Annotated in this window: 105 protein-coding genes and 2 pseudogenes (2 of these 107 only partly in view); 66 read left to right on the top strand and 41 right to left on the bottom strand. The window is 51.6% G+C overall.

Annotation, left to right across the window (positions count from 1 at the left end; genetic code table 11):
- From mutS to PREDE_RS07020, 9 genes are all read right to left on the bottom strand, one after another.
- Window positions 1-1,501 carry the 5' portion of a DNA mismatch repair protein MutS gene (gene mutS, locus PREDE_RS07060; protein ID WP_005845412.1) on the bottom strand. The gene continues 1,166 nt to the left of window position 1, outside the view, so only the first 1,501 of its 2,667 coding nucleotides appear in the window; it begins with the start codon at window positions 1,499-1,501; its stop codon lies beyond the left edge, outside the window.
- A gap of 21 nt (window positions 1,502-1,522) precedes the next feature.
- Window positions 1,523-2,146 (bottom strand): YhcH/YjgK/YiaL family protein, encoded by a 624-nt coding sequence (locus PREDE_RS07055; protein ID WP_005845410.1) that lies wholly within the window; start codon window positions 2,144-2,146, stop codon window positions 1,523-1,525.
- Between the two features lie 10 nt (window positions 2,147-2,156).
- Window positions 2,157-3,389, bottom strand: a complete 1,233-nt coding sequence (locus tag PREDE_RS07050) for a VapE domain-containing protein (protein ID WP_005845408.1) — start codon at window positions 3,387-3,389, stop codon at window positions 2,157-2,159.
- Between the two features lie 384 nt (window positions 3,390-3,773).
- Window positions 3,774-4,832: a M28 family peptidase gene (locus PREDE_RS07045; protein WP_005845404.1), complete on the bottom strand. Its 1,059-nt coding sequence runs from the start codon at window positions 4,830-4,832 to the stop codon at window positions 3,774-3,776.
- A gap of 25 nt (window positions 4,833-4,857) precedes the next feature.
- Window positions 4,858-6,822, bottom strand: a complete 1,965-nt coding sequence (locus tag PREDE_RS07040) for a fused gamma-glutamyl-gamma-aminobutyrate hydrolase/peptidase (RefSeq protein WP_005845402.1) — start codon at window positions 6,820-6,822, stop codon at window positions 4,858-4,860.
- Window positions 6,819-7,286 carry an Lrp/AsnC family transcriptional regulator gene (locus tag PREDE_RS07035; protein ID WP_005845401.1) on the bottom strand — a complete coding sequence of 156 codons (468 nt, stop codon included), beginning with the start codon at window positions 7,284-7,286 and terminating at the stop codon, window positions 6,819-6,821. The genes PREDE_RS07040 and PREDE_RS07035 overlap by 4 nt, the downstream gene beginning before the upstream one ends.
- 148 nt (window positions 7,287-7,434) lie before the next feature.
- Window positions 7,435-8,421: an FKBP-type peptidyl-prolyl cis-trans isomerase gene (locus tag PREDE_RS07030; RefSeq protein ID WP_005845397.1), complete on the bottom strand. Its 987-nt coding sequence runs from the start codon at window positions 8,419-8,421 to the stop codon at window positions 7,435-7,437.
- Window positions 8,422-8,431: 10 nt separating this feature from the next.
- Window positions 8,432-9,307, bottom strand: a complete 876-nt coding sequence (locus PREDE_RS07025; protein ID WP_005845395.1) for an FKBP-type peptidyl-prolyl cis-trans isomerase N-terminal domain-containing protein — start codon at window positions 9,305-9,307, stop codon at window positions 8,432-8,434.
- A gap of 44 nt (window positions 9,308-9,351) precedes the next feature.
- On the bottom strand, window positions 9,352-9,933 hold the full coding sequence (locus PREDE_RS07020; protein ID WP_005845393.1) for an FKBP-type peptidyl-prolyl cis-trans isomerase: 582 nt from the start codon (window positions 9,931-9,933) through the stop codon (window positions 9,352-9,354).
- Window positions 9,934-10,053: 120 nt separating this feature from the next.
- Here PREDE_RS07020 and PREDE_RS07015 point away from each other — a divergent pair, with 120 nt between their 5' ends.
- The 11 genes from PREDE_RS07015 to PREDE_RS06960 all read left to right on the top strand — a co-directional run bounded on the left by PREDE_RS07015 (window position 10,054) and on the right by PREDE_RS06960 (window position 23,307).
- On the top strand, window positions 10,054-10,755 hold the full coding sequence (locus PREDE_RS07015) for an SIR2 family NAD-dependent protein deacylase (RefSeq protein WP_005845391.1): 702 nt from the start codon (window positions 10,054-10,056) through the stop codon (window positions 10,753-10,755).
- Window positions 10,756-11,242: 487 nt separating this feature from the next.
- A complete protein-coding gene (locus PREDE_RS07005) occupies window positions 11,243-13,432 on the top strand; it encodes an alpha/beta hydrolase family protein (protein WP_005845387.1) in 2,190 nt (729 codons plus the stop codon).
- A gap of 538 nt (window positions 13,433-13,970) precedes the next feature.
- Window positions 13,971-14,633, top strand: a complete 663-nt coding sequence (locus PREDE_RS07000; protein WP_005845385.1) for a hypothetical protein — start codon at window positions 13,971-13,973, stop codon at window positions 14,631-14,633.
- A gap of 29 nt (window positions 14,634-14,662) precedes the next feature.
- On the top strand, window positions 14,663-16,180 hold the full coding sequence (gene rpoN / locus PREDE_RS06995; protein WP_005845383.1) for an RNA polymerase factor sigma-54: 1,518 nt from the start codon (window positions 14,663-14,665) through the stop codon (window positions 16,178-16,180).
- 1 nt (window position 16,181) lies between these two features.
- The gene (locus tag PREDE_RS06990) at window positions 16,182-16,793 is read left to right on the top strand and encodes a phosphatase PAP2 family protein (protein ID WP_005845381.1); all 612 of its coding nucleotides are present in this window, start codon (window positions 16,182-16,184) and stop codon (window positions 16,791-16,793) included.
- 27 nt (window positions 16,794-16,820) lie between these two features.
- Window positions 16,821-17,330, top strand: coding sequence for a 5-(carboxyamino)imidazole ribonucleotide mutase (gene purE / locus PREDE_RS06985; RefSeq protein WP_005845379.1), 510 nt, complete (start codon window positions 16,821-16,823; stop codon window positions 17,328-17,330).
- A 25-nt stretch (window positions 17,331-17,355) separates the two neighbouring features.
- On the top strand, window positions 17,356-19,347 hold the full coding sequence (locus tag PREDE_RS06980; RefSeq protein WP_005845377.1) for a 4-hydroxy-3-methylbut-2-en-1-yl diphosphate synthase: 1,992 nt from the start codon (window positions 17,356-17,358) through the stop codon (window positions 19,345-19,347).
- Between the two features lie 88 nt (window positions 19,348-19,435).
- Window positions 19,436-20,434, top strand: coding sequence for an aldo/keto reductase (locus PREDE_RS06975; RefSeq protein ID WP_005845375.1), 999 nt, complete (start codon window positions 19,436-19,438; stop codon window positions 20,432-20,434).
- Window positions 20,435-20,462: 28 nt separating this feature from the next.
- Window positions 20,463-21,209 carry a lipopolysaccharide kinase InaA family protein gene (locus PREDE_RS06970; RefSeq protein ID WP_005845373.1) on the top strand — a complete coding sequence of 249 codons (747 nt, stop codon included), beginning with the start codon at window positions 20,463-20,465 and terminating at the stop codon, window positions 21,207-21,209.
- A gap of 10 nt (window positions 21,210-21,219) precedes the next feature.
- Window positions 21,220-22,245 (top strand): glycosyl transferase family 90, encoded by a 1,026-nt coding sequence (locus PREDE_RS06965; RefSeq protein ID WP_005845371.1) that lies wholly within the window; start codon window positions 21,220-21,222, stop codon window positions 22,243-22,245.
- A 15-nt stretch (window positions 22,246-22,260) separates the two neighbouring features.
- Complete coding sequence (locus PREDE_RS06960) at window positions 22,261-23,307, top strand: glycosyltransferase family 9 protein (protein ID WP_005845370.1); 1,047 nt, start codon at window positions 22,261-22,263, stop codon at window positions 23,305-23,307.
- On the opposite strand, the gene PREDE_RS06955 is transcribed toward PREDE_RS06960, so the two are convergent.
- From PREDE_RS06955 to PREDE_RS06945, 3 genes are all read right to left on the bottom strand, one after another.
- Window positions 23,273-24,337: a glycosyltransferase family 4 protein gene (locus tag PREDE_RS06955; protein WP_005845368.1), complete on the bottom strand. Its 1,065-nt coding sequence runs from the start codon at window positions 24,335-24,337 to the stop codon at window positions 23,273-23,275. The two genes, PREDE_RS06960 and PREDE_RS06955, sit on opposite strands and share 35 nt — an antisense overlap.
- Before the next feature lie 303 nt (window positions 24,338-24,640).
- Window positions 24,641-25,687 (bottom strand): glycosyltransferase family 9 protein, encoded by a 1,047-nt coding sequence (locus PREDE_RS06950; protein WP_005845362.1) that lies wholly within the window; start codon window positions 25,685-25,687, stop codon window positions 24,641-24,643.
- 56 nt (window positions 25,688-25,743) lie between these two features.
- Window positions 25,744-26,349 carry a DUF4254 domain-containing protein gene (locus PREDE_RS06945; RefSeq protein ID WP_005845361.1) on the bottom strand — a complete coding sequence of 202 codons (606 nt, stop codon included), beginning with the start codon at window positions 26,347-26,349 and terminating at the stop codon, window positions 25,744-25,746.
- A gap of 224 nt (window positions 26,350-26,573) precedes the next feature.
- Between PREDE_RS06945 and PREDE_RS06940 the strand changes: the two genes are divergently transcribed.
- From PREDE_RS06940 to PREDE_RS13290, 4 genes are all read left to right on the top strand, one after another.
- Window positions 26,574-26,810 carry an acyl carrier protein gene (locus PREDE_RS06940; RefSeq protein WP_005845353.1) on the top strand — a complete coding sequence of 79 codons (237 nt, stop codon included), beginning with the start codon at window positions 26,574-26,576 and terminating at the stop codon, window positions 26,808-26,810.
- Between the two features lie 64 nt (window positions 26,811-26,874).
- Window positions 26,875-28,137, top strand: coding sequence for a beta-ketoacyl-ACP synthase II (gene fabF / locus PREDE_RS06935; protein ID WP_005845351.1), 1,263 nt, complete (start codon window positions 26,875-26,877; stop codon window positions 28,135-28,137).
- A complete protein-coding gene (gene rnc / locus PREDE_RS06930) occupies window positions 28,127-29,197 on the top strand; it encodes a ribonuclease III (protein WP_005845349.1) in 1,071 nt (356 codons plus the stop codon). Before fabF ends, rnc begins: the two co-directional genes overlap by 11 nt.
- A 121-nt stretch (window positions 29,198-29,318) precedes the next feature.
- Window positions 29,319-32,099: an NPCBM/NEW2 domain-containing protein gene (locus PREDE_RS13290; RefSeq protein ID WP_005845348.1), complete on the top strand. Its 2,781-nt coding sequence runs from the start codon at window positions 29,319-29,321 to the stop codon at window positions 32,097-32,099.
- Window positions 32,100-32,238: 139 nt separating this feature from the next.
- Here PREDE_RS13290 and PREDE_RS06920 read toward each other — a convergent pair whose 3' ends face one another.
- From PREDE_RS06920 to PREDE_RS06905, 4 genes are all read right to left on the bottom strand, one after another.
- Window positions 32,239-33,141, bottom strand: coding sequence for an Rpn family recombination-promoting nuclease/putative transposase (locus PREDE_RS06920; RefSeq protein ID WP_005845347.1), 903 nt, complete (start codon window positions 33,139-33,141; stop codon window positions 32,239-32,241).
- 283 nt (window positions 33,142-33,424) lie between these two features.
- On the bottom strand, window positions 33,425-34,429 hold the full coding sequence (locus tag PREDE_RS06915) for a DUF6261 family protein (protein WP_005845345.1): 1,005 nt from the start codon (window positions 34,427-34,429) through the stop codon (window positions 33,425-33,427).
- Window positions 34,430-34,945: 516 nt separating this feature from the next.
- Entirely contained in the window at window positions 34,946-36,526 is a 1,581-nt protein-coding gene (locus PREDE_RS06910) for a hypothetical protein (protein ID WP_005845343.1), read from the bottom strand.
- A 37-nt stretch (window positions 36,527-36,563) separates the two neighbouring features.
- The gene (locus tag PREDE_RS06905; protein ID WP_005845342.1) at window positions 36,564-36,779 is read right to left on the bottom strand and encodes a hypothetical protein; all 216 of its coding nucleotides are present in this window, start codon (window positions 36,777-36,779) and stop codon (window positions 36,564-36,566) included.
- A gap of 561 nt (window positions 36,780-37,340) precedes the next feature.
- Here PREDE_RS06905 and PREDE_RS06900 point away from each other — a divergent pair.
- The 3 genes from PREDE_RS06900 to PREDE_RS06890 all read left to right on the top strand — a co-directional run bounded on the left by PREDE_RS06900 (window position 37,341) and on the right by PREDE_RS06890 (window position 41,748).
- Window positions 37,341-38,852, top strand: a complete 1,512-nt coding sequence (locus tag PREDE_RS06900; RefSeq protein ID WP_005845341.1) for a GH3 auxin-responsive promoter family protein — start codon at window positions 37,341-37,343, stop codon at window positions 38,850-38,852.
- An 84-nt stretch (window positions 38,853-38,936) separates the two neighbouring features.
- Window positions 38,937-40,907: an Ig-like domain-containing protein gene (locus PREDE_RS06895; RefSeq protein WP_005845340.1), complete on the top strand. Its 1,971-nt coding sequence runs from the start codon at window positions 38,937-38,939 to the stop codon at window positions 40,905-40,907.
- 22 nt (window positions 40,908-40,929) lie between these two features.
- Entirely contained in the window at window positions 40,930-41,748 is an 819-nt protein-coding gene (locus tag PREDE_RS06890; RefSeq protein ID WP_005845338.1) for a DUF3108 domain-containing protein, read from the top strand.
- Here PREDE_RS06890 and PREDE_RS06885 read toward each other — a convergent pair whose 3' ends face one another.
- The 8 genes from PREDE_RS06885 to PREDE_RS06850 form a co-directional block, all read right to left on the bottom strand.
- Window positions 41,749-42,672 (bottom strand): lysophospholipid acyltransferase family protein, encoded by a 924-nt coding sequence (locus PREDE_RS06885; RefSeq protein WP_005845336.1) that lies wholly within the window; start codon window positions 42,670-42,672, stop codon window positions 41,749-41,751.
- A 20-nt stretch (window positions 42,673-42,692) separates the two neighbouring features.
- Entirely contained in the window at window positions 42,693-44,519 is a 1,827-nt protein-coding gene (locus tag PREDE_RS06880; protein ID WP_005845334.1) for an ABC transporter ATP-binding protein, read from the bottom strand.
- A 9-nt stretch (window positions 44,520-44,528) separates the two neighbouring features.
- On the bottom strand, window positions 44,529-45,932 hold the full coding sequence (gene miaB, locus PREDE_RS06875) for a tRNA (N6-isopentenyl adenosine(37)-C2)-methylthiotransferase MiaB (protein WP_005845332.1): 1,404 nt from the start codon (window positions 45,930-45,932) through the stop codon (window positions 44,529-44,531).
- 497 nt (window positions 45,933-46,429) lie between these two features.
- The gene (locus PREDE_RS06870) at window positions 46,430-47,509 is read right to left on the bottom strand and encodes a relaxase/mobilization nuclease domain-containing protein (RefSeq protein ID WP_005845331.1); all 1,080 of its coding nucleotides are present in this window, start codon (window positions 47,507-47,509) and stop codon (window positions 46,430-46,432) included.
- Complete coding sequence (locus PREDE_RS06865) at window positions 47,493-47,924, bottom strand: plasmid mobilization protein (RefSeq protein ID WP_005845330.1); 432 nt, start codon at window positions 47,922-47,924, stop codon at window positions 47,493-47,495. The genes PREDE_RS06870 and PREDE_RS06865 overlap by 17 nt, the downstream gene beginning before the upstream one ends.
- A gap of 351 nt (window positions 47,925-48,275) precedes the next feature.
- Window positions 48,276-48,737: a DUF3408 domain-containing protein gene (locus PREDE_RS06860; protein ID WP_005845328.1), complete on the bottom strand. Its 462-nt coding sequence runs from the start codon at window positions 48,735-48,737 to the stop codon at window positions 48,276-48,278.
- A 4-nt stretch (window positions 48,738-48,741) separates the two neighbouring features.
- A complete protein-coding gene (locus tag PREDE_RS06855) occupies window positions 48,742-49,704 on the bottom strand; it encodes a toprim domain-containing protein (protein ID WP_005845327.1) in 963 nt (320 codons plus the stop codon).
- Window positions 49,705-49,885: 181 nt separating this feature from the next.
- Window positions 49,886-51,322 carry a VapE domain-containing protein gene (locus PREDE_RS06850; RefSeq protein WP_005845326.1) on the bottom strand — a complete coding sequence of 479 codons (1,437 nt, stop codon included), beginning with the start codon at window positions 51,320-51,322 and terminating at the stop codon, window positions 49,886-49,888.
- A 478-nt stretch (window positions 51,323-51,800) separates the two neighbouring features.
- Between PREDE_RS06850 and PREDE_RS06845 the strand changes: the two genes are divergently transcribed.
- Together PREDE_RS06845 and PREDE_RS06840 are read left to right on the top strand one after the other, a co-directional pair.
- Window positions 51,801-52,091 carry a helix-turn-helix domain-containing protein gene (locus tag PREDE_RS06845; RefSeq protein WP_005845325.1) on the top strand — a complete coding sequence of 97 codons (291 nt, stop codon included), beginning with the start codon at window positions 51,801-51,803 and terminating at the stop codon, window positions 52,089-52,091.
- The gene (locus PREDE_RS06840; protein WP_005845322.1) at window positions 52,088-52,393 is read left to right on the top strand and encodes a helix-turn-helix domain-containing protein; all 306 of its coding nucleotides are present in this window, start codon (window positions 52,088-52,090) and stop codon (window positions 52,391-52,393) included. The genes PREDE_RS06845 and PREDE_RS06840 overlap by 4 nt, the downstream gene beginning before the upstream one ends.
- A gap of 104 nt (window positions 52,394-52,497) precedes the next feature.
- Here PREDE_RS06840 and PREDE_RS06835 read toward each other — a convergent pair whose 3' ends face one another.
- Window positions 52,498-53,403 carry a helix-turn-helix domain-containing protein gene (locus PREDE_RS06835; RefSeq protein ID WP_005845320.1) on the bottom strand — a complete coding sequence of 302 codons (906 nt, stop codon included), beginning with the start codon at window positions 53,401-53,403 and terminating at the stop codon, window positions 52,498-52,500.
- A 119-nt stretch (window positions 53,404-53,522) separates the two neighbouring features.
- Between PREDE_RS06835 and PREDE_RS06830 the strand changes: the two genes are divergently transcribed.
- The 3 genes and pseudogenes from PREDE_RS06830 (at window position 53,523) to PREDE_RS06820 (ending at window position 55,671) form a co-directional block, all read left to right on the top strand.
- Entirely contained in the window at window positions 53,523-53,975 is a 453-nt protein-coding gene (locus PREDE_RS06830; RefSeq protein WP_004384417.1) for a cupin domain-containing protein, read from the top strand.
- A 12-nt stretch (window positions 53,976-53,987) separates the two neighbouring features.
- The gene (locus PREDE_RS06825) at window positions 53,988-54,752 is read left to right on the top strand and encodes an MBL fold metallo-hydrolase (protein ID WP_004384415.1); all 765 of its coding nucleotides are present in this window, start codon (window positions 53,988-53,990) and stop codon (window positions 54,750-54,752) included.
- A gap of 17 nt (window positions 54,753-54,769) precedes the next feature.
- Window positions 54,770-55,671 (top strand): annotated as a pseudogene (locus PREDE_RS06820) (radical SAM mobile pair protein B).
- A gap of 219 nt (window positions 55,672-55,890) precedes the next feature.
- Here PREDE_RS06820 and PREDE_RS06815 read toward each other — a convergent pair.
- From PREDE_RS06815 to PREDE_RS06795, 5 genes are all read right to left on the bottom strand, one after another.
- The gene (locus PREDE_RS06815) at window positions 55,891-56,295 is read right to left on the bottom strand and encodes a hypothetical protein (RefSeq protein WP_015298589.1); all 405 of its coding nucleotides are present in this window, start codon (window positions 56,293-56,295) and stop codon (window positions 55,891-55,893) included.
- Complete coding sequence (locus PREDE_RS06810) at window positions 56,292-57,536, bottom strand: site-specific integrase (protein WP_015298588.1); 1,245 nt, start codon at window positions 57,534-57,536, stop codon at window positions 56,292-56,294. Before PREDE_RS06810 ends, PREDE_RS06815 begins: the two co-directional genes overlap by 4 nt.
- Before the next feature lie 12 nt (window positions 57,537-57,548).
- Window positions 57,549-58,778, bottom strand: coding sequence for a site-specific integrase (locus PREDE_RS06805; protein WP_044127347.1), 1,230 nt, complete (start codon window positions 58,776-58,778; stop codon window positions 57,549-57,551).
- Between the two features lie 389 nt (window positions 58,779-59,167).
- On the bottom strand, window positions 59,168-60,127 hold the full coding sequence (locus PREDE_RS06800; protein WP_005845312.1) for a phosphatase PAP2 family protein: 960 nt from the start codon (window positions 60,125-60,127) through the stop codon (window positions 59,168-59,170).
- Window positions 60,124-61,119, bottom strand: a complete 996-nt coding sequence (locus PREDE_RS06795) for an NAD-dependent epimerase/dehydratase family protein (protein ID WP_005845310.1) — start codon at window positions 61,117-61,119, stop codon at window positions 60,124-60,126. The genes PREDE_RS06800 and PREDE_RS06795 overlap by 4 nt, the downstream gene beginning before the upstream one ends.
- 143 nt (window positions 61,120-61,262) lie before the next feature.
- Here PREDE_RS06795 and rnr point away from each other — a divergent pair, with 143 nt between their 5' ends.
- The 3 genes from rnr to PREDE_RS14255 all read left to right on the top strand — a co-directional run bounded on the left by rnr (window position 61,263) and on the right by PREDE_RS14255 (window position 64,146).
- Window positions 61,263-63,461 carry a ribonuclease R gene (gene rnr, locus PREDE_RS06790; protein WP_005845308.1) on the top strand — a complete coding sequence of 733 codons (2,199 nt, stop codon included), beginning with the start codon at window positions 61,263-61,265 and terminating at the stop codon, window positions 63,459-63,461.
- 45 nt (window positions 63,462-63,506) lie between these two features.
- Complete coding sequence (locus PREDE_RS06785; protein ID WP_005845307.1) at window positions 63,507-63,815, top strand: nucleotidyltransferase family protein; 309 nt, start codon at window positions 63,507-63,509, stop codon at window positions 63,813-63,815.
- A 94-nt stretch (window positions 63,816-63,909) separates the two neighbouring features.
- The gene (locus PREDE_RS14255; RefSeq protein WP_316917651.1) at window positions 63,910-64,146 is read left to right on the top strand and encodes a HepT-like ribonuclease domain-containing protein; all 237 of its coding nucleotides are present in this window, start codon (window positions 63,910-63,912) and stop codon (window positions 64,144-64,146) included.
- A gap of 368 nt (window positions 64,147-64,514) precedes the next feature.
- On the opposite strand, the gene PREDE_RS06775 is transcribed toward PREDE_RS14255, so the two are convergent.
- A complete protein-coding gene (locus PREDE_RS06775) occupies window positions 64,515-65,156 on the bottom strand; it encodes a DUF4294 domain-containing protein (RefSeq protein WP_027953049.1) in 642 nt (213 codons plus the stop codon).
- 132 nt (window positions 65,157-65,288) lie between these two features.
- On the opposite strand from PREDE_RS06775, the gene PREDE_RS06770 reads away from it, so the two are divergent.
- On the top strand, window positions 65,289-67,289 hold the full coding sequence (locus PREDE_RS06770) for a helix-hairpin-helix domain-containing protein (RefSeq protein WP_005845302.1): 2,001 nt from the start codon (window positions 65,289-65,291) through the stop codon (window positions 67,287-67,289).
- A 13-nt stretch (window positions 67,290-67,302) separates the two neighbouring features.
- Here the strand turns inward: PREDE_RS06770 and PREDE_RS06765 are convergent, their stop codons facing one another.
- The 5 genes from PREDE_RS06765 to leuS form a co-directional block, all read right to left on the bottom strand.
- Window positions 67,303-68,133 carry a glycosyltransferase family 2 protein gene (locus tag PREDE_RS06765; protein WP_005845301.1) on the bottom strand — a complete coding sequence of 277 codons (831 nt, stop codon included), beginning with the start codon at window positions 68,131-68,133 and terminating at the stop codon, window positions 67,303-67,305.
- Window positions 68,134-68,631: 498 nt separating this feature from the next.
- Complete coding sequence (gene porZ / locus PREDE_RS06760) at window positions 68,632-70,698, bottom strand: type IX secretion system anionic LPS delivery protein PorZ (protein ID WP_015298583.1); 2,067 nt, start codon at window positions 70,696-70,698, stop codon at window positions 68,632-68,634.
- Between the two features lie 95 nt (window positions 70,699-70,793).
- Window positions 70,794-71,393: a non-canonical purine NTP diphosphatase gene (locus PREDE_RS06755; RefSeq protein ID WP_005845296.1), complete on the bottom strand. Its 600-nt coding sequence runs from the start codon at window positions 71,391-71,393 to the stop codon at window positions 70,794-70,796.
- A gap of 28 nt (window positions 71,394-71,421) precedes the next feature.
- Window positions 71,422-72,375, bottom strand: coding sequence for a YitT family protein (locus PREDE_RS06750; RefSeq protein WP_005845295.1), 954 nt, complete (start codon window positions 72,373-72,375; stop codon window positions 71,422-71,424).
- A gap of 50 nt (window positions 72,376-72,425) precedes the next feature.
- A complete protein-coding gene (gene leuS / locus PREDE_RS06745) occupies window positions 72,426-75,287 on the bottom strand; it encodes a leucine--tRNA ligase (protein ID WP_005845294.1) in 2,862 nt (953 codons plus the stop codon).
- 57 nt (window positions 75,288-75,344) lie between these two features.
- On the opposite strand from leuS, the gene PREDE_RS13865 reads away from it, so the two are divergent.
- Both PREDE_RS13865 and PREDE_RS06740 read left to right on the top strand, forming a co-directional pair.
- On the top strand, window positions 75,345-75,527 hold the full coding sequence (locus PREDE_RS13865; RefSeq protein ID WP_154648451.1) for a hypothetical protein: 183 nt from the start codon (window positions 75,345-75,347) through the stop codon (window positions 75,525-75,527).
- Between the two features lie 294 nt (window positions 75,528-75,821).
- On the top strand, window positions 75,822-77,393 hold the full coding sequence (locus PREDE_RS06740; protein ID WP_005845293.1) for a tyrosine-type recombinase/integrase: 1,572 nt from the start codon (window positions 75,822-75,824) through the stop codon (window positions 77,391-77,393).
- 43 nt (window positions 77,394-77,436) lie between these two features.
- Here PREDE_RS06740 and PREDE_RS06735 read toward each other — a convergent pair whose 3' ends face one another.
- Both PREDE_RS06735 and PREDE_RS14360 read right to left on the bottom strand, forming a co-directional pair.
- Window positions 77,437-77,916 (bottom strand): Rossmann-fold NAD(P)-binding domain-containing protein, encoded by a 480-nt coding sequence (locus tag PREDE_RS06735; protein WP_015298581.1) that lies wholly within the window; start codon window positions 77,914-77,916, stop codon window positions 77,437-77,439.
- Window positions 77,917-78,102: 186 nt separating this feature from the next.
- A complete protein-coding gene (locus PREDE_RS14360; RefSeq protein ID WP_262498668.1) occupies window positions 78,103-78,228 on the bottom strand; it encodes a hypothetical protein in 126 nt (41 codons plus the stop codon).
- A 154-nt stretch (window positions 78,229-78,382) separates the two neighbouring features.
- Between PREDE_RS14360 and PREDE_RS13860 the strand changes: the two genes are divergently transcribed.
- From PREDE_RS13860 to PREDE_RS14040, 26 genes and pseudogenes are all read left to right on the top strand, one after another.
- Window positions 78,383-78,526, top strand: coding sequence for a hypothetical protein (locus tag PREDE_RS13860; protein WP_155801336.1), 144 nt, complete (start codon window positions 78,383-78,385; stop codon window positions 78,524-78,526).
- 372 nt (window positions 78,527-78,898) lie between these two features.
- Window positions 78,899-80,425, top strand: coding sequence for a hypothetical protein (locus PREDE_RS06730; protein WP_005845292.1), 1,527 nt, complete (start codon window positions 78,899-78,901; stop codon window positions 80,423-80,425).
- A gap of 789 nt (window positions 80,426-81,214) precedes the next feature.
- Complete coding sequence (locus PREDE_RS06720; protein WP_005845290.1) at window positions 81,215-81,592, top strand: phage terminase small subunit P27 family; 378 nt, start codon at window positions 81,215-81,217, stop codon at window positions 81,590-81,592.
- A gap of 110 nt (window positions 81,593-81,702) precedes the next feature.
- Window positions 81,703-83,214, top strand: a pseudogene (locus PREDE_RS06715) (terminase large subunit).
- Window positions 83,215-83,231: 17 nt separating this feature from the next.
- On the top strand, window positions 83,232-84,455 hold the full coding sequence (locus PREDE_RS06710; RefSeq protein WP_005845287.1) for a phage portal protein: 1,224 nt from the start codon (window positions 83,232-83,234) through the stop codon (window positions 84,453-84,455).
- Window position 84,456: 1 nt separating this feature from the next.
- Window positions 84,457-85,035, top strand: coding sequence for an HK97 family phage prohead protease (locus PREDE_RS06705; RefSeq protein WP_005845285.1), 579 nt, complete (start codon window positions 84,457-84,459; stop codon window positions 85,033-85,035).
- Window positions 85,028-86,215 carry a phage major capsid protein gene (locus PREDE_RS06700; RefSeq protein ID WP_005845282.1) on the top strand — a complete coding sequence of 396 codons (1,188 nt, stop codon included), beginning with the start codon at window positions 85,028-85,030 and terminating at the stop codon, window positions 86,213-86,215. The genes PREDE_RS06705 and PREDE_RS06700 overlap by 8 nt, the downstream gene beginning before the upstream one ends.
- Before the next feature lie 31 nt (window positions 86,216-86,246).
- Window positions 86,247-86,549 carry a head-tail connector protein gene (locus PREDE_RS06695; protein WP_005845280.1) on the top strand — a complete coding sequence of 101 codons (303 nt, stop codon included), beginning with the start codon at window positions 86,247-86,249 and terminating at the stop codon, window positions 86,547-86,549.
- Window positions 86,550-86,572: 23 nt separating this feature from the next.
- Window positions 86,573-86,863: a phage head completion protein gene (locus PREDE_RS06690; RefSeq protein WP_235777493.1), complete on the top strand. Its 291-nt coding sequence runs from the start codon at window positions 86,573-86,575 to the stop codon at window positions 86,861-86,863.
- A gap of 68 nt (window positions 86,864-86,931) precedes the next feature.
- Window positions 86,932-87,387, top strand: a complete 456-nt coding sequence (locus PREDE_RS06685; protein WP_235777492.1) for a hypothetical protein — start codon at window positions 86,932-86,934, stop codon at window positions 87,385-87,387.
- Complete coding sequence (gene gp17, locus PREDE_RS06680) at window positions 87,384-87,773, top strand: tail completion protein gp17 (protein ID WP_005845274.1); 390 nt, start codon at window positions 87,384-87,386, stop codon at window positions 87,771-87,773. Before PREDE_RS06685 ends, gp17 begins: the two co-directional genes overlap by 4 nt.
- 22 nt (window positions 87,774-87,795) lie before the next feature.
- Window positions 87,796-88,266, top strand: a complete 471-nt coding sequence (locus PREDE_RS06675) for a phage tail tube protein (protein ID WP_005845272.1) — start codon at window positions 87,796-87,798, stop codon at window positions 88,264-88,266.
- Between the two features lie 94 nt (window positions 88,267-88,360).
- Window positions 88,361-88,678 carry a hypothetical protein gene (locus PREDE_RS06670; protein ID WP_005845270.1) on the top strand — a complete coding sequence of 106 codons (318 nt, stop codon included), beginning with the start codon at window positions 88,361-88,363 and terminating at the stop codon, window positions 88,676-88,678.
- 35 nt (window positions 88,679-88,713) lie between these two features.
- A complete protein-coding gene (locus tag PREDE_RS06665; protein WP_154648450.1) occupies window positions 88,714-89,004 on the top strand; it encodes a hypothetical protein in 291 nt (96 codons plus the stop codon).
- 158 nt (window positions 89,005-89,162) lie between these two features.
- Window positions 89,163-89,387 (top strand): hypothetical protein, encoded by a 225-nt coding sequence (locus PREDE_RS13855; protein WP_154648449.1) that lies wholly within the window; start codon window positions 89,163-89,165, stop codon window positions 89,385-89,387.
- 36 nt (window positions 89,388-89,423) lie between these two features.
- Window positions 89,424-89,804 carry a hypothetical protein gene (locus PREDE_RS06655; RefSeq protein ID WP_005845267.1) on the top strand — a complete coding sequence of 127 codons (381 nt, stop codon included), beginning with the start codon at window positions 89,424-89,426 and terminating at the stop codon, window positions 89,802-89,804.
- Window positions 89,805-89,825: 21 nt separating this feature from the next.
- The gene (locus PREDE_RS06650) at window positions 89,826-91,961 is read left to right on the top strand and encodes a coiled-coil domain-containing protein (protein WP_154648448.1); all 2,136 of its coding nucleotides are present in this window, start codon (window positions 89,826-89,828) and stop codon (window positions 91,959-91,961) included.
- Between the two features lie 122 nt (window positions 91,962-92,083).
- Window positions 92,084-93,949: a hypothetical protein gene (locus PREDE_RS06645; protein WP_005845263.1), complete on the top strand. Its 1,866-nt coding sequence runs from the start codon at window positions 92,084-92,086 to the stop codon at window positions 93,947-93,949.
- Between the two features lie 3 nt (window positions 93,950-93,952).
- Window positions 93,953-94,357, top strand: a complete 405-nt coding sequence (locus tag PREDE_RS06640) for a hypothetical protein (RefSeq protein ID WP_005845261.1) — start codon at window positions 93,953-93,955, stop codon at window positions 94,355-94,357.
- A 2-nt stretch (window positions 94,358-94,359) separates the two neighbouring features.
- Window positions 94,360-95,880, top strand: coding sequence for a polymer-forming cytoskeletal protein (locus PREDE_RS06635; RefSeq protein WP_005845259.1), 1,521 nt, complete (start codon window positions 94,360-94,362; stop codon window positions 95,878-95,880).
- Window positions 95,881-95,900: 20 nt separating this feature from the next.
- Window positions 95,901-96,932 (top strand): hypothetical protein, encoded by a 1,032-nt coding sequence (locus PREDE_RS13485; RefSeq protein ID WP_005845257.1) that lies wholly within the window; start codon window positions 95,901-95,903, stop codon window positions 96,930-96,932.
- A gap of 48 nt (window positions 96,933-96,980) precedes the next feature.
- Window positions 96,981-97,481, top strand: a complete 501-nt coding sequence (locus PREDE_RS13480) for a hypothetical protein (protein ID WP_005845255.1) — start codon at window positions 96,981-96,983, stop codon at window positions 97,479-97,481.
- A gap of 435 nt (window positions 97,482-97,916) precedes the next feature.
- Window positions 97,917-98,363, top strand: coding sequence for a hypothetical protein (locus PREDE_RS13850; RefSeq protein WP_154648447.1), 447 nt, complete (start codon window positions 97,917-97,919; stop codon window positions 98,361-98,363).
- A 36-nt stretch (window positions 98,364-98,399) separates the two neighbouring features.
- Entirely contained in the window at window positions 98,400-99,734 is a 1,335-nt protein-coding gene (locus tag PREDE_RS06625) for a hypothetical protein (RefSeq protein WP_005845250.1), read from the top strand.
- A gap of 279 nt (window positions 99,735-100,013) precedes the next feature.
- Window positions 100,014-100,436 carry a DUF5675 family protein gene (locus PREDE_RS06620; protein WP_005845248.1) on the top strand — a complete coding sequence of 141 codons (423 nt, stop codon included), beginning with the start codon at window positions 100,014-100,016 and terminating at the stop codon, window positions 100,434-100,436.
- Window positions 100,437-100,917: 481 nt separating this feature from the next.
- Window positions 100,918-101,073, top strand: coding sequence for a hypothetical protein (locus PREDE_RS14040; RefSeq protein ID WP_005845246.1), 156 nt, complete (start codon window positions 100,918-100,920; stop codon window positions 101,071-101,073).
- Between the two features lie 39 nt (window positions 101,074-101,112).
- Here the strand turns inward: PREDE_RS14040 and PREDE_RS06615 are convergent, their stop codons facing one another.
- On the bottom strand, window positions 101,113-101,850 hold the full coding sequence (locus PREDE_RS06615; RefSeq protein ID WP_005845244.1) for an O-methyltransferase: 738 nt from the start codon (window positions 101,848-101,850) through the stop codon (window positions 101,113-101,115).
- A 197-nt stretch (window positions 101,851-102,047) separates the two neighbouring features.
- Complete coding sequence (gene aroQ / locus PREDE_RS06605) at window positions 102,048-102,470, bottom strand: type II 3-dehydroquinate dehydratase (RefSeq protein ID WP_005845241.1); 423 nt, start codon at window positions 102,468-102,470, stop codon at window positions 102,048-102,050.
- Between the two features lie 161 nt (window positions 102,471-102,631).
- Between aroQ and PREDE_RS06600 the strand changes: the two genes are divergently transcribed.
- The 11 genes from PREDE_RS06600 to PREDE_RS06560 all read left to right on the top strand — a co-directional run bounded on the left by PREDE_RS06600 (window position 102,632) and on the right by PREDE_RS06560 (window position 113,942).
- Window positions 102,632-103,558, top strand: coding sequence for a site-specific tyrosine recombinase (locus PREDE_RS06600; RefSeq protein WP_005845239.1), 927 nt, complete (start codon window positions 102,632-102,634; stop codon window positions 103,556-103,558).
- A 66-nt stretch (window positions 103,559-103,624) separates the two neighbouring features.
- Window positions 103,625-104,392 carry a porin family protein gene (locus PREDE_RS06595; protein ID WP_005845238.1) on the top strand — a complete coding sequence of 256 codons (768 nt, stop codon included), beginning with the start codon at window positions 103,625-103,627 and terminating at the stop codon, window positions 104,390-104,392.
- Between the two features lie 74 nt (window positions 104,393-104,466).
- Window positions 104,467-107,286 carry a M16 family metallopeptidase gene (locus PREDE_RS06590; protein WP_005845237.1) on the top strand — a complete coding sequence of 940 codons (2,820 nt, stop codon included), beginning with the start codon at window positions 104,467-104,469 and terminating at the stop codon, window positions 107,284-107,286.
- Window positions 107,287-107,460: 174 nt separating this feature from the next.
- Complete coding sequence (locus PREDE_RS13845) at window positions 107,461-107,829, top strand: hypothetical protein (RefSeq protein WP_155801334.1); 369 nt, start codon at window positions 107,461-107,463, stop codon at window positions 107,827-107,829.
- A gap of 108 nt (window positions 107,830-107,937) precedes the next feature.
- Window positions 107,938-109,227 (top strand): methionine adenosyltransferase, encoded by a 1,290-nt coding sequence (gene metK, locus PREDE_RS06585; RefSeq protein WP_027953061.1) that lies wholly within the window; start codon window positions 107,938-107,940, stop codon window positions 109,225-109,227.
- 6 nt (window positions 109,228-109,233) lie between these two features.
- Entirely contained in the window at window positions 109,234-110,265 is a 1,032-nt protein-coding gene (locus PREDE_RS06580; protein WP_005845234.1) for a DUF4271 domain-containing protein, read from the top strand.
- A 6-nt stretch (window positions 110,266-110,271) separates the two neighbouring features.
- Window positions 110,272-111,027: a uroporphyrinogen-III synthase gene (locus PREDE_RS06575; protein WP_005845233.1), complete on the top strand. Its 756-nt coding sequence runs from the start codon at window positions 110,272-110,274 to the stop codon at window positions 111,025-111,027.
- Between the two features lie 7 nt (window positions 111,028-111,034).
- The gene (gene rnpA, locus PREDE_RS06570) at window positions 111,035-111,436 is read left to right on the top strand and encodes a ribonuclease P protein component (RefSeq protein WP_005845232.1); all 402 of its coding nucleotides are present in this window, start codon (window positions 111,035-111,037) and stop codon (window positions 111,434-111,436) included.
- Window positions 111,436-111,675 carry a membrane protein insertion efficiency factor YidD gene (gene yidD / locus PREDE_RS13475; RefSeq protein WP_005845231.1) on the top strand — a complete coding sequence of 80 codons (240 nt, stop codon included), beginning with the start codon at window positions 111,436-111,438 and terminating at the stop codon, window positions 111,673-111,675. Before rnpA ends, yidD begins: the two co-directional genes overlap by 1 nt.
- A gap of 70 nt (window positions 111,676-111,745) precedes the next feature.
- Window positions 111,746-113,044, top strand: coding sequence for a tyrosine--tRNA ligase (tyrS, locus tag PREDE_RS06565; protein WP_005845230.1), 1,299 nt, complete (start codon window positions 111,746-111,748; stop codon window positions 113,042-113,044).
- 160 nt (window positions 113,045-113,204) lie between these two features.
- Window positions 113,205-113,942, top strand: a complete 738-nt coding sequence (locus PREDE_RS06560; protein ID WP_044126820.1) for an SIMPL domain-containing protein — start codon at window positions 113,205-113,207, stop codon at window positions 113,940-113,942.
- 222 nt (window positions 113,943-114,164) lie between these two features.
- Here the strand turns inward: PREDE_RS06560 and PREDE_RS06550 are convergent, their stop codons facing one another.
- A protein-coding gene (locus PREDE_RS06550; protein ID WP_244879145.1) for a glycoside hydrolase crosses the window boundary here: on the bottom strand, window positions 114,165-115,343 show its 3' portion. 930 nt of this gene lie beyond the right edge of the window; the window shows 1,179 of its 2,109 coding nt (coding positions 931-2,109); its start codon lies beyond the right edge, outside the window — the gene reads right to left on this strand; the stop codon is at window positions 114,165-114,167.

The raw sequence follows: 115,343 nt of genomic DNA, 5'->3' as shown, positions 1-115,343 counted from the left end.
GCACGCGGTTGCGGAACGTGTTGCGCACCTCAAGGTAGTAGCCGAACACGTTGTTGAAGCCCACCTTGAGCGACGAAATGCCCGTCTGCTCGGTCTCGCGCTGCTGGATTTGCAGCAGATAGTCCTTGCCGCCGCGCGAGATGGCGCGCAGCTCGTCGAGCTCGGGGCTGTAGCCCTCGGCGATGACGCCACCCTTGCTGGCCAGCTGCGGCGGGTCGGGCTGCAGCTCGCGGCCGATGCGCTCGCGCAGACTCTCGCACAGGCTGAGCTGTTCGCCCAGCCGTTTCAGGCTGTCGTTGCCGGCGCTCTGGCAGTCCGACTTGACGGGCTGCACGGCCATGAGCGCATTGCGCAACTGCATCACCTCGCGCGGCGACACGCGGCCCACGGCCACTTTGGAGATGATTCGCTCCAGGTCGCCCACGCGATGGAGCTGCTCATCGACCGCCATGCGGAAGTCGGGCTGGCGGAAAAAGTAGTCGACCACGTCCTGACGGTCGGCGATGGAACGCGTCTCCTTGAGCGGAAACACCAGCCAGCGGCGCAACAGACGGCCGCCCATGGGCGTGACCGTGCGGTCTATCACGTCGAGCAGCGAGAGGCCGTCGTCCTGCATGGGCTGGAGCAACTCCAGCGAGCGGACGGTGAACCGGTCGAGGCGCACGTACTTGTCTTCCTCGATGCGCTGCAGGGCGGTGATGTGTTTGATGCTGGTATGCTGCGTGAGCTCCAGGTACTGCATGATGGCCCCGGCCGCCACGACACCCGCGCGCAGGTGTTCCACGCCGAAGCCCTTGAGCGATTTCGTGCCGAAATGCTTGAGCAACTTCTGCCGTGCAGCCTGTTCGGTGAACACCCAGTCGTCGAGCTCGAACACACAGTGCTTGGTGCCGAAGAAGCGTTCAAAGTCTTGCTTGCGCGCGCGCTCATAGAGCACCTCCTTGGGCGAGAAGCTGCCCAGCAGCTTTTCCACGTAGTCATACGTGCCCTGGCCGGTGAGGAACTCGCCCGTCGAGATGTCGAGCAGGGCGATGCCACAGGCTGCCTTGTCGAAGTGGACGGCGGCGAGGAAGTTGTTTTCCTTGTAGTTCAGCACGTTGTCGCTCAGGGCCACGCCGGGCGTCACCAGTTCGGTGATGCCCCGCTTCACCATCTTGTCCATCTCAGAGAGGCCCCGCTTGCCCTTGATGGCCTCGCGTTTCTTCTTGGGATCTTCCAGCTGGTCGCAGATGGCCACGCGCTTGCCGGCGCGGATGAGCTTGGGCAGATAGGTGTCGAGGGCGTGGTGCGGGAATCCGGCCATGGCCGTCTCGCCGGTGTTTCCGCCGTTGTTGCGCTTGGTGAGGGTGATGCCCAGCACGCGTGCGGCCTCTACGGCGTCGCTGCCGTAGGTCTCGTAGAAGTCGCCGCAACGGAAGAGCAGCATGGCGTCGGGGTGCTTGGCCTTCATCGAGAAGAACTGCTTCATCATCGGTGTGAGGGCCTTTTCGTTGTTTGCCATAAGGAATTGGGCTTGGGTTGCTTATTTGTAGTCGACCTTGATGACCACCACCCGGATGTGCTGGTCGGGCAGGTCGGTCTTCACTTTGGCGATGTGCCAGTCGCCGGGAAAGAAGATAAAGAACTCGTCGGGGCGGCTGTCGTAAAAGCGGGCCCTCGCCACGTCGTAGTCGTAATGGATAACATCGGGGCGGTAGACCGTGTTGGGCGTGCTGGTGTAGTGGTCGATGAGCCCGAAGCGCTCGGTGCCCCGCACCACGTACTGGAAGTCGATGTGGTGGTAGTGGCTCTCGGAACGCTGCCGGGCGAGGTCCCGGTTCTCGTCGTCCTCCACGCTGGCCACGAGCGTGGTGCCGGGGATGGGCGTGCGGCCCTTGGGCAGGGCCAGCAGGTCGGTCTGCTGCACCCACTCGAACAGGGCGCGCCACTGCGCGGGATTCTTCCGATATTGCAGGTAGAAGTCCACGGCATTCACCGTGGCGTGGGGCGAGGCCTTGGTGAATCCATTGCGCCATGCGCCGCTCTTCACCCACTCGGCGGCCTCGCTGCGCAGCGTCTTGTCGGCATAATACTGCGTGTAATAGCCCTGCGCATGCAGGGCGAGGGAGCACAATGCGCCCACGATGAGCGTCATGATCTTTTTCATTCCTGTTGTTTTATTTCTTTACAAGATTGCCCAACCCCGCCAGCAACGCACGCGCCAAGGGGTTGTTGTCGAAGTTTTCGGCCTCGTCTTCCGGCGCCGTTTCCTCGGCCGGCTCCATCTTGCGCGGGTCGCGCTCCACCACCTTGTAGGCCGAACGGCCGTGGATGCGGGTGCGCACGAAGCCCGCATCCTGCAAGGCGAAGCCCACATCCTGGTTGACATGCTCGCCCGGCGTCCAGTAAGGGTACTCCTTCATCAGCCTGTCGATGATGGCATCAACGTAGGTTGCTTTCACCTTCTTGCCGCGCGGGGCGGCCGAATAGAGCATGGAGACCATCTTCACCAGGTTGTCGGCCTCCTGGAAAGGCGAGTTCTGCACGGCCATTCCCTCGCGGTCTTCGTCGGTGAGGGCAAAGTCGGCGCCGCTGTCTATCTCGGCCTTGAGCTGCGCATAGAGCTGTGCGTAGGGCACGGGCGTCTGCAGGTCGATGCGCCGCTCCACCTCGACACACACCAGATGGGCCGCGCCGGCGGCGTCGGTCATGGGGTGCAGGTTGCCCGTGGTGGCGATGAAGGCCGCATAGCTGGCGCGCCGTTCGCGCGTGGCGCCGTAGGGCAGGCGCAGCACCGGCGTGCTGCGCGCAAAGAGATAACGGGCCACGGGCTGCTGGTCGGTGTTGTCCTGATAGAACTCGTCCAGGCAAAGCAGCAGGTGAGTGGTGACCAGATGGTGCACCTCGGCCGTGGCGCGCACGTGTATCTGGTCGGTGTAGTAGGGCCGCAGCTCGGGGGGCAGGATGAGGTTGCAGAACGAGGTCTTGCCGTAACCGTACTGTCCCACGATGACGGGCACGATGACATCGCGCTGCGGCACCTCGTAGCCCATCCAGCGTGCCACCATCTGCAGCATCCACTTGTGGAAGCGGCGGCACCAGTCGGGGTTGGAGGTGATGATGCGTTGGGCAAAGGGCGTCACATGGTCGGTGCCGTCCCACTCGTCCAGTTCCCCCAGCCAGGCCTCGGCAGGATTCCATTGCTCGATGAGCGTGGACTCCAGATAGCGGGTGAGCAGCGCGTCGGTGAGCCCCACGCCGTCGCGTCCGGCCTCGAGCACGAGCGTGTTGGCCGCCTCCTTGGACAGCGGCCTGAAGTCGTCGCTGCCCTTGGGAGCGTAGAGCGTTTCGCCGGTGAGCACGTTGCGGCGCAGCTGGCAATGGGATTCGAGATAGGTCAATGCGTCCATGAGCAGATGCTTGTTTTTGCCTACAAAGATAGCAAAAAGATGGCAAAAACGGGTCGGCCGCACCCCGTAAAAATGCCCGTATCGGTGCCTCGGCCGCACCGAACAGCCGCCGCCGGCCCGCCGTGGCCCTGCGATTGCGCCGCAAAGGCCGTGCGATTACGGGAAAATGGCCGCGCGATTACGGCGCAAACGCAGTGCGATTACGCCGTTTTCGCAAAGCGAATACAGCGTAGAAACCGCGCGATTACACAGGCTCTTGACGCAGACAACATGGTCTTTCGCCAAAAGCCACCGCGCAAAATTTTGAATTTTGAATTCTGAATTTTGAATTAATACGGCGCGGCATTTTGAATTTTGAATTCTGAATTTTGAATTACAACCGTCTTATTGCTCCGTGAACAACACCTGCACCATCGTCTGTCCCACGGCCTTGAGGGTGTTTTTGTCGATGTGTTGCAGGTCGTCGGCCAGTGTATGCCACGTGGGTCCGAACGAACTCTGCCGACAGTCAGGGTAATACGGAATGACGTCGATGCAGGGAATGCGGGCCGTCTGGTTCAGGGGCACGTGGTCGTCGGTAATCATACCGCCGTCGGCCTTGGGGAAATAAGAGCCGTAGCCGGCCTGGCGGGCGGCGCGCCAAACCTTTTTGACAATCTCGGGAGCATACTGCATGGACATGCCCTCCCGGTAGAACCGTGCGCCCTGACCGCCCACCATGTCGAGCAGGATGCCGTAGCGGGGGGCGTAGCCTTGGGGCAAGTGGGCTGCGAAATACTGGGCGCCGAGGGCCCAGGAGCCTGCGTCGTCGGGCAGAGAGCTCCATTGCGGCGTGCCCCAGTCCTCGGCATCAAGGCACACGAAGTCCACGCCGAGCTCCAGTTTCTGCCCGCCCTTGCCCGTGGCGGCTGCCGATTGCAGCAGCCGCGCCAGCTCCAGCATGACGGCTACGCCGCTGGCCGCGTCGTTGGCGGCGAGGATGGGCTTGCGCCAGTTCAGCGAGTCGGGGTCGTTGTCGGCCCAGGGACGCGAGTCCCAGTGGGCGCAGAGCATGACGCGTGTGGTGGCCGCGGGGTTGTGGCTGGCCATGATGTTGGTGCTGTTCAGCAGGGTGCCGTCGTAGCCCTTGAGCTGGGCCCGCTGGGTGGTGACGGTGCAGCCATACTGCCGGAACCGGGCCACGAGCCAGTCGAGACACTGCTCATGGCCGCGCGAATTCATGTCGCGCGGACCAAAATCGCACTGCGCCCGGACAAAGGCATAGGCCGAATCGGCATTGAACTCCGGGCCCACGGGGGCCAGTTTCTCGGCCTCCTCGGTCTCTTCTGCTTCGTTGCTGCCGGCCCCGGCGGCCTCGCGCCAGCCCTTGTAGACCCCGCTGGCATAGAGGCCGACGATGGCTGCGGCGGCCACGGCTATGGTTATCTTCATGGATTTCTTCATTGAGACTTGCTTGTTGTGGTGTGTTCTATCGTTTGGACGACTGCACAAGCGACATGACGCGCAGCCAGTTGCCTCCCCATATCTTCTGGATGTCGCGCTCGCTGTACTTGCGTCGCAGCAGGTGGAGCGTGAAGTTGACGAGCTCGGAAGCGTCGGCACAGCCCCGCACGGTGCCGTCACCGTCGAAGTCGGTGCCGATGCCCACGTGGTCTATACCCATGATACTGATGGCGTGCTCCAGGTGGTCGATGGCGTCCATCAGCGTGGCCTCGCCCTGACGGCGCAGGAATCCGTGGTAGAGCGTCACGTGGGCCACGCCGCCCTTGCGGGCCAGGGCACGCAGCTGGTCGTCGGTAAGGTTGCGCGGCACGTCGCACAGGGCACGGCAATTGCTGTGCGAACACACGATGGGCGTGCGGCTGATGTCGAGCGCATCGTAGAACGACTTCTCGGCACCATGGCTCAAATCGACCATGATGCCCTCGTCGTTCATGCACCGAATGACTTTTTCGCCGAACGTTGACACGCCGCCGTGCATGCCGCTGCCGCGTGCACTGTCGCAGATGTCGTTGTCGCCGTTGTGGCAGAGCGTGATGTAGACCACGCCGCGCCGGGCAAAGTGGCGCACGTTGGCCAGGTCGTGGTTCAGGGCCAGGCCGTTCTCGATGCCGAACATGATGCTCTTACGCCCCTTGCGCTTGTCCTCATAGAGGTCGGCCGGCGTGCGGGCGATGCTGATGTAGAGACTGTTTCGGTCGACAATCTGCTCGAGCTTGTTGAAGATAAGGTCGGCGTAGGCCGTGGGCGAGAGCTGTGGCGGCAGGTCTTTCAGGTCGGGATTGTGGCGGATGATGCCGCCCACGTCCACCTTTTGCGAGAACTGCTCGCCGAGTTTGGGCTGCGGCAGGTAGGCCACCATGATGACGGCGTCCTGCCGGCCCTCGGTCATCTTGTGCAGATCGTAGAGTATTCGCGGGTCGCGATGGTCGAATTGCACGCCCTGCGGAAAGAACATCGGCGTGTCGCAATGGGTGTCGAGCGTGAGGATGCGCTGGTGCAACTCCTTGGCCACATGGAAATTGTGGGCGCGGCTGACGAGCCATCGGAAGAGTTTCTGCCCCTCCTCGCCCAGCCATTCGGGATGCCACTGCACGCCCATAATGGGCTTGAACTCGGCACTCTCCATGGCCTCGGCCACGCCGTCGGGGGCCACAGCCGTGATGCGGAAGCGGCGGCCGGGGTCGGAAACGGCCTGGTGGTGGAAGGAATTGACGGTCAACCTACAGGCCTCAATGGCAACTCCTTCCTGGCTTTCCCCAATGGGGGAGGGGGAATGAGCGCCCATTCTGCTCTGCTCTGCTCCAGCGAGGGAGGAGGAATGAACGCCGTAGATCTCGGAAAGACAGGAACCGGGGGCGATGGCGATAGTGTGGGTGGGCTCGCTGCGGTCGGCATCCTGCGCGTGTTTGATGCGTGGATGCAGATGCTCCGCCGGCCGGCCGGCCTCCTTCCCCGTTGGAGAGGGGATAGGGGAGAGGCCGCGAGGGGCTTCGTCGCTGATGTCCTGCGCCACCTTTCCCCCCAACGCCACGGCCAGAGTCTGCATGCCACGGCAGATGCCGAGCATGGGAATCTGGCGGTTGAAGGCCAGACGCGTGAGCATCAGCTCGGGCAAATCGCGCTCGGCATTGATGCCATGAAGCAGGGGCGAGGGCTCGTCGCCCGCCCAGAGCGGGTTGTAGTCGCCGCCGCCGGTGAGCAACAGGCCGTCCAAATGGTCGAGCGTGTTGACCAAAACCTGCTTGTCGGCCACGGGAGGAATAAGGATTGGGATGCCGCCGGCCGCCACCACCTGCTTGTAATAACGGTCGCGCAGGGTGGCATCGCCGTCGGAATAATTGGTTGTGATGCCAATCATCGGGCGACGATTGGCTTCGGGGAACGTCGCATAGACGGCTGTCAGATGCGACTCAAGGTCGAAATGGTTCATGATTCTTCAAAGCTCACAGGTATCTCGCGCTTGATACTCTGCTCCAAAGAGATAAGCGTCTCGGTGGAAACAACGCCTGGAATGGTCTGCAACTTGTTGTTGAGCAGGTCCATCAACTGCTCATTGTCGCGTGCATAAGCCTTGAGAAGCATGGTGTAGGGACCGGTGGTGAAGTGGCATTCCACAATCTCCGGAATGCTGTCCATGCGTTTCACCACCTCTTTATACATGGAGCCACGCTCCAGATTAAGGCCTACGTAGGTGCAGGTGCTGTAGCCGAGGCTCTTCGGATTCACGTCGAAACCGCTGCCGGTAATGACTCCCGACTCCATGAGCCGCTGCACGCGCTGGTGGATGGCCGCCCTCGAGACACCGCATTCGGCCGCTACATCCTTGAAGGGAATACGGGCATTGCAGGAGAGAATGGAGAGTATCTTCTTGTCGAGATTGTCTATCTTTTCCATTTTAAACGTTTTATCATTTCGTCTGCTAAGTGTTAGCAAAAGTAGATAAACTAAATGAGATAGACAACAAAATGCACGGATATTTTCTCATATCCGTGCATTTTGCTCATGGTTCGCCCCTTGCAGGGGCATCGAAAGTCGTTGGCAGTTACTTGCGGCGGCCCTTGCCCTTGGCCGTCTTGGCTGCGGCGGCCTTGGTCGGAACGGCTTCCGCCTTGTCGGCTGCGGCCTCGGGAGCCTCGATGCCCACGAGCTCGACGGTGAAGATGAGCGTGGAATAAGGCTTGATTTGGCCGGCAGCGCGGTCGCCGTAGCCCAGCTCCTGTGGGATATAAATCTCCCATTTGCTGCCCACGGGCATGTTGGTGAGGGCCTCTGTCCAGCCCTTGATGACGCGGTTGCACTCAAACTTGTCGGTCTTCTGCCCGTTGTGGCGCGACGTGGCGTCGAAAACGGTGCCGTCGATCATCTTGCCTTCGTAGACCACTTCGACCGTTTGCTCGGCCGTGGGCTTGGCTCCCGTACCGGCGGTGAGCACCTTATACTGCAGCCCCGAGGGCAGAGTCACCACGCCGCTCTTGGTTGCGTTGTCCTTGAGCCAGGCCTCGTTCTCGGCCTTGTAGGCGGCGTTCTTGGCCTCGGTTATGGCTTTGATGTGGGTCTCGTACAGGCTGCGGGCCTGCTCCATGCCGACAATGGCGGTGTCGCCCTGCACTCCGGCGAGGAATCCCTCGTGGAAAAGGGCGCTCGTCAGCGAGTCGGGCGTGCCGGCAAGTTCCTTGCCCATGCCGGGGAAAATCTGCGAGGCGGCCTGCCTGGCAATGTTGGTGCCGGCCATATAGGCCGTATAAGCAGGATCGGACGACTTGGCCACGGCCTCGCGGTAACCCCGCACAAAGTCGGCCATATAGGCCGTGTCCACACCCAGCTGACGCTGCAAATAAGTCTCAAGACCCTGTGTGGCGGCATAGCCGGCGGCGTAACTCATGCTGTCGGACGTCGTGGTGAGGGCGACTGCAAGCGAAGGTTGCGCTGCGGCAGCCTTCTTGTCCTTGTCTTTTTTCTTGCCGGCCTGTGCCGTGCTGAGCAGTGCACCAGCCAGAAGGATGGTGCCAAACAGAAATAACTTCTTCATAGCCAAGCGATTATTTGCCTACCTTGATGAGTTCAATCTTGAAGATAAGCGTGGAGAACGGCTTGATTTGGCCGGCCTGACGCTCCTTGTAAGCCAGGTTCTGAGGGATGTAAACTTCCCATACGGAGCCCTCGGGCATGTGGGTCAACGCCTCGGTCCAACCGGGAATAAACTGCTTGGGCTGGATGGTTACCGGGCCCTGGCCGTTGGTGTAGGAGCTCTCGAACACCTTTCCGTCGATGGTACGGCCCTCGTAATTCACCTTAACGGTGGTAGTATCGGTGGGAATGGCACCCTTGCCTTCCTTGATAACCTTGTACTGCAAGCCCGAAGGCAGGGTCACAACACCAGGCTTTTTCTTGTTCTCGGCCAGGAATTTCTCACCCGCTACCTTGTTGGGACCGAACTCTTTGAGCATGGTTTGGCTCTTGATGGACTCCATTTTGGACTGGGCAATCTGGTTGGCAGCCTCCGTGGTGAAGAGTGCTTTCTTGCCCGTTGCACCAGTGATGAAGCCGGCCAGGAGGTTCTTCAGCGAGATGGTCTTCGTGGAATCGGAGCCAAACACCTCGTGATTGATGCCCTTAACCATCTGTGTAGAGAGCTGCTGGCCCACCTGAAGGCCCATGATGTAGGCCTGTTTCTTCTTGTCGTCACCGGCATTAACACCCTCGTTGATACCCTTGACGAACTCGTCCATATAGGTAGTGTCGATCACTTGGCCCTGCTCAATGGCCTGGCGCACGTACTGAGACTGGAGCACGCCAATGGCATAACTCATGGAGTCCAGGTCGGTTTTCAAATCGGCTTTGGGGGTGGAGTTGCCGCAAGCACTGAACGCAGCAGCGGCGATAGCCATGACGGCTAATGCTTTCAAACTTTTCATTGGTTTATTTAAAATTGTTCTTTTATGGTCTTTCTGCAGTTGATTTACTTGACTTTGACGAGTTCCACGTCGAAGATGAGCGTGGCAAATGGCGGGATAGACTGGCCTGCGCCGCGCTCTCCATAGCCCAGCGTGTAGGGGATGAAGAAGCGATACTTGGCACCTTCCTGCATGAGCTGCAAGCCTTCTGTCCATCCTGCAATGACCTGATTGAGGCCGAACGTGGCCGTTTCGCCGCGGCGGTAGCTGCTGTCGAACACCTGACCGTCGATGAGCGTGCCCTCATAATGGCACTCCACCTGGTCGGTGGCGGCGGGCTTCCTGCCGTTACCCTCGCGCAACACCTGGTATTGCAGTCCCGAGGGCAGGGTCACCACACCCTCTTTCCCGGCATTCTCGGCCAAGAACTTCTCGCCGTCGGCCTTGGCCGACTTGGCTTTCTCCTCGGATTTCTGATCGAAAAACGCCTGCACGGCGGCCTGTGCGTCTCCCTCGGAAAGGGCAGCCTTGCCGGCAAAAACGTCCCGCAGCGCCTGCCCGAAGTCGTCAATGTTCAATTCCGTCGCGTTCATCTGCTGGAGCTGGTGCCCTATGCTCATGCCCAACGCGTAACTAACTTTGTCCATTTCGTCGTTTATAGATTAATGATTAATGTGCAAAGTTACTATTTTTAATCGGTCGCCACACCATTATTGGGGAAAAATTGTTATTTTTGTGCAATAATAACAGTTCATCACGAAAAGCCTATGAAGAAGAAAATTGTGTTTCTCACAGGGGCCGGCATGTCGGTAGAGAGCGGCTTCAAGACGTTCCGCGGCAACGACGGACTGTGGGAAAACTACCCCGTGGAGCAGATAGCCTCGCACGAGGGCTGGGAGGCCAACCCCACTTTGGTGACTGAATTCTACAACAAGATGCGGCGAAAGCTGTGGGACGCCGAGCCCAACGAGGGCCATCGGCTCATTGCCGGCATGGAAAAAGACTACGAAGTGTCCGTGCTTACGCAGAATGTGGACAACCTGCACGAGCGTGCCGGCTCGACAAACGTGATTCACCTGCACGGCGAGCTCACCAAGGTGTGCTCGTCGGCCGACCCTTACGATGCGCGCTACATCCGCTCGTTGAGCCAGGCCGACAGCGACGTGGCACCCGGATCCACGGCCGGCGACGGCTCGTTGCTGCGGCCGTTCATCGTGTTTTTCGGCGAAAGCGTGCCCATGCTGGAGCCTGCGGCACGCGAGGCGACCGGGGCCGACGCGTTCGTTATCATCGGCACCTCACTCAATGTGTACCCCGCAGCCGGGCTGGTGCAGTACACACGGCGCGACTGTCCGGTGTATCTCATCGACCCCAATCCCGTATCGGCGGGCATCGGCCGGCAGGTCACCCACATCCGTAAGGGTGCTTCCGAGGGCATGGCCGAGCTGTTGCGGCTGCTCAGCCAGTGAGCCGCCACGGCAGCTCCACCCAGCCCCGCGGGCAGGGCCATGCGGCCGTCGCGACAGCTTACACCTCTTATTATATAGCGGCCTCACGGCCATACGCCGACATTTACACCGCCAACACAGGGTGCAGCCACTCGAAAGCTGCACCTTTTTCTTGGCGTTTCGCCCCGAAACCAACCGGCAAACCGCCTCCATCCCCCATCGTTCGCCCCCGTTGCAGCCCTCTTTCTCCCACACTCCACCCCCTCCCGGCCATTTCACCACCGCTTTCACCCACTTTTTTGCGCTTTGAGAGCCGCCAGCCGCAGCCGGAAGCCCCACTGTCGCCACGCGGAAGCCGCCGAAACGACATGCGGCCATCACGGTACGAATACTTTACACTTTTTTGTCGCACTTTGCCTGAAACTGCCGTGTAAAGCATATATTTTCCAAGCGTTTACGCCGTTTTTGCCGGAAAATACATATCTTTGCACCACATCAGTCCACAGCAATGAAAAAGACATTTATACTCTCTCTGACCCTGCTTGCGGCGGCAAACGCCGCGGGCCAGAAGCGCGCCTTCACCATCGAAGACGTTTATCGTGTGAAATATGCCTCGTCGCCAACCGTTTCGGCCACGGGAATGCTGGCCTACGGAGTGAGCCGTCAAGACCTGGCGGCCCAGAAATCGTACTCCGACATCCTGCTCAACGTGCCCACCGCCTCCGGTCTGCGGGGCATCGCCCACGGAGAGACCCGTGCCGTGACGACCGACGGAAAGAGCTTTTCGCCCTTTTGGTCGCAGGATGGCAAAAGCCTCTACTTTTTGTCGTATGCCGACGGAACAACGCAGGTGTACCGCCACACCAACGGCCAAAACGAGAAAATCACCGACTATGCACTGGGTATACAGAGCCCCGTGCTCTCGCCCGACGGCAACCTCATCGCCTTTGCGGCCGAGGTGTTTCCCGAGATAGGCGGGGCCGACGGCAAGGCCAACAAGGAGGCAATGGACCGCAAAGCCCGCAACCCCATCCAGGCACACGTAGCCGACGAACTGCTCTACCGCCACTGGACCAGCTACAGCGACGGCCGCTACTGGCACATCATCGTCTACAACATCAAGGAGAAAACCTACACCGACGTGACGCCCGGCCGCTTCCACAGCCCCGTGTTCTCGCCCGGAGGGCCCACGGGATTTGCCTTCTCGCCCGACTCGCGGGAGCTGTGCTACCTGAGCAACCACGACCTGCACCCCGAGGCTTCGACCAACTGCGACCTCTGGACGGTGCCCGTCGGCGGGGGCGAGGCCAAGAACATCACGGCCGAGAACCCCGCCTGGGACGGCAGTCCGCAGTACAGTCCCGACGGCCGATACATCGCCTACCGCTTCCAGCGCACGCCGGGCTACGAGAGCGACCGCTTCATTCTCGGCCTCTACGACCGGCAGACCGGCCGGAAAACCGTGCTCACCGAGCAGTTCGACAACTGGGTGGACGACTACAAGTGGGCCGCCGACTCGCGCAGCATCTACTTCCTGGGCCAGGAAAAAGGCTACGCGCCCCTCTACCGGCTCACGCTCAAGCCCGCCAAAACCGCATCGGCTCCCGGCACGACCGTCTCGAAGACGAACAAAACCACCCTGCAGCCCGACCGCATCACCAAACTGATAGGCCGCCGAGCCATCGGCAGTTTCGACGTAGACCGACAGGGCTACGTGTACTACACCTGGTCGTCGACCGGCCGCCCCGCCGAGCTCTACGTGTCGCGCCCTGACGGCAAAGCCGCATGGGCCGACGCGCCACGCGCCCGGCAGAGCCTGTCCGAGCTGCCCGTCACCCACCTGAACGACAGTCTCGTGGCGACCGTAGACTTCCGTCCCTCCGAGGCCATGTGGGTCACGGGGGCCGACGGCGACTCGGTGGAGTTCTTTGTGGTGAAGCCCCACGGCTTCGATCCCGCCCGCAGGTACCCCCTCGTCATCAATGTGCACGGCGGTCCGCAGATGCAATGGATGGACTCCTACCGTCCCGACTGGCAGGTCTACCCCGGCGCGGGCTATGTCGTAGCCTATCCCAACCCCCACGGCTCCACGGGCTACGGCCAGCAGTTCTGCCGCGCCATCAGCGGTTCGTGGGGTGGCCGGCCCTACGAGGACGTGATGCGCGTCACCGACGCCTTGGCCCAGCTCTCCTATGTAGACTCCACCCGCATGGGCGCCATGGGCTGGTCGTATGGCGGCTACTTCATGAACTGGCTGCAGGGACAGACCCGCCGCTTCAAGTGTCTGGCCTCGATGATGGGCCTCTTCGACCTGCGCTCCATGTGGGGCGGCACCGAAGAACTGTGGTTCCCCAACTTCGAGCTGGAGGGACAGCCGTGGAACTCGCCGCTTTACCAGAAGTGGAGCCCCTCGGAATACGTGCGCAACTTCGCTACCCCCACGCTCATCATCACCGGCGAGCGCGACTACCGCGTGCCCTACATGCAGTCGGTGCAGTACTTCAACACCCTGCAGACGCTCGGCATCCCCTCCCGCCTCATCATCTTCGACAACGACGGGCACTGGCCCAGCGGCCTGAAATCGATGCCGCTCTACTACAATGCCCATCTGGAATGGTTCCACCAATACCTCGGCGGGGCCCCGGCGCCCTGGGACAGCCGCAAGATGGCCATGCAGGCACCCTATGCCAAGCCATAGTCCGCATACTGCGCGGCGCACCATTCCTTGTTGATGCGAGAGGTTCCGGCCGGCACGGCACGGGGCGGCACGCCGCAAACTACACACCGGCATGACGCGAACGTTGCACCGTCAAGCCACATCCTTTATGCCGTCAAGCCGCAACCTTTGCACCGTCAGGCCGTAACGGCAAAACCTCCACGGCGTAATCGCCCCGTGATTACGCCGTAAAGGCCCGGCGATAAAGCCGTAATCATCACGCGATTACGCCATTATCGCGATACGATTACACAGGGCATTGGCGGCCGGGAACATGTTTTCTCCCTATTTAGAACACGTGTTTTGCCGTAGGGGCCGGGCTCCGCGCCGGCCCGCATGCCCGTCGGGGCATTCCCGCCGCCGCCTGCAACACCCCCACTCCCCCGTCCGCACAGCTCCCGCCAGATGGTGGGGGCCTTTTTACAAAGGAGCGATAAAAAGTCGACGAAAGTGCGGCCCGTCTCAGAATTTTGCCGTAACTTTGTGGAAAGCAAGCAAAACAGACGGAAGAAGAAACGGTATGGCGAAGCATTCCCTATGGCATGATGAATACTGGCTGCTGCTCATGCAACTCTATCTACGGCGGCCACAAGGCGTGAAGCCCCTCTACAGCCGCGCCCTCGTAGGCCTCGCCCTGGAGCTTCACATCGCTCCCGACTATCTCTACAGGCAGATGTTCAGGCTCCGGCAAATCGACACGCCGCGCCTGCAAAATCTTTGGGACAAGTACGCCCACAGTCCGCGGAAGCTGGCACGCGGCACGGCACTGCTCCGACAGATGATTGGATTCGGCAACTCCGAGGAGTTCTATGCCGGCGTGGAGGTGAACGAGTCGTGGGAGAAAGACTTCAAACCCGTGGCCACCACCGATACCGACGCAGAGCCAATCACGCCCGTTCAGCTCATCATGATACTCGATCTCTACTTCCGTCTCACGCCCGTCACCATGGCGGCAGAGACTCCCGAGGTGGCCGAACTGGCCCGTCTGCTGCGCCTCACACCCGAAAAGGTGGCCGAGGTAATGGCTGTCTTCAGGTTCTGCGACCCGTTGCTGTCGCGCGAAGACATCATCATCCACCCCCTGCTCACCCCTTGCATGCAAGTCTGGAAACGGTTCGGCAACGAGCGTCCCGAGAAGCTCGCCGCCCTGGCCGCCCAGCTTCAAGCCTATTTCAAAGCCTGACGCCCGCGCCAGGGCCCACCCATTCAGCCATGTCACAGAAACTCATCCAATCCCAGACCCAGCAGCAGGTGCAGCAGCAACGCCTGTCACAGCAGCAGATGCTCCAGGTGAAGCTGCTCGAGATGCCGCTGGCCGAGCTGGAACAAAACATCCTTACCGAGCTGGACGACAACCCGGCCCTGGAAGAACGGCGGGACGAACAGGAGGAGACCACGGCCGAACGGGAGCTGGCCGAAGACCGCGAGGCCGACGCCACCGACGAGCAATACGAGGAGAAGACCGAGCGCGAGGAGCGCGAAGAAGCCCTTGACAACGCACTGGAAAACCTGGGGAGCGACGACGAACTGCCATCGCCCGACCTGCGTGCAGCCTCGCCCGGCAACCCCGACGCCGACTATGAGGAGATTGTCTGGGGCGATACCACCTCGTTTTATGACAAGCTCAAGGAGCAGATGGGCGAGCTGGAGCTCACCGATGGGCAGCGCGACATCATGGAATATCTCATCGGCTCGCTCGACAACGACGGGTTGCTGCGCAAGGACATGGGCGACCTCTGCGACGAACTGGCCATCTACCACAACATCGACGTGGACGAGTCGGAGCTCGTCGATGTGCTCCACCGCCTGCAAACGTTCGACCCCGCGGGCATCGGCGCCCGCTCGCTGCAGGAATGTCTGCTGCTGCAGATAGCCCGACGACCCGAGGGGCGGCTCAAGGAACTGATGCGCCGGGTGGTGGAGAGCCACTTCGACGAGTTCACCAAAAAGCACTGGGACCGCATTTCCACCGCCCTGCAGCTCACCCCCGACCAGGCCGACATCATCCGACAAGAGCTGAGCAAGCTCAATCCCAAGCCCGGGGCCGCCCTCGGCGAGACGCTGGGACGCAACACGCAACAGATTACTCCCGACTTCGTGGTCGATACCGACGATGCCGGCAACGTCAGTTTCAACATCAACCGCGGCCGCATTCCCGAACTCAAGGTGTCGCCCTCGTTCAACGAAATGGTCAACACCTACAAGACCAACCGGGAAAAAATGAACCGCCAGGAGAAAGAAGCATTGCTCTATGCCAAGGAAAAGGTGGAGAAGGCACAGGGCTACATCGAGGCCGTGAAGCAGCGCCGCCACACGCTCTACGTCACGATGAAGGCCATCATAGGCTGGCAAAAGAAGTTCTTTCAGGACGGCGACGAGGCCGATCTGCGCCCCATGATCCTCAAAGACATCGCCGAAAAGACCGGCCTCGACATTTCGACGATCTCCCGTGTGAGCAACATCAAGTATGCACAGACCCGTTGGGGCACCTACCCGCTGCGCTTCTTCTTCACCGACGGCTACGTCACCAAGAACGGAGAGGAGATGTCAACCCGCAAGATCAAGCTCGCCCTTAAGGACATGATTGGCCGTGAGGACAAGCGTCGGCCCCTCAGCGACGACGCCCTGGCCGCCGAAATGAAGAAGAAAGGCTTCCCCATCGCCCGCCGCACGGTGGCCAAATACCGCGAGCAGCTGGGGCTACCCGTGGCCCGGCTCCGCAAGAGTTAACATGAAAGAAAAGAATATCATCCTCACGGCACGCGTGATGAGCATGCTGCTCACCCCGTTCTACCTGCCGCTGGTAGGCCTCATTGCCCTGTTTATGTTCAGTTACATGAGCCTCATGCCCTGGCAATACAAGCTCATGGTAGTGGGCATGGTCTATCTGTTCACCATTCTTTTGCCCACCCTTCTCATCCACGGCTACCGCCGTTATCAGGGTTGGACGCCCCTCGAACTGGGGCGCAAGGAGCGGCGAATGGTACCTTATATTATAGCCATCCTCTGCTACTTCGCCTGCTACTACCTCATGAGCATGATGCGCATACCCCAGTTCATGGCCAACATTCTGGTGGCGGCGCTGGTTATTCAAGTGGTTTGCGCCGTCATCAATGTGTGGTGGAAGATTTCCACCCACACCGCAGCCATCGGCGGATTCGAGGGGGCGCTGCTGGCTTTCTCGGTCATCTTCGCCTTCAATCCCCTGTGGTGGTTCTGCGTCATCCTCATCATCGCCGGCATGGTAGGCAGCAGCCGCATGATTTTGCGCCAGCACACGCTCATGCAAGTGGTGGCCGGGTTCCTCGTAGGCATGGTTGCCGGATTCTGGATGATTATATAAACGCGTAAATTTCAAAGCATACACGACATGAAACCAGTTATCAGCATCATCATGGGTTCCACAAGCGACCTGCCCGTTATGGAGAAAGCTTGCAAGTGGCTGAACGACCAACAGATTCCCTTCGAGGTGAACGCGCTCTCCGCCCACCGCACGCCCGAGGCCGTAGAACGGTTTGCCCGCGAAGCCAAGGGCCGTGGCATCAAGGTCATCATTGCGGCGGCCGGCATGGCGGCAGCCCTGCCCGGTGTCATCGCGGCCTCCACGCCGCTGCCGGTCATCGGCGTGCCCGTCAAAGGAATGCTCGACGGTCTCGACGCAATGCTCAGCATCATCCAGATGCCGCCGGGCATCCCCGTGGCCACGGTGGGCGTCAATGCGGCCCAGAATGCGGCTGTGCTGGCGGCCGAAATGATAGCCATCGCCGACGAAGAAGTGGCTGCCAAGGTCGCCGACTGGAAGTCGGGCCTCGGCCAAAAGATAGAAAAGGCCAACGCAGAGCTCGCTGCCATCAAGGACTACGAGTACAAATGTAACTGAGCGCAGGCCATCAAACGCAAAGCATATGATAGACTTGTTCAACTATCGACGGCGCGAAACCACCGAAGTGCACGTGGGCGCGCTCGGCATGGGCGGCGGCAACCCGGTGCGAATCCAGTCGATGACCACCACCGACACCAACGACACGGAGGCCAGTGTGGCCCAATCGGAGCGCATTATCAAGGCCGGAGGCGAGCTCGTGCGCCTCACCACGCAGGGCATTCGCGAGGCCGAGAACCTCAAAAACATCAATGCCGGCATCCGTGCCGACGGCTTCAGCACGCCCCTTGTGGCCGACGTCCACTTCAATCCGAACGTGGCCGACGTGGCGGCGAGGTACGCAGAGAAGGTGCGTGTCAACCCCGGCAACTACGTTGATCCCGCCCGACGCTTCGTCAAGCTGGAGTACACCGACGAGGAATACGCGCAGGAACTGCAAAAGATAGAAGCCCGTTTCGTGCCGTTCCTCAACATCTGCAAGGCCAACCACACGGCCATCCGCATCGGTGTGAACCACGGTTCGCTCTCCGATCGCATCCGAAACCGCTACGGCGACACGCCCGAGGGCATCGTAGAAAGCTGTATGGAGTTCCTGCGCATCTGCCGGCGCGAGCAGTTTGCCGACGTGGTCATCTCCATCAAAGCCAGCAACACGGTGGTGATGGTGCGGTCGGTGCGCCTGCTTGTGGCCCGGATGGAGGCCGAAGACATGCACTACCCCCTGCATTTAGGCGTTACCGAGGCCGGCGAGGGCGAGGACGGGCGCATCAAGAGCGCGGTGGGCATCGGGGCTCTGCTGGCCGACGGCATCGGCGACACCATCCGCGTGTCGCTCTCCGAAGAGCCCGAGGCCGAGATTCCCGTGGCCCGCCATCTGGCCGACTACGTGGGGCGCAAGGCCGGCCACCTCGTCATTCCGGGCGAAACCTACGCCAATTTCGACTGGTTGCACCCCGAATGCCGCCACACCCAGCCCGTGAACATCGTTGGTGGGCACCATGTTCCCATTGTCATCGGGGCCTCCCCAGACCCCTCCAACGGGAGGGAAGATGCTGCTTGTGACGCAGCCCAGCCTGCAACGAGCGGCAAGCCCAAGGCCGATTTCCTCTATGCGGGCGGCACATTGCCCGAGCAAATCGTGCCCGGACAGAGGTATATCGTGGACTATCAGCTCTACGCCCGGCTCCAACAACAGGGCCAAACGGCTCCCGCCACCACCAGAAATGAGGCAAACGAGGCCGGAAATGAGACAAATGAGGCCGCAACCGGCAGCGACAAGGCCGTCGTGACCCACGGAGGAGCCACATTCTACCCCATTTTCCCCGTTGTAGCCATGCCGTTCATTGGCCTGGTGCAAGCCAAGATGAAGTTTCTCGTGTTGCAATTCGGCACGCCCAGCGAGGAGTATATCCCCTGCCTCAAGGCCCATCCCGAGGTGGTGGTGGTGTGTACAAGCAACCATCAGAACCGGCTTGGCGAGCAGCGGGCCCTCGTCCACGAAATGATGGCGGCCGGAGTAACCAATCCCGTGGTCTTCGCCCAGATGTACCGGCTCAACGACAAGGAGGAGTTCCAGCTCCGGGCAGCCGCCGACATGGGCGCCCTGATGATTGACGGGCTCACCGACGGCATCTGGCTCATGAACGAAGGAAGCGTCGGCACGGCCGACATCACCGACACGGCGTTCGGCATTCTACAGGCCGCACGCCTGCGTACAAGCAAGACCGAGTACATCAGCTGCCCGGGATGCGGCCGCACGCTCTACGACTTGCGCGAGACCATAGCCCGCATTCGCCAGGCCACAACCGCCATGAAAGGCCTCAAGATAGGCATCATGGGATGCATCGTGAACGGTCCCGGCGAGATGGCCGACGCCGACTACGGCTACGTGGGGGCCGGCCCCCACCGCGTTTCGCTCTACCGCCGGCAGGAGTGCGTGGAGAAAAACATCCCCGAGGAGGAGGCCGTGGACCGCCTGCTGCAGCTCATCGAGAACGACCGCCGCCGGCAATCGTGACCCGCCGGACTCCTATTCACAACTCTCCAATCCCCCGTCCACACCCCTCCAACCCCACATTCGCAATCCCTCATCAACGCCATACACCATGACAGGAAGAACAATCAAGGAGATGGAACTCCGCAAAGCCTACACGCCGGCCGAGACCCGGTACGACGATGCCGCCGCCCTCTACCGCCGATGCGGCCGCTCGGGCGTGCTGTTGCCCAAGGTGAGCCTGGGCTTCTGGCACAATTTCGGCAGCGGTGACTCCTACGAACGCGCACGCGCCATCGCCCACTACGCCTTCGACCACGGCGTGACTCACTTCGATTTGGCCAACAATTACGGCCCTCCCTACGGCTCGGCCGAGGAGACATTGGGCCGTCTGATGACCGACGATTTCCGTCCGCACCGCGACGAACTCTTCATTGCCACCAAGGCCGGCTACGACATTTGGCCCGGCCCCTACGGCAACTGGGGCTCGCGCAAGCACCTCATGGCCAGCCTCGACCAGAGTCTTCGCCGCATGAACATGGACTACGTGGACCTGTTCTACAGCCACCGCTACGACCCGGAAACGCCTCTCGAAGAGACGTTGCAGGCCTTGGTCGACATCGTGCGCCAGGGCAAGGCCCTCTATGTGGGCCTCTCCCGCTGGCCGTTGGAAGCGCTGAAGACGGCCCATGCCTACCTGCTCGCCCACGATGTGCCCCTGCTTGTCTATCAGGGACGCATCAATTTGCTCGACCGCGGCCCCATTGAGGAGGGCATTCTCGACTATTGCCGCGACGCGGGCATCGGCTTCGTCAGCTTCTCGCCACTGGCCCAGGGTCTGCTCACCGACCGTTATCTGCACGGCGTGCCCGACGACTCGCGCATGGCCGTCGGCAAATTCCTGAAGCGCGAACAGCTCACCCCCGAGCTGCTCACCCGCTTGCAGCAGCTCAACGTCACGGCCGCCACGCGCGGAGAGACGCTGGCCGAGATGGCCCTGGCCTGGATATTGCACCAGCCCGGCATCACCAGCGTGCTCGCAGGAGCCAGCAGTCCCGAGCAGTTGGCCAAGAACCTCAAGGCCATCCACGCCGAGCCCTTCGACTTTTAAGGGCCGCGAGGCCCCGCCCTAACCGACCATGCACATCGTCATCAACCCGAAATACGCGTCGCTGCACGACTTCATTGCCCACATACCCAGCCGCTTCGACCACGAGGGCCACGAGATTTACCGTGCCCGCAACGTCATCAAGGTGATGCGGGCACCCGACGGAACGCTCGTCAACGTGAAGCGCTACCATGTGCCCCACGGCCCCAACCGCCTCATATACTCCTGGAACCTGCGCAAGCCCAAGTGTCGGCGGGCCTACGAATACCCTTTCAAGCTGCTCGCTCGGGGCATCGAAACACCCGAGCCCATCGCCGTGATGGAAGAGCGGGGAACGCTCCATCTGCTGGGCTACAGCTACTTCGTGAGCGTGCAATGTCCCTACGAACACACGCTCTATGAGGTGGGCAACGCCCCCGAAGGCAGCTATGAGGCACTGGCCGAAGCCCTGGCAACCTTCTCCGCCGACATGCACCTCAAGGGTGTGATGCACAAGGACTACACGCCCGGCAACGTGCTCTGGACGCGCGACGAGGCAGGCTACCACTTCGCATTGGTCGACATCAACCGCATGCACTTCGGGCCCGTGAGCCTGCGCCAGGGGCTCTACAACATGCGGCGCTTCTGGGGCCCACGGCGGTTCAGCGAGTTGCTGGCCGCCCGCTACGCCACATTGCGCCACGCCGACCCCGCCCAAGCCGTGGCCTACATGCTGCGCGAGCGGGCCCGTTTCTGGGCGCACTTTGCCCGGAAACACCCTGTTCCTTTCGACCTTTAACCCTCCTCCCATGAACCGAAAGCTCTACTACACGCTCCACAGCGGCAAGAACAACAAGGCGCTCTACTATCTGCGCAGCTACATCAGGCTCCATACGCCCCGCTGCATCCTGCGCCCGTGGCTCGCCCGCCGGCTGCGCGCCATCGACAGCCGCCCCGACCGCGACGCCATTCTGCGGCGGGCCGACTACTATTGCCGGCTCACCGCCGACACGCCTTTCTGCGAAGCCGACTTCATGGCCCGCTCCACCGCGCTGGGCCGGCAGCCCATGACGCGGCAAAAGGTGTACTATCTCGACACGATGCAGTATGCCCGCTGGTTCCCCCAACGGCTCAGATGGCTGCTCGAAGAGGGAGACGTGGACTATCTCCTGCCGTTGCCGGCCATCACCAAGAGCCGTCCCCTGCAGGGCGACAACCGCTGCTCGGTGCTGCTCAACCTCGACAAGGTGCGCCATTTTATCTTTGTTGACGACCGCAAGACCTTTGCACAGAAGAAAGACGGCTGCATTTTCCGCGGCCGCATAGCCCAGCACTCGGGCCAGTGCAACCGGGTGAAACAGGGACGGTACGACTTTGTGAGCAAGTTCTACGGCCACCCCTTGTGCGACGTGGGCGTGATAGACAAGAACTATCCGCAGTGGCACTCGGCGAAGCTCACCATCGGCGAGCAGCTGGAATACAAGTTCGTCATGTCGCTCGAAGGCAACGACGTGGCCAGCAATCTGAAGTGGATCATGTCGTCCAACTCCATCGCCGTGATGCCGCGACCCACCTGCGAGACCTGGTTCATGGAGGGAACGCTGCAGCCCGACGTGCACTACATCGAGGTGCAACCCGACTACAGCGACCTCATCGACAAGCTCAATCACTACATATCCCACCCCGACGAGGCCCAGACCATCATTGAAAACGCCCACGCCTACATCGACCAGTTTCGCCATCCGACGCGCGAAGACCTCGTCTCGCTGCTGGTGCTCGACCGCTATTTCGCCCGCACCAACGCCGGTTACCGCCCTCTCGGCCCAACCCGCTAACCCTGTTCCCGACGCATGAAGATACTCATCGTGAGATTTCGGCAGCTGGGAGACACCGTGCTCTCCACGCCCCTCTTCAACACGCTGCACGCCACTTTCCCCGAGGCCAGCATCGACTTGGTGCTCAACGACCGCATAGCCCCGCTTCTGGCCGGCCATCCCGCCATTCGCCGCATCCACGCCTTCAGCGAGGCCGAGCGGCACAACATGGCGCGATACCTGCCCCGCGTGTGGCAGATTGTGCACCGCGAGCACTACGATGTCATCATCGACCAGTTCACTACGTTCTATTCACAGCTCTTCGCGCTCTTCTCGCCGTCGACGCGCTACCGCATCGCCGTGGACAAATGGTACAGCCGTCTCATGTCCAACTACACGCTGCCCAAGTGCGGCCGCGGCAGCATGGTGGACCATAACATCAACATGGCCGCGCCGCTCGAGGCCATCAGGCCCCTGCAGCGCGACCGGCACATCAGCCTGAGCATCACTGCCCGCGAGCTGGAAAGCATGCGGAGCTACCTCGAGGGCTGCGGCCTCGACCTGTCACGGCCCATCATCCTGATGGGCGTCACGGCCAAACTCAGCAGCAAGACCTGGGCCGAAGACCGCATGGCGTGGGTCATCGACCGGTTCACCGGCCGCTATCCCGACGCACAAATCATCTTCAACTATGCCCCGGGAGCCGAAGAAACCAACGCCCGCCGCATCTACAACCGACTGGCCGACGGCCGCAACGTGTTCATCGATGTGCAGACACGCAGCCCGCGCGAGCTCTTCGCACTGGCCCATTTCATCTGTTTTTATTTCGGGAATGAGGGGGGGGCGCGCCACATTGTGCATGCAGCGGGAAAGCCGTCGCTGGTGATTTGCGCCCCCAACTCCTTGAAATCCACTTGGATTCCACAGGACGAAGTACCGGCCGAGGGCGTCTCGGCCGACGACTTCGGGCCGACCGACGGCTTGCCGCCGGCCCGGCGTTACGACATGATTACCAAGGAAGAGGTGTGGCGACAACTCGAAAAAGCATTCAGCCTTCTGCCAGCAAGCGTTTGTAAAGACTGACGTAGGCCTGGGTGTATTTCTCGTAGGTGAAGCCCTCGGAATACGTCCGGGCGGCTCGGGCCTCCTCGCCATCGCGGTCCCAACGGGCCACTTCGGCCCTCACCACATCGGCCATAGCCTGGGGCTCCAGGCTGTCGAAGTAGCAGGCGTGCGGGCCGCACACCTCGGGCAGACTGCTCATGCGCGAGGAGAACACGCGGCAACCGAAGCGCATGGCCTCGAGCACCGGCAGCCCGAAACCCTCCAGACGGCTGGGAAAGAGAAAGGCCTGGGCGTGGGCATACATCCATTGTTTCTCCGCGTCGGTAATCTTTCCGGTGAGCACCACACGGCCCTCGCCCGTCTTTTCGACGAGGGGAATAAGGTGCTCGCGGGAGAAACGGAAGTGCTTGTCGCCGCAGATGTAGAGCTTGTGGTCGGGGAAATGCTTCATCATGGGCACCAGCTTGTGGAAGTTTTTCTTCTCGCGGATTTGGCCAATGGTGAAGAAAAACTTCTCGTTTTCGTCGGCAATGAAGTCGGGCTTACGCATGTTGCTCATGTCCATGTCCTGTATTCCGTTGTATATCACCCCCTTGAACTTGCTGTCCACCCGGTAGTGGGCCTTCACGTCGTCGCGTGCATAGTTGGAAATGGTGGTGATATAGTCGCTGTGGCGTAGGCGGAAATACATGCGAAGAACGTATTTCAGCTTGTGCACGTGCTTCTTCTCGTAGAGGAAATTCAGGTCGTGCACGGTAAGAAGATACTTGGTTCCCTTCATGGGCAGCCGGAATCCGAAGAGCTGATCGGTGGAGTGCCACAGGTCGATATGGGCGTTGAGCCGGTGCAGGTCGCGCAGAGCGTGCTCGCGTGCCACGTAGTCCACGCCGTCGCCAAAGGCTCCCACGTAGCGTTCGGGCACCATCAGCACAAGCCTCACGTCGCCCAAGTCGGCGCGGGCAATGCGTGGAGCATAGTTGTCGCAGATGTTGCCAAAACCACAAAACGAGCCCAAGTGGGACAGATCAATCAAGATTCTCTTTGTCATTACCGTATTTTATTTTGGCTGCAAAGGTATGAAGAATTTTCCATACCCCGTGCGTTGCAGGGCCATTTCAATATAAAGAGGTGGTGAAAACGCCGCAATCGCCTTGCCATTACGCCGTAATCACGCGGCGAAAACGCCGTAATCGCAACGCCAACACGCCGCAATCACGCCGCCGTTATGCCGCAATCGCAACACCCCGAAACCGCCGCGGCAACGACGGCGGGCCGCAACGCGGCCGCCCCGTGGCTGTGGACAACGCGCATCCACAGCCACGGGGCGACAGCTATATATAATAAAGGTGGGCTATTTCAGGTTTTGCTCCACCCGCTCTGCAATGGTTTGCGGGTCGATGGAGGCCAGACAGGCATAGTCGCCACGGTGGCAAGGCTTGTTGCCGAAGACCGAACAGGGGCGACAGGGCAGGGCGGTCTGCACGGCATTTTCCGGCCGCTGGCCCCAGCCCATGAAGCCGGCGTAGGGATGTGTGGCCCCCCACACGCTCACCACAGGCGTTCCCACGAGCGAGGCCAGGTGCATGTTGGCGCTGTCCATGCTCACCATCACGTCGAGATGGCTCATGAGCACCAGCTCCTGCGCCAGGCCCCCGAGCACGGCCGAGGCATTGGTGCAGTGGGGGTGGCGGGCCGCAAGGGCGTCGATGACTTCGTGTTCGCGGGCGCCCGCGCCGAAGAAGAAGATGCGGCACGAGGGGTGGCGTTGCAACAACTGCTGCAACACCTGCTCCATCAAGGCCACGGGATAGGCCTTGCCACGATGGGCGGCAAAGGGGGCCACGCCTATCCACTGCTGGAAAGGACGCTTCTCGCCGATGACGGCAGGCAGCTGCCGCAGGCTGGACTGCTCGGGCTGGAGCAGCGTGGAGAACTCGGGGCGCACCGGATAGCCCAGCTCCCTGAACACGCGCGCATAGCTCTCGAAGGCCGTGGGCAGAGGCTGCAGCACCTTGTGATGCGTTGACGTGAGCGCGCGGCGCGCCTGGCGGTGCTTATCGAGATGGGCCACACGGCAGCGATCCACGTTGAACCGCATGCGCAGATAGTTGGAGCGGAGCACGTTGTGCAGGTCGGCAATGGCCGTGAAATGCTTGGCAGAGAGCCGCCGGTAAAGGGCGTTGAGCCCCCGTATGCCCTGGTATTCCCGGTGGATGTCGGCCGCCATGAAGCTCACGTTGGGGGCCAGATGCTCGAAGAAAGGCCGGGCAAACGGGCGCGAGAGCATGGTGATGCGCACGTGGGGATACTGCCGGGCCAGGGCGTAGACCACCGGCACCGTCATGGCAACATCGCCCAAGGCGGAGAATCTGATGACCAGAAGGTGTTCCGTTTTCATGGTTAAGGAAAAGGCAGACGGGGAGTAGGGCAGGGGGAGAAGAAGCAACCGCGGGGTTACTTCTTCTGATAGAGAATGGGATTGGTGCTGGGATCGTTGTACATCTTCATCTGGCGGTACACCTTCATGTACTTGCGGCCGCCCCCGATGTCCTCCAGCAGCTGGTCGATGGCCGTGCCGAGGTCCACCTGCTGCTCCAGCAACACGTTGAGCTTGGCTTGGCAACGCTGGCGGTGTTCGGCGGTGGCGTCGGTGCGTGCGGCCTGTTCGCGCATGTGATAAATCTTCAGGGCCAGGATGGAGAGGCGGTCGACGGCCCATGCCGGGCTCTCGGTGTTGAGCCTTGCGTCGGGCAGCGGGTTCACCTCGGAGTATTTCTGGCGGAAGTAGGAGTCTATCTGCTCCACGAGATCAGTGCGGTCTTGGTTGGAGCGGTCGATGCGACGCTTCAGCGCCAAGGCGTCGAGCGGGTCGATGTGCGGGTCGCGGATGATGTCTTCCAGGTGCCACTGTACGGTGTCTATCCAGCATTTCAGGTAGAGACGATTGTCTATCGAGTCACGCTCAAAAGGGTTGTTGATGGGCGTGTCGACGTTGTCGGTGACGTGATAATCGTCGATGGCCTTGTTGAAAATTTCGTTGCAGTGCTGTGTAAATGACATTTTGCAGGTTGATTGATACATAGATGCAAAGGTACCAAAAGCTTTCGAGCTACGCAACAACGGGGCTTAAAAAAGATGAGAAAACCTGCACAGTGTTGGGGTGTTTGTGCAATGGTTCGGAATTTTTAGAGTAAATAATTTGCGTAATTGCCGAAAAATTAGTTTCTTTGCAGCCGATTTTGAAGAATATTATTCATTAACAACATTTTTAAAAGGTTACAATCATGTCAGAAATTGAATCAAAAGTTAAGGCTATCATCGTTGACAAACTGGGTGTAGACGAGGCAGAAGTAAAGCCCGAAGCAAGCTTTACCAACGATTTGGGTGCAGATTCGCTGGACACCGTGGAGCTCATCATGGAGTTTGAAAAGGAATTTGGCATCTCCATTCCTGATGATAAGGCTGAGACTATTCAGACTGTACAGGATGCCATCAACTACATCCAGGAGAACGCCAAGTAAGTTGAGCGTAAATGTTTAGCGTTTTGTGTTGAAACGCTAAACTTTTTATTTAAAACCCAATTCAATGGAATTAAAGAGAGTAGTGGTAACAGGACTGGGCGCCGTTACACCGGTAGGCAACACGCCTGAAGAGATGTGGCAGAGCCTTTTGGCCGGCAAGAGTGGTGCAGCTCCTATTACTTCGTTCGATACGACCAATTTCAAGACCACGTTCGCCTGCGAGGTGAAAGACCTGAACGTCACCGATTACATCGACCGTAAGGAAGCCCGCAAGATGGACCGCTGCACCCAGCTGGCCATGATTAGTGCCATGCAGGGCGTGAAAGACTCGGGCATGGACTTGGAAAAGGAGGACAAGACCCGCATCGGTGTGGTCTATGGCATCGGCATCGGCGGCATCAAGACCTTTCAGGATGAGGTGATGTACTATGGGCAGCACAAGGAAGACGGGCCCAAGTTCAATCCTTTCTTCATCCCGAAGATGATTGCCGACATCGCTGCAGGCCAGATCAGCATGCACTTTGGCTTCCACGGCCCCAACTATGTGACGACGAGTGCCTGTGCTTCTTCGAGCCATGCACTGGCCGACGCATTCAACCTGCTGCGTCTCGGCAAGGCCGACGTCATCGTGGCCGGCGGCGCCGAGGCTGCCCTCTGCGACTGTGGCGTGGGCGGTTTCACCGCCATGCACGCCCTGTCCACCCGCAACGACGATCCCCAGGCCGCCAGCCGGCCGTTCAGCGCCAGCCGCGACGGGTTCGTGATGGGCGAGGGTTCGGGCTGCCTCGTGCTGGAGACGCTCGAGCATGCAAAGGCCCGTGGCGCCAAGATCTATGCCGAAATGGTGGGCGAGGGCATGAGCGCCGATGCCTATCATATCACTGCTTCCCATCCCGAGGGACTGGGTGCCAAGCTCGTGATGCAGGCCGCTATGGACGATGCAGGGCTCGGAGTGGACGACATTGACTATATCAACGTGCACGGCACATCGACCCATGTGGGCGACATTTCCGAGGCCAAGGCCATCAAAGACGTGTTCGGCGAGCAGGCTTACAAGCTCAACATCAGCTCCACCAAGAGCATGACGGGCCACCTGCTGGGTGCTGCCGGTGCGGTGGAAGCCATGGTATGCGTGCTGAGCGTGCTGAACGACATCGTGCCGCCGACCATCAACCATGCCGACGGCGACGAAGATCCCGAACTCGACTACAAGATGAACTTCACCTTCAACAAGGCTCAGAAGCGCGAGGTTCGCGCCGCCCTGTCCAACACGTTTGGCTTCGGCGGTCACAACGCATGCGTCATTTTCAAGAAGTATGCTGAATAAAGTAGGAACGATTTCCAACGTCATAGACAGAATAAGGCTCCCTTTCCGCAAGGATAAGGAGCTTTATTCTTCTTTGCGCAACATCATCGGCTTCTATCCCCACGACATCAGCTATTACAAGATGGCCCTGATGCACAAGAGCGTGATGCACCGCAACAAGAAAGGAAAGCCCGTCAACAACGAGCGTCTGGAGTTCTTGGGCGACGCCGTGCTCGACGCAGCCGTGGGCGATATTGTCTACCGGCACTTCCCCGGCAAGCGCGAAGGCTTCCTCACCAACACCCGCTCCAAGCTGGTGCAGCGCGACACACTCAACAAGCTGGCCCAGGATATGGGCATCTGCAGCCTCATTCACTCCAGTGGGCACACCTCCACACACAACAGCTACATGGGCGGAAACGCTTTCGAGGCCTTGGTGGGGGCCATGTATTTGGACCGGGGATACGATGCCTGCATGACGTTCCTCAAGAAGCGAATCCTGGCGCAAATGATCAATATAGACAAGGTGGCGTACAAGGAAGTAAACTTCAAGAGCAAGCTGATAGAGTGGAGTCAGAAGAACCGCGTGAAGATGTCGTTCGAGCTTGTCGAGGAAGGCAAGGACAAGAACGGCAGCCCTACGTTCACCTACCAGGTGATGCTGGAAGGCGTGGAGGGATGTTCCGGCTCTGGCTTCTCCAAGAAAGAGAGCCAGCAGAAAGCCTGCAAGGACACGCTCGGCCGGCTGCGCCGCGAGCCGCAGTTCATCGACGAGGTATTTGCCGCCAAGGGAAACCGCACGAAAATGGAGGAGGAGCCCGTAGAGGCTCTGCCCGATACCAACGAGACGCGCAGCTTCATCGTGTCGGAAGACACGCCGGAGCCCAGCGAACAGAAGCACGTCACGGCCTTCCGCGAAGAGGTGTTCACCGAGCAGGAGAGTGCCGCCGTCAGCCGTGAAGAGGAGGTTCCGCCCCAATCGGACACCGACGAATTCGACCTCGGCGACATCAGCGCCAAGGCCAAGAGCCGTGAAGAAATTATCGCCGCCGCCGAGCATGCAGCTTTCGAGGAGTCATAATCCCGAGGGTCCGTGTGCGGCGGCCGCGTTTTTAAAACAACTACGCCACAACTTAAACCTCCGGCCACGCCGTCACGAATGGGGCACACGGCCGGAACTGTTCATTTAAACCTAAAACAACATGATGAAGAATGCTTTGTTCGGCTTGATGATGGGTGCGCTGTGCCTGTCGCAGCCGGCCGTGGCCCAGGATGGAACCGAGGCCGAATTCTGCCATTGGGCGCCCACGCCTCCCCGCGGATGGAACTCGTGGGACTGCTATTACAGCTCCGTCACCGAGAAAGAAGTGATGCAGAATGCCCGGTACCAGCGCGACAACCTGCTGGACTATGGCTGGGAATACGTCGTCGTGGACATACGCTGGTACTGCAACCATCCCTCGCTGGGTGGCGGATGGTACAACCAGAAAGGCTCGCAGGACTACGTGCTCGACGAATACGGACGTTATCTGCCGTCGCCCACACGCTTCCCCAGCGCGCTGGTGGACGGCGTGAACAAGGGATTCAAGGCCCTGGCCGACTCCATCCATGCCATGGGCATGAAGTTCGGCATCCACATCATGCGCGGCGTGCCCACCGCTGTGGCACAGAATCCGACGGCCTATACGCTGATGGGCAGTGCCGGCAGTACGGACGCCGAGCGGCGGGAAGCCTGGGCCAAGGTGTACAACGGCACGACATCGCCCTGCACCTGGCTGGCCGACAATGCCCTGATGCGCAACACCGACGAGGGCCAGCAGTACTACAACAGCATCATGCAGCTGTACGCCGAGTGGGGTGTGGACTTTATCAAGGTGGACGACATCAGCCGCCCGTTCTACACCGACGAGATAGCGATGCTGCGCAAGGCCATCGACCGGTGCGGCCGGCCCATCGTGCTGTCCGTGAGTCCGGGCAAGACGCAGTATCAGTATGCTGACCAGTGCCTGGCCATGGTGAACCAATGGCGCATGATGGACGACCTGTGGGACAACTGGTCACACGTGAAAGCCGTGTTCAACGAGGCCCATGCCTGGGAGAAAGTGACGCGGCCGGGCAACTATGCCGACTGCGACATGCTGCCCCTGGGCCAGATTGCCATGACCATCGCCGACCCGGGCTACACCAATGCCGACCCCGGCCGCTGGACTCAACTCACCCGCGACGAGCAGTACACTATGATGACGCTGTGGGGGGTGTGCCATTCTCCACTGTTCTTCGGCGGCGAAATGACACGCAACGACGACTTCACGCTCTCGCTGCTGACCAACCGCGACATGCTCGACATGAATGCCTATGGTGTGGATGCCCGCCAATACTACAACAGCGGCACGGGTGAAATCGTGTGGACCAGCCTCGACCCGAAAGACGGCACACGCTATCTGGCCATGTTCCAGGACGACGACACGCGCTGGGTGCACGCCAACGAGGCCTTGTACAAGAGTGAGAACGTGGCCTATACCACCGACGGACACGCTGTGAACGTAGACATAGCATGGCCCGCGGGCAGCAAGACGTTGGTGCTCGTCGTGGACGATGGAGGCGACAACTTCAACTACGACCACGGCGACTGGATCAATCCCACGCTGGTGCTGAGCGATGGCACGGAGGTGGCTCTGACGGGAAAGTATCTGACGCAGACCTATACCAAGTCGTACTTCAACCGCGTGCGCGAGGACAAGAACGTGGACAACGGAGGAAAAATGAAAGTGATGGGCACGGCCTACGACCGTGGCTTCTCCACCGACGCCAACGCCCTGCTGCTGTTTACAATCCCCGACACGCTCGACGTGGTGCGCTTCAAGGCCATGGCTGCCGCCGACGACAGTGGCATCGGGCAGAACGGTTCGACCACGAGCATCTGCTTCATGGTGTTCGACCACAACCCGCGACCCGCAGGGACGGGGCTCATCAGCCGACAGGGCAAGAAGTCGGAAATGCTCGAAACAGACGTGAAAGATGCCGAAATGCTGAAGATTACGGTGGACAACTACGACGGCAGCTTCGCCTACGACCGCGCCGACCTCATCAACCCCGTACTGATCGACGCCGACGGCAACGAGACTTCGCTCACCACCCTGAAGCACAACAGCTACACCAGCGACTGGGGAACGCTGCACATCAACAGGAACGTGGAGGGCGGACAGCTGAAAGTGGACGGCAAGAGCTATGACACGGGGCTGGGCATGAACGGCGGCTGCACACTTACCTATCGGCTGCCCGAGGGTCACAAATACGTCAAATTCAAGGCACTCTGTGGCTACGACTCCAGCTGCGACACCGACAATCCCAGTGCCACCTCGGGCACTACGATGACCTTTACTTTCGAGGCCGTGAAGAAAAATGGCTATCATGTGGATCTCACCGGACTGGGCTATGCGGCCAATCAGAAAGTGGGCGTGTACGACTGCTGGGGCAAGACGCACCTCGACTCGGTGGCCGGACGGCTCTGGGTGAGCATTCCCAGCCATGGCGCCAAGCTCTATCGGCTGAGTCCCGAGCGCGAGGAGGGAGGCCAGATAACCCTCAGCAGCCAAACCGTGAAGGCCGACAACAGCGAGGTGGACCTCACGGCCAGCGTAAGCGGAGCCCACGATGCCCAGAGCTACGTGCAGTTCGTCATCGACGGCAAGCCCGCGGGCAGCGTGAAATACGACGGCGAACCCGTCACTTTCCACGCCCGGGACCTGGCCGGCGGCACGCACAAGGTTGAGGCAAACTACAGTGGAACCACCCGGCAGAAAGGCTGCAAGAGCCCCACGCTGACCATCGACACCGCCACGTCCATAGCGTCCGCGAAGATAAACGAGGCCGCCAAGCCGGGCACCGGCCGTCAGGGCATCTACAACCTGCAGGGCATGGCCCTCGACCGTGAACCCAGCCACGGCGTGTTCATCAGCCACGGCAGACTCAAGGTGAAATAGGGTGGGGCAGCCCCCTTACCCTATATATAAAAGCCAAATGACAGCCAGCAATAGCTGTCATTTGGCTTTTGTCATGCGTTTTTTCGGTGCTTTGCGCGATGTCTTGAATGCTGTTGCAAAGGCTTTGCAGCGATAGAATCTAATGAAGATTCCGAATATCTTCCGGGCTAAGCCCAGTGGCCTGCGCGATTTGTCTGTCCGACAGCCCCATGTCCTTCAGCTTGCGTGCCGTCATCCGTATGCCTTCGGCAATACCCTCGGCCCTGCCCTCAGCCTTTCCTTCCGCTCTTCCTTCTTCCTTTCCTTCCAAGTGGCCCTCGCCACGTGCCGTGGTGATGTTGTCGCGCAGAATGATGACATTGTCCAAATGGCGGTAATAGGCGCGGAGCTCCTCGCGCGTCATGTGGTCCAGCTTGAGTTTCTGCCGGGCCTCGCCCAGTCCCGGGGCCGTAGCGTCGTCGGGAATCTCGCCCGTGTTCAGGAAATAGATCCACTGCTCCAGCGGCACGCGGCTCCATCGGTCAAAGTCGTTCACCTTGAGAATATAGTACTCGGGATACAGCTCGCTCACCTCATCAACGGCAAACCGCTGCCGTTGGAACGGCGAAAGGCGCAACAGTTCATGGTTGTGGATGCCCCGGAACTCCGTCTTGCCGTGGTACACGATGTCCTTGCCCTCGCCCAGATTGAAGTAGACGATGTTGATGCTGTACACCTTGCGCACATTCTCGTAGCCCTGCCCCCGGTTGATGTACTCCGTGACGAGCTTGGACGCACCAAAGAGCATACGCTGGAAGTAGGCCAGTTCCGTTTCGTTCTGCACCTCGATGAGGTACAGCACGCCCTGCTCGTCCTCTGCCAGCACGTCCACACGGTTCTGTTTGTCCTCCTCGTTCTCTTGGTTGCTCTCGCTCTCCAGCAATTTCTGTATCTTGATAGGGCGGCCCAGCAACGTCGTGATGAGGCCTTCCAGCACCCCATAATTGGCCTTGTCGCGCAACAACCGCTTCATGGCCCAGTCAAATCGGATATAGTTTGCCATAATCGTCTTGGTTTTGTGACAAAGATAACGGTTTTCGGTCAACGGCACAAGCGATTTGAGAAATTATTGCTTGCGCATTCTTCGCGCAGCTATATGTCCTTTCTGTTGTTCTGTCTAAAACCCCACTGCGCAGATATATACTCAATATGTAGTTCTGTCTAAAAACCACACTGCGCAGCCATATACTCAATATGTTGTTCTGTCTAAAAAAACACGGGCCGTGTCTCACGACACAGTCCGCGCCAAAAGAGATATTATAAAAACATGATATATTGAGTATATCCTATTTTACGCCGCCCGGCTTCCCTGCCCCGGCCAGATAGTCCACCTTGGACAAGTGGTCGCCGTCGATCTTCACCCAGACGAAGTTGTCGGGGTTGCCGTCCACGTAGAGCAGATAGAGCTTCGTACCGTCCGGCAGCTCGCCCGTGTGACCGGCATACGCCAGCGAGCCGGCAGCCAGCCCCTGAGCTGTCTCGAAAGTCGGGATGAGCAGAGACAGCTGCTTCTTAATGGATGCCTTACCGGAGCCCTTGCCTGTTCCAGAACCTTTCGAGCCCTTGCCGGGACCCGTACCTTTGCCGGAACCCTTGCCCGAGGGCAGCACCTGCTCCTTGAAACGCTTGATCTGCTCGTTCACGTAGGTGATGAACACGAAGTAATCGCCCGCGCCCTCTATCTCGGCATGCGCGTTGACGCGACGCACGAGCGAGAGATAGGCCTCGTCGGTCTTCGCACGCGAGGCTTTCAGGGCACCAAGCGTCAGTCCCGACAGCTCCGTGTCGCGCCCCGAGAGCGACGTGCGGACCGTCTCGTTGGCCGCTTTCATCCCGTCTACGAAAGGTTTCAGCCCGAGCGCCGCCACCTGCGGGGCCAGACGACCCTGAAGGTCCTCCACGAGGTTGGTCAGCAGGCCCGTCTCGCGGTCGAGCTGCATCTTCGGCTCGATGCCATGGTCCGTCATGTGCTGCCACAACGTGTCCGCCGCCGTCTTCTGCGCCCCCGCGGGGAACGAGCGGAAGCTCCGCACCCCGTTGCGGTAGCCGCGGTAGTAGGCATCGCGCTGACGGTCGGCCTCGGCAATCGTGTCGCTCAGCGAGCTCTTGCGGCTCAGCATCAGGTCCTCGTTCTCCTGCGCCAGGGCCGACACCAGAGCGTCGGTCTGCGACTTGGCCTTGCCATACACAGCCTCGTCGCCCTTCGCCTTCTCGGCCACGTTGCTCATGAAGTTGTAGTGCGCGCCGTTGTTGATGCCCGCCAGCTTGATGGTTCCAATTTCTTCTGTCATGGTCTTTTGGTTTTAAAGGTGGATAAAATGTTTTGCATGTGTTTCCCGCGGGAAATGTTCACTTTCCGTTGTCTTGGACAAATTTCCCGCGGGAAATCTTCACTTCCCGTTGTCTTGGACAAATTTCCCGAGGGAAATGCTCACTTTCCGTTGTCTTGGACGAATTTCCCGTGGGAAATGTTCACTTCCCGTTGTCTTGGACAAATTTCCCGAGGGAAATCTTCACTTCCCGTTTTTTATGGGTTGACAAAGACAACGGATAACAACTCTCAACAACGGCAATGCCGCGGCGCAGCGTTGTTTTCGGTTGTTGTTCGTTGTCTTTTTTGAACCCGGTGCGATTGGACGTTGTCTTTCAATTCCCCATGCGCTGCACCCTGTAGGGACACACGCCCTGTGTGTCCGCAACATCGTCGGGGGTAAACACCTCGGGAATGAACCACACACGACGGAAAACGAAAAAATCCTGGCAACGGTGGGTATGTCAAAGAGCGAGAGACGTCATGGGGATAAATATTAGTCTGTCGGGACTTTGTCCAATTGCCATACTTTCTGTGCCCGAATAGCATCGTCATAATGAAGCACGATGAAATTCTCATAAAAATAAAGGCTTGAATAATAGTATCCTCCGGCAGCAAATGAACTTTGGACTCCTGCCGTGTTGGACCAGTATAGGCCATGGTTGCCCACTACGAGTTCTCCTTCCAGATAGCGGCCAAGACAAGGCAAGTAGAAGTAGTCGTCAGTAGAATTAAGGGGAGTGTTTGACAAGGTTCCATAGAGGATGCGGGTAGGGTTTTTTCCTAGTCGCCAATCAGTACCGTCAGGAGCAGTCTCCCAGTCAAATCCGGATATCTTACTACTTTTTTTCATCCATATACCTTTGTTATAAAGATGCCCCATCGTGCTCCACAATGTTTTGTTATCCCAATGAGGTTCGCCATGCAGAACGTACCATGCAATTGCATTCACATTAGGACAGCTTATCATGTTTGTGTTGTGGGCATAATCAGGAGTAAGTCTTGGAGTAAACCAACGTGGATCGGTAGAGACTTTGGGATAATATGTAGTATTTGTCTCCCCATTTAATTTTGGCTGAAATTGCTCATACCCTTGCCAATAATGCTGTGCGGCATCCCACATATAATATTTGTTGTCATAATGTGGAATGGTGAAATTCATTGCAAACTTCTTGTTCTTTCCCACGTTGCAAATAACGTTGCCGTAGTTCTTCTTCACCGTGCCGGTTATGTTCGTCGCTTGGTCGTGCAGGGTGTATTCCACGGTGAAGTTGGTGTACGATCCAGGAGCAACGACCATGATGGCAGCGTTCTTGCCGTAATCTGTGTTAACGGGAATCTCGAAGCCGTTGGTGCCTCCTCCACAGAGCGTGAGGGTGACGCTTTGAGACGTCGCGGTTGCCGTGGATGGTTTGATGCCCGTATCATCGAAATCGTATGTACCGGCAAGGGGCTGGTCGGCGCTGACCTTGATTTGAGTCACTTTTACGCTTGGGTCGAACACCTTGCTGTAGCAGGGCATGAACGTGAGGTAGGATGCCTTGTGGTCGAGCGTGAAGAGATATGAGCCGTCGCCCTGGCGGTGTGCCGTTGCCGTGCCGCAGTCGCCGTCGGTGCCGATATGTGCGCCGTCGTTGGGCGCTTGCTGCGCCTGTGCCGACTTGATGATCACCTTGTTGCCCGCGGCGTTGCCGTTGCCCGTATAGCGCACGGGATAGTCCGGGGCGGTGTAGCGGTCTTCAAACCAGAACTTGGCGGTGGCCTCCTTGCCGTTTGGGGTGGGGATGGTGGAGCGACTGCTTGGTTTCAAGGGCGAAGCGGAGGCGATGTTGTTGATCCACAGTTGGTCGTTCGATGTCCAGTAAAATTTCACCGATGAGCCCGTATATTCGCCCGAAGTACGTGTGGCGACGACATTCGCGTCATAATCGACTACGGCAAACTCCGTCATTCCCTCCGTGCCTGGCTGCTGCCTTTGCTGTCCAGTCGATGTCTTTTCATCTCCGGCACAACCGGCGAACGTGGCGGCGATGAACAGTAATGCCGCCGTGGATAAATGCTTGGTATTCATTTTCATGTTTCCTTTTTCTGATGGTTCCGTACTTTTATTCCTTTTAGTCTTCGCTCCAAGGCCTCCAGCCGTTTGTACCGGCCTCTTCCTCGTGATCGAAGAATCCGCCCTGCTTGGCATTCAGTTCCTCGTCGTCGCCGGCATCGTTGTGCCCGCCTGAAACGGGGGAGCTGAGCAACAAAGAACATTCTAAATTCACTGGAATCACTTCAGTGCATGGCGCGAGATAGGCGCACTTCATTGTCTTTTGTCTGTTCATGTTTTATAATCTTGATTTTAAATTGGGGATTTACTTCTTTTTAAGGCCTTAAAGGCTGCTTATTTCCCTTTTCGCCCGGCTGCGAAAAGGGCACGAAAAGTGGGGCAAAGGAAACTCCGGGGAGTCCTTTGCCTATTGGGGTTGCACGAGGTTCACCTCGCGCGCGTACACGTAAGTGTTTTAGAGAGAGGTTACGCCAGTGGCTTGAGAGAGAGAGAGAGAGAGAGAGTAGCAAATTATTTGGAACTACCAAACAATTCGACGAAAAATTTGCAGGAAAATTTGTGGTTCCCTGCACCTCTTCTGCTCTGTTGTATCTCTTAATGGTGTACATGTTTTGCGATCAATCCGGTGCAAAGGTAATGAATGTTTGTGAAATGGGCAAGCATTCGTTGGAATAATCAAGAAAAAAAGTCCCGAACAGAAAGCCGGCATCTCTCCCGATGAATGGCCGAACAAGGCGGAACAGGAGAGCGGGGAGCCCATATTAAAAATGCTAAATCGTTCCTTAGATTCAAAGATTTAGGCTAAATTTGCAGCTCAAACCGATATTTTCGCAAAATGAGTCTAACAAAGATAGCCGGTAAATTCTTCATTCCCCGCCAAAAAGAGCTGGAACGGCACTACACTCACCCCGAGGCCCTCCAGCAGGAAGCGTTGAAATACCTGATTGGCAAGGGACAGAATACGGAATACGGACGCAATCATCTGCTGGCCAACACGCTGAGCTACGACGACTTTGTCCAGAACGTGCCGGTGAATACTTATGAGGAACTCAAGGCCGACATCGACCGCATGCGCCATGGCGCAGCCGATGTGCTGTGGCCGGGCGTGGTGAAATGGTTTGCCAAATCGTCGGGCACCACCAACGACAAGTCCAAGTTCATTCCCGTTTCGGGCGACGGACTGCAGAACATCCATTATAAAGGTGGCGAGGACGTGGTGGCTTTCTATCTGCGCAACCATCCCGAGAGCCGTCTCTTCGACGGCCGCTCGCTCATTCTGGGCGGCAGCCACTCGCCCAATTACAACCAGGAAGGTTCGCTCGTGGGCGACCTGAGCGCCATCCTCATCGAGAATATCAACCCGCTAGCCAACCTGGTTCGCGTGCCGAAGAAGCACACGGCACTGCTTTCTGACTTCGAGCTCAAGCGCGACCGCATCGCCCATGAGTGCCTGAACAAGAACATTACCAACCTCTCCGGCGTACCCTCGTGGATGCTGAGCGTGCTTGTTCGCGTCATGGAACTGTCGGGCAAGCAGCACCTCGAAGAGGTGTGGCCCAATCTGGAAGTGTTTTTCCACGGTGGCATTGCCTTTACGCCATACCGCAAACAGTACGAGCAACTCATCACCTCGCCCCGCATGAGCTACATGGAAACCTATAATGCCTCGGAGGGATTCTTCGGTATTCAGGACGACCCCACCGACTCTTCGATGCTGCTCATGCTGGACTACGGCGTGTTTTACGAGTTCATTCCACTCGAAGAGGTGGGGCAGGAAGGTGCCAATGTGGTGCCGCTCGAAGGCGTGGAACTCGGCCGCAACTATGCCATGCTCATCACCACCTCATGCGGATTGTGGCGTTACATGATTGGCGACACCGTGAAATTCACTTCCCGCCGCCCCTACAAGTTCGTGATTACAGGCCGCACCAAGTATTTCATCAACGCTTTCGGCGAGGAGCTCATCATGGACAACGCCGAGAAAGCACTGGCCTATGCGTGCGAGCACACGGGCGCTCAGGTGAGCGAATACACGGCCGCACCGGTCTACATGGACGAGAATGCCAAGTGCCGGCACCAGTGGCTCGTCGAGTTCTCGCACCAGCCCGACACGCTGCAGCACTTTGCACGGCTGCTCGACGAGAAGTTGCAGGAAATCAATTCCGACTACGAAGCCAAGCGTTCGCACGACGTGACCCTGCAGCATCTCGAAGTGGTGGAGGCCCGTCCGGGCCTGTTCAACGACTGGCTCAAGGCCAAAGGCAAGCTGGGCGGACAGCACAAGGTGCCGCGGCTGAGCAACTCGCGCAAGAACATGGACGAGCTGCTGGAGATGAATAAAGAGTAAAAAGGTAAATGGGTAAAAGGGTAAAGAAAAGGTAAAAAGGTAAAAAAGAAAAGATAAAAAGGGTAAAAACGCAAGGAAACGAATATGGGCAAAGGCTTTAACATGATGAAATATGCGGTTTGCGGTAGAAGATTTCTACCTTTCTACCTTTTTACCCTTTTACTTTTCAGCTGCGCCAAGATGGGCAGCCCCGATGGCGGATGGTACGATGAGACCCCGCCGCGGGTGATTGGAGCGTCTCCCGAAGACAAGGCAACCAACGTGAAGCGCCGCCATATCTACATCAACTTCGACGAATTTATCAAGATTGACAACCCCACTCAGAATGTGGTGGTGTCGCCGCCACAGCTCGAGGCCCCCGAAATCAAGGGGCAGGGCAAGCGCATCAGCATCGAACTGCTCGACTCGCTGAAGCCCAACACCACCTACACCATCGACTTCTCCAGCGCCATTACCGACAACAACGAGGGCAATCCGCTGGGCAATTACACCTACAGTTTCTCCACCGGCGACCACATCGACACCCTGGAAGTGTCGGGCTATGTGCTTCAGGCCGACAATCTGGAGCCTGTCAAGGGCATGCTCGTGGGCCTCTACGACGACCTCTCGGACTCTGCCTTCAAAAAGAAACCCATGCTGCGCGTGTCGAAAACCGACTCGCGCGGCCGCTTTGTCATCAAGGGCGTGGCCTCGGGCAAATACCGCATCTATGCCCTTCAGGATGCCGACGGCGACTACATGTTCGGGCAAAAGAGCGAGATGCTGGCTTTCAGCCGCGACCTCATCGAGCCCAGCTTCAAGCCCGACATCCGCCAAGACACCACGTGGATCGACTCATTGCACATCAAGAACATCGAGCGCGTGCCCTATACCCACTTTCTGCCCGACAACATTTGTCTGCGGGCGTTCAACGAAATCCTGACCGACCGCTATCTGGTCAAGAGCGAACGCAAGGAGGCCAACCATTTCACCCTCTACTACAGCTACGGCGACAGCGTGCTGCCCCAAGTCCGAGGCCTGAACTTCAACGCCGAGAATGCCTTCGTGGTGGAACCCACCGCGGGGCGCGACACCATTACTTACTGGCTGCGCAACACGGCCTTGGTGAACCAGGACACGCTGACCGTTCTGCTCACCCACCACATTACCGACACGCTGGGCGTGCTCCGGCTGCGCACCGACACCGTGCCCCTGCTCTCCAAACAGCCTTATGCCAAGCGGTTGAAAGAAGAAAAGAAACTGCTGGACGAGTGGCAAAAGAAAGAGGAGAAGAAGAAAAAGCACGGCGAACCCTACGACTCCGTCATGCCACGAGAGCCGCTGAAGCTCACGGTCACGCCCGGCGGGGAGATGGATCCCGACCAAAACGTCACCATCAGCTCGCCCATACCGCTCATGGACATCGACTCCACCCACATCCATCTCTTCTCCAAACCGGGTGCCGACACGCTGTGGTACCGCGAGCTCTGCGAGCTGAGCCGGGTGAACGGAGAGACCTATCTGCTGCGGGCCGAGTGGAAACCCGACACGGAATACAGCCTGGAGGCAGACAGCGCGACGTTCTGCACCATCTACGGCCAGGTGTCCGGGCCGCTGAAACAAGGGCTCAAGGTGCGCGCCACCGATGCCTACGCCACCCTGCTGGTCACGCTTGCCGGCATGGAAGGACAGCATGTCATTGCCCAACTCATGGACGGATCGGACAAAGTGGTCAAGGAAGTGTTCACCGCTTCGGGCCAAGCCGAGTTCTATTATCTCAGGGAAGGCAAGTACTATCTGCGCATGATTCTCGACGCCAACGACAACCGCCGCTGGGACACGGGCAGCTACGCCGACGACGTGCAGCCCGAAGCCGTGTACTATTATCCCGAGGAGATAGAGTGCAAGGCCAAGTGGGACGTCACCCGATCGTGGAACCCCGCCGAAACTCCGCTCTATCGCCAGAAGCCGGGCGCCATCATCCAGCAGAAGGCCGATAAGGAGAAGACCATCCAGCACCGCAATGCCGACCGTGCCCGCAAGCTGGGCATCGAGTACATTCCCACCCTCAAATAACCCCAAACCCCATATCAAAATCATGATGAACCCACTCAAGCATATCCTCTCGGCATCGCTCCTGCTGCTGCTGCCCGTCGTGGCCTCGGCGCAATGCACCTTTCGCAACACGGCTTTCAAGTCGGGCGAGTTCCTGTCCTACAACCTCTACTACAACTGGAAGTTCGTTTGGGTGAAGGCCGGCACGGCCTCGTTCTCCACGGTGCAGAGCGTCTACAATGGCAAAAAGGCCTATCGCGGCAGTCTCATCACACGTGGCAGCGACAAGGTGGACCAGATGTTTGTGCTACGCGACACGCTGCTCTGCTACAACACGCTCGACCTCACCCCGCTCTATTTCCGCAAGGGAGCCCACGAGGGCTCGCGCTACACGGTGGACGAAGTGTTCTATACCTACCCCAACGGAAAGTGTTCCATTCGCCAACACAGGCAGCACAACGACGACTCCCACACCTGGAACAAGCACACGTATGACGACTGCGTGTACGACATGATGAGCATTTTCCTGCGCGCGCGTTCGTTCAATCCCACGGGATGGAAAAGCGGACACGACGTGGACTTCCCCATTTCCGACGGCGACGGCACCCAGCCCGCCCGGCTCCGCTACGAGGGCAAGACCAACATCAAGGCCGACAACGGCCACACGTACCGCTGCCTGAAGCTGGCCTACATGGAGAGCAAGGACGGCGGGGAATACAAGAAAATCGTGGATTTCTACGTCACCGACGATGCCAACCACGTGCCCGTGCGGCTGGACATGCACCTGAAGTTTGGCGCGGCCAAGGCTTTTCTTTCCAACATGAAAGGCGTGAAAGAGGCCATCACCTCGCTGGTGAAGTAATCAATTGTCTCTGGGCACCACCTTTCCGCCCACAATCCGAAACTTGCGGTCGAACTCCTCGCGCGTGCGTTTCCAGCGGTTGTGGGTCCAAAGATAGGGCACCGGGTCGCGGCGGATGCTCTCTTCGAGCATCTGGAAGAAGCGGCGCGTAATCTCAAATTCGGGCAGACGGTTGGGCTCGTCGGTGATGAGCTGGAACGTGATGGTGTAATAACCGCGGCGAGGACGCTGTATATCTACATAGAACACCACGTTGTCCATCTTGCGCATGATGCGTTCGGCACCGGTAAAGACCGGTGTGTCGTGGTTCAGGAACGGCAGCCAGCAGTGTATGTTCTGCCATTTCGGGGCCTGGTCGGCAATGTATCCGCTCAGCGACATCACGCCCTCGCGCTTCCAGTTTACCAGTTGCCGCAGGATGTCCCGCTTGGGCACGGTGACGCCGATGGGCGGGCACGAGCGCAGCCGGCGGAAGAGATGGTCGAAAGCCTTGCTGTGCAACGGGTCGTAAATGAAGCAGAGCCGCCGCGATTCGTCCATGTCCATGCCCACCCGGGTGAGCCATTCCCAGTTGCAGTAATGGCCCAGAATGGCTGCCGTGTTGCGTCCCTGCCTGAACCACTGCTCGTGCACCTCGCCATTGGTGATGCGCAGCCGTTTCCTCATCTCGCGGTCGCTGATGCTCAACAGCTTCATGGCCTCGAAAAAATAATCGCAGAACCAGTGATAGAACCCACGTTCTATCTTGTCCAATTCCTGCTTTCCCATATCGGGGAAAGCCGAGCGCAGGTTGCCCCTCACTATCTTCCGACGATAGCCGATAAGCCTGTACATGAAGAAGTATTCCACATCCGACAGCGCATACAGCAGCCAGAAGGGCAGCAGCGAGAGTGCATAGAACAGACAGTAAACCACGTGTGTCATACGCTACGGGGGTTAATGGGTCAAGCCTGCATGTCGTGCAGCTTCTTGTAGTAGCCGTCGCAGGCCATGAGTTCGTCGTGCGTGCCCCGCTCCACAATCTCTCCTTCGTGCAGCACGCATATCTCGTCGGCGTTCTTGATGGTAGACAGGCGGTGGGCAATGGCCACGGTGGTGCGCGTCTTCATCAGCTTGAACAGTGCGTCCTGCACCAGCCGCTCGCTCTCGGTATCGAGTGCCGAGGTGGCCTCGTCGAGGATGAGGATGGGCGGATTCTTCAGAATGGCGCGGGCAATGCTCACGCGTTGCCGCTGTCCGCCCGAGAGACGGCCGCCGCGGTCGCCGATGTTGGTATCGAATCCCTGCTCCGACTCCATGATGAAGTCGTAGGCATTGGCAATGCGTGCCGCCCGCTCCACGTCCTCGCGCGTGGCGTTTTCCACGCCGAAAGTGATGTTGTTGTAGAACGTGTCGTTGAAGAGGATGGCCTCTTGGTTGACGTTTCCGATGAGCTGGCGCAGGTCGTGGATGCCCAGCTGGCGCACGTTGACGCCGTCGATGAGCACTTCTCCCTCCTGCACGTCGTAGTAGCGGGGTATCAGGTCGACGAGCGTCGACTTGCCGCCGCCGCTCTGCCCCACGAGGGCCACGGTCTTTCCCTTGGGAATGGTGAGGTTGATGTGGCGCAGCACCCAGTGTTCACCATACTTGAAACTTACGTCGCGGAACTCGATGTCGCGCTCGAAGCTGCGCAGGTGCACCGGCCGTTCGGGCTCGCGGATGGTCACCTCGGCCATCAGTATCTTGTCCACGCGCTCCATCGAGGCCAGTCCTTTGGGAATGTTGTAGCCGGCACGGGAGAAATCTTTCAGCGGGTTGATGATGCTGTAAAGGATGGTCATGTAGTAGATGAACGAGGGGCCGTCGATGCTTCGGTGGCTCAACACCAGCACGCCACCGAACCACAGCACGATGACTATCATCACCGTGCCCAGAAATTCGCTCATCGGATGTGCCATCTGCTGGCGTATGTTCACCCGCATCACGTTGTCGCGATAGGCCGAATTTACCTCGTCGAAACGCCGGTTCATCTTCTCCTCGGCACAGAAGGCCTTGATGATGCGCAGGCCGCCAAGCGTCTCTTCCACCTGGCTCATGGTGTCGCTCCACAGGGCCTGGGCCTTGATGGAGCGTGCCTTGAGCCGTCGGCCCACCAGTCCCATGAACCAGCCGAAGATGGGCACAAAGACAATGGTGAACAGGGTGAGCTGCCATGAGAACACGAGCAGGGCCGTGAAGTAGATGAGGATAAGGATGGGATTCTTGAAAAGCATGTCGAGCGACGACATGATGCTGTTCTCTATCTCCTGCACGTCTCCGCTCATGCGGGCGATGATGTCGCCCTTTCGCTCCTCGGAGAAGAAGCCGAGCGAGAGCGATGTTATCTTTTGGTAGAGCTGATTGCGGATGTCGCGCACCACGCCCGTGCGTATGGGGATGATGGTGGCCGAGGAGAGGAAGTAGGCTCCGGTCTTGAGAAAGGTCATGAAAGACAGCACCAGGCCGATGATGAGCAGGGTGGTGGTGGCCCCGACACTGCCTACAAGCTGATTCACATAGTAGTCCATGTTGTTCATCAAGGCCTCTTTCAGGTTGGCCATCGTCACGGGCATGAGGCGGGTGGCCCGTGCCGTGTCGTCGGTTTGGAAGAGAATGCTCAGCATGGGGATGAGCGTGGCAAACGAAAAGATGTTCAGCACCGCCGAAAGGATGTTGAACAGCACGCTCAGTGCCAGGTATTTCTTGTAGGGCGGAATGAACCGCCGCAGCACTTTCAGGAATTCCTTCATGGCTCTGTGTTAGGGTTTCTGTGTGGCGTCGCCGGTTGCAGCCGCGGCGTCGGGCCCGTCGACCACCTCGCCAATCAGCGTGGCCGAGGTGGATCCGGTGATGCGCACCCAGACCAATTCGCCCAAATGGTGGCTGCCTTTGTCGATGACCACCGCCTTGTTCTGCGGCGTGCGACCCATGAGTTGGCCACGGCTGCGCCTGGCAAAACGCTCTATAAGCACCTCGAATACCTTGCCTTCGTCCTTCCGGTTCTGGGCTGCACTGACCTCCGTTTGCAGGCGGATGAGCTCGTTCAGCCGGTCGGTCTTCACCTCCTCGGGCACGTTGTCGGGCAGGTGGCTGGCGGCGTAGGTGCCGGGACGCTCACTGTATTTGAACATGAAGGCCGAGTCGAAGCCCACCTCGCGCACCAGGCTCAGCGTCTGTTGCTGGTCTTCCTCGGTCTCGTCGTGGTAGCCCACGAAGATGTCTGTGGTGATGCCGCAGTCGGGAATGATGCGCCGAATGGCTGCCACCTTGCCGAGATACTCCTCCCGGGTGTACTTGCGGTTCATGAGTTTCAGTATCTTACTGCTGCCGCTCTGGGCGGGAAAGTGGATGTGGTTGCACAGGTTGGGCTCGCCGGCAACGGCATGCAGGATGTCCTCGGTCATGTCTTCGGGGTTCGACGTGGTGAAGCGCACGCGCATATCGGGCACGGCACGGGCCACCAGGCGCAGCAGCTGGGCAAACAAGGTGCCGTCGGCCGGACGCTTGCCATTGGGCAGCAGTCCGTAGCTGTTCACGTTTTGGCCCAGCAAAGTCACCTCTTTGAATCCCTTGTCGTGCAGGTCGCGCACCTCCTTGAGTATGCTTTCCACGTCGCGGCTACGCTCACGGCCGCGGGTAAAGGGCACGATACAGTAGTGGCAGAAGTTGTTGCAGCCGCGCATGATGCTCACAAAACCGCTGATGCGGTTGCCTCCAATGCGCTGGGGTATCACGTCGCGGTAGGTCTCCGTGGTCGAGAGGGTCACGTCCACGGCCGGCAGTCCGTTCTCCGCGGCGGCCATCATCTCGGGCAGGTTCAGGTACGAGTCGGGGCCGCAAACCAGGTTGGCATGGTGGTTCTTCACCAGGTCGTCCTTCACGCGCTCGGCCATGCAGCCCAAAACCCCCAGTATCGGCCCTGCCGATTTTGAATTTTGAATTCTGAATTTTGAATTCCTCAAGGCGTGCAGCGTGTCGAGCCGGTGGTAAATCTTGTTCTCGGCGTTCTCGCGTATCGAGCAGGTATTGAGGAAAATAGCGTCTGCCTCGTCCTCGTTGTCCGTGAGTTCGTAGCCCGCCATCTGCATCACGGAGGCCACAACTTCCGAGTCGGCCACGTTCATCTGGCAGCCATAGGTCTCTATGAAGAGTTTCTTGTTCATTCGCTATCAATCGTTTGGAGTGCAAAGTTACGAATAATATTTGGCTTATCGCCGGTTAGGGTCAGAAAAGGAGCGGGAAATGGGGTGGGGGAGAAACCGTGGCACGGGGCGTCCCAACGGGTATGCGGGTATTGCTGTATAGGGTGGTGGGAGTGTCCCGGCGGCCCTACGGATATTGCCGTAGGGGGTGGCGAGAATGCCACGGCGGTTTCGGGGCGTTGCGATTGCGGCGAAACGGCGATGTGATTACGAGGGAAGATAATTTCTAAAATGTATCTAATTGAAAATAAAGAAGTTACCTTGCTGTGCAAACTAAACAGGTAACGATTTGGAAACGAGCGAAGTGCCATTAACCGCAGGTTTCTGCATCAACAAAGAACGCTTGTTATTCTATTTGCAAAGATAATCATTTGCTTTGAATAACAAGCGTTTTTGATAAGATTTTCACTCTTTTGCGTCATCTGTTGTTTGGAAAGATTGAAAAATGAGGAGAATGGTTATATTCCTCTTCCTCGTTTCTTCTTTTTCTTGGCTTGGTTTCTGAGTTTTCGTTGCCATACCGTCTCAGCATAATCATCGCCATGTGTCTGTGGATTGATAAGTCCACCTGCTCCCGAAATTATTTCTTCAGCAGCATTCAAGACAGTGCTTGCTACATTTCCTACGGCTTGTGCAATAGGTGAAGTTTCGTTTGCTTTTGTAGGCGGTGTGTACGAACGGCTGGGAGGAACAAGTTGATAGGCTGTATCCGGTTGGGGTTTGCTCTTTTCCTGCTCGTGCGCCATTATTTGAGCTTTTGTCATTATCTCCTTTGTTTCGGCTTTATTGCCTGCTTCAAAGTTCTTTTGCAAAGAACGGTAGCCGAACTCCCTGCCGATTTCGGAAGCCTTGAAGCTTTGTCCATTGAAGGAGAACTTCAAACCATATACTTTGCCCTGCTTGTTCTTCATGCGCTCTATGGCGATGTCGTTCTTATTTAGGTCGTAAAGAAACATTGAATGCCCTGTGATGCCTGTTCCTTTATACTTTTCAAGCAAGGTGTAGCAAATCTTTTGTACCTGCTGCTTCGTTTGCTCTCTCGTAGGATTGGATTTTGCTTTCTGATACATCCTTTCAGCCTTTACTTCCTTTGCAATGGTCAAGCCTTTCGAGCGACTTATTTCCTCCGCCACTCTTGCTGCCCTGTTGCTTACAAAAGTGGTGTCATAGACTTCCCCATACAGGCTGATGCGGTTGGCAATGATATGGATATGCCTGTTATCGGTGTCCTTGTGCGTTACTGCTACCCATTGGTGGTTGTCAAGTCCCATTTGGTTGGCAAACAGATGGGCTATCCGCATGAGTTCAGATACGGGTAGTTTCTTCTCATCCTGAGGTGCTATACCGATTTCAATGCGGAGGAACTTGTTTCTGCATCGTGTGTTGTAATCGCTGACCACTTTCATTTCCTTGTAGATAGCCTTCGGTTCCCTGCTGCAAAGATTGTGAAAGGCAAGCCGATTGCCAAGCTTGCCCTCCCGAAAAATATACTCCAGCGCATTGCTGCCGTGCGCTATCGCCTTACACTTTCCTATCATCTCTCGACATATTTAAGACCTTATATATTTCGTCGTCCACACGAAAATGCGGGTCGTAAAATCGCTTAAATGCTTCTTTGGCACATAGCAAAAGGTTCTGTGTGATATGTACCCATCTCTCATCCTTGACTTTAATAAGGTTGGAAATCTGCCCATAGAACCTGCCCGTATGCTGGAGAATGGCAATGGCTTCTCTCTCATTGTCCGTCATCTTAGGAATGGCAACCACTTCTCCATTAAGGAGTATTTCACGGCAGTAGTCTGAGAACTTCCGTCTTGTGCTTTCCGCCTTTGACTTGATGCGCTGCTTTTCCTCTAAGGTGCATCTTACCTTGATGAACTCCGTCTTGTTCATCCTCGCTTCTTCTTTACCTCGTTGCTGCCATTTGGCAGTTCTGCTATCATATCTGTTCATATAAAAGTCCTCTTTTCTTTGTTTTCAATCTTGCTTAATTTCCGAACGCTGACCGATGAGAACGGAGTGATTATGGTCTAATCTCCCCGATAACCGAACGAGGGGAGCAAGCGCAGTTTGTGGGTACAAACTGACGTCTTGCAATGTCAGCTAACGAAACGTTTACGCATAAAGCGTTTTGTCGTCCAAAAATGAATGCTATGCATTCAGAAGATTAACTGTGTTCGTGGCATTCCCACCGTTCAATGTGTTCAGTAAAAATCTATTGTTGGTACTACCCTAAAACGGTCGAGGATTTTGAGTGAAAGGGACATCCTTTTACTCGATAGTCCTTGACCGTTTTTCTGTTGTTTACAGCTTCCTCCATTTTTCTATATCCTCACCGTATTCCTCCAAATGGATACGCACAAGGTTTTCGATGAAGCTCGAGACATTGGCTCCTTTATCTCCCAATCTACGGACAATGAAGTCTGCACGTTCCTGTGTTTCCCTGCTCAGATAGACCGCCTTTCTCTCACTTAGCTTTGTTGGAACAAGAAACGCCTGCCTGTATGCGTCAAGTGTCTCTTTTCTCATCTTGGCACTGATGCGTCGTTGAATAGTTGCATGCTCTGTATGCAGTACAGGCTCGGATGGCGTGGCATGCTCTATGGCATGTCCTGTTTCTTGTTGTTTTTGCTCTTGAATAGTTTTCATTCCCTTTTCCCGGAATTCAGAGACAGATTGTTCACTTGAATTTTCAGCTTGGCTCATACCAAAAGTTTTTCCTATGAAACGATCTATTTCTTCCATGTTTCTTCTTTCCTTTTTCATCACTCTATCTTATTTTAAGTTTGACTTGTTTTATTTTGTTGCTTATATTTGGAGTTTTCTCCAACTCTTCCCGTTGCTCACGGACACGTCTGACGTGAAAATCGTTGAGATCTTTGAAGTCTCCATAATACACAGCCATATCTTCTACCTTAAAACCTGTGTTTACAAATTCCTGCACAGCTTTTCGCCCTGCATCGTCATTGTCAAGAAAAGCACGAACGGAGGTTATATTTCTTTCATTCAGGTAGTGGATACTTCTTGCTACATTACTCACGGAATTCATCACAAGGCATTGGTTGGAGACCTCCCCTTTCATTGAAAGAAAAGAGAGAAAGTCCATAAAGCCCTCGAACAGACAGACGGGCTGTGCCTTGTCCTCAAATATCGGAGTGATGTTCTTCGGGGCAATCGTTCCCTTGAACGTATTGTTGTCCCGAAGTTCATAACCACCCGAAGAATTGGCAAAGCCGATGGCTTCATATCTCTTTCCCCTTACCTCGTAGCTGATACATTTGAGAAAGGGTGTTGCCTTTTTCAAATTGATGCAACGTTCCTTGATAAGGTATTCCTGCAAATGCGGCGGCAAGGTGTCTGATATGCTTATCAGTCTCCTTGTTTCGCTTGCTTGTCTTGTAGTTGTCTGGTTGAGACCAATACGGGGTTCAGTCTTTGAATAGCTGTGCGCTGTATTATCGGAAGCGTTCTGCCCCAAACGGCAGATGGCTTCCGAGAGCGTACAGCCTTCCAAGCGCATACAGAGGTCGATGATGCTTCCGCCCCTGCCTTCGGCATAGTCTATCCAAAGGTTCTTTTCCCTGTCCACTTTGAAACTCGGACGCGTTTCCTCCCTGAGCGGTGAACGGTACATGGCATAGGTTGGTGTTTTATGGACAGGCCTGATACCCCTCCTTTCGAGATACTCCACGATGGGATATCGCTTGATAAGTGATAAATCTTCTTCTTTCATTGTTTTGATACTTTAATGGGTTGAATGATAAATATTTATGTTTGTCTGTTTTATGGTTTTACCGTTTCCAAAGTTTTTCCCCTCCAAACTTTTTCATCTTTCTTCTTACTACATACCATTTTATGATAAGTAATTGATAATCAGTAATGCTTGATAGTGTAGGACGACACTACACATTCTACTACATTTGGTTACTACAAGTTTGAAGGAGCGGGCAGGGCAAGATTTTTCTCATCTTGTAGACATAGATGGGGCTGCCTCCATTTCTTCGTTTGCTCACTTTTATATATCCTGCTTTCTTCAAGGCTTCGCCCATACGCTTGGCAACAAGTGGCTGGTGGGTATAAATACCCAGATAGGTGAGTATCTCCGTAGTAGTCATTAACGAATAGCTTTCATCCTCCGTTGGCTTTTCAAAGCAACGCAGCAAAAGTTCCATCTCAGCGGTCTGTACTTGAAAGTCTTCACTCTCCCTGTATAGTTCAGCAATCTCATCATCATCAAACCAATAGCGAAAACCTGACTTTAACAGGGCTTTGGCTTCAGCATAGACATTGTCCATTGAAATACGCTTGGCTTTCTCTATGTCTATGGAAAGAACTTCAAAGGGCAGGAAACGTCTGCTGCCTGTCGGGTCGGTAAGAAAATCGTTGCCGTTCACCGATGCCACAAAGCTTGCCAAGTGGGGATGCTCCTCTACATACTTATCATATGGCATACGGTACTTGACCATCGGACAGGTGATAAGGTTCTTCAGTTCGTTCTCGTCCCGCTTATTGAGGGCTTTGAGCTGGTCATCTATGTTTACGATAAGGTTCTGACCGATATAAGTAAGTGTGTCTTTCTCCTGCGGATATATCTTGCCCGTGTAGCTGTAACCATGCAGTGCTGGCGGACAGAGCAGGTCAAGGAACGTGGTCTTGAACTTGCCCTGCTCGCCTGTCAGTACAAGACAGGTATGGTTGCGGCACTCGCGGTCGTCCATCGCATTGGCGACCACCGCCACGAGCCATTTGGTAAGATACGGCAACCATTTGTTAGAATTACGGACAACAACGTAGCTTGCCAAATCGGAAATTGCTTTCGGTGAAAAAGAAGGCACATTACTATCCCTACAACCAGCATCATCACAGCTACTGCTATCACCTATATCTATCAATGGCAACCCTTTTAAATACTCCTGCACGGGATTGATACGGGGAGAAAAGCTGCTTTCAATGATGGAATAAAGGTTCTCGGCAGAAGTCGCTATGCCTTCATCGCAATCAAGTTCCCTGCGAAGTGTGTTGATTTCATAGCGACCAACCTTTACAAAACTACTATTACCCTTACTGCGATATTCGGTTCTGCCCAATACCGTGTTATATCTGAACTCGTAGTGTGTGGAGAGGTAGTTTTCTATCTCTGCGTTCTTGGAGGAACTCCTCTTTCGATGAGGATTTCTCCTGCTGTCTATATTGCCTGCATCTGCGTTCTTTTTCATTATTCCCTTGAATTGGTTTCCAAGAGTGAAGTTAGGGTGAGAATGCGTAACTCCCAAGCATTCAGATCCTTCTTGCATAATGTTGCTTCTGTATGCTGCAAAATTCTTAGGGAAACGGGCAGGAAAGAAGAGCATTTATCGCCTCATTAAGCAAAAAACGGATGACAGGAAAGAAAGGTTAGCTGAAATACGGATGTTACTGTCTGCTTTCAGATGCCGTCTTTTGCTCCAACTATCTACAAACTATTGATTGGAGGATATTTTATATCGGATTACTGTGCCAACCTATTCCACTATGACGCCACAAGCTGCCACTTGAATGGAAAGTGATGGAATAAGAAATATCCAATATTAATTTTGCATAAGACAAGCTGCGCTCGGAAAAGGATAAGTGAACTCTCCTCTGCACTCGCTTGGATTGTCTTTGCAATGAAAGAAAAAAGACGGGGCAGGAAAACGCAAATGTGAACCGATGAAACGGATTGCTCTTTTCCCGATAGTTCCCGATACTTCCCTGCTGTTCCCCACGGCTTTGAGAGGCACACGCACGTCATTACCTTTGCCGATGGAAACAGGAAAGATTTGAAACAGCAAACAATAACAATATAAAATTATGAACTATTACATCATTACAGAAACCAATTGGGCAAAGCTTCGAGATGAAATCTTGAGCCTTGCCGAGAGTTGCCACAAGGCATTCGGAGAGAAAAGCAAGCACACAGACTGGCTGCACAACGGTGATGTGTGCCAGCTGCTGAACATCAGCAAACGCACCTTGCAGCATTATCGTGATACGGGTGTGCTGCCGTTTACGCAAATCGGACACAAGTGCTATTACAAGGGCGAGGATGTGGAAGCATTGCTTCTTACGAAGTCGAACAAACCTAAAAACAGACAGATATGATGGAAACAGCAAGAGATTTGAACATGGAGACGGACGAGATGCAGTTGGTCGTCTCAGCGTTGAGAGGTGTAGGTAAACGAATAGTAGAAGTGGCGGATACACACAAGCCACTCTTTGCTGGCGAACTTTTCCTCACAGGAAAGGAAGTGTGCGAGCGGCTGTATATCAGTCCCCGTACCTTGCAGGACTACCGAGACAGGAAGATTATTCCCTACACGCAGTTTGCAGGAAAGATACTCTACAAGGCTTCGGACTTGGAGAAGATGCTGGAGGAGAATTATCAGGGTAGTCAGACAGGATAAAGGCAATAAGCGTATATTGGTGAATGGATAACGGCACTTGAGCAGAGATATATCTGTTTCAAGTGCCGTTCGTTTATTGGTAAGTTCTTCGTTTAATCATTTTTCTATTCTGCGGTAAACTGTTGTCCTTTATATTCTTCTTTAAACTCCGTAACCGTCTGTCCTGTTTGTTTTTTGAAGAAACGCATTAAATGTCCCGGCTCCGAGAAATTGAATTCGTATGCCAATTCACTGGTAGTTTTGTCAGTGAATAGTATTTCATTCTTGATTTCTGCAAGCAGACGTTGTTTCAGCAGATGTACGGCCGTTTGCCCATATTGTGCCTGTACAGAAGCATTCAATGTGATGCGGCTGATGTTCAGCATGGCTGCATAGTCGGCCACTTGCTGGTATTGGCGAATATGCTTCTCTAAGAGTTGTTTGAACTCAAAGGCATGGTGGTTCTTGGGGGCATCAAAAGGCAGATGGTATTGAGCAGAATACCTACGATTAAGGGTCATGAGCAGATAATGAAGCAAGGATACGATGATGTGATAGCTGTCGGCAAGAGGATGGTTGAGTTCTTCTTTTATCCGCACAAGCAAACGCTCGTATTCTTGTTGTTCCATAGCTGTAGCCGACAGATAGGGTGGGAAATCTGTTTGGTAGCAATAAAGCAAACGATAAGTAAAGAAAGGATCGGCAAGATAGGTTGAAAGAAAATCATCACGGAAAATAAGGAAACGATAATCCGTTTGGCTTTCATCAATGTGCCACTCCTGATGGATGTGCGGCGAAAGTATCAGCACCGTATTGTCTTTCAACGCGATATATTGAAAGCCATAACGCAGCCACCCGGATGCTTTCCTGAAGAAAAACAACTCGAAGAAGTTGGTTTTGAAAGACGGATACTCCATCAATACGCCCCGCAAACGCTCGTGCGTATCGGTATTGATGTTGAAGTCTACACCACATTCCGTTTTGCAGAAAGGAACTTGTGTAAGTTCTTGGGGATGACTCTCTAATTTCATGCAACAAATGTACGAATAATTAATGGCTTATCAAAATGGTAGAGCATATATTATTAATGGTAGAATGTGTCTTTGTTTTATGCACTACCTTTGCACTCGTAATCAAAACAAATAGCATTATGAAAGAAATTAAAATTGTAGAAAAAGGTGAGAACTTCACCACGGTGAACGTAGGTAAGTTGAATGAAATTAAGGAATATGAGTTGGCTATGGGCAATTTCTCTATCCCGGGAAAGATGTTTGCCGGACATGCACTACAAGCAACAGGCGCAGAATTGTCTTTCCAAAGTCTTGCAGCTGGGCAGGATTATGGCACACGCCATACCCATAAAACCCACGAAGAGCTTTATTTCATTCTTAAAGGTGAAGGCATTTTCGATGTAGACGGCAAACGATTTCCCGTTTCAGAAGGAAGCATCGTGAGAATTGCGCCCAATGGCAAACGTGCTTTCAAGAACACAGGCAGCAGCGAAATGCTCGTGCTTTGCGTACAATATAAGGCAAATTCGTTCTCTGATGATGATGAACCTCTGAAGGATGGTATTATGCTGGAAGCCAATGTTAAACTTTAATTTTAATAAACAATGAATATCCAACAAGTAAGAAACGCAACGATAATCGTTGAATATGGGGGAAAGAAAATTCTGATCGACCCCATGTTGGGAAAGAAAGGCTGCATGCCTCCTTTCCCCTTTAGTAGAAATCAACACCTGCGCAACCCACTTCATGAACTACCTTTTCCTGTAGAAGAGATGCTAAAAGGTGTAGATGCGGTGTTGCTTACCCATCTACACGATGACCATATCGATGAGGCGGCCTATGAAATGATGCCTAAAGATATGCGATTTTTTGTGCAAGACGAAAACAATCGGCAGGTGGTGATGTCGCATGGATTTAATCATGTGGAAGTTGTCGGCGACAATACAAGGATTGGGGAAGTGAGCATACAAAAGGCCGAAAGCCAGCATGGTAATTTCATCATGAAGTATCCTGCCGGACATACAGCGGGTTATGTATTCACTCATCCACAAGAAAAGACGCTCTATCACGCCGGAGATACCATCTGGTATGCTGGTGTGAAGCGCAATTTGAAGCGTTTTCGCCCCGAGGTTATCACCCTTAATGCTGGTGGCAATGGCTTTCGCTTGGGTGGACGCGTTATTATGAACGATGAAGATGTGGTAAAAGTTGCTGCAGCTGCACCTGATGCAAAGTTATTTGTGACGCATCTTGAAGGCGTGAACCATAATAGCGTGACGCGTGAAATGGTGAGAAAGCGTGCGGAAGTGGCAGGAATTTTAGACCGCGTCTTTATTCCTGAAGACGGTGAAACGGTAGAGGATTTATAAAGAATAAAGGAAGATATATGGCAAAAACACTCATTGGAACGAAAGAGGTGCGTGACATCATGACCAAGTCCAACCTCCCTGTTGGTGGCTATTCGGTGAATCCATACGTGGGTTGCACCCATGCTTGCAAGTATTGTTACGCCTCATTCATGAAGCGCTTCAAGGACATAAAGAAGAATGGGGCACTTTCTTAGACGTGAAGCATTGGCCTGCAATCAAGAATCCGAAGAAATATGCCGGACAACGCGTGGTTATTGGATCAGTGACCGATGGATATAATCCCGAAGAAGCAACGTTCCGCAGGACACGTAAACTGCTTGAAGAGCTCAAAGACAGCGATGCGGAAATACTCATTTGTACAAAGAGCGACCTCGTGTTGCGCGACCTTGACCTGCTCCGGCAAATGAAGAAAGTCACCGTATCGTGGTCAGTCAACACGCTTGATGAGACATTTCGTGCCGACATGGACAAGGCCGTGAGCATAGAGCGGCGCATCGCAGCCATGCGAAAGGTCTACGAGGCGGGCATCCGAACCATTTGTTTTGTGTCGCCCATCTTCCCTGACATCACCAATTTCAAAGCTATTTTTCATGAAGTAAAAGACATTTGCGACCTCTTTTGGCTTGAAAACCTCAATCTGCGGGGTGGTTTTAAGGCCAACATTATGGGTTATATCAAATCACACTATCCCCATTTGTTCCCACTTTATGAAGAAATCTATTTGCATAAAGACCGAACATATTGGAAGCAATTGGAGCAAGAGGCCGCGAAAATGGCACAGGAGGCTCAATGTAAGTATGTGGATAATGAATTGCCTTACGAACGAAGTCCCAAAGGACATCCCTCGATAGTGAATTATCTTTATCACGAAGAAATCAGAGGGTCAGGAAATACGGGTAAAAGGAATGTTATGCAATAAAACAGATGCGTATCTCTACTGTTGATAGACTACTTGGAGAATAACTACTTATAAGGCTTTCGGTATACTTGAAGGCCTCAAAAACATAGTTGTGTGTAGTTAGACGGTAGTAATAACCATTCCTACTTTCTAACTACAATACCAACCCTTTCTCTTTCACTGTATTATCTTTCCTTGTAGTTATGTAGTAAGATAATATCGGTGAAAGAGAAAAGCATATCAATTGATACTGCCACTTCCATATAGGAATATCTGCTCCCTCACAGGTATAGGGCGTTGCAGTTCTCGACAGATGTATTTCCTGAACAAGTGTACTTCCGTGCTGTCCAATTGATAAGACAAAGCGATGATGATTGAAAGCGGATAAAGCGGAGCATAACCTCGCAGCCGTCCGTTCACGTAGACTTCCTGCTCCCCTGTATCCCTTTCGTCGGGTTGCAGGGGAGAGACTTTTAGTAGAAGTTGCAGACGATAATTGAGCTTCCTCCATGTTACACTAAAGAAATCCACCAGTTCACTCTCTGTCATTGCTATTTCGCCTTTGCCTTTGCGAGTGATTTGCATATTATCGCCCCACTCGAAATAGCTTCGCTCTCTTTTTGTTTGATGGTGATTGACATTCATACGGTTTCCTCCTTCGTTTCTTTTGTCTGATGTTTCCTTATCAACCTGTCCATGTCCTCCGAAATCTTATTGTCCGTCACCTGTGCGTAGATTTGAGTACTGGATATAGAGGCGTGCCCCATCATCTTGGCAATGCTTTCGATAGGTATTCCTGCACTTAAACTCATCGTGCCGAACGTGTGCCTTGCCATGTGGTAGGACAACCGCTCTCTGATACCGCAAGCCTTACCCACGATGCTCAGGTTCTTGCTCATCACGCTACGGCTACAAGCACAGTGAAAAATAAAGTCGTCACCTTTTTCTTTCACCGTCTGCTTTTCTTTCATGCTTGGTTGTTCTTTCTTGCATTGCTTGATAATGGCTTTCGCTATGGGATGCAGCGGTACTACAAACTCCACTTTTGTCTTCTGCCGTTCCTTGCGGATATATCTTTGTCCGTCGGCTGTCATTTGTATGTGTCCAAATTGCAGATGTTCCATATCAGCAATAGACAAGCCCGTAAAGCAAGCAAAGATAAACATGCGTCTTGCTTGTTCTGCTTCCTTATCAATTACTCTCAATGCCATGAGTTTGGCAACATCGCTCTTTTGCAGAAAGCGTATCTTCTGTTCCGCTTTCTCATACTTGACATTCTCAAAAGGATTACAGCGAATGAGTCTCTGGCTGACCGCACGATACATCAATCTACTCAACCAACAAAGATAACGATTCATGGTTGCTGTTGCCAAACCTCGTTTCTTCAGATAGAAGCGGTATTCTTCAAATAAGTCTTCCGTTATAGTGGTTATGGCTATATCCGTCATTCCCTTATCCTTTACAAACTCTGTAAGTAACTTGTCTGAATAGAGAAGATTCTGATAAGTCCCCTCTGCCCTTGATTTGCCCACGCACTCTTTAACGGATTGCAGTTCGGCTTTGCTAATGACAAGAAGTGTTGTCGGTATGGTGGCTACTCCCTGCAAACGGTTTTTAAGTAGTTCCACGCTTACCACTCCGTCCTTTATCAATATCTCCTGATAGGTCTTTTCTACAAGTTCTTTGAACTCGCCGATTCTTTGATTGGTTTTCTTGTCGGTTGTCAGTCCTTTCCTGCTGTTCCACTCGGAGGATTTGCACTGCTCGCCTGTGGTAATGGCGGTACTCTTTCCGTCTATGGTGATACGGCAGAGAATGGCGGTCTTGCCGTCTGCTTTTATTTTCTGTCTGTTGATATAGAATAATATCTTGAATGTACTTCTCATAAAAAATCTTGGTTAAATGGTTAAACGTAAATCCTCAGTGAAAGAGAGGAAACGGTTAAACTCTTCAAAGAGTTTCTGTGGGGTAACCTTCGCATAACGTTCGGTCATACTTACATTCGTATGTCCCAGCATCTTGCTGACCGTTTCAATAGGAACGCCCTGTTCCAAGGTGATAAGTGTGGCAAAGGTATGTCTTGCCGTGTGCGAGGTAAAGGGAAAAGAAATACCTGCCCGTAATCGCAAGGCTTTGAGACAAGACTGATAAGTGGGATATTTGATATGGGGGATCAGTGTTTCCCTTTCATCGCTGTGCATTTTCTCTATTAACCGAACAGCTTCGGGCAATAACTTGATACGACAAAGCACGCCCGTCTTTTGTCTGTTGAACTTCAACCACAAACTGCCTGCATCATCACGAACAAGATGCTTCTTGCTTAGTTCCATCAAATCACAATAGGTTGCACCAGTATAACAGGCGAAGAGAAACACATCACGAGCAGTTCCCATTTCTTTTTCCAATTCATCAAAGCAGAGTGCCTTCAACTTGTCCAATGCTTCTTTGTCAAGAGCTTTAGGTGCTTTCTTGTCTCCTCGTTCTATATGTACTTTATCAAACAGAAGCGTATCAGCCAACCCCTCACGATAAGCCAACCTGCAGACGGTCTTCAAATCGGCAGCAACTCTGAAGAATGTGCTTTGCTGATGACCGAGTTCGCCAAGACAAAATGCTTGTAATTCGTAGATAAAGTTTTCTGTCAGCTGCGAGAAAACCAAGTCCGAAACATGATACTTCCTCTGAATGAACTCCTGCAATCGTTTCCGAGTGGAATGATAGGCAGACATAGACTCTTCCTTGATGTCTATACCGATATGGCTTTCTTTCTCCTTGATGAGCATATCCAACCTTTCGATGAGCATACATCTTGCCTGTACGCTGCCTTGAAACTGTTCCTTTACATCAGTTGCATCAAATGGCTGTCCTTTGGCAATTAGCGACTGATAGGTAGATTGAATGGAAAGCAACAAGTTCTCCAACCTTCCGTTAATCTCCACCGCCTCACGGCTTTTGCCGTCCATCCTGCTCTCACGTGAATTCCATAAGCCGGGATTGCAGGAGAGTTTACAACTAAACTGGGCAATGGAGCGTCCAATGGTAATACGCCCCATAATCGGAGCTTTCCCCGACTTGTCCAAACCGCTCTTTTTAAGGTAGAGCAACACTTTCATCTTTTCTTTTTCCATACGCTTTAATATTTGTGGGTAAAGTTACCCGAATTAAAGCGTTCCTCACTTACGCAGAAAACTGCCGACCAAAGCAACAGCCACACGAGCTAAAATAATTCAGTTACCGAATACTGCACCATCGTTACCAACATCAAAATAGGGTAACACTCTGGTAACTGAACTTCTGCCTAAATCTGCATATTTCTGCCCTTTACAAACAGAGCAACATCATGCTAATTTGTGCATTCCATCCTCATTATCAGTTAGTTTGCGCCAACTCCTATATTTCTTCATTTTCATTGATTAGTTACGGCGTGTTGGCGTTGCGATTGCGGTGTAATCGCGTTGCGATTACACCGTTATTCTTTTGCCATTAAACGCTAAAGGGAAAAAGACTGTGGGGTCGACTACACATTGCGGCGCGCCACCCACGACCACAACACATAGAAAAGCACGCCCGCCGCCAGGCCGGCCACCACGTCGATGGCATAGTGGGCACGGATGTAGACCGTGGCCACGCAGATGAGCAAGGCAAAGGGCAGCAGCCCGAAGAAGAGCCGACGGCTGCCCGTCCGCCAGGCCAGCAGCATGCACACCAGGGCGATGCCCACATGCGAACTGGGGAAAGCGGCCGTGGGCCGCTCGCCGGCGTTGTGCACATCGGCTATAAGATGATAGAAGAAACCGTCCTTATAGCCGGGCGATTCCAGCATGTCGGTGTGGGTGCGGAAGTAGTCTCCCACGGCGGGAAACACGCCGCGGGCTATCTGGTCCAGCCCCACGGCCTTATAATAATACATGGGCCCGGTGACGGGCACAAGGTCGTAGATGACGTAGAAAGCGAAAAACGAGGCCAGAATGATGAACCCCGCCCGCTCGAACTCCTTGTAACGGGCCAGGAAATAGTAGATTGTCACCGTGGCGATGATTGGGAAATAGCTGGCATAGGCCATGTCGAGCAGCTCGCTCACCACGGCCTGGGGGAAGCGCTGGGCCAGCACCAGGGCGGGCTGGAACCCGAAAAGGCTCTGCTCGGCCCGCGCAAAGAAGGGGTCGAGATTGGGGAAGAGGCTATTCAGCTGGTAGGTGTCGGCATACCACCAGCTGAGCATCGACAGCTGTACGGCCACGCGCAGGAACCGCGTGATGCGGCAGGGCACGAGCCTGTAGACCAGCCACATGCCCACCGTGACGGCCCCGATGCGTACGCGGCCCCACACCATCGCGTCGGGATGCTGCAGCTTGGTGAAAGCGAAGAGCACGATAAGCAGCGTGAAAAGCATGTAGGCCAGCACGGCCCATTCCAGTGCCATGAGCCCCTTGCGCGGGTTGCGCTCTATCTCGAAGTACTTGCCGATATGCTTCATAGCCAATGGTTTTCACGATACCAGGCCACAGCCTCCTGCACGCCACGGCGCAGGTCGTACTGCGGATGGTAGCCCAGCTCGTCGCAGGCCGGCTCGATGTTGCAGCGCCAGTTGCGTTGTTTCAGAATGTTGTACTTGTCGTTGTTCAGCGCGCTCATGTGTCCCGTGGCCCGTCCTGCGTATTCCCCGCAGAAGGTGACGGCGCGGAGCACCCACAGGGGGGCCTTGATGCGCACCCACCAAGGGCGACCCAGCGCCCGGTGCAGCTCGTCGCTGAAGGTGGAACTCTGGTAGACATTGCCGTCGGAAATGAAGTATTTGCGTCCCGACATGCCCCGGTCCAAGGCCATGAATACGGCTTGAACCAGGTCCCTGACGTAGACAAAGGTGATGTCCTGACGCTTGAAACCCACACTGAAGTCCACGTGCTGCTTGATGCTCTTGGCCATGAGGAAGTAGTCTTTCTCGCGTGGCCCGTACACGCCCGTGGGGCGCAGCACCACGTAATTGAACGCATTGCCGATGGAATCGAGGAACTGTTCTGCCTTCAGCTTGCTGCGGCCGTAGGCCGTGTTGGGGCGCGGCGTGTCGCTTTCATCGATTTCAGCATAGGGCTGCTCCTCCTTGACGGCGCCGAAAACACTCAGGCTGCTCATGTAGATAAAGCGTTTGAGCGGCATGCCCAGCTTGAGAATGGCGTTCACCAAGTGCACGGTGCCCTCGTAATTCACCCGGAAAAAGTCTTCGGCATGCAGGCATTTGGTGGCCCCGGCGGCGTGCACCACGTAGTCGAAAGCGTGTCCCGAGAGCTGCTCCATGAGCTGCTCCTCGGACGAAAAATCAAGTTCGATGAAATGAATGCGCCCATCTTGCAGATACTTGCGCGAGCTGTTTCGGCGCACGGCGGCCCAAGTCTCAAATCCTTGGGCCAGAGCTTCCTCCACAATGAAACTGCCAATGAACCCACTGGCACCGGTAATGAGAATCTTCATCAAGCGTTAACGTAATCTCCTATAGTTCACATCGCAAAGGTACCACAATTCCAACGAATTGCAAAATAATCAAAATGAAATTAGGATTCTTCAATTCTTTTTTGTTAATTTGCATGTAACAAGTATTTAAAACTACCGACAATATGGCTAAAGGAAAGAAAGGCGGCAAGCGCATGACGAAGAAACAACTCACGGAAAAACTGGTGCAGTTCTTCTCGTCGCAGCCGGGAAAGACATTGTCTTTCAAGGAAATATTCCGCATGCTGCACCTCGACACGCACCCGCTGAAGATGCTTGCCATCGACGTGATGGAGGAAATGGCGTGGGACGACTTCATAACGAAAGTCACTGAAACCTCTTACGCCCTCAACACCAAGGGGCAGGTGCAGGACGGAACCTTTATCCGCAAGACCAATGGAAAGAACTCTTTCGTGCCCGATGGCGGCGACAAGCCTATCTTTGTGGCCGAGCGCAACTCCATGTCGGCCCTGACGGGCGACCGCGTGCGCGTGTCGTTCATGGCCCGACGGCAAAGGCACATCAAGGAGGCGCAGGTCATCGAGATACTCAAGCGGGCCAAGGACGTGTTTGTGGGACGGCTTCGCGTGGACCGCGACATTGCTTTCCTCGTGCCCCAGAACGACACTTTCGTGCACGATGTGCTCATTCCCAAGAAGAAGCTCAAGGGCGGAAAGACGGGCGACAAGGCCCTGGTGAGGATTGTGCAATGGCCCGATCAGGACCATCGCAACCTGATGGGCGAGGTCGTCGACGTGCTCGGGCCGAGCGGTGAGAATGATGTAGAGATGAACACCATCCTGGCACAGTATGGCCTGCCCTATAAATACCCGAAGCATGTAGAGGAGGCTGCCAACAGGATCAGTGGAGAAATCACGCCCGAGGACGAGGCCGAACGCGAGGATTTCCGCAGCGTTTGGACCTGCACCATCGACCCAGCGGACGCCAAAGACTTCGACGATGCACTCTCGATCAGGCAGCTCGACAAGGGCCTCTACCAGGTGGGCGTGCACATTGCAGACGTGTCTCACTACGTGACCGAGGGCAGCATCATCGACAAGGAGGCCGTGAAACGGGCCACATCCGTCTATCTTGTGGACCGCACCATCCCCATGTTGCCCGAGCGGCTCTGCAATTTCATCTGCTCGCTGCGCCCGGATGAGGACAAGTTGGCCTACAGCGTCGTCTTCAATCTTGACGAAGAGGCCAACATAAAGAACCATCGCATCGTGCACACCATCATCCGATCGAAACGCCGCTACGCCTATGAGGAGGCGCAGCAGGTACTTGAAGCCAACGGCGTGGTGGACGGAACGGGCAACCCTGCCCCCGATCCCGGCAAGAAAGGATACAAGGGAGACAATGGCTGGGAGCTGTGCACGCTGGACCGGCTGGCCAAGAAACTGCGCGCACAACGGTTCAGAAACGGGTCGGTGAAGTTCGATTCCGAGGAGCTGCACTTCGACATCGACGAGAAAGGACACCCCACACGCGCTTTCTTCAAACGCTCGAAAGACGCCAACAAGCTCATCGAGGAGTTCATGCTGCTGGCCAACCGCACCGTGGCCGAGAGCATAGGGCGAAGGCCTAAAGGCAAGACCGCCAAGACTCTGCCCTACCGAATACACGACAATCCCGACCCGCAGAAGATGGAAAACCTGCGCGAATTCATCGTGAAATTCGGTTACAAGGTGAAGACCGACGGCACACGCAGCGCCATGGCACGGAGCATTAACAAGCTCATGGACGACTGCGAGGGCAAGCGCGAGCAGAAACTCATCCAGGCCGTGGCTCTCAGAGCCATGATGAAGGCCAAGTACAGCGTGCACAACATCGGGCACTTCGGCCTGGCTTTCGACTACTACACGCACTTCACTTCGCCCATTCGCCGCTATCCCGACATGATGGTTCACCGACTGCTAACCAAATATGCACAGGGCGGACGCTCGGCAAACGAGAAGCATTGCGAGGAACTCTGCGAGCATTGCTCGGAAATGGAGCAGATTGCACAGAACGCAGAGCGCGACTCCATCAAGTACAAGATGGTGGAATACATGGCCGACAAGCTCGGAAACGAGTACGACGCCCACATCAGCGGCATCACAAGCTACGGCATCTATGCCGAAATCGACGAGAATCACTGCGAAGGAATGGTGCCGATGCGCGACCTGGACGACGACTATTACGACTTCGACGAGAGAAATTTCCTGCTTCGCGGCCGTCGCCATCACCACAAATACCAACTGGGAGATGCCGTCCGCATCAAGGTGGCCAAGGCCAATTTGGAGAAGCGGCAGCTCGATTTCACACTGGCTGAAAAGTAGAAAGACATACACCCGGCCCCGTAGAATCCCCATAAAAACAGAACAATGATGAACGAAAACATCAAGACTCTGATTCCGAAAATACAGACATTCTTGGTGAATCAACCCATCAAGAGAGCATGGTTGTTCGGTTCTTTCTCGCGTGGAGAAGAAAAACCGGACAGCGATATTGACATTCTCGTGCAATATGACGAGGCTGCCGGCATCTCTCTCTTCACCATTTCGAGAATCATGGTCCAGATGAAGAAGCTGCTTGGACGGGATGTCGACCTCGTAGAACAGGACAGACTGCTCCCCTTTGCCAGCGATTCGGCCAACCACGACAAGATTTTGATTTATGAGAGAAAGGATTAAGGATAGAGGACGACTGGAACATATCCTTGCGGCCATCAATGTTTTGCTTGACTACAAAGACAAATACAGTTTTGAAGAAGCCAAGTAAAATCCCATCGTTTTCTTTGGTTTCGTCAAGCATATAGAAATCATCGGCGAAGCTGTGTACATGCTTACCAAAGCGTTCAGGGCGGAACACCCGGAAATTGAATGGGATGTCATTGAAGGTATGCGGCATGTTCTGGTCCACAGCTACTATACTATCAGACCCGAACAGGTGTGGCTGACCATAGAAACAGATATTCCAGCCCTGAAGCCGCAGATAGAAAAGCTCGTGGAAAACGGTGTCTAACAAAAACAAGTCCCCACCTCTCCCAATGGGAGATGGGGACTTCTGCTAACCTAAAAACCAATCTTTTACTTACCTCAATACTGACTAACTACCTAATGAAAAACCTAAAAATCTAATCTTAAACCTAAAAACTAAAAACCTATATGAAACAATCTACTAACCTTAAACCTATTGAATGAGTGCCAATCGGATGTCTTCTCGCGAGGACTTTGCTTCCTTTTGACGATGCAAAGGTAGGAAGATTGGCCGCAGCACGCAACTTTTTCGCTGTGATAATCGTAAAATCATGCCTTTTATTGACCTAAATCAACAACTTGTGCACGTACACAACAGTTTAATAAGGCTTTCTTAGCTTTGCCGGGAGGCGGTCAAAGCTGGCCGGCCTCTACCTGAAGCACGATCCTTTCGGTGAGGCGGTCCACGCCGTCAGGGTCGTATTGCTTTTTCAGGCTGGCCCCAAACACCCACGCAAAGGCCTGGTAGAAACCGGCACGAATGGGCCCAAGGAATCCCTTGATGAGCTCATAGCTGGAGCTGTTGCACTCGCGATAAATCAGTCGGATGAGTAATTTGCCCTGGCTATAGGTCAGTTTCTTCATGCGTGGCGTGTATTCTTTCTTGATGCTGGCCTCTACAGTCTTCATGTGGGCGTCGCGCGCCTTCTTGTTGGGCAGGGTCTCGAGGTAGTCGCCGGTCTCTATAATGATGCGGTTCACCTCCTTGGCGATGGGCAAAACCTTCTTGATGTTGTAGACCAGACGGTTGTAAGCGGCCCGCTGCCGCGCGTCCTTGAACACCGGCTGCGAGAAAACCCAGACGTTGTTCAGCTCTACATACTGTATGGAATCCCTGCCCTGTAGCACCTTTCCCACCTTGACCATAGGCACAAACGTGGGACTGTCCATATCCACCTCCATGTCTTCGGGATTGATATGGCCGGGACGGTCGCTCTGGGCCTTGGCGCAAAGGGACATGGCCAGCGACAGCAGGATGACGGGCAACATCTTCATTACAGCTGCAAAAATACAATCTATTTGGCCAATGACAAAGCAAAAGCGTTTAAAAAATATGTATTTTTCCTTGCCGTTTTCGGCAGAAACCATTAATTTTGAGCATCTATCTACATTCCTGAACCAACTGATGTGAAGCAAATACTCGCCATCATCTGCATGCTGTGGACGACACTGCCCACACCGCTCCACGCCCAACAACGGGAGACGTGGGCGGAATACTTCAGCCGCACGGGGCAGCTGGAGGATGCCGAATCGGCCCATTGGGAACAAACCTACGACGAACTCTGCGAACTGCGGGCCCACAAGCTGGACATCAACCGCTGTTCGCGCGAAGACCTGCAGCGGCTGCCGTTCCTCTCCGACCGGCAAATCATGGACCTGATGGAGTATCGCGACCGGGCCGGACGCCTGGAGTCGCCCCTCGAACTGCGCATGATTCCCAGCATGGACAGGCAGGATGCCGACATGCTGGAGCAATTTATCTTCTTCGGGGCAGAGGCTTCGGCCGATACACTGCCCTCCTGGCGCCATATCATAAGGCATGGCCGGCACCAGCTCACCACGCTCGTCAAGATTCCGTTTTACCGTCGCGACGGCGACCGAAACGGCTATCTGGGCTATCCCTACAAGCACTGGCTGCGCTATGCTTTCAGTGCCGGGCCCCGTATCAAGGCGGGATTCGTGGCCGCGCAGGATGCCGGCGAACCCTTTTTTGCCGGGAAAAACGCCGCGGGCTACGACTATTACACCTTATATATTATGGTAAGGGACGCCGGCCGGCTGCGCAATCTCGTTCTGGGCCGATACCGGTTGCGGTTCGGCATGGGGCTGGTGATGAACAACTCCTTCGGCCTGGGCAAGCTCAACACACTGGCCATGCTGGGGCGAACGACCAATGCCGTCTTTGCCCACAGCAGCCGATCGGAGGCCAACTACCTGCAAGGGGCGGCCGCGACCTACCGCATTGCGCGGGGCTTGGAGCTCACAACCTTTGCGTCCTGGCGCAAGGTGGACGTCACGCTCAACGCCGATTCCACCTCGATAGCCACCCTGCTTACGTCGGGTTACCACCGAACGGCCCGAGAATTACGGCGTAAACGCAACGCGTCTACGGCGTTATGGGGCGGCCATTTCGGCGTAAACGCCGGGCGATTTCGGCTTGGAACTACGGCGATTTACGCCTCTTTCGACCGAGAGCTGCGCCCCGACGTCTCCCGGCGCTACCGCCAATGGCATCCCGCCGGCCGCCGTTTCTGGAACGTCGGCATGGACTATGGCTATGTCTCCGGCCGCCTCACCATCGCCGGCGAGACGGCCACGGGCACGCGAAATGCCGTGGCCACGCTCAACACCGTGAGCTACCGGCTGTGCAGCAACCTCTCGTTCATGGCCCTTCAGCGGTACTATCCTTACCAATACTATCCGCTCTACGGCCAGAGTTTCAGCGACGGCGGGGCGGTGAACAACGAGAGCGGCGTCTATCTGGGCGGCGTATGGATGCCCGCGGCAGGCGTGAACGTGCTGTTCTATACGGATGCGGCCTACTTTGCCTGGCCCAGATACCGGGCCTCACAATCGTCGCACAGCTGGGACAATCTGGTGCAGGTTACGCGCGACCGCGGCCCCTGGAGCCTGCTGGCACGCTATCGGCTGCGCATGCGCGAGCAGGACAACCCCGGCCATTCGGCCCTGACCTACAAGCGGGAACACCGCGGCCGACTCGCCGCCACCTATGCCTCGCACCACTGGACGGCCAAAACACAGGCCGACCTGGCCTGTTGCCATTTCGCGCAAAACAGTCTGGGCTGTATGATTACCGAGAATCTGGGCTACGTTCACCGCCGCTTCCGGCTGCATGCCACCGTGGGCTACTTCCACACCGACGACTACAACTCGCGCCTCTACACCTACGAGCCGGGCATGCTCCATGAGTTTTCGTTCCCGTCGTTCTGGGGTCACGGCATCCGCTACGCCCTCACGGCCCGGGCCGAACTGGGCCGCCATGCCCTCGTGCTGGCCAAAATAGCCACCACAGACTATTTTGACCGCTCCCAAATAGGCAGCGGCCTGCAAACCATCCGGGCCAGCAGCATGACCGATATGGAGCTGCAGCTCCGGCTTCAACTATAATCAGGAAAACTCCTTATCCCTCCATGCCCGGCTTTTTCACGCCAAACGCCGTCGTGACGGCATGCCATCGGCGCGTTTGGCGGCGTATTTCCATGTTGCGTTCCAAGGCTTCGCGGTTCACGTAGGGGCGGCTGTGGTCCAGATGCAACACAATGGCACTATAGCGAATTTGCCTTCCGCGCAGACCGAGATTCACCAGCCGCTCGCCCATCTCGCGGTCCTCGCCCCCGTATTGCATGCGTTCGTCGAAGCCGTTCACCCGCAGAATGTCCTCGCGCCACGCGCTCGAGTTCATGCCGTTCCAGGTGGCGCGCGTCGGGGTGAGGAGGTTCATCCAGGTCCATCCCATCAGTTTGGTGCACTTGAAACTCCAGTGCACGCCCTGCTCTTTGAGCCAACCATAGCTGAAGGCGCGCCCACAGGCCACGTCCTCGCACGTTATCGCCTTGCTCACGGCCATGGGCAGCTTGAAATACCCACCGCTCAGGAAGCAGCCCCGGCGGGCCAGCCGCTCGTGCATGGCTATGAAGTCGCGCCGCGGAATGCAGTCCTGGTCGGTAAAAATCAGGTAGTCGGCGGTGGCCGCTTTCAAGGCCTCGTTCAGTATTTTGGTCTTGCGAAACCCCTTGTCCTCGTGCCACACGTGGCGGATGGGCAGCCTGTCGCGATAGCGACGGAGCAGTGCCGCCGTCGCCTCGGTGGAGCCGTCGTCGGCAATAATCAGCTCGTCGGCCATGCGTTCCTGGCAGAGATAGCCCCACAAAGTCTTCTCCAACCACTCGGGATTGTTGTAGGTCGAGATGACAACAGCCATTGTCATGGGTCGGTCTGTGCGTTGGTCCATCGCGTCTGCATGCTTAAAGGTTGTGGTTGCAAAGATAGTTCATTTTCCTTAAACCGCCACCCCTGCAACCCAATAACACGGCAAATCATGTTCAATAAACCTGTGGATAAGTGTGTGGATAACTCCATGGATAACTATGCTCATAACTTTCGGGTTATCCACAGCGGCAGCTCCCGCCACCGTCGGGCGTGGAAATCCACAGGTTTATACAGTGGCAGACTGTCCATTATCCACAGTTTTCCACGCCCTAAAATTATCCACGTGATGCTTATCCACCGTTTTCCATCGGTGTGGATAAGTCCGTAAACCTTTCAATGCGAGCCAAAAGATATACCGCCGGCCATGGACAAACGCCACCCAAACGTGGATAAGCAAACAGCCAAACCTTTGGCCGGTGATTTATCCACTTATCCACGGCATATCATATTCTTCTTTTCTCTTTTTTAAAAAAGAAGAAAGGAAAGAAGAATATAATAAGGTGTGGATAGCTTGGTGGGATTATCTGACGATGGCTATTTTGCAGACCACGCCTTTCTCGCCCTCGGCGGTGGCCACTTCGACCATGTAGACGCCGCTGGCCACCCGGCGGCCGTCGCGGTCGAGACCGTACCAGCGGCATTGTCCGCCGCTGGCACGACCTTCATAGACGAGGGTGCCGTTGCTGTTTACAATCTTCACGTCGGCGCGCTCGTCCAGTCCGGTGATGGTGATGGCGCCCATATAGTCGGGCCGCACGGGGTTGGGATAGGCGTAAACGCTGGCTTTGGTCATGCCGTCGGCGGCCGTCGGGGCGTTGCTCATATAGGAGCAGAGCCCCTTGCCGGTGCCTATATACACCTCGCCTGTGGCTTCATTGAGGGCAATCGACTCAATGTTGTTGGAGAGGAGCATGCTGTTTTCGCGGGTGAAGTGCTGTATCTGCATCAGGTTGTTGCTGCTGATGAGGTACACTCCGTTGCTGTTTGTGCCAAACCATTTGCGGTTGGCCTGGTCCACTACCATGCAGGAGATGTCCACTTTGTCGAGCAGATAGTCGGCGTAGTTGGTGCCGTCGTTGCGCGGCACCTTGACCTGAGTGAAGACAGGACTGGCTGCCGTGATCTGGTTGGGCGGCAGAAGCAGCGGCCCCACATTGGTGCACACCCAGATGTTGCCCTCCCGGTCTTCGGCGATGCAGCGCACATAGCTCACATTTACCGTGGTTCCGTCTTCGTTGACAAAGCTCGTCAGGCACTTCAGTGCGTCGTTGCCGGGCTGGTAGCAGATGGCCTGGGGCGCGCCCGAATGGTTGTTTGGAATCCAGAGCAGGCCCCGACTGTCGATGATGGGGGTGTTGAGGCGGCCCAGCGAGTAGCCGTTGTGCATGAGTTCCGGCTTGTGCAGGTTCTCCCACTGGCCGTCGTGGGAGTATTTCAGCAGGGAAGTGGTGGCGCTGAGACTGTTGAGCACCCAGAGGTTGGCGCCGGCATCGAACTTGATGCCCTGCACAATGTTGTATTCTTTATTGGTGGCACTCACAGTGGCGGCGCCGCGCAGCGGGCTGTTGTCGGGCGTGTATTCTCCGACAAACGCGCCGTTACGGAACTCGTAGAGGCCCGTCCGACCCGATGCAAACACGTGGTTGGCGTCTCGGGGATCCACGTCTACCGAGCCCATGTCCAGGTAGGCGTGGCCCGTTTTGGCCTCCAGCCCGTCTTCATAGATGGTCCATTTGTCGCCGTCGAGCACCTGCACGCAGCCCGGCCGGAAGAGATCGTCGTCGGGTGGATAGCCTCCTCCCACGGTGTAGAGCTTCCCGTCGTAGAAGCGCGAGAAGCCAAAGTAGTTGTATTTGGGGCCGCCGGGGCTGAGCGTTTTCACCAAGGCCAGCAGGTCGGCATCCATTGTTTTGGGGCGTGCGGCGAAGTCGCCCACGCGCGTCCAGTTGGTTTTGTCGAGCAGGTTGGACGTGAGCAGACCGCGGTAGAGGCCGTTGGTGTGGCTGGCTGCATAGAGGAAATTGCCCTCCACATAGCTGTAGTCCACGGTGAATCCCAGCTGATAGGTATCGCTGATTTCGGCTTGGGCCACGTTGAGCTTCAGAATGCCGAAGCCCGTCGAGAGGTAGGCCGTGGTGCCGGTCACGTCTATACTGTTCACCGTTTTGTCCACGGCCAGCGACTTGCTCATGTAGTCGGCCATGTTGGTGACCGTTCCTTGGGGCGAGAGCAGGTCGATGTTGTAGTTGTCGTAGACGATGACCAGCCTGCGTGCAGCCTGGCACCAGGCTATGTGACTGATGCCGCTGTCGTTGAGTCCGGTGGTCTTATCGAAGGTTTGGAGGCTCTGGTCGCTGCGGTTGTAGGCATAGAGGCCGCCCGACGCCAGCACGTAAAGCTGGTTTTCGCTTGCCTTTTCAATCTCGGTGGGCTCGTAATAGCTTAGGTAATTCTTCCATTTGCCGGTCTGTGCCACGGTCGCAACCGGGAAAGCGGAGAGCAGGAAAAGGGAGAAAAGGAGGGAAAGGGTGGACAGGCCGTGGGGTAGGAGAAGCCGTGGGGCGGGAATATGGCTGTGGTGTTGCATGTTTGTATGGATGAAATGGTTCATCCATACAAACGCCAAAACCGCGAAACTATTGCGCCATAAGGCGTTGGCTTTTCCTAAGAGAACGCAACGGGCTACCCGTTCAGCAGGTGTTCTGCGAGCTTGCGGACGGCCCGAGCCCGGTGGCTGATACGGTTTTTGACCTCCTCGCCCAGCTGGGCGAAGCTGCGGTCGTAGCCTTCGGGGATGAAGAGCGGGTCGTAGCCGAATCCCTCACTGCCCTGCTTCTCGGTGCCGATGCGCCCGCGCACCTCGCCCTCGAACTGGTATTCGCGGCTGCAAAACGGGTTGTCGCCCTCCATGACAATGAGGGAAATGACCGTGCGGAAACGGGCCTTACGGTTGTCTTGGCCCGTCATTTCACGCAGCAACTTGGCCATATTGGCCTCGCTGTCGTGGTCGGTGCTTTCGGCATAGCGGGCCGAATGCACGCCCGGCGCCCCGCCGAGGACCTCGACTTCCAGCCCCGTATCGTCGGCAAAACAACTGATGTGGTAGTGGTCGAACACGTATTTCGTCTTCTGGTGTGCGTTCTCCTCGAGCGTTCGGCCCGTCTCCGGGATGTCCTCGTGGCAGCCAATCTGGGCCAGCGACACGATGTCGAACTTGGGTCCGAGTATCTCTCGGATCTCGCGCAGCTTGTGCTCGTTGTTTGTTGCAAATACGATTTTCATGCGATGAATGGTCTTCTCTGGTGTTTTCCTATGCTTCCTGCGCCCCTTGGTTCTCCTTGTCCTTGGGCAGGCGCACCTTGATTTTGTCGAATCCCTCGCCATATACGCCGATGACCGAGCTCTGGCTCACGAAGGCGTTGGGGTCGATGAGCTTGATAAGACGGAAGATACTGGTGCTTTCCCGCTTCTTGGCGAGGATACAAAGCACTTTCATCTCCTGCCCGGTGTACCATCCGTGGCCGTCGAGGATGGTCACGCCATGGTCCATTTCGGTGCCGATGGCATTGGCAATCTCCTGGTATTTCTTGGAGAATATCATGAACTGCACCGACTCCCGTCGGGCATTCATCACGTAGTCGAGCATGAAATTCTCGATCACCATGGTGCATAGGCCGAACACTACCTTGTGAATGCGACCCAGTCCGTCGCCAAATTGTGGTATGAAAAGACAGCTGCCGATGATGCAAAGATCCACCAAAATGAGCACCTGGCCCAGTGAAAGGTTGTAGAATTTGTTCACCGAGGCCGCGATAATGTCGGTCCCTCCCGTGGAGCCATTGTTCATAAACACGATGGCCAACGACGTTCCCGTCATGATACAACCTATGACCAGCGACATGAAGTCTTGCCCCTCGCCCAGTATTTTCACGTAGTGACCGCTCTGATCCACCGGCATCAGCTTCTGCGACAACCATAAAATGAAGGAAAGAGCAAAGATGGCATAGATGGTTTTCATGAGGAATTTGAGGCCCAATATCTTCAAAGCCAGCACCAGAAGAACCACATTAATGACAAAGTAGCTGTACTCAATGGGGATGCTGGAGGCGTAGAAGATGATGGCCGAAATGCCTGTCACGCCACCCGTCACTATCTCGTAGGGCAGCAGAAAGGTGGTCCAGGCAAAGGCATAGAGCATGAGACCAAGCGTGATAAACACGTAGTCCTTGGCCTCATTGAATATAATCTGATGGTTAATCGTCATACCTGATGGAGCTATGAGGTTGTGGAATAGAGGGGTTGTCTCCTGAATGACTATTTCACCACGATGTTGATGATCTTCTTCGGTACCACGATGACCTTGACAATCTGCCGTCCGTCGAGGAACTTGGTGCTGCGCTCGTCGGCCAGCGTGGCCTGTTCAATGTCGGCATTGGCGGCCGAAGCGGGGAACATCTTCTGGTAGCGGGCCTTGCCGTTGAAGCTCACGGTCATCTGAATTTCGCTTTCCACCAGATAGCTCTCGTCGCACTCGGGCCACCGCGCGTCGCAAACGGTGCCCTCCTGACCCAGCTGCTGCCACAGTTCCTCGGCGATGTGGGGGGTGAAGGGCGCGATGAGCGTCACGAGAGTTTGCAGGATTTCGCGGCTGTGGCACTTCTGCTGGCCCAACTCGTTCACGCAAATCATGAAAGCTGAAATGCTTGTATTGTAGGAGAAAGCCTCGATGTCGGCCGTCACTTTCTTGATGAGCTTGTGGAGACTCTTCAGGCTTTCCCTGCCGGGATCCGCGTCGTCCACGAGGAATTGTCCGCTGCGGTTGTCCCAAAATAGGCTCCAAAACTTCTTGAGGAAGCGGAAACAGCCATCGATTCCGTTGGTGTCCCAAGGCTTGGAAGCCTCTACCGGGCCGAGGAACATCTCGTACAGGCGCAGCGTATCGGCGCCATAGTCGTGCACGATGTCGTCCGGATTCACCACGTTGTACATCGATTTCGACATCTTTTCAATGGCCCAGCCGCAGACATACTTACCGTCTTCGAGGATGAACTCGGCGTGCTCGTATTCCGGGCTCCACTTCCTGAACTCGTCAACATTGAGTACATCGTTCTTCACCAAGCCCACCCACACGTGGATGGGCGTCACATCCTTGTAGTCTTCACGCAGGTTATGGCTCACGAACACCGGCTTGTCGCTGGTGCTCAACTCGTTCACACGGTACACGAAATTGCTGCGCCCCTGGATCATTCCCTGGTTAATGAGCTTCTGAAAAGGCTCTTCTTCGCAGCTCACGCCTTGGTCGAACAGGAACTTATTCCAGAACCGACTGTAGATGAGGTGGCCTGTGGCGTGCTCCGTTCCACCCACATAAAGATCCACGTTGCGCCAGTATTCGCCGGCCGACTGGCACAGCAACGCCTGGTCATCGTGCGGGTCCATGTAGCGCAGGTAATAGGCGCTCGACCCTGCAAAGCCCGGCATAGTATAGAGGTCTATGGGGAACACGGTGGTCTGATCAATGCGTGCATTCTCCACGACTTTACGGGCCACGGTGTCCCAGGCCCACTTCTCGGCCCGTCCCAAAGGTGGCTCTCCGGTCTCGGTGGGCTTGTACTCCTTGATTTCGGGCAGCTCGACGGGCAGGCAATCTTCGGGAATCATGCGGGGAATGCCGTTGTCATAGTACACGGGGAACGGCTCGCCCCAGTAGCGTTGACGCGAGAAAATGGCGTCGCGGATGCGGAAGTTCACCTTCACACGACCGATTCCTTTCTCCGTGACAAACCGCTTGGTGGCCTCAATGGCCTCTTTCACGGTGAGCCCGTTCAGCGAGAATCCGTCGAGGCTCTGCTTGCCCTCGGCGGGCGAATTGACCACAATACCTTCCTTGGCATCGAAACTTTCCTCCTCCACGTCGGCCTCCTCGATGAGTGGAATGATGGGCAAGCCGAAGTGTTTGGCAAAGGCATGGTCGCGGCTGTCGTGGGCAGGCACGGCCATGATGGCCCCTGTTCCGTAGCCGGCAAGCACATATTCTGAGATCCAGATGGGGATGGGCTCGCCCGTCAACGGGTTGATGGCATACGAACCGGAGAACACTCCGGTCACCTTTCGGTCGGACATGCGGTCCAGTTCGGTGCGCTTCTTCACGTAGTCCAGATACTCGTTCACCTCGGTCTGCTGGCCGGGGGTGGTCACTTGAGCCACATATTCGCTCTCGGGAGCCAGTACCATGAACGTCACTCCAAACATAGTGTCGGCGCGAGTAGTGAAGATTGTAATTTTGAATTTTGAATTTTGAATTTTGAATTCCACCTCCGCACCCTCCGAACGGCCTATCCAATTCTTCTGCGTCTCGGTGATGGAGTCGCTCCACTGCACGGTGTCCAGACCGTCGAGCAGCCGTTGGGCGTAGGCCGACACGCGCAGACACCACTGGCTCATCTTCTTCTGCACCACGGGAAAACCGCCGCGCACGCTCACGCCCTCCACCACTTCGTCGTTGGCCAGGACGGTGCCCAGCCCGGCACACCAGTTTACCATCGTCTCGCCCTTGTAGGCAATGCGGTAGTTCATCAGCGTGCGGCTCTGCTCTGCCTCGTCCATTGCCAGCCACTCTTCGGCCGTGAAGTTCACGGATTCGTCGCTCTGGGCGGCATGCACACCCGCTGTTCCGTGTTCCTCAAAGTGTCTGACGAGCTCGTCTATGGGCTGTGCCTTGTTCAGTTCAGTGTCGAAATAGGAATCGAACATGCACTCAAAGGCCCACTGTGTCCAGTGATAATAGGCCGGGTCGCAGGTGCGCACCTCGCGGTTCCAGTCGAAAGAGAAGCCTATCTTGTCCAGCTGCTCGCGGTAGTGGTTGATGTTCTGCTCGGTGGTAATGGCCGGGTGCTGTCCCGTCTTGATGGCGTATTGCTCGGCCGGCAAGCCGTAGGCATCGTAGCCCATGGGGTTGAGCACATTGAATCCCTGCTGGCGTTTGTAGCGTGCATAGATGTCGCTTGCGATGTATCCGAGCGGGTGGCCCACATGCAGGCCGGCGCCGGAGGGGTAGGGAAACATATTGAGCACATAGAACTTGGGCCGTTCCGGGTCTTCCGTCACCTTGTAGGTCTTCTGGTCTACCCATCGCTTTTGCCATTTCTTTTCAATTTCTCTGAAATTGTATTCCATATTGTCGGTTGATTATTCGTTTGGTCGCGGTATTATAAAAGATGTATGCAAAGTTACATGAAAAAGGAGAAAGCACAAAGCGAAAGCCGGAAAAATGCGTGCCGCCACGCCGTCATCGTGTCGCGAAAAACGCCTCGTCGCCCGATGATTACGCCGCAAACGCCCGGCGATTACGCCGTTATCGCGTTGCGTTTACGGCGTTATTGCAGCGCGATTGCGGGTTCATCTGCAAGGCGTTAAGTATCAGGATGTAACAAAGATGCAGCATATTCATCCTTGTTGTTCCTCTCTGGTTTATAAAAATATATCCTAAAATGAAATGAATGTGCGGGAAATCGTTTAACTTTGCAATCGTGGGTGAATGATGATTCTATTGCAACCCTTGTGTCATTAACAATTTCTTGAATTACATTCTGATATGGAAGTTGTATAAATATTAAAACATTCTGATATTCAATTAGTTAGCAAAATTGTCTGTAAAGAAATATGTGAAATAATCACCACTTTTAAGAACCACTTTAAAGGTGAAAAATTATGGACAAATCAGACAGTCAAGCAATGTTAAGGGATGTTAGTGTGAACTTCAATTTAAGGGATCCAAAAAGCAACAGACCGACCCAAATTTATATGGTGATTTATGCCAATGGCAAGCAAACCAAGATTCCAACGGGATGCAAGATACTGTCAAATCAGTGGGATAACAAGAAACAAGAACCTATAATTAGTAAAGTATTTTCAAATGAAATTAATAAAGAGGCAATTCAAACTTTAAGAATTATTAACGCTATGAAGTTTGAAGTTTTAAAAAAGTCCCTGTATAATTGCTCTGTAAAATTTAATAAATTTAAAATTAATAAAGATATGACAGAAATTAAAACTACAATGACAGTAACCAAGCAATTTTTAAACTCAAAACGGACACCAAAGGCCACCAATATGATGAAGAAGGCTTTTGACGAGTATTTAATTAGAAATACCTTTGCGAAAAGTACCTTGACAAATTATGGAATTTGGTGCAAGATGTGGATGAATTGGGTGACGGATGTTTACAAAAGAGACAGTTGCAAGGCGTTTAGTCAAGAGGCACTGAATGATTATGTAAATTTTCTTTTAAAAAATGGTGGAAGTAATGTTACTGTTAGTAAAAAGGTTAAATTTATTAGTATGCTTATTAATGACCACATTGCCATCAACAACAAGTATGGTATAAGACCCATTGTTTTCAAAAATTTGAAGGATAAGAGGAAGAAGGAAGATAAGCTAAGGGGAGAAATATTGGATGATGAGATAAAAATTCTGAAAGAAATTGTATTGCCAACAAGGTTGGACAAATGGAGAAAGGCATTTGTCCTGCAACTTTTGACGGGACAAAGATGTAGTGATTTGCTTCACCTTTTAAAAGGTGAGTACAAAGTACAAGATGATGTCATCATCTTGAAAACCCAAAAGTGTGGAACAAATGCTTATATCGGTTTGAATGATGAAATAACACATCTGATAGAAGAATTGAATGAACAATTCATCAAATATAAGAATGAAGAAAGTTTTAAAGCCTTATTTAATAGGAGATTGAAAGAAATTGCTAAAATGGCGCATTTGGATAGGACGATCACTTATGAAGGTCCTTATCAAACTGTTTGTGTTGACAAATTATGCGATGTTATTTCGACCCACTTTGCAAGGCATACATTTGTCACCAAAATGTTAAGGGTAGGCTTTAGTGCTGAAGAAGTGGGCAAAATGATTGGTGACAGTGCACAGACTGTCTTAAAAAACTATGGTCATCCAACAGAGAAAGACGAAATCAATGTGTTGAAGAAGGCAGAAGTGAGGATAAACAATGTGCAAGAACCAACATCGCAATACAATGAAGAGGATGAATTGAAAAAGGTCTTGTTGATGATGGGTATCAGTGGCGTTGAAATTGAGGATATGAATGAATATCAAATATGGGAAATTTTGATTAAAGAACACGGCAAACTAATGGAATTGGGTGTGAATGTGAAAACAGTCAAAGAAATTTATAACCACAAGAACTTGCCATTGGCGGAAAGGGCAAAAATGCTTCAAAAGATAATTGAAGAAATTAGTCAAAAGGAAAAATAACATAAAAAAATAAGAGCAATCTTTAAGGTTGCTCTTATTTGATTCAATTGATTTTAATCCATTTGTCTTTCTTTAAATACTTATGTCCCCATTCCTTTGGCAGTGCATAACACTCTTTATATTTATATTCTTCTCTATGTTCCACGTTTCCCCTTGGTAATAGAACGTTCACAATACTTAACTCACCTTTTTCAATTTTTTTCTTGATGACATTAAAGCTAAAAATATATACCACGTCATCAAAAATATTTATATAAATATTGTCTTGGGTTATTCCTTTGTTTAAAAGGTCCATATAGTCATATTTTGTTTTTTCAAGATAAAAGGTATTATAATATTTGTTTATCTCCGCACTCCTGTTTTTAACTTCAAAACCAATCAACTCTCTATTTTTGTTAATGAAAAATCCATCATTTTTGGCTCTTCGCTCTGTTGTGTAGTTGATAAGCGTTATTCCTGTTTGAACCAACAGCTCTTCGACTATTTCCCTTCCCTTTAATTCTGCCAATTCATATTCGTCCATTTCATTTGTAGAATTTAATTATATTATTTTTAAAATAAAAGTGCCAACAATAAAAACAGCCAACTACATTTGATGATACCCGTTAATTTGAGGATTGAAAATGTGAATAGGTATAGTGAAACATAATTAATCCTGAATTTATCAGTGAATACATTGATATACCGTTTGATTTTGTTTATTTTCATTTTAATCATTTGTTTTGTGTTGATTAGTTTTTTTGCCAATTTCTATTGATTGGTAATCCACGGTCGTTCCGCCCGTTGGGTAATGTATTTTTTTTATTAGTTTTTTTATAGTTTCAAAGTTTTTCATTTTTGTTTTTGCTTTATATATATAAATATTTGTGCGGTTGAAGAAAAGCTGTTTTTTCAAAAAATATTTTTAACTTTTTAACACAGATAATTTTGAATTCCAATTCAATTTCTATATAATTGAATTATCAAAAATATTATTAATTTTTTTAATTATGAAAGAAGATTTCAAAGAAGCAGTCATTAGAAAATCAATTGTAGAATCCATTGTGATTCTTAAACAGTTGATTGCAAAGAATGATGAAAATGTTGAAGATTATCAAAAGATAATGGAAACATTGATGATGATATTAAGTTAATAATAAAAAAGTTGGTGATAGAAACATTACCAACTTTTTTTGTTTTGAGGTTATATTTATATTTGATATAATTTATTAATACAAATTATTAAATTTATTTTATTGTTATTTGTTTTATATAACAAGGGTTGTTGAATTGGTTTTTCAATTCCTACTCTTGTTATATTTTTTATAAAATATTTTTTCAAATATCTTGTTTTTTTGAAAATAAAATATATTTATTATATGAAAGGCGTTGATTGCAAGCTATGTCTTTTGGTTAGATACATTTTAATTTAACCTTTTGTTGGGAGTATAGTTTGAGAGTATGTTTTATATACTCCCAACTTTTTTCCAAAACATTAAAAATAATATAATTTAAACATACTTAAAATGGAAAACAGATTTGGATTAACTGAAATGACTGAAGAATTGGTGAATGACATTTTGCCAATGGGGATTGATTTGCCCAAAAATCAAAAGAACCTTCTTGCAACGTTGATGTACATAAATGGCATTGACAAGAAAGATGAAAATGGATTCTTCTATGTTGAAAACAAGTATTTGATGAATGTCTTGAAATTGTCAGAACCTACAATTATTGGTAATGCAAACAAACTGATTGAAAAAGGGTTGATAGTAAGGTTAAGCGGCAAGAAACATCATCCATCAAAGTACAATATACTAAACGATACACTAAAGAAATACACTAAAGATTTTAGTAAAACAAAAACTTTAGCCTATCAAAACTTTAGCCTTTCTAATAATTTGGAAATCAACGAGTTAAACGATACACTAAAGAAATACACTAAAGATTTTAGTAAAAACTTTAGCCAAGATAAAGATATAGAAGAAGATAAAGAATTAGAAGAAGATAAAGAAAAAGATAAAAATAATAATATAAATAAAATAATAGAAAAAATTGATATTATATTAAATTTATTAATAATTATTTTAAAAGAAAAAGGATCTTTTACTATGAGTAACTTACCTGAAAAAGAAAACCCTTCCGTTGAAATTTCCACACTGATGGAAACGATCACTTCAATGCAAGAAAACTTCAAACAGCAGATTGAGGAACTGAAACAAGAGAATGCAAGGTTGAACAGAAGGCTTGACAATGCCGCAAAGTGTGTGAAATCCCTTCAATGCGAAATTGAATCGCTCAAGCAAAACAATCCTTCAACTGAAAACAACACTTCAACCGAGGAAAAACCTTCAACAGAAGCAAATGGCATTCCTTTTTCCAAAACTTCAATGGAAGAACAAACAAACAATCCAACCTTGGCGAGTGTCCATACAGAAGAAGAGAACCCAACGGATGAATTTGACTTGGAAACGGAATTGGCCTTGGATTCGATTTTCGGTAAAGAGGACAAAAGCACAGAAGAACAAAACACTTCAATGCAAGAAAACCCTTCAAGTGAAAAGACTGACAACAATCCAACTGAAGAAAGAACCACATTCCAAGTGGAAGGAACAAACCAAAATGAAAATAATTCTTCAACCAATGAAATTTTTGATTTAAACCCTTCAAATGAAGTCACCCTAACAGTTGCCCACACGGACAGAGAAAACGCCTTGGAGGCAAAGGAAATGCCCTTAAACGCAATTTCTGAACAAAGTCTTGACAAAGACAAGGAAACAAACAACACTTCAACCGAAGATGAAAACGGCCCGAATGCAAGATACTACAAATTTGGCCACACTGTCATCAAAGAGTGTTGTGTGTTGAATCACTCCAAGTGTATGTCGGATTTGTATGACAGGGAAAAAGAGATGAAAGACCACTACCGAAAATTGTTCAAAAATGGAGAGATTGATGACGTGGAACTTCGGATTGCTTTTTTGGCAATCAATGACGCGAAGGAGAAGGTTGTGGTAAAAATCCTAAACTCGGCATACCGCGTTGCAGTGTAAAATACAATCTAAGGGCATTTCCAAGCGATTCAAGGCCTTTAAACCGATTGGATGGGCAATCCCAAGGCGAGGGTGGAAACAAATCCCCACAGATAACATTTTAGAGAGAAAAACATTTGAGAATTATGCCATTTTTGAAAAAAGCAGAAAAGTAGAAGCATCCCAAGCCACAACAGAAAATCAACAGGGATGAAATTTATCAGTCCAAGACTTGGAAAAAGTTAAGGAACAACTACATAATGAAACATCCCTTGTGTGAAATTTGTCTTGCTTTGGGAATTGTCAAGGGGGCTGAAGATGTCCACCACAAGGACAGTTTCACCAACTATTAGGGAGATGCCAAGTTTGAAAAAGCATTTGACGAATCCAACCTGATGAGTATTTGTAGAAAGCACCACGCTGAATTGCACAAGGGCAACAAAAGAACGAATGGGTTTGATTTGGAAGACTTTTTAAAGAAAAATCCTCCAAAAAAGTAATTTTTTCTTTTGTAAAACCTATTTATAGTTAAATAATGCCCTATGGTGTAACTGATTAGCACGGGAAATTCTAAACTTCCAAGTTTGGGTTTGAATCCTAATGGGGTAACTTAACAGAAAGTAAAATTATGGAAGAGTTCATTAAAGAAAATTCACTAAGGGAAGAGGCCCTGATCCGAATGATGGCTGAAACCTTGGTCAATGCTTAGGGGATAGCACATTTGGCAAGTATTTGGAATTTGGAAGACAGCCAATTGTACATTGATTACCAAGATGAGTTAAATAAACTATCGGTTGAAAGGAAAAAACAATGAAATTGAAACTAATCACAAAAATAAACGATGAATCAAGGGAATTTATCAAAAGGGTGTATGACCATTTGAAAGAAAACAACCAACTTGACAAAATAGATGATGCGGCACTAAATATGCTTGCCGTCAATTACAGCTTGTTTCTTGACGCAAACAAGGCAATAAGCGAAAAAGGACTGACAAGCAAGGGCAGCAGGGGGAATGACATTCCAAACCCTGCCATTAAAATAGCCAATGATGCTGAAGTTCAGTGCATCAAACTGATGGAAAAGTTTGGTTTGACACCAAGAGACAGACAGAAAATGAATATGCTTGATTCAGAAGATGAATTGTCACCATTGGAGACATTTGTCAAGGAAAGCAAGGAATTGAGATAATGAAAGGTTATTACCAATATGTTGATGACGTGTTGAGCAACAAGACAACAACAGGCAGATACATTAAATTGGCCTGTGAAAGGTTCAAGAAAGACCTTTAGCGAAAGGACATATATTTCAATGAAGACGTTGTTGACAGGGCGATAAGGTTCATTGGAATCTTCAAGCATTTTAAAGGAAGGTATAGTGGCAGACATTTTGAACTTCAAGATTGGCAACAGTTCATAGTGGCCAACATTGTAGGATGGTATTGGAAGGAAACCAACACAAGAAGGTTTGCCAATTCATACATTGAAGTTAGCAGGAAAAACGGCAAGACTGCATTGGCCGCGGCATTGTGCCTTTATTACCTGATTGCAGACGGTGAGGATGGCGGAGAAGTTGACTTGGCGGCAAATTCGCGAGAACAAGCCACAATCGCATTTGAATTTTGCTTTCAATTTGCCAAACAGATAGATTCAAAACAAAAATACCTTACAAGCAAACTAAAGGGAATTGATTTTCTACCAACAAAATCAAAGTTAAAGGTATTTGCAGCTGACGCATCCAAACTTGACGGTTTCAACGCGAGCTTTGGTTTGGTGGACGAGTATCACAGTGCCGCCAACAGCAAGGTAAGGGATGTAATCAAGTCATCGATGGGTATGCGAGAAAACCCTCACCTATGTACTATTACAACAGCAGGTTTTGACAAGTCAAAACCCTGTTATCAATTAAGAAGTACATCAATTGAAATATTGGAGAATGCAAAAACAGATGACAGTCTTTTTGTTGCAATATACAGTATGGATGACAAGGACGATTGGACAGATGAAAATAATTGGTTTAAATGCACTCCAAATCTTGATGTGACAGTTTCAAGAAAATTTATCAGTGAGCAAGTACAGTCAGCAAAAAACAACCCAAGTGAAGAGGTGGGCGTTAAGACCAAAACGTTGAATATGTGGTGTGATTCCGCTGATGTATGGCTGTCGAACACAACAATACTTAACAGTACTTCAAATGTCGATATAACCAAGTTCAAGGATAATATTTGCTATGTTGGCGTTGACCTGTCAGCGACAAGCGACCTTACAGCTGTGAGTTATTTGGTGAAGAACAATGACAAATATCATTTCAAGGTCAAATACTATTTGCCTGAAAGTTGCCTTTAGAACAATGTAAATTCTGAACTTTACAAAAAGTGGAAACGCAGTGGCGATTTGACAATAACGGCAGGAAATGTGACTGACTATGACTATATTACCAAGGATATGCTGAAGGTCTTTGAAACCATACAGATTCAATGTGTAAATTATGACAAGTGGAACGCCACGCAGTGGGCCATTGCTGCGGTTGAACAAGGTCTGCCGTTGCAGGAATACAGTCAGACAATCGGAAACTTCAACCAACCTACAAAAGAATTGGAAAGGCTGCTGTTGAGTGGAAAGGTTGTGATTGACAACAATGAAATCACAAGATGGTGCTTTAGAAACGTTGAACTGAAAGAAGATTGGAACGGCAACGTCAAGCCCGTCAAACGGTTGCAGATGAAAAAGATTGATGGTGTCATTGCAATGATAATGTCCTTGGGTGGCTACCTGAACAATCCTTTTGACAATTCGGAAATATTTATAATATAAATACAATTATTTTTTTTATGAATTTTTTTTGGAACAAAAATAAGAAAATGAAGGAACCGATTGAAGAGAGAAGCGCGTTTGGCGATTACCTGTCTTACAACGTCTCAACCGCTTACAGTGACAGCAAGGCAATGTTGCTTTCCGCCGTTTACAGGTGTGTGAATGTCATTGCTGACAGTGCCGCACAGCTCCCTTTGGAACCATACAAGGTTGATTCCAACGGTTACAAGATGAAGTTCACAAAACATTCAACTTACAGGGTCTTGAACAAAGAACCCAACAAGAATATGAGCAGGTTCACATTCATCCATTTGATGATGTCCCAAATGCTTTTAAGCGGAAATGCCTTTGCCTACATCGAAAGGGATAACAAAGGCAATTGTGTGGCACTCCACTACATTCCAAGTGCTTTGGTGACAATCAACAAGCCAACAAAATTGGGTGGGCAGGTAAGTTACACTGTTGTCGGTTTCAATGAAACCGTTGAAGCCTGCAATATGGTTCATATACTGAATTACACGGTTGACGGTATTGAAGGAATCAGTACATTGAGATATGCAAAAAATACATTGGGGCTTGCACTTGATTCAGAAACAAATGCGCAATCCTTTTTTAAAGGAGGTGCAAATCTGGCAGGAATACTGAAGGCAAATACTTCTTTGTCACCTGACAAGAAAAGGCATCTGAAAGAAAGTTGGAATCAAGCATTCGGGCAAAACGGTGAACCCAATGGCGTGGCCATTCTTGATGCCGATCTTGATTTCCAATCAGTTACAGTAAATCCTGCGGATGCACAGTTGTTGGAATCAAGACAATACAACGTGATTGACATTTGCAGGTTCTTTGGTGTTTCACCCGTGAAAGCATTTGATTTATCAAAAAGTAGTTACAACACCATTGAACAAATGCAGCTTGCATTCCTCACAGACACATTACAGCCATTGCTTGAAAAGTTTGAGGAAGAGTTTGAAAGAAAATTGTTCAAACCAAGCGAGAAGGACAGCATTGATGTGAGATTTGACACAAGTGCCCTTCTAAGGGCTGATAAGCAATCTTTGGCCAACTATTACAACACACTTTTTCAGATAGGTGCAATATCGCCGAACGAGATAAGACGGGAATTGGATTTGCCGATGATTGAAGACGGTGACAGGACTTTTGTTCAAGTGAACGTGCAGACATTGGACAATGCAGTAAATAAAACAACGGAAGAAGAAAAGGATAGCAACCAAACAACTTAATATGAAAGAGATAAGAAACAACAATTTTGAACCAATGATAGCACCGACAACTGAAAGAAGCGTCGAGGGTTATGCCTTGGTTTTTGATTCGGAATCAAATGATCTTGGTGGATTTGTTGAAACCATTGACAAAAACGCCTTGGATGGCGTGCTTGAAAAATCAGACGTGCTTTGCCTTTTGAACCACAATGAGGAAAGGGGAGTGTTGGCAAGATGGAGGAAAAAACAAGGCAGCCTTGCCTTGTATGTTGACGAAAAGGGGTTGAAATACTCTTTTGACGCACCGAACACCGCGTTGGGTGACGAACTTTTGGAAGGGCTTAAAAGGGGCGACATTGACAGTTCAAGTTTTGCCTTTGCAATAGGTGAAGACAAGTGGGAGAAAAGGAATGACGGCACATATCTTAGAAGAATCTTAAAATTCAAGGAAATCTATGATGTGTCGCCCGTTTATCATCCTGCTTACAGTGCAACGAGTGTAAACACAAGGGGCTTGGAAGAATTAAAGGAGAAAGAATTGAATAAATCAAAATTACTTGATATTTATTATCAGGAACTAAAAGATAAATTAAATGGCTGATACTTTGGAACTAACCGACAAAAGGGAACAACTTGCCATAAGGGCAAATGCCATTCTCCAAAATGGAAGAAAAGAGGATAGGAAGTTGACGAAAGAAGAAGAGAATGAGTACACACAAATCTGTCAGGAGATTGCAGACTGTGAGGAAGAAATCAGAAATCTTCAAGAGGCTTTAAAAAATAAAAATTACAAAAATATCAAACAAGAAAGAAATATGGAAAAATTTTCTTTATTGAAGACAATTAATGATGTTGCCAACAATAGAAATCTTGACGAAAGAAGCAAGGAAGTGATAGAAGCAGGTATTGCCGAAATGAGAAAGGCGGGCCAATCTTACAGCGGCCAAATTGTATTGCCCGTTGAGGAAAGAGGCGAAATTTTGGCAGGTGCTGCAACAAAAGGCCAAGAAATTGTGTCTGAAGACAAACTTAATGTATTGGAGCCACTTAGGGCCAATTTGGTGATGGCACAAGCAGGTGCTACCTATATGAGTGGTCTTGTTGGGAATGTCTCAATTCCTGTTTACAGTGGTTCAAACGTTGGATGGGCAGGTGAAGTTGATGCAGCCGCTGATGGTGTAGGTACTTTTGGTGAGGTTAATTTGGAGCCAAAGAGACTGACAGCTTATCTTGACATTTCAAAACAGTTCCTTATTCAAGATTCAGTATCAGCGGAGGAAATGTTGAAGAACGACATTGTTAGGGCAATCTCCAATAAATTGGAAGCCACAATCCTTGGTTCTGAAACAGGTAGTGCTAAGAAACCTGAAGGACTTTTCAACGGCGTTTCAGCGGATTCTGCCCCAATTAACTACAAGGGTATTGTTGATATGGAAGAATCACTTGAAACTGCAAATGTAACGGGTAATCTTTCTTTTGTTGTTGCACCCAATACAAAGTCTGTTTTGAAGACCACATTAAAGAACACGGGTGTGCAAGGCTATCTTATGGATGATGATGAGATTGATGGCATCAAGGTTTATTGCACTTCTTCTTGCACTTCCAATGGTATGGTTCTCGGCAATTTTGCAGATTATGTTATTGGTCAATGGGGCGGCATCGATTTGACAGTTGATCCATACACCCAAGCTGCAAACGGAAAGATAAGGCTTGTTATCAATGCCTACTTTGACGCAAAGCCACGCAGGACTGCTGCCTTTGCCAAGAAGGTGATTAAGTGATTTGAATAATTACAGGTAAGTTTTTTGAACAATGTATATAACATTAGAAGAAGCAAAGAAACATTTGAACATTGATGAATCCTTCAAGGATGATGATGTTTATATCAGCTCGCTTGTTCAGGTTGCAGAAGATGCAGTTGAAAAGAATGTTGGCATTGTTCTAAGCAAAATGTCAGATGGTGGTTCACTGCCACCATCTGTCAAACAATCCATTTTGCTTCTAATTGGCAACCTTTATACCAACAGGGAGGCAACAACTTATGGCACAATCAGTGAAGTGCCTTACACTTTCAAGTATTTAATTAATCTGAACAGAAATTTTGAAGTGAAATGAATGCAGGCAGGTTGACAGAAGTAATGGAAATTGAAAGGGCTGAAATCAAACAGGATGGTTTTGGTGCTAACGATTTGGATTGGCAGGTTATAATTAGAACAAGGGCTGACGTGCAATATCAGAACGGTGGCAGGGCAAATGAAAACGGTGAAATAGTATTCAATTATGATAGAATCTTCACAACAAGAATTTACCATCAAATAAAGGAAACGGATAGGATTGTATGGGATGGCCATAAATGGAGGATATTGTCAATAGAGCCTGACAAACAAAAGCAATTATTGAAAATTGTAGCGGAAAAAATAAATGAATGATGGAAATTGACGCATAGTTGTATGACAAGAAATTGGTTGATTTGTTCAATGATCTTGACGGCAAGGAAATGGAGAAGGCAAGAAGAAGTGCGCTTAGAAAAGCGGGCAACATCCTTAAAAAAGAAACTAAGAAAAATCTTTCACAATCGGTTAGGAACAGCTATGTTAAAAATCCTAAATATGGCAAATCCTTGCAAAGTGGAGTAATAAATAAGACAACAAAGGAAAACGGTGTGCTGACATCAATTGTCCACATTATGGGTGATTTTAGGCTGAAGTTTTTTGAAAAGGGCACCAAAGAAAGATACATCGGAAAAAAAGAGGCAAAAGCCAACAATAAGAAATGGGATGCTGAAAAAATAAAAAAAGACCCTATAAAAAGTAAAACATACAAAAGAGGAAGAATAAAACCAACACATTTCTTTGCAAAGGCAAGGACGGCAAAGGAAAAAGAAGTATTTGACAGTATGAACAAAATACTAAGGCAAACCATCAATAAAATAAAACAAAAGCACAACAAATGATGTCAGACAGTTTAAACATTGGCAAAGCCATAAATGCTTTATTGGTTGCAAACAGTGATATTGTAAAGAAAGTGGGAAAGAAGATATACCCACTGATAGCAGACTCAACGACAACGTTTCCTTTCATTGTTTATAGCAGATACCAAATGGTGCCTGAATCAACCAAAGACAATACAGGGGAACAAATATATGTGAATGTTCAAATAGCAACTGAAAGATACCCCGAAGGAATTGAAATAGCCAACTATGTGAGAGCGTCAATTGAAGGAAAAAATGGAAAATTCGGAACAATTGACATAGATGACATTCAATTGGTGGACGGGGATGAAAAGGTGATGGACGACACATTCATACAACAACTGTATTTTAAGATTCAATTAAATTAATAAATAAAAAAATTAAACAAAAATGGCAAGTAATGCAAATAAGAAGATAAAAGGCGGGGACCTTATGATGTTTATTGGCGGAAAGTCAATAGCGTTGGCAACAAGCCACACTCTTTCGATAAGCGGCGAGAGTCAGGACACTAGCAACAAGGACGAAGGTGGTGGAAAATGGGCATCATCTGAACTAAGTTCACTATCTTGGGAGGGTTCATCGGAAAACCTTTTCAGTGCCACAGGCAATGCAGGTATGACTTATGACGCTCTTTTCGATGCAATGGTTTCTATGAAACCTGTGGATATGGTTTTTGCGGTTAAGGCTGAAACGGCTGATGACGTGGCAGCCACAGGATGGACAGCAGGAACAAGTCCAAAATATAGTGGAAGTGCCTGTATTTCTTCTTTGGAATTGAACGCGCCAAATGGCGAATATGCAACATTCAGCGTCAAGTTCACAGGCGTTGGGCCCCTTACCAAGACAGCGGTAGGACATTAATGTTGGCAGTTTTTAATTAAAATAATTTGAAACCTTTGTGCCTGAATAATTTATTACAAGGGTACAAAGGTTTTTTAGATTAATATTTTATACAATGGAAAACAAAAACGTTATTAGAATCAATGGAGTTGACTATGTGCTGAAATACACCATAAGGGCCTTGTTTGTGTTTGAACAATTGACGGACAAACCTTTTCAAGTGAAAACTGTCACTGACAATTACATATTCCTTTATTCGATGATTCTTGCCTGCAATCCTGATTGCACATTGACTTGGCAAGACTTTTTAAAGGCATTGGATGAAAATCCTGACATATTGAACAATCTTTCCCAAATTACAGCAGACGTGGCAACAAAACAACAGATGTTTGACAAGGTTGGCGAGAAAGACAATGGCAAAAAAAAAGACTGACTGTAAGTGAGATATATGCCATATTGGCACTAAGGTTGAAATACCCTCCAAAGTACATATTGGATGAAATGGAATGGTATGAAGTAAAGGCAGTTTTGGATTACCAACATTATGCTTATAAGGATGTATGGGAGGCAAACAGGCTGACATCATTTGTTGTAAGCAAGATGCTTGGGAGCAAGATAGAAACTCCAAATGACCTTATGCCGTTCTATTGGGAAGAAGAAGACACTGATGAAAAGGAAACTGCAAGCAAGGAACAAATGGAGGAACTTAGGAGAAGGGCCAAGGAAATTGAAGATAATCTAAATAAAAAAACCAACTGATGGCAACTGACTTTACAACAAGAATTATGCTTGAAAACACATAGTTCAAGAATTAGATAGATGAAACCAAATAGGAATTAAAAAAGCTCAAATATGAATTAAGGAAATTAAAAGGTGAGAAGATAGACACCAAGGTTGATGTTGACACAAAGGAAGGTTTGTCCAATCTTGGAAAACTAAAGGAAGCATTTGGTCAATTCAAGTCAGGAATGGGCGGCCTTGGGAGTCTTTCAGGCGGCTTGTCCACTGTCGAAGGAATTTTAGGCGGAATTGGCAAAATGGCATTTCCCATTGGTGCTGCTGCAATTTCAATCGGTGCTTTGTCAAAAGGATTGGAAGAATGTGCAAAGTCAGCAAGGGAATTTGGTGGGGCTTTTTCATAGATGAAAACACAGTTTGATTAGAACGTTGTTTCGTCAATGATGGATCAGGCACACCAATTAAGCGCGGAAAGCGGCATTTCAGGCAGTGCCAAAGGCATTGGATCCAACCAAACAGCAATCCTTCAGATGGCAAGGGCCAACAATGAGGATTTGAAAGCAAGTGGCGTTGCCGAATATGTTAGGCAATTGGATTCACTCGGCACTATGATGGAATATGTCGGTGAAGATGCTTCAAACGTTGGTCAGAAAGTAAGGTTGATGGTCACTGCATTTGACAAGGGTACATCTGACATTCCAAACATAATTAATGCAATATCCAACGCGCACGCAAATGGAATGGTGTCTTATAATGAGTTTGCGGATGCAATGATAAACAATGCGGGTAGGGCGGCTGAATCAAAAGTGTTATTTGAATAGTTGGCGGCTGCAATTGAAACCTTGACACCAAAATATGGTAGTTCAGAAACGGCTGCACAGAAATACCTGCAAGTGCTTTCCTTGTTGGAAGCAAAAGGAAGTGATAAGTTGAAACCATCAATTGTCGGTGCTTCAGAAGCACTGAATAACCTTAAATCCAAAATGGATGAAGGCAAGGATGTTTCTGATGTTTTTGGTGCCAAGACCATCAACGTTGCAAGGTATGTTGCAAGTATGTCAGCTGCAATTGATGAAAACACAAAAAAGATATTTGACAATTCCAACGCGCTAAAACAATCAAACATTGCAAACAACAGCTTGGGCACAGCTGAAGCGGAATTGTCCAATTCTTGGACAAATATCACTTCAATAATTGGTGAATCATTTTTGCCTTTGTGGAAGGAGTGTGTCAAGGCGGTGACAGACATATTGGATCCGATTTATCACTTAATTGAGGCATTGAAAAACAACCAAGCTGTTATGCTTGTTGTTGGGGGTACAATTACTATATTAAAAAAAGCCATTGCTTCAATTGCATTTATAATCAAGATTGTTGTAGGTGCACTTGAATTGCTAACAAGGTTTATCACTATTGGAGTCGATACAATTGCAGGTGCGATGATTCCGACAATTAAAAATTGGTACAACAAGATGAGCCAAACGACTGCATTTCAAACAGTGGTTAAAAGCATCAAGACTGTCATTAAATGGGTTGAAAATTTGATTGACAAAGTAAAAACAGCGGTTGATTGGTTAAGAAAATTTGGAAAGGAAGACACCAAGGCAAGCACAAAGAAAACTGACAACCCCACTAAAGACAAACCTGTCAGAACAATTGCCACAAAGAATAAAAAAACAATTAAGGGCGGCAAATCAAAAATCAAGTCTGAAACAAGTGCCGACAGATTGAACAAAGCTGAAAAGCAATACAAACAGGGTTTGATTCAAATTCAAAACAAATACAATGCAGGATTGTACACGGCACAAGAAAGGCAAGAAGCAATATTGGCCGCTGAAAGGCAATATTATGAAGTAAAGGCAAATGAAGGCAGGTTGTCAAGGCAAGAGGCAAATTCTTACAAGTCAAAGGAACAACAGATAAAGGCCGACAAGATATTGATTGATTCAAATGAATCAATGAACAAACTAAACCAAGAGTATGCCGACGGTATGGTTGAAACAAATGAATATTATCAAAAAAGGGCTGAAATATTAAAAAGAATTTATGAGGAGAATTTGAAGAACGGTACCGCCACAAAAGAAATGGCAGAGAACTACAAGCAAGCATTTGATGTTGCCAACCAAACCAAGTTTGAAGTAGGTTCAATCAACGAATTGAGAGACCAAATAAGCAAGATTGAAAGTGAGATAAATTCAACTTCCAACATAAAATTAAGGGCAGAACTTGTAATCAAGAAGAGCAATTTGCAAGGGCAACTTGACAATATATTGGACACCACCACCATAAAGGAATTTAAGTTTAGTTCTGACCAACAAGACAAGTACAAGAGCCGTCAGAATGCGGAATCAGCCATCAATGACATTCAAAAACTTTATGACTTAAAAATCATAGACAAAGCGACTGCCATTGCTGATATAGAGGAAATCAACCAAAAACTAAAAGGGTTGGGGTTGGAACCAATAAAAATCAATCTTGACGATAAAGCCTTTAAAGACAAGTTGTCAAGCATAAGCGATGAATTAAGTTCGTTTGGCAGTTCACTTTCAAGTATCGGTGATGGTTTTGAAATGCCTGAATTGAATGTCGCAGGGACAATGGCACAGGCAATTGCAACAATGGTCAATTCTTATGCCATCGCATCGGAAAGAGCGGCAGCATTGGGGCCGATTGGTTGGTTTGCATTTGCCGCAACGGGCATTGCACAATTGACAGCCATAATATCAACAATGAAGAGTGTGGGCTCTTATGCTGAAGGTGGTATTATTGGCGGTGGCAGTAGCAATGGTGATTTCCTTACAGCGAAAGTGAACGCAGGTGAGATGATATTGAACGGTTCCCAACAAAAGAAACTGTTTAAAATGCTGAATGGGGATGCAAACACATACAATGGCGGAGAAGTCAAATTCAAAATTGAAGGCAGCACATTGCAGGGCGTTCTTAACAATTTCAATAAAAAAATGGGCAAAGCAAGATGATTTACAAAGGTTATTTTAGGGAAAACAAAAGTGACGAACTGTATAGGGTTGTGATAACAACAAACGGCAATACCGCTTAGGCAAAGGAAATAACCCTAAGCGGTACACCATTTGTCACTGAAATGGATTCATCTGATGATGGCATACTTTACAAGTCGGCAAAGTATCAGACTGCAACGGTTGAAATTGTAACGCCTGACTATAATTTTGACTTGTACAGCCCTTCGGCACAAGGAACAAAGGTTGAATTGTACAATGGCAATGGCAATGATTTGGAATGGACGGGGTATGCCACTCCAAACCTATATGATATGGGTTTTGAAAAATCCATTGAAAACATACAGGTTGAATGTATTGATGCCCTTTCAACGTTGCAGTATTACAAGTATAAGCAATCTGACAAGCAAGTAAGATCCTTTTGGTATATCATCAATAAAATTTTGTCAAAGACAAATGCCTATAAATACTTTTATGTGAGTGACAACACACAATTGACCGCCAAATCAGATTCTTGCATCTTGGAAGGTATATACATAAGTGAAAGCAATTTCTTTGACAAGAAAGAAAAAGATGAGACTGATGATGACGTGGCTTGGACTTGTCAGGAAGTATTGGAAGAAATATGCCAATACCTTGGTTTGACTGCCGTTGCAGAAAAAGACAGCGTTTATTTCTTGGACTATGATGCAATCAAGAGTGGCAACAACACATATTGGAAATATGCCGTTGACGGCAATTCGACAGGTTCAAAAGTCACATTGTCAAATTCAAAGACAATACAGTCAACTGATTATTCAGCAAACGGCAGCACAATATCTTTGAGTGACGTGTACAACAAGGTGACAATCAAATCTGAACTTTATGATTATGACAAGGTGTTGCCTGATCCTTTTGACAAAGCGGTCAATATTGTCAAGGACAGCGATCCGACATTGCAAAGTGCTGAAAACACAGAAAACGGAATGTATGGTGAAGTCATTGCAAGCGGCAATGACAAAATGGAAGTGCTGATAGACAGGATATGGCATCCACAAAAACACAAATATGGCGCATTCAATCTTGTTGCATTGAAATACTATAATAGCCCGAACTATAAATTCTACAAGTATGACCGCACGGGAAATGACATAACAAACAGTGTGTCTTCATTGAATTTTACAGACACAAAATCAATGTATGGCGCAACGTTGGCAAGATTTTCAGTCAAGGAATTGAACAGGGTATTCAAAGCCAATTATTTTGACCCCATTCTGCATCAAGGAATAAGTTTGGACACTTGGCTGCAAGTGAATGAATTGAGCAATTTCAATTTTGAAGAATATATAATGTTGCTCAATCCCAATGGATCCCTTTCCAATAACAATATCGAATCATACCCATTTTTTGAAACAACAATGTCTGATTCAAGCGCATTGTTTGGTGGCAAGAATGCCTATCTTATCATAAGCGGCAGTTATAATTTCCACTATTTTAATGATGACCCATATCCAATACCACAAGGTGAAGTTGACATAAGCGAGGGCAGATATGCAATAAATGCAGGTCAGACTTACCTTCTTTGCAAATTGGAATGGGGTGGACAATATTGGAACGGTGACGAATGGACGACAACAAGCACAACCTTCAAGCTGCCTTATATGGCCTTTGAGGAAAACGATGACAAAAGAAGGGCTGACCAAACAATGTTTAAAGACAATAATTTTCTCAATACTGTAAGTTGGAGGATTGGAACGGACAAAAAGGGATATGTCATCAAAACACCAAGTGAACATTCAATAAGCGGACAACCAAAACTGACCGTGTACAAACCATTTGACCCTACTTATAAAAGCACTAAATCAGATAAACAAAAGGGGCAGTACTACAAACATTCAGTGGTTTTTCTCAAAAACTTCAAACTGACAGCATTCATTGGTGATTCAACCTTTTCAAACGATCAAGACACTGATACCAAATACACAATGGACATTGATTCTGATTATACATAGGAATTGGATGACATAAGTTATAAAATCAACACTTGGGACAACAAGAAACCAAATTACAGTTGTGTTGCAACAAAGGAAGGTGACAAATACAAATTCGTTGACAAAACTTATAACAAGGCATTGTCAGCAGAAGTTGTCGGTGAGGAATACAATGATGACGGAAAGACTGTTAAAAGTGATGGAACGCTTAGGCAAGAATGGTGGAATGTATATAGGATTTACAAACAATATCATAAACCTTCAATCAAACTGAACTTATCACTTCGCAATGATATTTATATATACACAACATTGCAGAATAAAATAATAGACGGTCTTCAAAATGAACCAAAGACTTTCATTGTTGACACCGTTTCAAAAGATTACAAACGCAACAAACAGACACTTACCTTAATAGAAAAACATTGATTATGAAGTTTAACAAGTACAATTCAAAAAAGACAGCAGAACAAGTACAAAGAAGCAGTGTGGTAAGTGTTGTGAATGATGCTGTTATTGGAAGTGGCGTTGATTCATCATCAAGTGGCAAGGCAGGGAAATTGGCAGAGACACACACCATTTATGGAAATCCATTTGATGGTACACAAGATATTAAGGGTGTTGTAGGTCAAGTTACAGAAATAAACGCTGAAACAAGCGAGGATGAAAACAAGACCTATGAGGACATAACAATCAATGCTGATAACTTGCACACTTCAAATGATGTCGATGTGGGTGGTGACATAACGATAAAGTCAAATGCAACTGTTAAAGGAAGTATCAAAGCGTCAAGTGCTGAAATAAATGGTGACATAAATGTAAAATCAAATGCAACCGTTGACGGAAACATCAAATCTTCAAGCATTGAAACAACCGACATTGTTTCAACCAACGGCACAATCACAAATCTAAGTGGTGAACAGCTGAATTATTTAAAAGGTATCATAAAGGAATTGTCAGGAACAAAACTGACTTATGACAATGCCACGTTAAAGGATTTGACAAGCAACAACATATCAGTTGAAACGCTTACAGTTACCAAGGCAGCACATTTTTTCAGTCTTGTGATTGATGAAATAAAATCAGTGGGCGGTCAAATAATACTTACCCCTGCCAATGCAACTTTGAATAAGACCATAACAGTAAACGGCGGTTTCAAGTGTTATTGGAAGGCTACTGACGGTGAAAAGAAAATATACAATCAATTTGAAGTGAATGATCAGATTGTATGCCAAACCTTTAATGCAAGTGTCGGAACGTCAAACAATGTCTCCAATACTTTTTATTGGAGGCTATGCACTGCAATCGGAACTGAAACAATGGATGGCGTGTTGTACAACTATGTGGTTCTTTCTGATTCAGACAAGGACAAGGCATCTACAGCAAACCCATCTGTCGGTGACAAGATAGTACAACTTGGCAACAGAAATGATCCAACAAGACAAAATGCAATCATTTTGTCGGCATACAACAGCAAATTCTTGGATGCTGCTTTGAAGGCACCGTCAATAGTGCAATACAAAGGCATCAATGACTACAAATTGGAGACACACAGGGGAAATGTAATCAGTGCTGAATTCAATAGTTTCATAGGTGACTTCAAGGTGTCAGACGGACAGACAATTGAAGACTTCATCAAGGACAACGCCTATCAGGGAGAAAACAATATAGATGTAAGAGTGTTTTCTCTTGATGGAAACCTGACACTTGTAAACGACAGGGAAGTGGACTTGTATGCTGAAGTATGGTGCGGATTGAAAAACATAACGGACAATATTCCACCGTCCTTGTTCAGTTGGGTTAGGACAAGTTCAAACACAGATGCTGACGCATCTTGGAACAAGACAAAGGAAGGCATTGGCAAGACAATACATTTAAAAGACGAGGATGTTGTCAGAAGATGCACCTTTGACTGTATAATAGACATTGACAGCATTAAAAATTATTTATAAAGAAATTAAAAAATTAAATTATGGCTAATATCGCAAGAGGACAAATCACAATCGTTGATTTGAATGACGGCAAGTCAATCAATCTTTTCTTATCAAGCAACCACGCAGCAACGCAGATTTTCAATCAGGAAAACAGTTCTTATGTGCCAAACTATGCTTCGTCAAATTTGGTGATTAAACCTGAATTATATGTCAGCGGCACAGCAAACAATCAGATTTGGAGAATTAAAGGTGTGCCAAATTGGACCATTAACGGTACTGCAACAATATCCAATTATGGGGCTACCGCTGCAACAAGTTCGCCTTATGCACTTACAATCAAGAACAACCTTTCAAGTGTACCGACACTTACCATAACTTGCACCGTTATTTATGTAGACCCTGAAACAGGTGCGGAGACTACTGCAAAGGCTACTTATACAATCACCAAAGTAACAAATACAGGCCAACAGATTAGGGCCATAGCCTTTGCACCAAACGGAACGGTTTTTAAGAATGGCAACACCACTGTATTGAAAGCACATTGCGATATGTGGAGGGGATCAAATATTGACAATAGCAATGTGAGCTACAAATGGCAAGTTCTTGACGGCACTTGGAAAGACATTACAACGGCCAATGCAAACGGTATCACCAATTTTAACACCAATGAAATCACCATACCTTCAGCGGCAGTGCTGAATTATGCAACATACAAATGTATAATAACTGACACAGATCCCGCGAGTGGGACAAAAAACACATCCGTTTCAGACATTATATCATTTGCTGATATGTCTGATCCATATTCCGTTGAAATTGTATCACCGTCAGGAAATGTTTTAACGAATGGAAACACATCAACAACATTGACCGTCAATGTATGGCAGAATGGTGCGATGTTGGGAGATTCATTCTTTACAGGACTAACTTGCACTTGGCAGAAATATAATAAAACAGGTGTTTTAGATACAAGTTGGGGAACAGGCGGATCAAAGACAGGCCGAAGCATAACGGTCACAAAATCAGAAATATCAGTAAGTGCCACATTCATAGTGACTTTGAGTAAATAATAACATTGGAGTAGGAAATGAATCCTACTCCTTTTAAATAATTTGATTATGGCAAATAACATAGCAAGGGGACAAATTACAATATCAACTTTGGAGAATGGCAAAGATGGCAATTCTGTCAATGCAAATTTGGCTTTAAAAACCACAAGCAATTGGACAGATTGGGTAGAAGTAAGCGCACTTACAGGAAATAATAAAGTCTTTGTTTATTCTTATAGTTTGACCGATAGGATTCCAACCACCCAAGATATTACTTTCAGCATTGAAGTTGAAATAAAAGATTTTGTTGGATCAACAACTGATACACCGAGATGTGTTGTACAAGGCCATAAAAATGGAAACATTAGTGATTGGTCATTCAACACCACGCACAATAACATTGACAAGGCAAATGGTGTTTATTATTGTTCCTTTACATTAAAACCAATTGTGGAAAGCAATGTCTTCCCATTTCAATTTAGGTTTGACAATTGCACTTGCAAATTCAGATTCAGGAAAGTGAAGGTGGAATATGGGAAGGTAAACACAGCTTACATTCCCAATGATTAGGATTTAAAGGGAGATAAAGGAGATAAAGGAGACAAAGGCGGTAAAGGAGATAAAGGTACTGATGCAGAAATGTTTAAGCTATTTCCACTGTCTGAAACTGCTGTTGTTGACAAGAATGGCAATTTGGGCGTGGCCTTTAAATACAGTATCAAACATACAGTAGGGAACACCATTACCAATATAAATTCTGACAGCACACATTTCATAAGATTCAGACCATCCACAAGTACAAACAGCACCAATTTATCCATTAACACATTATATCCAACATACACCAATGCTACCTTTATGACCAATTATTTTAGTCTGTCAACAAAACCAACATACTTTGTCATCGAGTTGGTAAATGGAACAACAGTGTTGGACGTAAGGCTGACATCAATCATATTTTTGCCATCCGCTGCATTTGAAATCAAATAGGCAACCGATACAGAAGTGGCAAGCATCAAAAGCAGGGTGACGGCCAATGAAACAAAAATAGAGAATAATGCAAGAACAATAACAAACAATTACTCAACTTTAACCCAAAAGGCAAACGAAATTGAATCAACGGTTGGCAGTGTCAAGACAGTTGTTGACAACACATCGACTGAAAGAAGAAACCTTATAAGTGGAAGTTATCTAAGGATGGTGTCAAAGGTATATGGCGCAAAACCTTTTGTGGTTGACATTGTGAAAGACACAACATATACCTTCAGCGTCAATGGGATGTGTCAACAAGCATTGCTTGACAGTGGTGGTGTGCTTAACGTTTATCTTCATTCAAGCAACGGGACAACCCAATTGGAATCATTAACCATTGATTCTGCAACGCCAACGACCAAATCGATCACGTTCACCGCAAAATACAGTGGCAAGCTACACATCAATTTCTACCTTTAGAAGGACAAAAAAAGAATTACTGACAACAAGCATTTTATGATTGTAAATTGGTGTCAATTGGAAAAAGGAAGCGTTGCAACACCTTGGACTTTGGCAGAAGGTGAACTTACAATCAACAACAACCTTTTACCTGATGATTTGGCGGAATTGAAAGCAAGTGGCAGTTCAAGTTGCACTGTTGAACTGATAAAGAATGGATGTGTTTTGGATGACAGCACAACCTATGACTGTATTCATAGCAAGAACAATGGCACATCCTATGCAGATGTCATTAAACTTCCAAACGACATCAATATCAACGATAAAAATACCTACACATTGTCATTCTATGCAAAAGGAACTGAAATGACAAGTTTTCTTTATCCCGAAGCAGTGCAGGGAATAATAAATGCTGATGGAAGCCACTATTATTCTATGGTAAGCCCAACTTCGTCGATGGACGGTTCAAGTACAACAAGCCTCACTTCGGATTGGAAATATTATCAGATTACTTGGTCTTCATTGCCCAACAATGGCAATGGCAAGAAATTGATTGTTTGCAGATTGAATGCAAATCAAGAGGCTTATGTCGCAGGTGTGAAACTCGAAATTGGGGGAAGAGTAACATATTGTCAGAAATTTTCAGAGAAGACAATAAGCAAAATATCACAAACTGCCAACAACATCAAAGCAGAAGTGTACAATGACCTGAATGTAAAAACGGGCATAGACATTTCCAACGGGAAAATTGAGACCACTGCCGACAAATTCATTGTGAAAAACAGCGACGGGTCACAATCAATAGGAGTTGACAGTGGCGGCAATATGGTTGTAAGCGGTACAATCAAATCAAAGAATTTCTATCATAACATTGATATTATAACTGCCGATTCAGAAAATGTTTCAAGCAACAACAACCTTACCAATATCAACAGGTCAAGTTCAACGGCTGACGTGCTGTTAATCAGCGGTGACTTTGGAACTTCAACCACTTTTTATGATGGTATGCCATACCGTGTTGCAAGGCCGACTTATGTCAACCTGCCCAATGCCAACAATGAAATTTATAGGGGAAAAACTATAAGAATAATAAACAATGCTTGGGCAAAGTATATTGGAACGACAACCAACAGCTATTTCTTCAGTTCAAATGTATATGTGCAATGTGACGGTGGCGGTGCAATCTATGATTTGGAATTGTCTTTTGGCGGCAATACCCTTAGACCATATTGGACATCACTTAATATGAACCAACAGAAAATAGAAAGTATGACACTGCTGTCAGCACCATTTGACGGAACAAGCTCAAACATTGAATTGTTCAGTTGGGTTATAATAGACAAAACAAAGTCACCGAACACTGCTGTTAGAGAATTAAAAGAACTGATGTAATAATAAAAATAATGAAAGAAAAATGGAAGGAGCTTGGTTTTAAGGACCAAGCATAGTATGTAAGTGCCATTACACTGATTGTGAGTGGCATATTAATCGCATTTGTAAGTTTCTTTCTTACCCTTAATATTGCCAATGGAGTATTACTATATATAGCTTAGGCATTCGTTGCGGGGGGAAGCATCTTTGGAGTAAGCATATACTTTAGAAACCAATTGGGAAGTTTCAGGAGTTCCGCCAAGAATGATTTGATAATTTTGTTAAAAGAACTATTGGACAATGACAAAAATCATATTGAAAAGAATAGCTAAAAAAAAAGATTATACAATCGGATGTTTGTATGTTGATTCAAACTTTGTTTGCAATACCTTGGAAGATACTGACAGGGGATTGAAAGACACTGACAATGTACTGTATGTTAAGGCACACAAGATATTTGGAAAAACTGCCATCCCTGTTGGAACTTATAAAATCGAATTGACCTACAGTCCAAAATTCAAGAGGGTATTGCCTTTGTTGACAAATGTAAAGGGATTCAGTGGGATAAGGATTCATCAAGGCAACTTTCCGACTGATACTGATGGATGTATCTTGGTAGGGATGAACACATTTAAGGGTGGTGTTTTCAGAAGTGAGGAGAAACTGAACAAGCTGATGGAACTGCTGAAAGACAAAAAGGACATTGAAATTGAAATCAAATAATTTATGGTTGTAGATATACATCAAATAATTTGTTAAAGAAGGGGGTATGGGGTCATTTTTTGAGACCACCCCCACCAAAACCCCACCCCACCTTTCTTTGTGGGATTTTGGATTTTCAAACTTTATTTACCACTGTGACACTGCCGACGAAATTCGATTTAAGGGCATTTTAAAGCGATTTAAGGGCTTTAAGCCAATAAAACGATAAAGATATTTGGTGAATGGAAACAAAGGCTTGGAACGAACGATTTTGAATGATTTGTTTTCTGTTATATGATGATGGGTTAGCTTCTATTTATGGGAAGTTAACCCATTTGTATTTTTCTTAAAAAGAATTAAATATACACAGGATATTTTGCAGGTTTACAGGAAAACTATTAACTTTGCTGTAGGCAAATAATAACGGTGTTTAATAACATATTTTCATTAAGGCCATAACTTACTGATAATCAGATAATTAGAGAATATTTCACATTCTGATATGGAAAGAGAACTTCGTAAATGGTGGACGTACATTCTAAAAACGGCCGAACAGCATGTTTTTATGAAGATTGGTTTGGCGTCTGCTGCCTGTTTTGTCATCTTCCAATTTGGAAAGGATGTGGGCGAAGCGTTTTATTATATCCTGCATGGATGAATGAAATGAAGTGGAATGTATTCCATTCCGTTTCGTTGGCTACTTCTTTCGGATAAGGGTAAGGCCGTCGCGTAGGGGCAGGATGACTTGCTGCACGCGGGAGTCACGGGCAATGTGGTCGTTGAATCGGCGTATGCCCTGCGTCTGCGGGTCGTGGTTGTAGGCCGAATCCACCACGTGGCCGTCCCAAAGCGTGTTGTCGGCCAGAATGAGGCTACCGCGATTCATCAGTGGCAACAGGGCTTCGTAGGTCTCCACATAGTGGCGTTTGTCACCGTCGACAAAGGCCATGTCGAACTTTACACCCAGTTTTGGGGCTTCGGTGCAGGCATCGCCAATGCGGAAGTCGATGAAGCGGGCCACGGACGAACCCTCGATCCACGGCCGCGTGAAGTCTTCCATCTCGTCGTTAATCTCGAAAGTGAACAGCTTGGGGCCCTCTTCCGTGCCGTTTGCAGTGGGGGAGGAGTCGGCAATCCCAGGCGATGTTGCAGAATTTGAATGGTTTTGTTGAATTTGGAAAGGCCGGTTCTCCCGGTCAATTTCCTGCAATCCCTCGGCCATGCAGATGGCCGAGTAGCCCGAGAAAGTGCCCACCTCCAGGATATAGCGCGGCCGTTGCAGCATGACGAGCATCTTGAGCAGCCGGCCCTGCAGGTGTCCGCTGGCCATTCTACCGTGGATGGTGTGGATGTTGGTGGCGCGGTAGAGGCGGTAGAGATAGTCGCCCTCGGGTTCGCTGTGCGCCAAAATATAATTTATTAATTCAAAATTCATAATTCAAAATTCAAAATTGGAGCAGGAAATGTTCTTTTCTCTCATCATTTCAAAGTCGTTGTCGATTCTTTTCAAAGCCATTGTCGAATCCCTGCAAGGGGCAGTGCGGGCCAACTTCATGGTAGGCACAAACGCTCACAGGCAGCAGTCGGGCTTGTCGGCTCCCGCGCAGCCAATTTTGAATTTTGAATTTTGAATTATGAATTGCTAACTCCTTCTATCGCCAACTCGTAGCCCTTGAGTCCGAATCCGCAGACAACGCCCTTGCAACCGGCCGAAATCATGGAGTGGTGGCGGAACTCCTCGCGCTGGTGCACGTTGGAGATGTGCACCTCAACGACCGGGCAACGCAGCGAGCGGATACAGTCGAGCAGGGCCACAGAGGTGTGGGTGTAGGCCCCGGCATTGAGCACAATGCCGTCAAAAGTGAACCCCACCTCCTGCATTTTGTTGATGAGCTCGCCCTCGACATTGCTTTGATAATAGTGGAGCTCCACCTCGGGGAAGCGGCTGCGCAGGACGGGCAGATAGTCGTCGAACGAACAAGTGCCGTAGATGCCCGGCTCGCGCACTCCCAGCAAGTTGAGATTGGGGCCGTTAAGAATCAGAATCTTCTTCATTTTTGTTTTGCTATTTGGAGGGTTTCTGCTAACTTTGCAGCGAAGACGCAAGCCGACAAGGGCGTCGTCGCTCCTGCAAAGTTAAGCCAAAACGGAGAAAAGGCAAAGCAAATGAGCGGATTTTATTTGCGGCGATACTGGCCCGCGTCTCTGTACAACCCATGAAAACAGCCCATAACCATCCCGTGGACGACATGGTTCGCCGCTATGTGCGCTACCTGAAGCTGGAGCGCAACTACGCCGATAACACGCTGGAGGCCTATCGTCACGACCTGACCCATCTGCTCGGCTATCTCGGCACGCAACGGCTGGGGCCGCTCGAAGTGAAGCTGGAACACCTGCAACATTTTGCCGCCACGCTTCACGAGCGCGGCATCGGGGCCAAGTCGCAGGCACGCATCCTTAGCGGCGTGCGGGCTTTCTACCGCTATCTGGTGCTCGACGGCTACCTGGAGGTGGACCCCACGGAGCTGCTGGAGTCGCCCCATCTGCCTCGCCACCTGCCCGAATATCTCACTACGGCCGAGGTGGATGCACTGGAAGACAGTATCGACCTTTCGACCAACGAGGGCCATCGCAACCGTGCCATCATCGAGGTTTTGTTCTCCTGCGGACTGCGTGTGTCCGAACTCACCCACCTGCGCCTCTCTTGTCTCTATGCCGAGGAGCGGTTCATCCGCGTGCTGGGCAAGGGCAACAAGGAGCGGTTGGTGCCCATTTCCGACCGTGCCCTGCACGAGCTCGACCTCTGGTTTGACGACCGCCGCAAGATGAACATCCAGCCGGGCGAGGAAGACTACGTGTTTCTGAACCGGCGCGGCCACCATCTCACGCGCGTGATGATACTCATCATGATTAAGCGTCAGGCCGAATTGGCCGGCATTCACAAGACCATTTCGCCCCACACACTGCGCCACTCGTTTGCCACGGCCCTGCTGCGGGGCGGCGCCGACCTGCGCGTCATCCAGGCCCTGCTGGGCCATGCCGACATCGGCACCACCGAAATCTACACCCACATGGACGATGAGTCGCTGCGGCAAGAGATTCTGCAGCACCATCCGCGCAACATTGCGCGCGGATGCAAGTGAGCCAACGGCCGGCGGGACGGGCCACACGGAAAACAAATGTTCAATCAAAAATAATCGTAACAACAAATGAAAAAGAATCTATGTATCGGAACTGGCGCACTGACGGCCGGTCTGCTGCTGACGGCCCTCACGGCCGCCGCACAACCCCAACCCAAGACTTGGAGCATCACGCCGAAAGTGGGCGTTGCCGTGTCGAGCGTGACCGGCCACCCCGGGGCCACGGTCGGGATGGTGTATGCGCGTCCTGCGGACGTGCCGAACCCGGGCGGAGCGCCCATTCAAGTGACAAGCAGCTACGGCACGGACAGGACGACGGAGCGGCTGGGACTGGTTGTTGGCGCCGAGGCGCAGTATCAGTTCAGCCCCAAGTGGGGGCTCACGCTGGGAGCTCTGTACAGCCGTCAGGGCGTCAACTTCAAGGGTTTCGACACTTACGACAGTGACCTCAAGGCCACGGTGTCGGTTCATGGGCTGAGCCTCGCGCTGGACTATGTGTCGGTGCCGGTGTTGGCCAACTTCTATATTTATAAAGGTCTGGCCGTGAAAGCCGGCGTGCAGCCCGCTTTCTGCGTAGACAAGAAGCAGAAAGGCAAGCTCACCCTCACCGGCAACACACCCGATGGGATGTATGTTGCGGGCACCGAGAAGCCAAGCATATTGAGCCTCGACGTGTCGATACCCATGGGCTTGTCCTACGAAGTGAGCCATGTGGTGATAGATCTGCGCTACAATCTCGGCGTGACCAACATAGCCGGCGGCGACTGGGTACCGTCGAAACCCACGTTCCGCAACAGCAGCTTCGCGCTGACCGTAGGCTATCGAATCGGGCTGTAGCCTTTGGCCCTTTCGAGGAAAAGGCGTAACTTTGCCCGCTCATTATTAATATGGTACTTAATCAACATCGTTTTATGAGAATCAGAAACCTCATTGCGGGTGTGCTGTTGCTACTGGCCGGCACCGTGCAGGCCCAGATGCCCGACATGACGCTGCCCGTGGACAAGGAGGTGCGCATGGGCAAGCTGTCCAATGGCCTCACTTATTTCATTCGCTATAACAACTGGCCCGAGCACCGTGCCAACTTCTACATTGCGCAGAAAGTGGGCTCCCTCCAGGAGGAAGAGAGCCAGCGCGGCCTGGCCCACTTCCTGGAACACATGGCCTTCAACGGGTCGGCCCACTTCAAGGGCAACAACCTCATCGAGTGGTGCCGCACCCACGGCATCGAGTTCGGCGCCGACCTGAACGCCTACACCAGCATAGACCAGACGGTGTACAACATCGACAACGTGCCCACCCAGCGGCAGTCCACGCTCGACTCGTGTCTGCTCATCCTGAGCGACTGGTCGTCGGCCCTCACGCTGGAGCAGGAAGAGATAGAGAAAGAGCGCGGCGTGATTCACGAGGAGTGGCGGCTGCGCACGTCGGCACAGAGCCGCATGCTCGAGCGCAACCTGCCCAAGCTCTATCCCGGCTCGAAGTACGGACTGCGCTATCCCATCGGCCTGATGTCGGTGGTAGACAATTTCAAGCGCAAGGAGCTGGTGGACTATTATCACAAATGGTACCATCCCTCGCACCAGGGCATCATCGTCGTGGGCGATGTGGACGTGGACCACGTGGAAGCACAGATTAAAGCCCTCTTTGGCGGCTTCAAAAACCCCGACAACGAGGCTGCCCTCGTGTCCGAACCCGTGCCCGACAATGCCGAGCCCATCGTCATCATCGACAAGGACAAGGAGTTTCAGCAGTCGGTGGTGAGCCTGATGATGAAGCACGAGAGCTTCCCCGACAGCCTGAAACAACAGCTGCCTTATCTGGTGCAGAACTATGTGAAGAATGCCGCTCTCGACATGCTCAACCAGCGATTCGTGGAGGCAGCGCAGAAAGCCGACTGCCCCTTTGTGGGTGCCCAGACCAGCGACGGCAACTATATCTTTGCCAAAACCAAGGACGCTTTCAGCCTCGACGTCTCGCCCAAGGACATGAGCCAGACGGCGGCGGCCCTGAAAGCCGCCTACATGGTGGTGCGCCAGGCTGCCGACCATGGCTTCACGGCTACCGAGTACAAGCGTTACCAGAGCAGCACGCTGAGCTCGCTCGACAAGATGTACTCCAACAAGGACAAGCGCTACACGCAGCAGTTCTACGGCGAGATACTGGGCTACTTCCTCAACAACGAGCCCATGCCGGGCATCGACTACAGCTATCAGACCATGAAGCAGCTGGTGCCCGCCATCCCCTTGGAGGCCGTGAACCAGGTGCTGCCCCAGTTGGTGAGCAAGAGCGACACCAATCTGGTGATACTGAACTTCAACAATGAGGCCGAGGGCGCCGTCTATCCCACGGCCGAACAGCTGCTCGCCGCCGTGCATGAGGCCCGCACCGCTCAGGTGGAGGCCTATGTGGACAATGTGAAGGACGAGCCGCTGATGACCACGCTGCCCACCGCCGGCAAAATCAAGAAGGAGCAGAAGAGCAAGAAGTTCGACTATGACATCCTGACCCTGAGCAACGGCGTGACCGTGCTGCTGAAGAAGACCGACTACAAGAAAGACCAGGTGATGCTCACCGGCGTGGGCGGCAGTGGCACGTCCAACTACGGACGGGCCGACTTTGCCAACCTGCAGGCTTTCGACCAGGTGATCGATGCCAGCGGTCTGGGCAACTTCTCGAGCACCGAGCTGAGCAAGGCCCTGGCCGGAAAGATTGCAAACGCCAGCCTGACCATGGGCGAACGCCGCATGAGCGTGAGCGGAAGCTCCACACCCAAGGACGTGGAGACCATGCTGCAACTGACCTATCTCTACTTCACCAACATCAAGAAGGATGAGGACTCCTACAACAACGTCATCCAGCAGTACATGGTTGGTCTCAAAAATCGTGAGCTGAACCCCGACATTGCTTTCCAGGACTCGCTCTCTGCAACCCTCTATGAGCACAACTGGCGCAATGCACCCATGCTGCTCGACGATGTGAAGAACATCAGTTACGACCGCATCCTCCAGATGGCCAAGGAGCGCACGGCCAACGCCAACGGCTGGCTGTTCGAGATTATCGGCAATTTTGACGAGGCCACCATCCGTCCGCTCGTCTGCCAGTATCTGGGAGCCCTGCCCTCCAAAGGCAAAAATGCCGTGGGCACGCGCAGCTCGCGGCTCACCGAGAAGAGCGTGGACAACACGTTTTACCGCAAGATGGAGACGCCCAAGGCCAACTCCATCGTGGTGTGGCTGAACCACAAGATGCCCTATTCGCTCGAAAATTCCATCAAGGCCGACGTGGCCGGACAGGTGCTCTCCATGGTCTATCTGCGCGAAATCCGAGAGGAAGCCAGTGCTGCCTACTCCTGTGGTGCGCAGGGCGGCATGAGCGTGGCCGACGATGGATTCCACATCGGACAGATTCTGGCCTACTGTCCCATGAAGCCCGAGAAGAAAGACATTGCGCTGAAGATTATCGACGAGGAAATCAACAACCTGGCCGAGAAGTGCGACGCCGAAATGGTGGACAAGATTCAGAAGCTGATGCTCAAGCAGATCGACGACAACAGCAAGACCAACGGCTACTGGAGTGGCGTGGTGATGAACAACTACATGATGGGCCTCGACTCCTACACCGAGTACAAGCACATCGTGGAGAGCATCACGCCGGCGGCTATCTCTCAGTTTGTAAAGGACTATCTTGCCGGTGCCAACAAGGTAAGCGTGGTGATGCTGCCGCAGGAGTAAGCGTCGCCGTCGGGCCGTTTCGGTGCGTGGACAGTCTGCCGCCGACTGTTTCGATGCGCGGACAACTTGCCACCAACCGTTTCGATGTGCGGACAATTTGCCTCCGGCATGTCTTAATAGCAGTGAACCCCAAAAGTCAGACCATGGCTTTTGGGGTTCATCGTTCCCAAGGCCTTGGAACGCCATTTTTTCTTCATTTTATCGTTTCCCACTCTTGGGAACGCCATTTTTTCATCGGTTTATCGTTTCCCACTCTTGGGAACGCCATTTTTTCATCGGTTTATCGTTTCCCACTCTTGGGAACGCCATTTTTTCTCTGTTTTATCGTTTCCCACCCTTAGGAACGCTATTTTTTCATTGGTTCGTCTTTTCCCAAACCTGGGAAATGGGGTTTGGTTGCCGAATGGAATGGGGGGTATTGCCGTAGGAGCCGGCCTCTGTGCCGGCCCGCACATTTGGAACAATAAACAAGCATTCTTGGCAAAAACCGATGGATTTCATCCTTTTGCTTTGCACGTTCCCTTTTTCTTCGTAACTTTGTAACCCAAAGCCTACGGGCGGCTGCATCCTCCTGCGCTTTATCCCCTCAGAAATAAATAAGCATTACATTGGCCCGGCATGCAGGCCGGCCTCATTTATTCTCAACATCTTATGTCATATTTATTTTCGTCAGAATCTGTGTCTGAGGGACATCCCGACAAGGTGGCCGACCAAGTCTCAGACGCCATACTCGATCAGTTTCTTGCCTACGACAGCAAGTCGCACTGCGCCGTGGAGTCGTTCGTCACCACCGGCCAGGTGGTCATCATGGGCGAGGTGCGTTCCAGTGCCTACATTGATCTGCAGACCATGGCCCGCCGCGCCATCAAGCACATTGGCTACAGCAAGGCCGAATACCAGTTCGACTACAACTCGTGCGGTGTTCTGACCGCTATTCATGAGCAGAGTGACGACATAGACCGCGGCGTGTCGCGTGAGGAAGAGGACAACCAGGGTGCCGGAGACCAAGGCATGATGTTCGGCTATGCCAGCAACGAGACCGACAACTACATGCCCGCCACGCTCGACCTGGCACACCTTATTATGTACACACTGGCACAGATTCGCAAGGAGGGCCGCCAGATGACCTATCTGCGTCCCGACTCCAAGAGCCAGGTAACCATAGAATACGGCGAGAACAACGAGCCGCTGCGCATCGACACCATCGTGGTGTCGACCCAGCACGATCCCTTTATTCAGCCCGAGGACGACACGCGCGAGGCACAGCTACGGGCCGACGAGGCCATGCTGGCACAGATTCGTCAGGATGTGGTCGGCATCCTCATGCCGCGTGTGATGGCCGAGGCCGGCGACAAGTTGCGGACACTGTTCAACGATGAAATCAAGTATCTGGTGAACCCTACGGGCAAATTTGTCATTGGCGGCCCCCACGGCGATACCGGTCTCACGGGTCGTAAGATCATTGTCGATACGTATGGCGGGCGCGGTGCCCACGGCGGCGGTGCTTTCTCGGGCAAGGATCCCTCCAAAGTGGATCGTTCGGCTGCCTATGCCGCCCGATACATTGCCAAAAACATGGTGGCTGCCGGTGTGGCCGACGAGATACTGGTACAGCTGGCCTATGCCATCGGCGTGGCCGAACCCGTGAGCATCTACGTGAACACCTACGGTCGCAGCCACGTGGACTGCACCGATGCCGAGATTGCCCGGCAGATAGGCCGGCTTTTCGACCTGCGTCCGAAAGCCATCGAACGCACGCTGAAGCTGCGCCAGCCCATGTATTTCGAGACGGCCGCCTACGGACACATGGGCCGCAAGAACCAGGTGGTGAAGAAGATTTTTACCAGTCTTTACCATGAGAAAGAGGAGATGGACGTGGAGCTCTTTACCTGGGAGAAGCTCGACCAAGTGGAGCGAATCCGCAAGGCCTTTGGGCTCTGATAGCCTATGATGCAGCAAGATTCCATCCAACATGCGGATATAGAAACGCTGGAAGCCTCGTCACAAGAGGCCTCCAGCGTTCGTCATGATGGCTACCACTCGCCCCGCGAGATTATAAGCTGGCTGCCCCGCACGGCAACGCCCTGGCAGCAGGACTCGGCCATCAGGGCCAATTACAAGTTCCCGGAGGTGGACTGGACCAAAGCCCACAACCCCATGTGCACGCCGCAGACCCGTGCCGACGCGCCCTCGGGCTTCTCGCTCGATAAACCCATGTACCATGGCCGTTCGCTGGTACAACCCGATTCTATCTATCGCCCCGAGTATGCCGTCTATCGGCAAGGCGTGGCTGGCGACCCCGTTCCCTACACCATCGGCGGCGACAATCTCATTACATCCATCCTGTTGGGCTGTTTTGTCTTTGCCACGGTGGCCGTCGCCAAGTCGGGCAACTTCCTGCAACGGCAGCTCAAAAACTTCTTCCGCACCCAGCGTGAGGGCACCACCGTGATTACAGAAACAAGCAGCGAACTGCGGTTTCAGCTCTTCCTCGTGCTGCAGACGTGTCTGCTCTTTGCCCTGATCTTCTTCTTTCGTACCAATACCTTTGGCGATGAGTCGTTCACCATTCCACAATACCTCATCATCGGTACCTATACCGGCATCATGGCTGTCTACTTTTTGCTGAAAGCCCTACTCTATGCGGTGGTGGACTGGGTGTTTTTTGAAAAGAAAAAAAACGAACAATGGATGAAGTCTGCACTCTTTCTTGCCTCCACCGAGGGCTTGGCTCTTTTCCCCGTTGTGATGCTGCTGGCCTACTTTGGATTCTCCATTGAGGGCACGGTTGTCTACACGATGTTTGTCATCATTCTGGTAAAGCTTCTGGCTTTTTACAAGACCTTTATTATCTTTTTCAGAAAGAGCGGTGTTTTTCTGCAAAGTTTTTTGTACTTTTGTGCACTTGAATTGATGCCACTCGGTGCCTTGTGGGGAGCTCTGGTGCTGACGGACAGTTATTTGAAAATTAATTTTTAATACAAGATGATTAAGAAGATCATGATATCTCAGCCCAAGCCGGCCAGTGAGAAATCTCCTTATTACGACATCGAGAAAGAATATGGCGTGGAACTTATTTTTCGTCCCTTTATCAAGGTCGAAGGCCTCACGGCAAAAGAGTTTCGGCAGCAGAAAGTGAGCATTCTCTCACACACGGCCATCGTCTTCACCTCGCGTCATGCCATCGACTACTTTTTCATGTTGGCCAAAGAGCTCCGTCTGAACATTCCCGAGGACATGAGGTATTTCTGTGTGACAGAGACCATCTCGCTTTATATCCAGAAATACGTGCAATACCGCAAGCGCAAGGTGTTCTTTGGCACCACGGGCAAGATAGATGATCTGATTCCTCTGATGATGAAGCACAAGCTCGAGAAGTACCTGGTGCCGCTGAGCAGTGTGCACAACGACGACATTAAGGACAAGCTCGATGCCAAGGGGCTGACGCATACCGAATGTGTGATGTACCGCACGCTGAGCAATGAGTTCAGCGAGGAGGAGATCAAGCACTTTGACTATGACATGCTGATTTTCTCGACGCCCACAGGCGTGAACTATCTCACCAAGGCTTTCCCCGACATGCAGGGGAACCAGCTCAAGCTGGGCGCCTTTGGCCCGGCTACGGGCAAGGCCATTGCCGATGCCGGATTTACCCCGGCCTTGGTGGCAGGAACTAAGGAGTATCCCTCAATGGTGAGTGCATTGAGAGACTTTCTCGAAAAGGAGAACGGAAAACAATAACCCACGCATGCCGGCAGGACAGTCCAGACTCACCAAGGAGGAGCGGATGTGCAGCAAGAAGCTGATAGAAGTCCTCTTCAAGGGCGGCCAGAGCCGCTCGATGTCGGCTTTTCCTTTGAGAGTGGTCTATATGTTGCTGGCAGAGGGCGGAACGGCTGACGACGGGATCTTGTCAGAGATGCTGGTGAGTGTTCCCAAGCGTTGTTTCAAGCGGGCCGTGAAGCGTAACCATGTGAAGCGTCAGGTGCGCGAGGCCTATCGCCGGCATAAGACATTGGTGGGACAGCCTGCGGCGATTGCTTTTGTGTGGCTTGACAACAAGCTGCATGCCAGTGAGGAAGTTGAGCGGAAAGTGGTTAACCTGCTGCGCCGGGTGGGTGAGCGGATTCAGCAGGAGGCAAAGGTATGATGCAGCTGGTGCGTGTCGTGTTGCGAGGACTGGCGTGGTTGCTGGTGTTGCCCATCGTATTCTACCAGAAGTTCATCACGCCCTTTACGCCATCGTCGTGCCGCTTTACGCCGAGTTGTTCGGAATATGCCCGTCAGGCCCTGCTCAAACACGGACCGGTAAAAGGGCTTTTGCTGGCTGTGTGGCGTGTATTGAGGTGTAATCCATGGGGTGGAAGCGGGTATGATCCGGTTCCGTAAGTTGTCCTCTCGGGAGGCGCCCCGCATTTGATATATTTACCATGGCCCCTTGGGCTTAAAACCAATTGGAATGAAAAACTTTGTTGAAGAACTGAAATGGCGAGGCATGCTGGCCCAAATCATGCCGGGTACGGAAGAATACCTCATGAAAAACATGGTGTCGGCCTATCTGGGCACTGACCCCACAGCCGATTCTCTTCATATTGGCCACCTCTGTGGCATTATGATGCTGCGCCATCTGCAGCGTTGCGGCCACAAGCCCTATCTGCTCGTGGGTGGCGCCACGGGCATGATTGGCGACCCTTCGGGCAAGAGCCAGGAGCGCAACCTGCTCGATCCGGAAACACTCTACCACAATCAGGAGGCTATCAAGAAGCAGGTTGCCAAGTTCCTCGACTTCGACAGCAACGATCCCAACAGGGCTGAACTGGTGAACAATTACGACTGGATGAAGGACTTCACGTTCCTCGACTTCGCGCGCACTGTGGGCAAGCACATCACCGTGAACTACATGATGGCCAAGGACAGCGTGCAGAAGCGGCTCAACGGCGAGGCTCGGGACGGCCTTTCGTTTACGGAGTTCACCTATCAGCTGCTTCAGGGCTACGACTTCCTCTATCAATATCAGCACTATGGTGTGCGTCTGCAACTGGGCGGCAACGACCAGTGGGGCAACATGACTACCGGTACGGAGCTCATTCGCCGCACATTGGGCAACGAGGCAGAAGCCTACTGCCTTACTTGTCCGCTCATCACCAAGGCCGACGGCAAGAAGTTTGGCAAGACCGAAAGCGGCAATGTGTGGCTCGATCGCAACCGCACCACCCCCTACGCTTTCTATCAGTTCTGGCTCAACGTGAGCGACGACGATGCCGAACGCTACATCAAGATATTCACCGACTTGGACAAAGAAACCATTGATGCCCTCGTGGCCGAACACAGTCAGGATCCGGGTCGCCGTGTATTGCAGAAGCGCTTGGCCGAGGAGGTGACCGTGATGGTACACTCGCAGGAAGATCTCGACATGGCCATTGCCGCCTCAAACATTCTCTTCGGCAAGGCTACTAAGGAACAGTTGGCCCAGCTCAACGAGGCTACGCTCAACGATGTGTTCAAGGATGTGCCCCATTACGAGCTGTCGCAGAGCGAGCTTGGCGGCAAGGCCATTGATCTGTTCTGTCAGGATGGCTGGGACATTTTCCCCAGCAAGGGCGAGATGCGCAAGATGGTAAAGGGTGGCGGCGTGAGCCTGAACAAGGAGAAACTTGCTGAGTTCGACCGCCCGGTCACTGCCGACGACCTCATTGACGGCAAATATCTGCTCGTGCAGCGCGGCAAGAAAAACTATTATCTCATCACAATAAAATAAATTTCAGCCAGGGAAATATAATTGAAGCAGCGACACATTCCTCGTGCATGGACTGCAAAGCATTTTTAACGCTCCGTTGTTTGCTGCTTCAAACAGATTCCCTATATTTGCAACCATAGAATCAATGCTTCAAACAAATGCAATAAACGCAATGGAATCTATGAACAAACTGAAACTTTCTGTGGCCGTATTGGCCAGTGTTGCTTTGGTGTCCGGATGTTGGTTGCTGGGCAGAGGGCTCACTCATTTCCGTCAGGACGCGTCGACCATTACCGTAACGGGCATGGCCGAAAAGGAAATTACGAGCGACCTCATCGTGTGGAACATTACTGTGACCGGCGAAGCCGGTACGCGCAGCGGCGCTTTTGCCGAGTTTGAGCGGTCGGTGGCCACCGTGCGCAAGTATCTGCGGCAGAACGGTATTGCCGACAGCTCGATCAGTTCGGGCAGTGCCGACATTACCAAACTCACCAAGAGCCAATACGACAGTAGCCAGCAACGCTATTTCTCGATAGACAATGGCTTCTCTGTTTCGCAAACTCTCTCTGTCAGCTCCTCGCAGCTGGCCACAGTGGAACAGGTGTATCAGAAAATCTCAGAGCTCTACGGGCGTGGCATCGACTTCAGCAGCAGCTCGCCACTCTACTACTACACGCGGCTCAACGACCTGAAGATGGAGATGCTCCATGCCGCCGGCGCCAATGCTTTGGAGCGTGCCAAGACCATTGCCGAGGGTTGTGACGCCCATGTGGGCGACCTCAAGTCGTCGGCCATGGGTGTCTTCCAGATTGTGGGCAAGAACAGCAACGAGGATTACAGCTGGGGTGGCACATTCAATACAGACAGCAAAGAGAAAGTGGCCAGCATTACCGTAAAGGCCGTCTACAAGGCTGACTAATTTTGTTGTGGCCCTAAAAAATCAATGGCAAAAAGTTTGGCTTTTCCCCCGAAAAGCATTATCTTTGCATACCAGATTGTCCTATGGTGTAATGGCTAGCACTAGAGTTTTTGGTTCTCTCAGTCGTGGTTCGAGTCCGCGTAGGACAACATGAAGAGACGCCAAGCAGTTGATTTCTCAACGCTTGGCGTCTTTTCGTATCTTCCAATTTAAATGGATTTTCTATTTTTCCTTTATCAGAACAACACTTGTTGCCGGTATTTTACAGTAAAGATGGTTTCCTGCTTCCACTTCATCTACGGGGGCGAGTAGCTTGTCATCATAGGGTAGCTCGTCGGCCATATAGCGGAATACGCTGAACTTATTGCTCTGGTTATGGTATTTGTTGGTCAGGTCGATGGTATAAGATGTGTTGTCTGGATTAGCGAAGACGTACACCCACCTGCCGTCTACATTTCTAAAGGCAGTGGCAGCCATCTTTCCTTGATTGATGGAGATAGGGTGAATATCGGCCCCAGGGCGGGTGTGTTGGGTAAGGAGACCATAAGCATAATATTGCGGACGTGGCTGATAGTCGTATTTCAATTTGTAGTAATAGGGTTCATTACGATAAACATCCTTGACGTAGCGCCACATGCCAAGCTGTTGCATGGAGGCATAGCTGTCATGGGCGCTGTACCACTCGTCGAAAAGTTGCCAGTAGCTGCATCCGCAAGCCCCGTAGTTCAAGAAGTTGAGCACAAGACGGTCGATGAGTATGCCTCGCCGGTAATAGTCTATATCGGCTTGTCGGGCAGACAACATTGTTCGGTTGCTGCCAAACTCTCCGACAAAGTGCATCTTGCCAGCGGCTTTGGCTAAATCTACATTTCGTTTTTCCCAGGCTCCTATCTCTTCGTTGGAGCTTTCATAGCCAAATCGATAACAGTGGGAATTGAACATGCCCGCTACATCTTTCACATTCTCGCATGCCTTTGCCAGAAAGTCAATGTCATCATGGATATTGTCGCTCAAGTTGAGTGAAATCTTATCTTTGATGCCCAATCGGTCTAACTGGTCGGCTATCTTATGGCAGATGATCGAGTAGTTGGCAGCTGTCATGTACTGGAAGTGTCCATAGTAGAAGTTAGGTTCGTTGATGGGGGTGAGCATCTTTACGCAGGTATAATGCTTGGTGTCGATAAGATATTTGGCTAAAATGGCGCAGTTCTCTGCCCACTCATCATAATCTTTGGGCACAAATAGCCAGTTCCCTGTTTGTCCTCCAGCCATCCAAGATCCTACAGATGCACCCCAGAAGACAATAGTGACTTCTGCATTAATCTCCTGGGCAAGGTCAAGTTCTTTACATAGAGCTCGCATCTCTTTTGTATTAAAGTTCAGAGTATTCCAGTCGATGGT

This window comes from Prevotella dentalis DSM 3688 (assembly GCF_000242335.1).
Lineage (GTDB): Bacteria > Bacteroidota > Bacteroidia > Bacteroidales > Bacteroidaceae > Prevotella > Prevotella seregens.
Note: the sequence above shows the minus strand (reverse complement) of the source record. Positions and strands in the feature narration are given on the sequence as shown.

What these genes read in the sequence shown, in the direction of transcription:
- PREDE_RS07040 (WP_005845402.1), bottom strand. Translation starts at nt 6,822, where the DNA reads ATGAACCATTTCGACCTTGAGTCGCATCTGACAGCCGTCTATGCGACG.
- tyrS (WP_005845230.1), top strand. Translation starts at nt 111,746, where the DNA reads ATGAAAAACTTTGTTGAAGAACTGAAATGGCGAGGCATGCTGGCCCAA.
- PREDE_RS06895 (WP_005845340.1), top strand. Translation starts at nt 38,937, where the DNA reads ATGGGCAAAGGCTTTAACATGATGAAATATGCGGTTTGCGGTAGAAGA.
- fabF (WP_005845351.1), top strand. Translation starts at nt 26,875, where the DNA reads ATGGAATTAAAGAGAGTAGTGGTAACAGGACTGGGCGCCGTTACACCG.
- PREDE_RS06920 (WP_005845347.1), bottom strand. Translation starts at nt 33,141, where the DNA reads ATGGCAAACTATATCCGATTTGACTGGGCCATGAAGCGGTTGTTGCGC.
- rnr (WP_005845308.1), top strand. Translation starts at nt 61,263, where the DNA reads ATGGCTAAAGGAAAGAAAGGCGGCAAGCGCATGACGAAGAAACAACTC.
- PREDE_RS06735 (WP_015298581.1), bottom strand. Translation starts at nt 77,916, where the DNA reads ATGGACGAATATGAATTGGCAGAATTAAAGGGAAGGGAAATAGTCGAA.
- PREDE_RS14360 (WP_262498668.1), bottom strand. Translation starts at nt 78,228, where the DNA reads ATGAAAAACTTTGAAACTATAAAAAAACTAATAAAAAAAATACATTAC.
- PREDE_RS06850 (WP_005845326.1), bottom strand. Translation starts at nt 51,322, where the DNA reads ATGCTCTTCTTTCCTGCCCGTTTCCCTAAGAATTTTGCAGCATACAGA.
- PREDE_RS06980 (WP_005845377.1), top strand. Translation starts at nt 17,356, where the DNA reads ATGATAGACTTGTTCAACTATCGACGGCGCGAAACCACCGAAGTGCAC.
- porZ (WP_015298583.1), bottom strand. Translation starts at nt 70,698, where the DNA reads ATGCAACACCACAGCCATATTCCCGCCCCACGGCTTCTCCTACCCCAC.
- PREDE_RS06945 (WP_005845361.1), bottom strand. Translation starts at nt 26,349, where the DNA reads ATGTCATTTACACAGCACTGCAACGAAATTTTCAACAAGGCCATCGAC.
- PREDE_RS07025 (WP_005845395.1), bottom strand. Translation starts at nt 9,307, where the DNA reads ATGAAAAGTTTGAAAGCATTAGCCGTCATGGCTATCGCCGCTGCTGCG.
- PREDE_RS06595 (WP_005845238.1), top strand. Translation starts at nt 103,625, where the DNA reads ATGAAAAAGAATCTATGTATCGGAACTGGCGCACTGACGGCCGGTCTG.
- PREDE_RS06890 (WP_005845338.1), top strand. Translation starts at nt 40,930, where the DNA reads ATGATGAACCCACTCAAGCATATCCTCTCGGCATCGCTCCTGCTGCTG.
- PREDE_RS07035 (WP_005845401.1), bottom strand. Translation starts at nt 7,286, where the DNA reads ATGGAAAAGATAGACAATCTCGACAAGAAGATACTCTCCATTCTCTCC.
- PREDE_RS06685 (WP_235777492.1), top strand. Translation starts at nt 86,932, where the DNA reads ATGGAGAAGGCAAGAAGAAGTGCGCTTAGAAAAGCGGGCAACATCCTT.
- PREDE_RS06635 (WP_005845259.1), top strand. Translation starts at nt 94,360, where the DNA reads ATGAAGTTTAACAAGTACAATTCAAAAAAGACAGCAGAACAAGTACAA.
- PREDE_RS06860 (WP_005845328.1), bottom strand. Translation starts at nt 48,737, where the DNA reads ATGAAAAAGGAAAGAAGAAACATGGAAGAAATAGATCGTTTCATAGGA.
- PREDE_RS06955 (WP_005845368.1), bottom strand. Translation starts at nt 24,337, where the DNA reads ATGACAAAGAGAATCTTGATTGATCTGTCCCACTTGGGCTCGTTTTGT.
- PREDE_RS06815 (WP_015298589.1), bottom strand. Translation starts at nt 56,295, where the DNA reads ATGAATGTCAATCACCATCAAACAAAAAGAGAGCGAAGCTATTTCGAG.
- PREDE_RS06575 (WP_005845233.1), top strand. Translation starts at nt 110,272, where the DNA reads ATGATTAAGAAGATCATGATATCTCAGCCCAAGCCGGCCAGTGAGAAA.
- leuS (WP_005845294.1), bottom strand. Translation starts at nt 75,287, where the DNA reads ATGGAATACAATTTCAGAGAAATTGAAAAGAAATGGCAAAAGCGATGG.
- metK (WP_027953061.1), top strand. Translation starts at nt 107,938, where the DNA reads ATGTCATATTTATTTTCGTCAGAATCTGTGTCTGAGGGACATCCCGAC.
- PREDE_RS06590 (WP_005845237.1), top strand. Translation starts at nt 104,467, where the DNA reads ATGAGAATCAGAAACCTCATTGCGGGTGTGCTGTTGCTACTGGCCGGC.
- PREDE_RS06700 (WP_005845282.1), top strand. Translation starts at nt 85,028, where the DNA reads ATGGCTGATACTTTGGAACTAACCGACAAAAGGGAACAACTTGCCATA.
- PREDE_RS06965 (WP_005845371.1), top strand. Translation starts at nt 21,220, where the DNA reads ATGAACCGAAAGCTCTACTACACGCTCCACAGCGGCAAGAACAACAAG.
- PREDE_RS06835 (WP_005845320.1), bottom strand. Translation starts at nt 53,403, where the DNA reads ATGAAATTAGAGAGTCATCCCCAAGAACTTACACAAGTTCCTTTCTGC.
- PREDE_RS07050 (WP_005845408.1), bottom strand. Translation starts at nt 3,389, where the DNA reads ATGGACGCATTGACCTATCTCGAATCCCATTGCCAGCTGCGCCGCAAC.
- PREDE_RS06880 (WP_005845334.1), bottom strand. Translation starts at nt 44,519, where the DNA reads ATGAAGGAATTCCTGAAAGTGCTGCGGCGGTTCATTCCGCCCTACAAG.
- PREDE_RS06950 (WP_005845362.1), bottom strand. Translation starts at nt 25,687, where the DNA reads ATGAAAACGGAACACCTTCTGGTCATCAGATTCTCCGCCTTGGGCGAT.
- PREDE_RS06645 (WP_005845263.1), top strand. Translation starts at nt 92,084, where the DNA reads ATGGATTCATCTGATGATGGCATACTTTACAAGTCGGCAAAGTATCAG.
- PREDE_RS06830 (WP_004384417.1), top strand. Translation starts at nt 53,523, where the DNA reads ATGAAAGAAATTAAAATTGTAGAAAAAGGTGAGAACTTCACCACGGTG.
- PREDE_RS06915 (WP_005845345.1), bottom strand. Translation starts at nt 34,429, where the DNA reads ATGACAGAAGAAATTGGAACCATCAAGCTGGCGGGCATCAACAACGGC.
- PREDE_RS06705 (WP_005845285.1), top strand. Translation starts at nt 84,457, where the DNA reads ATGAAAGAGATAAGAAACAACAATTTTGAACCAATGATAGCACCGACA.
- PREDE_RS06905 (WP_005845342.1), bottom strand. Translation starts at nt 36,779, where the DNA reads ATGAACAGACAAAAGACAATGAAGTGCGCCTATCTCGCGCCATGCACT.
- PREDE_RS06800 (WP_005845312.1), bottom strand. Translation starts at nt 60,127, where the DNA reads ATGAAGCATATCGGCAAGTACTTCGAGATAGAGCGCAACCCGCGCAAG.
- PREDE_RS06580 (WP_005845234.1), top strand. Translation starts at nt 109,234, where the DNA reads ATGATGCAGCAAGATTCCATCCAACATGCGGATATAGAAACGCTGGAA.
- PREDE_RS06620 (WP_005845248.1), top strand. Translation starts at nt 100,014, where the DNA reads ATGACAAAAATCATATTGAAAAGAATAGCTAAAAAAAAAGATTATACA.
- PREDE_RS07000 (WP_005845385.1), top strand. Translation starts at nt 13,971, where the DNA reads ATGGCGAAGCATTCCCTATGGCATGATGAATACTGGCTGCTGCTCATG.
- PREDE_RS06855 (WP_005845327.1), bottom strand. Translation starts at nt 49,704, where the DNA reads ATGAAAGAAGAAGATTTATCACTTATCAAGCGATATCCCATCGTGGAG.
- PREDE_RS07055 (WP_005845410.1), bottom strand. Translation starts at nt 2,146, where the DNA reads ATGAAAAAGATCATGACGCTCATCGTGGGCGCATTGTGCTCCCTCGCC.
- miaB (WP_005845332.1), bottom strand. Translation starts at nt 45,932, where the DNA reads ATGAACAAGAAACTCTTCATAGAGACCTATGGCTGCCAGATGAACGTG.
- PREDE_RS14040 (WP_005845246.1), top strand. Translation starts at nt 100,918, where the DNA reads ATGGAAAGAGAACTTCGTAAATGGTGGACGTACATTCTAAAAACGGCC.
- PREDE_RS06805 (WP_044127347.1), bottom strand. Translation starts at nt 58,778, where the DNA reads ATGGAAAAAGAAAAGATGAAAGTGTTGCTCTACCTTAAAAAGAGCGGT.
- PREDE_RS06765 (WP_005845301.1), bottom strand. Translation starts at nt 68,133, where the DNA reads ATGGACCAACGCACAGACCGACCCATGACAATGGCTGTTGTCATCTCG.
- PREDE_RS06990 (WP_005845381.1), top strand. Translation starts at nt 16,182, where the DNA reads ATGAAAGAAAAGAATATCATCCTCACGGCACGCGTGATGAGCATGCTG.
- rpoN (WP_005845383.1), top strand. Translation starts at nt 14,663, where the DNA reads ATGTCACAGAAACTCATCCAATCCCAGACCCAGCAGCAGGTGCAGCAG.
- PREDE_RS06695 (WP_005845280.1), top strand. Translation starts at nt 86,247, where the DNA reads ATGTATATAACATTAGAAGAAGCAAAGAAACATTTGAACATTGATGAA.
- PREDE_RS06970 (WP_005845373.1), top strand. Translation starts at nt 20,463, where the DNA reads ATGCACATCGTCATCAACCCGAAATACGCGTCGCTGCACGACTTCATT.
- PREDE_RS06795 (WP_005845310.1), bottom strand. Translation starts at nt 61,119, where the DNA reads ATGAAGATTCTCATTACCGGTGCCAGTGGGTTCATTGGCAGTTTCATT.
- PREDE_RS06560 (WP_044126820.1), top strand. Translation starts at nt 113,205, where the DNA reads ATGAACAAACTGAAACTTTCTGTGGCCGTATTGGCCAGTGTTGCTTTG.
- PREDE_RS06870 (WP_005845331.1), bottom strand. Translation starts at nt 47,509, where the DNA reads ATGATAGGAAAGTGTAAGGCGATAGCGCACGGCAGCAATGCGCTGGAG.
- PREDE_RS06710 (WP_005845287.1), top strand. Translation starts at nt 83,232, where the DNA reads ATGAATTTTTTTTGGAACAAAAATAAGAAAATGAAGGAACCGATTGAA.
- PREDE_RS06825 (WP_004384415.1), top strand. Translation starts at nt 53,988, where the DNA reads ATGAATATCCAACAAGTAAGAAACGCAACGATAATCGTTGAATATGGG.
- PREDE_RS06730 (WP_005845292.1), top strand. Translation starts at nt 78,899, where the DNA reads ATGGAAAACAGATTTGGATTAACTGAAATGACTGAAGAATTGGTGAAT.
- gp17 (WP_005845274.1), top strand. Translation starts at nt 87,384, where the DNA reads ATGATGTCAGACAGTTTAAACATTGGCAAAGCCATAAATGCTTTATTG.
- PREDE_RS06740 (WP_005845293.1), top strand. Translation starts at nt 75,822, where the DNA reads ATGGACAAATCAGACAGTCAAGCAATGTTAAGGGATGTTAGTGTGAAC.
- PREDE_RS06810 (WP_015298588.1), bottom strand. Translation starts at nt 57,536, where the DNA reads ATGAGAAGTACATTCAAGATATTATTCTATATCAACAGACAGAAAATA.
- PREDE_RS06975 (WP_005845375.1), top strand. Translation starts at nt 19,436, where the DNA reads ATGACAGGAAGAACAATCAAGGAGATGGAACTCCGCAAAGCCTACACG.
- yidD (WP_005845231.1), top strand. Translation starts at nt 111,436, where the DNA reads ATGCAGCTGGTGCGTGTCGTGTTGCGAGGACTGGCGTGGTTGCTGGTG.
- PREDE_RS06885 (WP_005845336.1), bottom strand. Translation starts at nt 42,672, where the DNA reads ATGACACACGTGGTTTACTGTCTGTTCTATGCACTCTCGCTGCTGCCC.
- PREDE_RS06655 (WP_005845267.1), top strand. Translation starts at nt 89,424, where the DNA reads ATGATGGATCAGGCACACCAATTAAGCGCGGAAAGCGGCATTTCAGGC.
- PREDE_RS13480 (WP_005845255.1), top strand. Translation starts at nt 96,981, where the DNA reads ATGGCAAATAACATAGCAAGGGGACAAATTACAATATCAACTTTGGAG.
- PREDE_RS07020 (WP_005845393.1), bottom strand. Translation starts at nt 9,933, where the DNA reads ATGGACAAAGTTAGTTACGCGTTGGGCATGAGCATAGGGCACCAGCTC.
- PREDE_RS07015 (WP_005845391.1), top strand. Translation starts at nt 10,054, where the DNA reads ATGAAGAAGAAAATTGTGTTTCTCACAGGGGCCGGCATGTCGGTAGAG.
- rnc (WP_005845349.1), top strand. Translation starts at nt 28,127, where the DNA reads ATGCTGAATAAAGTAGGAACGATTTCCAACGTCATAGACAGAATAAGG.
- PREDE_RS06625 (WP_005845250.1), top strand. Translation starts at nt 98,400, where the DNA reads ATGATTGTAAATTGGTGTCAATTGGAAAAAGGAAGCGTTGCAACACCT.
- aroQ (WP_005845241.1), bottom strand. Translation starts at nt 102,470, where the DNA reads ATGAAGAAGATTCTGATTCTTAACGGCCCCAATCTCAACTTGCTGGGA.
- PREDE_RS06840 (WP_005845322.1), top strand. Translation starts at nt 52,088, where the DNA reads ATGATGGAAACAGCAAGAGATTTGAACATGGAGACGGACGAGATGCAG.
- rnpA (WP_005845232.1), top strand. Translation starts at nt 111,035, where the DNA reads ATGCCGGCAGGACAGTCCAGACTCACCAAGGAGGAGCGGATGTGCAGC.
- PREDE_RS07030 (WP_005845397.1), bottom strand. Translation starts at nt 8,421, where the DNA reads ATGAAGAAGTTATTTCTGTTTGGCACCATCCTTCTGGCTGGTGCACTG.
- PREDE_RS06960 (WP_005845370.1), top strand. Translation starts at nt 22,261, where the DNA reads ATGAAGATACTCATCGTGAGATTTCGGCAGCTGGGAGACACCGTGCTC.
- PREDE_RS06670 (WP_005845270.1), top strand. Translation starts at nt 88,361, where the DNA reads ATGGAAAACAAAAACGTTATTAGAATCAATGGAGTTGACTATGTGCTG.
- PREDE_RS06690 (WP_235777493.1), top strand. Translation starts at nt 86,573, where the DNA reads ATGGAAATTGAAAGGGCTGAAATCAAACAGGATGGTTTTGGTGCTAAC.
- PREDE_RS06785 (WP_005845307.1), top strand. Translation starts at nt 63,507, where the DNA reads ATGATGAACGAAAACATCAAGACTCTGATTCCGAAAATACAGACATTC.
- PREDE_RS06600 (WP_005845239.1), top strand. Translation starts at nt 102,632, where the DNA reads ATGAAAACAGCCCATAACCATCCCGTGGACGACATGGTTCGCCGCTAT.
- PREDE_RS06900 (WP_005845341.1), top strand. Translation starts at nt 37,341, where the DNA reads ATGAGTCTAACAAAGATAGCCGGTAAATTCTTCATTCCCCGCCAAAAA.
- PREDE_RS06615 (WP_005845244.1), bottom strand. Translation starts at nt 101,850, where the DNA reads ATGAATTTTGAATTAATAAATTATATTTTGGCGCACAGCGAACCCGAG.
- PREDE_RS06755 (WP_005845296.1), bottom strand. Translation starts at nt 71,393, where the DNA reads ATGAAAATCGTATTTGCAACAAACAACGAGCACAAGCTGCGCGAGATC.
- PREDE_RS07045 (WP_005845404.1), bottom strand. Translation starts at nt 4,832, where the DNA reads ATGAAGAAATCCATGAAGATAACCATAGCCGTGGCCGCCGCAGCCATC.
- PREDE_RS07005 (WP_005845387.1), top strand. Translation starts at nt 11,243, where the DNA reads ATGAAAAAGACATTTATACTCTCTCTGACCCTGCTTGCGGCGGCAAAC.
- PREDE_RS06910 (WP_005845343.1), bottom strand. Translation starts at nt 36,526, where the DNA reads ATGAAAATGAATACCAAGCATTTATCCACGGCGGCATTACTGTTCATC.
- PREDE_RS06720 (WP_005845290.1), top strand. Translation starts at nt 81,215, where the DNA reads ATGAAATTGAAACTAATCACAAAAATAAACGATGAATCAAGGGAATTT.
- PREDE_RS13865 (WP_154648451.1), top strand. Translation starts at nt 75,345, where the DNA reads ATGAAAAAGGAGAAAGCACAAAGCGAAAGCCGGAAAAATGCGTGCCGC.
- PREDE_RS06845 (WP_005845325.1), top strand. Translation starts at nt 51,801, where the DNA reads ATGAACTATTACATCATTACAGAAACCAATTGGGCAAAGCTTCGAGAT.
- PREDE_RS13485 (WP_005845257.1), top strand. Translation starts at nt 95,901, where the DNA reads ATGGCTAATATCGCAAGAGGACAAATCACAATCGTTGATTTGAATGAC.
- PREDE_RS06750 (WP_005845295.1), bottom strand. Translation starts at nt 72,375, where the DNA reads ATGACGATTAACCATCAGATTATATTCAATGAGGCCAAGGACTACGTG.
- purE (WP_005845379.1), top strand. Translation starts at nt 16,821, where the DNA reads ATGAAACCAGTTATCAGCATCATCATGGGTTCCACAAGCGACCTGCCC.
- PREDE_RS06675 (WP_005845272.1), top strand. Translation starts at nt 87,796, where the DNA reads ATGGCAAGTAATGCAAATAAGAAGATAAAAGGCGGGGACCTTATGATG.
- PREDE_RS06865 (WP_005845330.1), bottom strand. Translation starts at nt 47,924, where the DNA reads ATGAACAGATATGATAGCAGAACTGCCAAATGGCAGCAACGAGGTAAA.
- PREDE_RS13860 (WP_155801336.1), top strand. Translation starts at nt 78,383, where the DNA reads ATGAAAGAAGATTTCAAAGAAGCAGTCATTAGAAAATCAATTGTAGAA.
- PREDE_RS06940 (WP_005845353.1), top strand. Translation starts at nt 26,574, where the DNA reads ATGTCAGAAATTGAATCAAAAGTTAAGGCTATCATCGTTGACAAACTG.
- PREDE_RS06775 (WP_027953049.1), bottom strand. Translation starts at nt 65,156, where the DNA reads ATGAAGATGTTGCCCGTCATCCTGCTGTCGCTGGCCATGTCCCTTTGC.
- PREDE_RS13290 (WP_005845348.1), top strand. Translation starts at nt 29,319, where the DNA reads ATGATGAAGAATGCTTTGTTCGGCTTGATGATGGGTGCGCTGTGCCTG.